Annotated in this window: 99 protein-coding genes, 1 tRNA gene and 1 pseudogene (2 of these 101 running past the window's edge); 59 read left to right on the top strand and 42 right to left on the bottom strand. The window is 40.9% G+C overall.

What is annotated here, in order from left to right; genetic code table 11:
* On the bottom strand, positions 1-677 hold the 5' portion of the coding sequence (locus IPM71_11215) for a 4Fe-4S binding protein (GenBank protein QQS50159.1). The gene continues 1,192 nt to the left of window position 1, outside the view; only the first 677 of its 1,869 coding nucleotides appear in the window; it begins with the start codon at positions 675-677; its stop codon lies beyond the left edge, outside the window.
* 3 nt (positions 678-680) lie between these two features.
* Complete coding sequence (locus tag IPM71_11210; protein ID QQS50158.1) at positions 681-935, bottom strand: NAD(P)H-dependent oxidoreductase subunit E; 255 nt, start codon at positions 933-935, stop codon at positions 681-683.
* A 126-nt stretch (positions 936-1,061) separates the two neighbouring features.
* Here IPM71_11210 and IPM71_11205 point away from each other — a divergent pair, with 126 nt between their 5' ends.
* Positions 1,062-1,688, top strand: coding sequence for a redox-sensing transcriptional repressor Rex (locus IPM71_11205; GenBank protein QQS50157.1), 627 nt, complete (start codon positions 1,062-1,064; stop codon positions 1,686-1,688).
* 1 nt (position 1,689) lies between these two features.
* On the opposite strand, the gene IPM71_11200 is transcribed toward IPM71_11205, so the two are convergent.
* From IPM71_11200 to IPM71_11175, 6 genes are all read right to left on the bottom strand, one after another.
* Positions 1,690-2,718, bottom strand: a complete 1,029-nt coding sequence (locus IPM71_11200) for a glycosyltransferase family 2 protein (protein QQS50156.1) — start codon at positions 2,716-2,718, stop codon at positions 1,690-1,692.
* Between the two features lie 24 nt (positions 2,719-2,742).
* Positions 2,743-3,648, bottom strand: a complete 906-nt coding sequence (locus IPM71_11195; protein QQS50155.1) for a lysophospholipid acyltransferase family protein — start codon at positions 3,646-3,648, stop codon at positions 2,743-2,745.
* A 12-nt stretch (positions 3,649-3,660) separates the two neighbouring features.
* Entirely contained in the window at positions 3,661-4,455 is a 795-nt protein-coding gene (locus IPM71_11190) for an inositol monophosphatase (GenBank protein ID QQS50154.1), read from the bottom strand.
* 106 nt (positions 4,456-4,561) lie between these two features.
* A complete protein-coding gene (gene ppk1 / locus IPM71_11185) occupies positions 4,562-6,622 on the bottom strand; it encodes a polyphosphate kinase 1 (protein ID QQS50153.1) in 2,061 nt (686 codons plus the stop codon).
* Between the two features lie 30 nt (positions 6,623-6,652).
* A complete protein-coding gene (locus IPM71_11180) occupies positions 6,653-7,168 on the bottom strand; it encodes a histidine phosphatase family protein (GenBank protein ID QQS50152.1) in 516 nt (171 codons plus the stop codon).
* Between the two features lie 18 nt (positions 7,169-7,186).
* Complete coding sequence (locus IPM71_11175) at positions 7,187-8,518, bottom strand: PhoH family protein (GenBank protein ID QQS50151.1); 1,332 nt, start codon at positions 8,516-8,518, stop codon at positions 7,187-7,189.
* Between the two features lie 136 nt (positions 8,519-8,654).
* Here IPM71_11175 and IPM71_11170 point away from each other — a divergent pair, with 136 nt between their 5' ends.
* From IPM71_11170 to IPM71_11140, 7 genes are all read left to right on the top strand, one after another.
* Complete coding sequence (locus tag IPM71_11170) at positions 8,655-9,176, top strand: nitroreductase family protein (GenBank protein QQS50150.1); 522 nt, start codon at positions 8,655-8,657, stop codon at positions 9,174-9,176.
* A gap of 79 nt (positions 9,177-9,255) precedes the next feature.
* Complete coding sequence (locus IPM71_11165; protein ID QQS50149.1) at positions 9,256-10,551, top strand: bifunctional folylpolyglutamate synthase/dihydrofolate synthase; 1,296 nt, start codon at positions 9,256-9,258, stop codon at positions 10,549-10,551.
* Positions 10,552-10,607: 56 nt separating this feature from the next.
* Positions 10,608-10,682 (top strand) — tRNA-Val (locus tag IPM71_11160).
* 241 nt (positions 10,683-10,923) lie between these two features.
* On the top strand, positions 10,924-14,994 hold the full coding sequence (locus IPM71_11155; protein ID QQS50148.1) for a response regulator: 4,071 nt from the start codon (positions 10,924-10,926) through the stop codon (positions 14,992-14,994).
* A gap of 145 nt (positions 14,995-15,139) precedes the next feature.
* Positions 15,140-17,287, top strand: a complete 2,148-nt coding sequence (locus IPM71_11150) for an MBL fold metallo-hydrolase (protein QQS50147.1) — start codon at positions 15,140-15,142, stop codon at positions 17,285-17,287.
* Between the two features lie 46 nt (positions 17,288-17,333).
* Complete coding sequence (locus tag IPM71_11145) at positions 17,334-18,338, top strand: hypothetical protein (GenBank protein ID QQS50146.1); 1,005 nt, start codon at positions 17,334-17,336, stop codon at positions 18,336-18,338.
* Positions 18,339-18,522: 184 nt separating this feature from the next.
* Complete coding sequence (locus IPM71_11140) at positions 18,523-18,783, top strand: hypothetical protein (protein ID QQS50145.1); 261 nt, start codon at positions 18,523-18,525, stop codon at positions 18,781-18,783.
* A gap of 53 nt (positions 18,784-18,836) precedes the next feature.
* Here the strand turns inward: IPM71_11140 and rlmD are convergent, their stop codons facing one another.
* Positions 18,837-20,153 carry a 23S rRNA (uracil(1939)-C(5))-methyltransferase RlmD gene (gene rlmD / locus IPM71_11135; protein ID QQS52825.1) on the bottom strand — a complete coding sequence of 439 codons (1,317 nt, stop codon included), beginning with the start codon at positions 20,151-20,153 and terminating at the stop codon, positions 18,837-18,839.
* Positions 20,154-20,458: 305 nt separating this feature from the next.
* Here rlmD and IPM71_11130 point away from each other — a divergent pair, with 305 nt between their 5' ends.
* The 5 genes and pseudogenes from IPM71_11130 to IPM71_11110 all read left to right on the top strand — a co-directional run bounded on the left by IPM71_11130 (position 20,459) and on the right by IPM71_11110 (position 26,637).
* Complete coding sequence (locus IPM71_11130; GenBank protein QQS50144.1) at positions 20,459-22,396, top strand: ATP-binding cassette domain-containing protein; 1,938 nt, start codon at positions 20,459-20,461, stop codon at positions 22,394-22,396.
* Between the two features lie 55 nt (positions 22,397-22,451).
* Entirely contained in the window at positions 22,452-23,741 is a 1,290-nt protein-coding gene (locus IPM71_11125) for a GWxTD domain-containing protein (protein QQS50143.1), read from the top strand.
* A gap of 154 nt (positions 23,742-23,895) precedes the next feature.
* Positions 23,896-24,639 carry a 23S rRNA (guanosine(2251)-2'-O)-methyltransferase RlmB gene (rlmB, locus tag IPM71_11120; GenBank protein ID QQS52824.1) on the top strand — a complete coding sequence of 248 codons (744 nt, stop codon included), beginning with the start codon at positions 23,896-23,898 and terminating at the stop codon, positions 24,637-24,639.
* 253 nt (positions 24,640-24,892) lie between these two features.
* Positions 24,893-25,513 (top strand): HNH endonuclease, encoded by a 621-nt coding sequence (locus IPM71_11115; protein QQS50142.1) that lies wholly within the window; start codon positions 24,893-24,895, stop codon positions 25,511-25,513.
* A 186-nt stretch (positions 25,514-25,699) separates the two neighbouring features.
* A pseudogene (locus IPM71_11110) lies at positions 25,700-26,637 on the top strand (transposase).
* A gap of 246 nt (positions 26,638-26,883) precedes the next feature.
* Here IPM71_11110 and IPM71_11105 read toward each other — a convergent pair.
* A complete protein-coding gene (locus IPM71_11105; protein QQS50141.1) occupies positions 26,884-28,521 on the bottom strand; it encodes a GAF domain-containing protein in 1,638 nt (545 codons plus the stop codon).
* A gap of 95 nt (positions 28,522-28,616) precedes the next feature.
* On the bottom strand, positions 28,617-29,789 hold the full coding sequence (locus tag IPM71_11100; protein QQS50140.1) for a PatB family C-S lyase: 1,173 nt from the start codon (positions 29,787-29,789) through the stop codon (positions 28,617-28,619).
* Positions 29,790-29,965: 176 nt separating this feature from the next.
* On the opposite strand from IPM71_11100, the gene rsmA reads away from it, so the two are divergent.
* The 8 genes from rsmA (at position 29,966) to rodA (ending at position 39,390) form a co-directional block, all read left to right on the top strand.
* Positions 29,966-30,736: a 16S rRNA (adenine(1518)-N(6)/adenine(1519)-N(6))-dimethyltransferase RsmA gene (gene rsmA, locus IPM71_11095; GenBank protein ID QQS50139.1), complete on the top strand. Its 771-nt coding sequence runs from the start codon at positions 29,966-29,968 to the stop codon at positions 30,734-30,736.
* A gap of 8 nt (positions 30,737-30,744) precedes the next feature.
* Positions 30,745-32,112, top strand: a complete 1,368-nt coding sequence (gene mgtE / locus IPM71_11090) for a magnesium transporter (GenBank protein QQS50138.1) — start codon at positions 30,745-30,747, stop codon at positions 32,110-32,112.
* A 133-nt stretch (positions 32,113-32,245) separates the two neighbouring features.
* On the top strand, positions 32,246-33,769 hold the full coding sequence (gene purH / locus IPM71_11085; protein QQS50137.1) for a bifunctional phosphoribosylaminoimidazolecarboxamide formyltransferase/IMP cyclohydrolase: 1,524 nt from the start codon (positions 32,246-32,248) through the stop codon (positions 33,767-33,769).
* Positions 33,770-33,785: 16 nt separating this feature from the next.
* On the top strand, positions 33,786-34,808 hold the full coding sequence (locus IPM71_11080; GenBank protein ID QQS50136.1) for a rod shape-determining protein: 1,023 nt from the start codon (positions 33,786-33,788) through the stop codon (positions 34,806-34,808).
* 11 nt (positions 34,809-34,819) lie between these two features.
* A complete protein-coding gene (gene mreC, locus IPM71_11075) occupies positions 34,820-35,641 on the top strand; it encodes a rod shape-determining protein MreC (protein ID QQS50135.1) in 822 nt (273 codons plus the stop codon).
* The gene (mreD, locus tag IPM71_11070) at positions 35,634-36,140 is read left to right on the top strand and encodes a rod shape-determining protein MreD (protein ID QQS50134.1); all 507 of its coding nucleotides are present in this window, start codon (positions 35,634-35,636) and stop codon (positions 36,138-36,140) included. Before mreC ends, mreD begins: the two co-directional genes overlap by 8 nt.
* Positions 36,141-36,143: 3 nt before the next feature.
* Complete coding sequence (mrdA, locus tag IPM71_11065) at positions 36,144-37,973, top strand: penicillin-binding protein 2 (protein QQS50133.1); 1,830 nt, start codon at positions 36,144-36,146, stop codon at positions 37,971-37,973.
* A complete protein-coding gene (gene rodA / locus IPM71_11060) occupies positions 37,966-39,390 on the top strand; it encodes a rod shape-determining protein RodA (protein QQS50132.1) in 1,425 nt (474 codons plus the stop codon). Before mrdA ends, rodA begins: the two co-directional genes overlap by 8 nt.
* A gap of 6 nt (positions 39,391-39,396) precedes the next feature.
* Here the strand turns inward: rodA and IPM71_11055 are convergent, their stop codons facing one another.
* From IPM71_11055 to IPM71_11040, 4 genes are read right to left on the bottom strand one after another with little or no spacing between them, the layout of a single operon-like run.
* Positions 39,397-40,413, bottom strand: a complete 1,017-nt coding sequence (locus IPM71_11055; GenBank protein QQS50131.1) for a glycosyltransferase family 9 protein — start codon at positions 40,411-40,413, stop codon at positions 39,397-39,399.
* Entirely contained in the window at positions 40,400-41,161 is a 762-nt protein-coding gene (locus IPM71_11050) for a glycosyltransferase family 2 protein (protein QQS50130.1), read from the bottom strand. Before IPM71_11050 ends, IPM71_11055 begins: the two co-directional genes overlap by 14 nt.
* Before the next feature lie 10 nt (positions 41,162-41,171).
* Entirely contained in the window at positions 41,172-43,628 is a 2,457-nt protein-coding gene (locus tag IPM71_11045; protein QQS50129.1) for a bifunctional UDP-N-acetylmuramoyl-tripeptide:D-alanyl-D-alanine ligase/alanine racemase, read from the bottom strand.
* 4 nt (positions 43,629-43,632) lie between these two features.
* Positions 43,633-44,211, bottom strand: coding sequence for a thymidine kinase (locus IPM71_11040; protein ID QQS50128.1), 579 nt, complete (start codon positions 44,209-44,211; stop codon positions 43,633-43,635).
* A gap of 169 nt (positions 44,212-44,380) precedes the next feature.
* On the opposite strand from IPM71_11040, the gene IPM71_11035 reads away from it, so the two are divergent.
* The gene (locus IPM71_11035; protein ID QQS50127.1) at positions 44,381-45,073 is read left to right on the top strand and encodes a hypothetical protein; all 693 of its coding nucleotides are present in this window, start codon (positions 44,381-44,383) and stop codon (positions 45,071-45,073) included.
* Position 45,074: 1 nt separating this feature from the next.
* Positions 45,075-45,788 (top strand): 16S rRNA (cytidine(1402)-2'-O)-methyltransferase, encoded by a 714-nt coding sequence (rsmI, locus tag IPM71_11030; GenBank protein QQS50126.1) that lies wholly within the window; start codon positions 45,075-45,077, stop codon positions 45,786-45,788.
* A gap of 38 nt (positions 45,789-45,826) precedes the next feature.
* On the opposite strand, the gene IPM71_11025 is transcribed toward rsmI, so the two are convergent.
* The 3 genes from IPM71_11025 to IPM71_11015 are packed head-to-tail and all read right to left on the bottom strand — an operon-like array spanning position 45,827 to position 47,092.
* Positions 45,827-46,192: a hypothetical protein gene (locus IPM71_11025; protein QQS50125.1), complete on the bottom strand. Its 366-nt coding sequence runs from the start codon at positions 46,190-46,192 to the stop codon at positions 45,827-45,829.
* Between the two features lie 4 nt (positions 46,193-46,196).
* Entirely contained in the window at positions 46,197-46,757 is a 561-nt protein-coding gene (locus tag IPM71_11020) for a sigma-70 family RNA polymerase sigma factor (protein QQS50124.1), read from the bottom strand.
* Positions 46,757-47,092, bottom strand: coding sequence for a hypothetical protein (locus tag IPM71_11015; protein QQS50123.1), 336 nt, complete (start codon positions 47,090-47,092; stop codon positions 46,757-46,759). Before IPM71_11015 ends, IPM71_11020 begins: the two co-directional genes overlap by 1 nt.
* 261 nt (positions 47,093-47,353) lie before the next feature.
* On the opposite strand from IPM71_11015, the gene IPM71_11010 reads away from it, so the two are divergent.
* Positions 47,354-47,854, top strand: a complete 501-nt coding sequence (locus IPM71_11010; protein ID QQS50122.1) for a hypothetical protein — start codon at positions 47,354-47,356, stop codon at positions 47,852-47,854.
* Positions 47,855-47,881: 27 nt separating this feature from the next.
* Here IPM71_11010 and rmuC read toward each other — a convergent pair whose 3' ends face one another.
* The 6 genes from rmuC to IPM71_10980 all read right to left on the bottom strand — a co-directional run bounded on the left by rmuC (position 47,882) and on the right by IPM71_10980 (position 56,301).
* A complete protein-coding gene (gene rmuC, locus IPM71_11005; GenBank protein QQS50121.1) occupies positions 47,882-49,201 on the bottom strand; it encodes a DNA recombination protein RmuC in 1,320 nt (439 codons plus the stop codon).
* A 353-nt stretch (positions 49,202-49,554) separates the two neighbouring features.
* The gene (locus IPM71_11000; GenBank protein ID QQS50120.1) at positions 49,555-51,006 is read right to left on the bottom strand and encodes an IS1182 family transposase; all 1,452 of its coding nucleotides are present in this window, start codon (positions 51,004-51,006) and stop codon (positions 49,555-49,557) included.
* A 160-nt stretch (positions 51,007-51,166) separates the two neighbouring features.
* Positions 51,167-51,334, bottom strand: a complete 168-nt coding sequence (locus tag IPM71_10995) for a 4Fe-4S binding protein (GenBank protein ID QQS50119.1) — start codon at positions 51,332-51,334, stop codon at positions 51,167-51,169.
* A 101-nt stretch (positions 51,335-51,435) separates the two neighbouring features.
* Complete coding sequence (locus tag IPM71_10990) at positions 51,436-52,638, bottom strand: amidohydrolase (protein QQS50118.1); 1,203 nt, start codon at positions 52,636-52,638, stop codon at positions 51,436-51,438.
* Positions 52,639-52,645: 7 nt separating this feature from the next.
* The gene (locus tag IPM71_10985) at positions 52,646-53,017 is read right to left on the bottom strand and encodes a sulfite exporter TauE/SafE family protein (GenBank protein QQS50117.1); all 372 of its coding nucleotides are present in this window, start codon (positions 53,015-53,017) and stop codon (positions 52,646-52,648) included.
* 2 nt (positions 53,018-53,019) lie between these two features.
* Positions 53,020-56,301 carry a PD40 domain-containing protein gene (locus IPM71_10980; protein ID QQS50116.1) on the bottom strand — a complete coding sequence of 1,094 codons (3,282 nt, stop codon included), beginning with the start codon at positions 56,299-56,301 and terminating at the stop codon, positions 53,020-53,022.
* 168 nt (positions 56,302-56,469) lie between these two features.
* Between IPM71_10980 and IPM71_10975 the strand changes: the two genes are divergently transcribed.
* The 8 genes from IPM71_10975 (at position 56,470) to lpdA (ending at position 66,987) form a co-directional block, all read left to right on the top strand.
* On the top strand, positions 56,470-57,543 hold the full coding sequence (locus tag IPM71_10975; GenBank protein QQS50115.1) for a DUF1573 domain-containing protein: 1,074 nt from the start codon (positions 56,470-56,472) through the stop codon (positions 57,541-57,543).
* A 224-nt stretch (positions 57,544-57,767) separates the two neighbouring features.
* Positions 57,768-58,505, top strand: a complete 738-nt coding sequence (locus IPM71_10970; GenBank protein QQS50114.1) for a hypothetical protein — start codon at positions 57,768-57,770, stop codon at positions 58,503-58,505.
* Between the two features lie 596 nt (positions 58,506-59,101).
* Positions 59,102-60,082 (top strand): hypothetical protein, encoded by a 981-nt coding sequence (locus IPM71_10965; protein QQS50113.1) that lies wholly within the window; start codon positions 59,102-59,104, stop codon positions 60,080-60,082.
* A gap of 27 nt (positions 60,083-60,109) precedes the next feature.
* Positions 60,110-61,045, top strand: coding sequence for a DUF4249 family protein (locus IPM71_10960; protein ID QQS50112.1), 936 nt, complete (start codon positions 60,110-60,112; stop codon positions 61,043-61,045).
* Positions 61,046-61,050: 5 nt separating this feature from the next.
* On the top strand, positions 61,051-63,474 hold the full coding sequence (locus tag IPM71_10955) for a carboxypeptidase-like regulatory domain-containing protein (GenBank protein ID QQS50111.1): 2,424 nt from the start codon (positions 61,051-61,053) through the stop codon (positions 63,472-63,474).
* Complete coding sequence (locus tag IPM71_10950) at positions 63,464-64,078, top strand: hypothetical protein (protein QQS50110.1); 615 nt, start codon at positions 63,464-63,466, stop codon at positions 64,076-64,078. The genes IPM71_10955 and IPM71_10950 overlap by 11 nt, the downstream gene beginning before the upstream one ends.
* A gap of 220 nt (positions 64,079-64,298) precedes the next feature.
* Complete coding sequence (gene meaB, locus IPM71_10945) at positions 64,299-65,414, top strand: methylmalonyl Co-A mutase-associated GTPase MeaB (GenBank protein ID QQS50109.1); 1,116 nt, start codon at positions 64,299-64,301, stop codon at positions 65,412-65,414.
* Between the two features lie 181 nt (positions 65,415-65,595).
* Positions 65,596-66,987: a dihydrolipoyl dehydrogenase gene (gene lpdA / locus IPM71_10940; protein QQS50108.1), complete on the top strand. Its 1,392-nt coding sequence runs from the start codon at positions 65,596-65,598 to the stop codon at positions 66,985-66,987.
* A 71-nt stretch (positions 66,988-67,058) separates the two neighbouring features.
* Here lpdA and IPM71_10935 read toward each other — a convergent pair whose 3' ends face one another.
* Positions 67,059-67,265: a hypothetical protein gene (locus IPM71_10935; protein QQS50107.1), complete on the bottom strand. Its 207-nt coding sequence runs from the start codon at positions 67,263-67,265 to the stop codon at positions 67,059-67,061.
* A 485-nt stretch (positions 67,266-67,750) separates the two neighbouring features.
* On the opposite strand from IPM71_10935, the gene IPM71_10930 reads away from it, so the two are divergent.
* From IPM71_10930 to IPM71_10900, 7 genes are all read left to right on the top strand, one after another.
* On the top strand, positions 67,751-68,545 hold the full coding sequence (locus tag IPM71_10930) for a hypothetical protein (protein ID QQS50106.1): 795 nt from the start codon (positions 67,751-67,753) through the stop codon (positions 68,543-68,545).
* A gap of 158 nt (positions 68,546-68,703) precedes the next feature.
* On the top strand, positions 68,704-69,828 hold the full coding sequence (locus tag IPM71_10925; protein QQS50105.1) for a hypothetical protein: 1,125 nt from the start codon (positions 68,704-68,706) through the stop codon (positions 69,826-69,828).
* A gap of 21 nt (positions 69,829-69,849) precedes the next feature.
* Positions 69,850-70,644 (top strand): SDR family oxidoreductase, encoded by a 795-nt coding sequence (locus IPM71_10920; GenBank protein ID QQS50104.1) that lies wholly within the window; start codon positions 69,850-69,852, stop codon positions 70,642-70,644.
* Between the two features lie 71 nt (positions 70,645-70,715).
* Positions 70,716-71,090 carry a DUF2116 family Zn-ribbon domain-containing protein gene (locus tag IPM71_10915; GenBank protein QQS50103.1) on the top strand — a complete coding sequence of 125 codons (375 nt, stop codon included), beginning with the start codon at positions 70,716-70,718 and terminating at the stop codon, positions 71,088-71,090.
* 129 nt (positions 71,091-71,219) lie between these two features.
* The gene (locus IPM71_10910; protein ID QQS50102.1) at positions 71,220-72,215 is read left to right on the top strand and encodes an NAD(P)H-dependent glycerol-3-phosphate dehydrogenase; all 996 of its coding nucleotides are present in this window, start codon (positions 71,220-71,222) and stop codon (positions 72,213-72,215) included.
* Positions 72,216-72,227: 12 nt separating this feature from the next.
* Complete coding sequence (locus IPM71_10905; GenBank protein ID QQS50101.1) at positions 72,228-73,571, top strand: glucose-6-phosphate isomerase; 1,344 nt, start codon at positions 72,228-72,230, stop codon at positions 73,569-73,571.
* Between the two features lie 103 nt (positions 73,572-73,674).
* Positions 73,675-74,292: a DUF479 domain-containing protein gene (locus tag IPM71_10900; GenBank protein QQS50100.1), complete on the top strand. Its 618-nt coding sequence runs from the start codon at positions 73,675-73,677 to the stop codon at positions 74,290-74,292.
* On the opposite strand, the gene IPM71_10895 is transcribed toward IPM71_10900, so the two are convergent.
* The 3 genes from IPM71_10895 to IPM71_10885 all read right to left on the bottom strand — a co-directional run bounded on the left by IPM71_10895 (position 74,289) and on the right by IPM71_10885 (position 76,710).
* Complete coding sequence (locus tag IPM71_10895) at positions 74,289-74,876, bottom strand: DNA-3-methyladenine glycosylase I (GenBank protein ID QQS52823.1); 588 nt, start codon at positions 74,874-74,876, stop codon at positions 74,289-74,291. The genes IPM71_10900 and IPM71_10895 overlap by 4 nt on opposite strands.
* A 19-nt stretch (positions 74,877-74,895) precedes the next feature.
* Positions 74,896-75,594 carry a noncanonical pyrimidine nucleotidase, YjjG family gene (locus IPM71_10890; protein ID QQS50099.1) on the bottom strand — a complete coding sequence of 233 codons (699 nt, stop codon included), beginning with the start codon at positions 75,592-75,594 and terminating at the stop codon, positions 74,896-74,898.
* 117 nt (positions 75,595-75,711) lie between these two features.
* The gene (locus tag IPM71_10885; GenBank protein ID QQS50098.1) at positions 75,712-76,710 is read right to left on the bottom strand and encodes a hypothetical protein; all 999 of its coding nucleotides are present in this window, start codon (positions 76,708-76,710) and stop codon (positions 75,712-75,714) included.
* Positions 76,711-76,964: 254 nt separating this feature from the next.
* On the opposite strand from IPM71_10885, the gene rpmH reads away from it, so the two are divergent.
* From rpmH to IPM71_10865, 4 genes are all read left to right on the top strand, one after another.
* Positions 76,965-77,120, top strand: coding sequence for a 50S ribosomal protein L34 (gene rpmH, locus IPM71_10880; GenBank protein ID QQS50097.1), 156 nt, complete (start codon positions 76,965-76,967; stop codon positions 77,118-77,120).
* 270 nt (positions 77,121-77,390) lie between these two features.
* Positions 77,391-78,239 carry a PASTA domain-containing protein gene (locus IPM71_10875; protein QQS50096.1) on the top strand — a complete coding sequence of 283 codons (849 nt, stop codon included), beginning with the start codon at positions 77,391-77,393 and terminating at the stop codon, positions 78,237-78,239.
* Complete coding sequence (locus tag IPM71_10870; GenBank protein ID QQS50095.1) at positions 78,223-80,178, top strand: T9SS type A sorting domain-containing protein; 1,956 nt, start codon at positions 78,223-78,225, stop codon at positions 80,176-80,178. The genes IPM71_10875 and IPM71_10870 overlap by 17 nt, the downstream gene beginning before the upstream one ends.
* Positions 80,179-81,231 (top strand): RluA family pseudouridine synthase, encoded by a 1,053-nt coding sequence (locus IPM71_10865; protein QQS50094.1) that lies wholly within the window; start codon positions 80,179-80,181, stop codon positions 81,229-81,231. It abuts the gene before it with no gap.
* Between the two features lie 80 nt (positions 81,232-81,311).
* Here IPM71_10865 and IPM71_10860 read toward each other — a convergent pair whose 3' ends face one another.
* The 4 genes from IPM71_10860 to IPM71_10845 are packed head-to-tail and all read right to left on the bottom strand — an operon-like array spanning position 81,312 to position 83,355.
* On the bottom strand, positions 81,312-81,785 hold the full coding sequence (locus IPM71_10860) for a periplasmic heavy metal sensor (GenBank protein QQS50093.1): 474 nt from the start codon (positions 81,783-81,785) through the stop codon (positions 81,312-81,314).
* 27 nt (positions 81,786-81,812) lie between these two features.
* Positions 81,813-82,340 carry a periplasmic heavy metal sensor gene (locus IPM71_10855; GenBank protein ID QQS50092.1) on the bottom strand — a complete coding sequence of 176 codons (528 nt, stop codon included), beginning with the start codon at positions 82,338-82,340 and terminating at the stop codon, positions 81,813-81,815.
* Positions 82,341-82,352: 12 nt separating this feature from the next.
* On the bottom strand, positions 82,353-82,766 hold the full coding sequence (locus IPM71_10850) for a hypothetical protein (GenBank protein ID QQS50091.1): 414 nt from the start codon (positions 82,764-82,766) through the stop codon (positions 82,353-82,355).
* Between the two features lie 46 nt (positions 82,767-82,812).
* Positions 82,813-83,355: an RNA polymerase sigma factor gene (locus IPM71_10845; protein ID QQS50090.1), complete on the bottom strand. Its 543-nt coding sequence runs from the start codon at positions 83,353-83,355 to the stop codon at positions 82,813-82,815.
* A 141-nt stretch (positions 83,356-83,496) separates the two neighbouring features.
* Between IPM71_10845 and era the strand changes: the two genes are divergently transcribed.
* The 4 genes from era (at position 83,497) to IPM71_10825 (ending at position 86,913) form a co-directional block, all read left to right on the top strand.
* Positions 83,497-84,384, top strand: a complete 888-nt coding sequence (gene era, locus IPM71_10840) for a GTPase Era (GenBank protein QQS52822.1) — start codon at positions 83,497-83,499, stop codon at positions 84,382-84,384.
* A gap of 224 nt (positions 84,385-84,608) precedes the next feature.
* Positions 84,609-84,914 carry a Dabb family protein gene (locus IPM71_10835; protein ID QQS50089.1) on the top strand — a complete coding sequence of 102 codons (306 nt, stop codon included), beginning with the start codon at positions 84,609-84,611 and terminating at the stop codon, positions 84,912-84,914.
* Positions 84,915-85,027: 113 nt separating this feature from the next.
* The gene (der, locus tag IPM71_10830) at positions 85,028-86,332 is read left to right on the top strand and encodes a ribosome biogenesis GTPase Der (GenBank protein QQS50088.1); all 1,305 of its coding nucleotides are present in this window, start codon (positions 85,028-85,030) and stop codon (positions 86,330-86,332) included.
* Between the two features lie 41 nt (positions 86,333-86,373).
* Positions 86,374-86,913, top strand: coding sequence for a hypothetical protein (locus tag IPM71_10825; protein ID QQS50087.1), 540 nt, complete (start codon positions 86,374-86,376; stop codon positions 86,911-86,913).
* A gap of 17 nt (positions 86,914-86,930) precedes the next feature.
* Here the strand turns inward: IPM71_10825 and dnaB are convergent, their stop codons facing one another.
* Together dnaB and IPM71_10815 are read right to left on the bottom strand one after the other, a co-directional pair.
* Positions 86,931-88,478, bottom strand: a complete 1,548-nt coding sequence (gene dnaB, locus IPM71_10820) for a replicative DNA helicase (protein QQS50086.1) — start codon at positions 88,476-88,478, stop codon at positions 86,931-86,933.
* A 240-nt stretch (positions 88,479-88,718) separates the two neighbouring features.
* Entirely contained in the window at positions 88,719-89,762 is a 1,044-nt protein-coding gene (locus IPM71_10815) for a nucleoid-associated protein (GenBank protein ID QQS50085.1), read from the bottom strand.
* Positions 89,763-89,865: 103 nt separating this feature from the next.
* Between IPM71_10815 and IPM71_10810 the strand changes: the two genes are divergently transcribed.
* A complete protein-coding gene (locus IPM71_10810) occupies positions 89,866-90,687 on the top strand; it encodes a 4-(cytidine 5'-diphospho)-2-C-methyl-D-erythritol kinase (protein QQS52821.1) in 822 nt (273 codons plus the stop codon).
* A 53-nt stretch (positions 90,688-90,740) separates the two neighbouring features.
* Here the strand turns inward: IPM71_10810 and IPM71_10805 are convergent, their stop codons facing one another.
* The 4 genes from IPM71_10805 to tgt form a co-directional block, all read right to left on the bottom strand.
* Positions 90,741-91,091: an acetyl-CoA carboxylase biotin carboxyl carrier protein subunit gene (locus tag IPM71_10805; GenBank protein QQS52820.1), complete on the bottom strand. Its 351-nt coding sequence runs from the start codon at positions 91,089-91,091 to the stop codon at positions 90,741-90,743.
* Positions 91,092-91,132: 41 nt separating this feature from the next.
* Complete coding sequence (locus IPM71_10800) at positions 91,133-92,677, bottom strand: acyl-CoA carboxylase subunit beta (GenBank protein ID QQS50084.1); 1,545 nt, start codon at positions 92,675-92,677, stop codon at positions 91,133-91,135.
* A 337-nt stretch (positions 92,678-93,014) separates the two neighbouring features.
* The gene (locus tag IPM71_10795) at positions 93,015-94,127 is read right to left on the bottom strand and encodes an LptF/LptG family permease (protein ID QQS50083.1); all 1,113 of its coding nucleotides are present in this window, start codon (positions 94,125-94,127) and stop codon (positions 93,015-93,017) included.
* A gap of 2 nt (positions 94,128-94,129) precedes the next feature.
* Entirely contained in the window at positions 94,130-95,260 is a 1,131-nt protein-coding gene (tgt, locus tag IPM71_10790) for a tRNA guanosine(34) transglycosylase Tgt (protein ID QQS50082.1), read from the bottom strand.
* Between the two features lie 272 nt (positions 95,261-95,532).
* Between tgt and IPM71_10785 the strand changes: the two genes are divergently transcribed.
* From IPM71_10785 to IPM71_10760, 6 genes are all read left to right on the top strand, one after another.
* Positions 95,533-96,063: a cupin domain-containing protein gene (locus IPM71_10785; GenBank protein QQS50081.1), complete on the top strand. Its 531-nt coding sequence runs from the start codon at positions 95,533-95,535 to the stop codon at positions 96,061-96,063.
* Positions 96,064-96,296: 233 nt separating this feature from the next.
* Positions 96,297-97,433, top strand: a complete 1,137-nt coding sequence (locus IPM71_10780) for a glycosyltransferase (GenBank protein QQS50080.1) — start codon at positions 96,297-96,299, stop codon at positions 97,431-97,433.
* Entirely contained in the window at positions 97,424-98,023 is a 600-nt protein-coding gene (locus tag IPM71_10775) for a sigma-70 family RNA polymerase sigma factor (GenBank protein ID QQS50079.1), read from the top strand. Before IPM71_10780 ends, IPM71_10775 begins: the two co-directional genes overlap by 10 nt.
* Entirely contained in the window at positions 98,023-98,652 is a 630-nt protein-coding gene (gene rsmG / locus IPM71_10770; GenBank protein ID QQS50078.1) for a 16S rRNA (guanine(527)-N(7))-methyltransferase RsmG, read from the top strand. Before IPM71_10775 ends, rsmG begins: the two co-directional genes overlap by 1 nt.
* A 120-nt stretch (positions 98,653-98,772) precedes the next feature.
* Positions 98,773-99,429, top strand: a complete 657-nt coding sequence (locus IPM71_10765) for a PorT family protein (GenBank protein ID QQS50077.1) — start codon at positions 98,773-98,775, stop codon at positions 99,427-99,429.
* A gap of 18 nt (positions 99,430-99,447) precedes the next feature.
* Positions 99,448-101,109 (top strand): NAD+ synthase, encoded by a 1,662-nt coding sequence (locus IPM71_10760; GenBank protein ID QQS50076.1) that lies wholly within the window; start codon positions 99,448-99,450, stop codon positions 101,107-101,109.
* A gap of 59 nt (positions 101,110-101,168) precedes the next feature.
* Here the strand turns inward: IPM71_10760 and IPM71_10755 are convergent, their stop codons facing one another.
* Positions 101,169-102,167 carry a substrate-binding domain-containing protein gene (locus IPM71_10755; GenBank protein QQS50075.1) on the bottom strand — a complete coding sequence of 333 codons (999 nt, stop codon included), beginning with the start codon at positions 102,165-102,167 and terminating at the stop codon, positions 101,169-101,171.
* Positions 102,168-102,329: 162 nt separating this feature from the next.
* Here IPM71_10755 and IPM71_10750 point away from each other — a divergent pair, with 162 nt between their 5' ends.
* Positions 102,330-102,836 (top strand): hypothetical protein, encoded by a 507-nt coding sequence (locus IPM71_10750; GenBank protein QQS50074.1) that lies wholly within the window; start codon positions 102,330-102,332, stop codon positions 102,834-102,836.
* Positions 102,837-102,958: 122 nt separating this feature from the next.
* Positions 102,959-105,106: a TonB-dependent receptor gene (locus IPM71_10745; protein ID QQS50073.1), complete on the top strand. Its 2,148-nt coding sequence runs from the start codon at positions 102,959-102,961 to the stop codon at positions 105,104-105,106.
* Between the two features lie 23 nt (positions 105,107-105,129).
* Here the strand turns inward: IPM71_10745 and IPM71_10740 are convergent, their stop codons facing one another.
* The gene (locus tag IPM71_10740) at positions 105,130-107,118 is read right to left on the bottom strand and encodes an OmpA family protein (protein ID QQS50072.1); all 1,989 of its coding nucleotides are present in this window, start codon (positions 107,116-107,118) and stop codon (positions 105,130-105,132) included.
* Positions 107,119-107,561: 443 nt separating this feature from the next.
* Here IPM71_10740 and IPM71_10735 point away from each other — a divergent pair, with 443 nt between their 5' ends.
* Entirely contained in the window at positions 107,562-108,575 is a 1,014-nt protein-coding gene (locus IPM71_10735; GenBank protein ID QQS50071.1) for a glutamine synthetase beta-grasp domain-containing protein, read from the top strand.
* A gap of 258 nt (positions 108,576-108,833) precedes the next feature.
* Entirely contained in the window at positions 108,834-110,474 is a 1,641-nt protein-coding gene (locus tag IPM71_10730) for an FMN-binding glutamate synthase family protein (GenBank protein ID QQS50070.1), read from the top strand.
* Between the two features lie 173 nt (positions 110,475-110,647).
* Here the strand turns inward: IPM71_10730 and IPM71_10725 are convergent, their stop codons facing one another.
* Together IPM71_10725 and IPM71_10720 are read right to left on the bottom strand one after the other, a co-directional pair.
* On the bottom strand, positions 110,648-112,834 hold the full coding sequence (locus tag IPM71_10725) for a glutamine synthetase III (protein QQS50069.1): 2,187 nt from the start codon (positions 112,832-112,834) through the stop codon (positions 110,648-110,650).
* Between the two features lie 140 nt (positions 112,835-112,974).
* Positions 112,975-114,336, bottom strand: a complete 1,362-nt coding sequence (locus IPM71_10720; GenBank protein ID QQS50068.1) for a dipeptidase — start codon at positions 114,334-114,336, stop codon at positions 112,975-112,977.
* Positions 114,337-115,096: 760 nt separating this feature from the next.
* Here IPM71_10720 and IPM71_10715 point away from each other — a divergent pair.
* On the top strand, positions 115,097-115,343 hold the beginning of the coding sequence (locus IPM71_10715; protein ID QQS50067.1) for an alpha-amylase. It continues 1,418 nt past the right edge of the window; the window shows 247 of its 1,665 coding nt (coding positions 1-247); its start codon is at positions 115,097-115,099; the stop codon falls past the right edge of the window.

Below are 115,343 nucleotides of genomic sequence, written 5' to 3'. Positions count from 1 at the left end.
GCAATTTTCATATCGTCGAAAAGTTGACGCAATTCTGGAAATGTTAACACCACATCTACCTTACCATCGGGTGGCGATTGCAAGGCTACATCTTTGCTGGCAATGTCGGGACCAATGTAAATTACCTGAATATCGTTTCCGTATTTTTTTCGAACTACCTTGGCTGTAGCAATCATGGGTGGAACAAAAGGAGCCAGATTACTCACCAGGTTTGGATGGTATTTCTCAACGAAGGCTACTACTACCGGGTCGCAGGATGAAATATAATACCGTCCTTTAAAATCGCTAAACAAATTGAGGTATTTATAGGCCAGTAAATCCACCCCAAAAGAAACTTCATTCACATAGTTAATGCCCATGGATTTAATCATTTGCACAAACTTTCTGTAATCCGAAACATCATGAAACTCGGCACAAATACTGGGGGATACGATAGCTACTTTAATTCCCTTGGTTTTTAGCACCAGCCTGGCACTTTCAATGGAACTCCGGTACGAAATTGCTTTTGGTACGCAGGTAGTAATACAATCGCCACAACCTATGCATTGTTTATTTTGGATAATAGGCGATGGCTTATCGACATCGGCACGAATTGCTTTCACCGGGCATATGCGCACGCATGTGTAGCAATTGGTGCACTTTTTTGGATCGATTAATACAAGGGGAGTAGCAGCCATAATTTATAAAAGATCTTTCAGGTTAGTATCCAGAATCTCGCACACATTATCCTTGTTAATTCCATGAATCACTTTTCCTCCTACTTGTATATTAGGGCCTTTGAGACACTCTTTCGTACAATGATCGCCACTAAACGATATTTTATCCTCTAGTTTTTTAGCCATGAGGTAACGCCTAATTACGGCTACAAGCTCGTGATTACCGCGGGAGAAGCAGGAACTACCCAAACAGATTTTTATTGGAATTTTATTGATCATAAAATTCATTTTAGGTTAAATTAATAAAAAAATCCGGCTTCCACATTTTGTTATGAAAATAACAATATACTATCAATGAGTGAATGATAATTCTTATTTTTGTGAAATACCATTGTGCATACCTGGATGAAAAAATTACCCGAAAAAACAGTAGAACGGCTAAGTCAATACCGCCGGGCTCTTTACAACTGTTTAAACAATGGAAAGACCCGGATCTATTCGCATGAACTGGCAAACCTACTTAATATTACTGCTGTTCAGGTAAGACGCGATATCATGTTTATAGGTTATTCGTCGAGCCAGCGAAAAGGTTATAAAGTTGATGAACTAATTGAGGTAATAAGCCGGATTATTGACACCCAGGATCCATTAAATGTGGCAGTAGTAGGATATGGTAATCTTGGCAAGGCAATAACCACCTATTTTCTTGGAAATCGTCCTCAACTGAACCTGGTGGCAGCTTTCGACATCGACCCCAAAAAAATTGGGATATCGGTCAACAACATACCCTGTTATTCGATAGACCGTCTGAGGGAAATAATTGCAATGAAAGACATCTCCATTGCTATACTCACGGTACCCACCCAATCGGCACGAGACATGGCTAAGGTATTGGTAAGCACCGGCATAAAAGGCCTTCTGAATTTCACAACAGTAAATCTGAACCTCGAGAAAGACATTTACCTCGAAGAATACGATATGATTACCTCGTTAGAGAAAGTTGCCTATTTTGTGAAACACCGCGAAGAATAGCCTACAAGTTCTGTTGATAGTAGCCGAAAGTATGTTTTTTGCGCACAATAAATGTAAAAACCATACTGCCTTGGAAAATTTGTCCTACACCAGATACTTTTTCCTTTTTATCAAAGGCTACTCTTTTTTTGTGGTTGGAATAGGCACTCAGGTAAAACCTTACATGCGCCCTAAAAACAGCCCAAAAAAAGCTGAATGAGAATTTCGAGAGGTATACCAGTGACGAAGCCCCATCGAGCATCATTCGCATAATAAGTATCGGTATAAGTTTGCGGCGGGGAAGATTTTTCTGTAGCAGGTACAAACTGTTACGGTAGTTAAAATACAACTTCCGCGGATTGTTATTGGGCAGTGTACCTCCACCTACATGATACACCTTAGAAACCGGAAGGGCAAATACCGAATAACCCAGTCGTTTAAGCCGCCAGCAGAGATCGATTTCTTCCATGTGCGCAAAAAAATCGGCATCGAGACCGCCGGCTTCATGATAAGCCGCTGATCTTACAAACATACAAGCTCCCGAGGCCCAGAATATCTCTATTGGAGCATCATACTGACCATGGTCCTCTTCAATATTACTTAAAATACGACCACGGCAAAAAGGAAAACCAAAGCGGTCGATGTAGCCTCCAGCTGCCCCGGCATACTCGAAATGACTGGTATGATCGTAGGAAAGTATTTTTGGCATAGCAGCAGCTACCTGAGGGTGCTGGTCCATAAATTCCAGAACAGGCTGATACCAATTTTTGGTAACCTCCACATCGGAGTTTAGCAACACAAAATACTCGCTTTCGATCTGCTCAAGAGCCTTGTTGTAACCTCCGGCATAACCAAAATTCTCATCGAGTTGAATAAGCCTGATATTCGGATAATTGCTCACAAGAAATTCTACTGATTGGTCGCTGGAGTTGTTATCTGCCACCACAAGGCTGATACCAGGGGCCATAGTATGCTGAATAAGCGAAGGCAGAAACTTTTTAAGAAAATTTATGCCGTTCCAGTTGAGTATGACTACCGAGAGTTTATCCATCGGGTATTGTTCTGAGATAATAATTTATTTTTTACCGCGTGCCCTCTCCATAATCTTCTCTACATCTGCTTTGGTATATTTCCAACGCTTATGGGACCAAAGATAATATTCCGGCTGAGATTTTATTTGGTTTTCGAGAACGGAGTAAAAAAGAGTTGACACTTCATTCTCTGCAGTTTTTGATGCGTTTTCAGTAATTAAAACAGGAAAAACACGATAATAACCCCTTTTTACAGGAACTACCTGAAGGTAGATTACTGCTGTATCGAATTTCTGAGCCATTTTTTCCGGACCGAGAATTATTGGTGTATCCTGGTTCATAAAAGTCAGCCAGAGTTTAATTTCTGCTGGAGTGGGCCGTTGATCTCCAACGAGCAGAAGAGCAAAACGATCGTTGTTTTGCCTGCATCCGACAGCCTCTTTAAAAGTATTACGTAGTGGCACCGCCTGGCTACCAAAGCGTGTGCGCATAAAAATAAAATACCGATCGAATGTTTTATTCATTAAGGGTTTGTAAACACCGATTGTTCGGTAGGGAACCTGGTTCCAGGCACTTCCTGTCCATTCCCAATTGGCATAATGGCCCATCATGATTATAAGGTCTTTTCCTTTCTCAAATAGTTTATGATATACTTCAACTTGTTCAAAAACATACCTTTTTTGAGCCTCGGTTGCCGACATGCGATAAATGCTTTCCATAAAAATATCGCACAAGTGGAGATAAAAGCGTTTTGCAATTTTAACAATTTCAGATTCTGTTTTCTCCGGGAAGGCATTTCTTAAATTTCTTAGCACTACCTTTTTGCGGTACTTTAACACATGCCAAATCAGCCAATGTAATACCCAGGCGAAGGCCTGCAGCATCCAAAGCGGCAAACTACCCAACAGCCATAATGGAGAAAGAATAATTTTATCTTTAAAAGTAAGCATGGAAGAATGGCTTTATTGTTTCATCATTCTGTTCAAATTGTCGGAAAGTTCTTCCCATATCAGGGCATTGGAAGCTATCAGCTCTTTTCCGAATAAAAAATCATTGCCCTTCGAAAAATCAGAGACCTTCCCACCTGCCTGTTGTACAATGTAAGCTCCTGCAGCCACATCCCAGGCTTTGAGATTATACTCGTAAAAGGCATCGTAACGCCCGCAGGCCACATAGGCCAGGTCGGCAGCAGCCGATCCGAGGCGACGCACACCGTGCGAATGATGAAAGAAAAACTCGAGGGTATGCATAAAACGATCGAGCAGACCGAAGCTGGCATAGGGAAAGCCAGTAGCAATTAGGGCATCTTTCACTTTGGCACAAGAACTCACTTGTATTTCGCGGCCATTTAAAAAGGCTTTTGAATTGTTAAAGGCATAAAAGCATTCATCGGCAGCAATTTCGTAAACAACGCCTCCGATAAGGTTTTTGCCTTTGCGTAAACCCACGCTCACACAATAGGGTGGGGCTCCGTGTATGAAATTGGTAGTACCATCGAGTGGATCAATTATCCAGCTATATTCCTGATCCTCGTAACTGCTTGTACCTTCTTCGGCAATAAAGCCACTGCCGGGAATAATCTGCGCTAGACCAGCAACAAGTTCTTCTTCAGAGGCTTTATCGACATGGGTTACAAAATCGTTATTTCCTTTTTGCTGTATGCTGGATGCTTGAAACAATTCCCGCTCTTTGCGGATGTAATTGCCTACGGAGGTTACCAGACGAAGGGTTTGGTCCTGGATAAGGTTAAAATCCATTGAAAATAAAGTTTGCGCAAAAATAAAACTTTCGGCAGGCTTTCTGTTAAAATCTGAATTTTTCGTACAGCTTTTTGATGTAAATATGCAAGATTCCAGAAACTGGCTACTCCTCTAGCTTGTTCCGATAATAGTCGTACAATGCAAACTGACTCCGGATGTGTTGAGAGGGATGTGTTTCGACATAGCTATTCTGCTGCTCTTCATCGATAACCCGTGCCTTGATATTGTCGTTATGTTGTATTTCCAACAAATCGTCTATCTCTTTTTGCAGGGCTTTGTCGTAAATAGGGGTAGCTACTTCGATACGCCTGTCGAAGTTGCGCCCCATCCAGTCGGCCGAAGAGATAAAATACATAGGATTGCGGTTGTTGCAAAATACCATGATACGGGCATGTTCCAGAAATCGGTCGATTATGCTTATTGCTTTTATATGTTCACTTTTGCCCGGCACACCAGGCTTTAGCGAGCAAATGCCCCGAACATTTAAGGTGATTTTTACCCCGGCATTGTTGGCTTCGTAAAGTTTCTCAATGATTTCGCGGTCGACCAGGTTATTAATTTTAAGAATAATGTATGCATCCTTGCCAGCTTTAGCGTTAGCTATTTCATTATCGATGAACCGATAAAACCTCCGTCGCATGTAAAGAGGCGATACCAGCAAATGTTTGTAGCTCTGGTTGCGATAAGTATGTTCGAAAAATTCAAATAGCTTTTTAACTTCACTTGTAATTCTCTTATCGGCTGTGAGAAGCATGAGGTCGGAATAAACAGCTGAATTTCCTTCGTGAAAGTTACCTGTGCTAACGCAGGAATAATAAACCGTGCGGTTATTTTCGCGCCTCGCAATAGATACCAATTTGGCATGTACTTTTAGATTTGGAAAACCAAAGTAGATGCTAGCCCCGACTTCTTCCAGTCTGCGCGACCAATAAATATTGGTTTCTTCGTCGAAGCGTGCCTGCAATTCGATTACCACATTTACCTTTTTTCCATTCTCACAGGCATTGACAAGGGCATTCATTACCTTCGAATTGCGGGCTACACGGTAAATGGTAATGGATATTTCCTTCACGTTCGGATCGATGGAGGCTTCCTGAAGCAAGGAGATGAAAATATTAAAATCCTGGTATGGCATATGAAGCAATAAGTCCTTCTTACGCATTACCTCCAGAATACTTGTGTAGTCTTTTACTTCGGGATGCCCTAGCGGTTGAGCGCGAGAGTAAACCAGTGAATTGGGTCCGATATTCGGGAAAGCCATGAAATCTTTAAAATTGTGATACCTGGCACCCGGAATAAGGTTATTGTCCGTATCGAGGCCTAACCGGTCAATAATAAATTCGAGTAGGTCTTTTGCAATGCTGGCATCAAATAAAAATCGAACAGGCTGTCCGGTTTTTCGACCCAACAAACTTTTCGATATTTTTTCGAGAAAACTCTGCGACACATCGTTATCGACATCAAGTTCTGCATCACGCGTAAGCTTGATGGTCCAGGCCTCGAAGGTGTCGAAATGAAGGATGGAAAAAACTTCTTTGAGCGAAAAACGAATGATATCTTCTACAAGAATAATATAATTGCCCTCTTTATCTGCAGGCATCTGCACAAAACGAGGAAGAATGCCTGACGGAATTTCAATGAGGGCATACTCCAATTGAGAAACATCGGCCGAATTGGTAAGTTTAATGGCCAGATAAATTGAATGGTCTTGTAAGTAAGGAAATCCCTGTATATTGTGTAGCATAATTGGCGAAATCACCGGCCTTACCTTTTCTTTAAAATATTGCCTTACAAAAACCTGTTGAGTTTCGGTGAGCTCAGTTTCGTTGATAATATAAATATGATGTTCTTCCAGTTCGTCGAGTAAGGTATTAAAGGTTGTTTCGAAAAGATTCTGAAGCTGAATTACCTGTTTTTGAATGATAGCCATCAGGCGTTTTGGCCTGATACCTTCCACGCGCTGCTCACCTTGTTGCACATCAATCATTCTCTTAATAGTAGCAACCCGAACCCGGAAGAATTCATCGAGGTTATTCGAAAAAATACCCAGAAATCTAAGTCTTTCGATTAGAGGCACATTTTTATCGGCCGATTCTTGCAGCACCCTGTGGTTAAAGGATAACCAGCTAAGTTCACGGTTAATAATATGTGTGGTTTTTGACATTTGTATGTGACAGAATTTTTCTTGTTTACTCTATTTTTCGTTATTTACTTCCTTCCGGGGAAATTCAAATGATGTTTCCATTAATTTTTCGGCCGAAATATTATTCCAATTGTCGGCTTTAAATTTGATCCGGCACATGCCGCAAGTGGGGAGTTCCTCAATGGGCTGGCCACTTAAGATGGTAACAAGGTCCGAAAAATCAGGGTTATGGCCAAAAATCATAAGATTACGTACTTCTATTGGCTGATCTGAAATTACCTTGCGAATTGCACCTACACCTGTTGCGTAAAGCCTTTCGTCGATAACAAGTTGTGTGAACTTCATTTCAAACACACGTAAAAAGATTAAAGCCGTGTGCAGTGCCCTGTTTGCAGGGCTCGATACAATGCGTTCCGGAACAGCCCTGTCAATCTTGATTCGCCTGGCAATTTCGTAGGCATCACGTATGCCTTTCAATTTAAGTGGCCTGTCAATATCTGCAATACCTTCGAGGTCCCAGCTCGATTTGGCATGCCGAACTATATACAATAAACGATTAGTTGACATACAGGATGACTTTTTAAATTATAATAGGTTACTAGCCAGTTCTGCCAGGTAGCTTCTCTCGCCTTTTATCAGGTTGATGTGTGCAAATACATCTTGACCGATCATTTTATCAGTAAGGTACGATAGTCCGTTCGATTTCATATCGAGGTAAGGAGAATCGATCTGTTCGATATCGCCGGTAAAAACCATTTTTGTTCCCTCTCCTGCCCTTGTGATTATGGTTTTAATTTCGTGGGGAGTCAGGTTCTGAGCTTCGTCGACAATAAAAAACACATTCGAAAGGCTGCGTCCGCGTATAAAAGCCAGCGGGGTAATGATTAGTTTTTCGCCCTTCACCATTTCCTCAATCTTCTGATAATCTTTGCTGGTTGGACTGAACTTGTTTTTAATGACATCGAGGTTATCAAAAAGAGGCAACATGTAGGGCCCTATTTTCTCCTTGGCATCGCCTGGCAAAAAGCCAATGTCTTTGTTCGACAGCGGCACAATGGGTCTTGCAAGAAATATCTGACTATATTTCTGACGCTGAGCTACAGCGGCGGCAAGGGCTAAAAGTGTTTTACCCGTTCCGGCTTTCCCGGTAATAGTCACCAGTTGAATTTCGTCACGACAAAGGCAATCGAGGGCAAAGGTCTGTTCGGCATTGCGGGGTTCGATGCCATACACTTTTTGTTTCAATACCCTGTCGAAAGCCTTTAGGTAAGGGTTGTAATGCACCAGCGCACTGGAGCGGGCTCCCTTAAGAATAAAATACTGATTGGGTTTGGGCGCAATTTTACCAGCCACGTCTTTTACCTGAATACCCTCTGTTTCTTCGTACACTTTTGAGATAACCTCGTCACTTACTCCTTCAAGGGTATTGATTCCTTTATAAAACTCCTCGAGGTTCTGAACCTTATCGCTCTCGTAGTCGGCCGCCATGACACCAATGGATTTGGCCTTCATGCGTAGATTAATGTCTTTGGTTACAAGGGTAACCTGGTGATTAGGTTTTGAGATGGAAATACTCTCGGCAATGGCAAGAATACGGTGATCGGGAGTCATTTCCGGAAAGGAAACCCTTAGTTTTTCAGAGAAGGGCTTGCCGGTTTCGATGGTTAGATTACCAAGTTTTTTACCAAGTGTTACACCTCCGTTAAACAGATTATCGCCCGATAGCTTGTCTAGTTCGCGCGTAAACTCCCGGGCATGAAAATTTATCAGGTCGTTCCCCTTTTTAAATTTATCAAGCTCTTCCAATACAGTAATTGGTATTACTATATCGTTTTCCTGGAAATTATAGATACACTTATAATCGTGCAGTAGCACGTTGGTATCAATTATAAAAATTTTCTTCTGTTTGCGTGCCATATAATTCTGTAATATTACAATACTCTTCTGGGTACCAATAAAAGGGCTTCTGAGCTTTTTGAAACGAATTAAATATAATTAAATTATTTCTTTTATTTTTTACCGTTCTATACATTTATGAACCATCTACAATACCATGGATTTATTTACAGCATTATTTAACCGCCGCAGTATCAGGAAATACACCACCGAAAAGGTTGAACACAACTTGTTGGTAAAAATTATCGAATGCGGTATGTATGCGCCCTCGGCAGTGAATAAACAACCCTGGCATTTTATTATTTTTCAGGATGCTGAAACCATCGAAAAGATAATTGAAGTACACCCCCATGCAGCCATGCTAAAGGAAGCTTCTGCCGGAATATTGGTTAGTTTTGATAAAAATCTTCAGCATGACGAAGGCTACGGACCTGTCGATTGTTCGGCTGCCACACAAAATATGTTGCTGGCTGCTCACGGCTTAGGATTGGGAGCCTGCTGGGTAGGTATTTTTCCCAGACAAAACCGGATTGATGCATTGCATAAACTCTTCTGCTTGCCTGAACATGTTGTTCCTTTCTCTGTTATTTCCATTGGACATCCAGCAAGTGCGGTCAAAAAAGTTGACAGATTCTTGCCAGAGCGTATTCATTATGAAAAATGGAATTCGTTGTCGTAAAAGGATAATTGAAACTTTTCAATGAGTTTTTCTCACCTTTAGGGCACGAGCCTACAAAATTATGTTTGATTGACTTAAAATGACTTACGAACAAATCCTTCACTACATGTTCGAGTCCCTGCCTATGTATCAACGCATAGGCAAAGCGGCTTACAAAGGCGATCTCGAAAATGCCTATGAGCTCGATAAATTTTCCGGATACCCCCATAAAGCCTATAAAACTATACATGTAGCAGGTACCAATGGGAAAGGGTCGGTAAGTCATATGTTGGCTTCCATCTTGCAGAAAGCCGGTTATAAAACAGGTTTGTACACCTCGCCTCATTTGCTCGATTTCCGTGAGAGAATCCGCATCAACGGAGAGATGATTGATAAGAAATACATCATTAAGTTTATCCAGCGTAATCAGTGCTTTTTCGAACTAATCAAACCATCCTTTTTCGAGATGACTGTGTTTATGGCTTTTAGCTATTTTAAAACAGAAGAGGTAGATGTGGCAATTATCGAAACAGGACTAGGTGGCCGACTTGACACTACTAATATTATTACTCCCATTGCATCGGTAATAACCAATATCGGAATGGACCATGAGCAGTTTCTGGGAAATACTATTAAGCTCATCGCAAAAGAAAAAGCAGGAATAATCAAACCAATGGTTCCTGTAATTATTGGTGAATCAACCAACGAATCGAAAGGGGTTTTCCATGCCCGTTGTTCGCTGATGGAGTCGCCTCTCATACAAGCCAACGAACAATACCGTTTTCTTTCGTCGCACCGCACCGACCGAAATACACAGCTAATACAAATAAAGAGTTCGCATGGGAACCTGGCTTATGAGACCGATCTCTTGGGCCATTATCAATATCAAAACTTAATAACCTGTCTCACCACCCTCGATGTAATTGCTGATAAATTTCCGGTTAACAACCATCATATCAGCGAGGGGTTTAGAACTGTGATGCAAACCACCGGATTGCAAGGAAGATGGCAAATATTCAGCACAAACCCGCTTACGGTATGCGATGTGGCCCATAACAAAGATGGACTTTGCCTGACCCTCGACCAGGTTTCGAAAACGAATTACAAGAAATTGCACATGGTCATAGGTTTTGTAAACGATAAAAATATTGCAGAAATACTGCCGCTTTTCCCTAAAGAAGCTATCTATTATTTTACCCGGGCCTCTATCGAACGTGCCGCGGACCCTCAGGAGATTATGAATCTTTCCTCAAACTTTGGGCTAAAAGGCCAGGTTTATGAGAATGTAGAAGCCGCCTGGTGCGATGCACAAAAAAATGCTGAAAAGGAAGATTTTATTTATATAGGCGGAAGCACCTTTGTGGTGGCTGATTTTTTGGCACTTCAAAAAAAATAGAAAAACTTTTTTATTGTAAAAATCTCTTTTATATTTGCACCCGCTTAATAGCACAAGGGCGATTAGCTCAGCTGGTTCAGAGCATCTGGTTTACACCCAGAGGGTCGGCGGTTCGAATCCGTCATCGCCCACAGAAGCTTTCAGATTTTCTGAGAGCTTTTTTTATTTGCGAATAAGTGTAAAGGTTTGCAATATTGTCTTGTAATTAGGGTTAAGTAAAAACCGTAACCTTTCTTCGGCCTGTAAAAGATTTATTACTCCAGGTTTAATTTAGCGCAGCGCTTTCACGAACGGAGAGAGTAACCCAGAGACTTCTAAAACCAGCCCATTCATGGATAGAAAAAAAATGAACTTTAGCCAATATTGAAAACCTTGCACAATAGAAAATACTTCTGGATAATCATACTACTTTACTGCAATTACAATATTCTATTTGCGCAGGATAAAGTATTCCAAAATAGGCAATTAGAAGGTTTGCCGTATATCGAAAACTTCTACGAAAAAGATTATAATGCATATTCTTCATGCTTTTCAATAACAGTTGCCCAAAATCATTTTATATATGTAGCAAATGGATTGGGCATTTTAGAATACGATGGGTACGATTGGCGGCTTATTCAATATGGAACGAATAAATCAATTATTAAAGCCAATGATAAAGGCGAATTATTTTTTCATGATTCGTACGAACGCAGAATAGGCTTGCTTCAACCCACCAATAGGTATGAATTTAAAGAAATTGTTTTGCTACATGACAGTACTGCTGTCTATAACGAACAAAACAAAAATATTCTTCTTAATGGAAAGGGCGTTTTTTTTATATCTGATTCACACATTGATTTTTGGGACGGAACAAAACTTAAATCGTGGCAAACAAAGAGTAAGTATGGTGCTTCGGCAGTTTTAAATGGCAATTTAATTGTTCAGGAAATAGGTAAAGGCTTATTAATTCTGAAAAACGACACCTTACTGCTTTATTATGAAGATACTTTTCTGAAAGAGAATACAATAGACTACATATTAGTTTGCGCTTCGGGCAAAATACTACTTTCTATCGAGGAAAAAGGTTTGTATTTGCTCGAAAACAAAAAGCTTACCCCATTTTCAACCTCCACGAAAAGCTATTCGAAAGGTATTGAGCTCAACAACGGCCAATTTTTATTTTTAGTTGGGCGAGATGGATTACACCTGATAGATGAAGGTGGAAACATTGTTCAGGTATTAAATGAATCGAATGGCTTGTGTAACGACAATGCGTCGGATTTATGCACTGACCATCAAGGGAATATCTGGGTTTCGACCATGAATGGCATAAGCAAAATTGAAAACAGCCAACCCTTTAGGTGGTTTAACAAAAACCACGGACTGCATGAACAAATTTGGCGCGTGGCTTCGTTTGAATCTGATTTTTATGTTTTTACAAGAAATCAATATTACCGATTAATTCCACCCCAACAATTTGCGCAAGAACCTAATAGTAAAAGTATAAACTTCCGTTTCGAACCCATTTTAAAAACTGCTTGCCACGATGCTTTGATTCATAATAACAAGTTATTGGTTACAGCATGTGAAGGTTTATTTGAGATTAATAAAAACAGGGCGGAAGCTCTCAATCTCTATAAAGAATTGCCTGAAGAGTATTTACACCAATTTCATGTTTCGAATTACGATAAAAACCGCATATTTATTATTACAGATGCTGGATTGGCCAGTTTATACAACAAAAATGGTTTAAGGGATGAAGGGATAATTAAGCCGATAATCGGAAATACTTTAGGGGATGATGAAAATGGAGATTTTTGGGTTGTTCAAAATGAAAATATCCTTCAGTATAAGCTAGTGAACAAAACAGACAACTCTATTCGTATAGAGAACCCCGAATGTGTAAAGTATAAGATTAATGATACTATCTTAAAAGCTTACTGGCGCAGTTTTTTCTCATTTTCCAACAATGTTTATGCTTCAACGCCTGGAAGGGTGTATATTTTTAATAAAAAAACAGGAGAGTTTATTATTGATAAAAAATTTGAGGGCTTACTTCTTAAAGATGAATGCCTCTCAGAAATTTTTTTGAATGATAAATCTGGAAATTTATGGCTTTCCATTGCCGATGCAAGTCAAAGGTATGACTACAGTACAAGAGTTGTAAATCTTATTGGCAATCGCTATGAGTTTGTTGAATTGGATTTGAATCGTATTGGTGGGACAGTTATCCACAGCATTTCGCAGGAAAGTGATAGTAGTTATTGGATTTGCACCAACTCCGGTTTAGCGCTTTATACAAAAGGAATTTCGGAAGCCATTCAAAATAGCGCAAACACTTACATACGCAAAGTTTTACTTAAAAACGATTCTACTCTTTACCTCCTTAATTCAAGAAATAAAGATGTTACCCAATCGATAAAATATGATAACAATAAGGTAGCATTTGAATTTACCCTTACTTCGTACATTGAAAAACATAAAAATAAGTTTCAATTTAAGCTCGAAGGTGCCGACAATGAATGGAGTGATTGGACTGAGAACAACAAAGTGAATTATGCAAGACTATGGGAAGGTGATTACTGCTTTAAGGTTCGTGGGCAAAACTACCTGGGACAAGTAAGTTCTGAAGATTATTTCAAATTTACTATTCTTCCACCTTGGTATCGTACCTGGTATTTATACTGTATTTACGTTTTAATATCGATTGCAATTGTTTTAATCATTCTTAGATGGAGGGTTTCGAAAATCAATAAGGCAAAACATTTGCTGGAGCAAAAAATTATTCAGCGAACTCAAGAACTTCATCAAAAAAACATTCAGCTCGAGAAGCAAACAACAGAACTAAAGGAATTAGACAAATTTAAGTCCAACTTTTTTGCAAATATCTCACATGAATTCCGCACTCCTTTAACATTGATTCTGGGTCCCTTGCATGAATTAATTAAAGAAGTAAAAGACGTAAAATTTAGCAATAGGTTGGCACTAATTAATAAGCATGCCGAAAAACTTAAAAATCAAATAAACCAAATACTCGAATTATCGCGATTCGAGATGCTAAAGGCAAAATCGAGTTTGGGTTTGTATAGCATAAACGAGGTGGTAAGCCAATTTACAGCTTCCTTCCACAGCCTGGCCGAAATAAAGAAAATTGATTTCAGAATAAGCCTTCTCCCCAGCGACATAAAATTCGTTTTCGATAGAGAAAAGATAGAAATTGTATTATCGAACCTATTATCAAACGCATTTAAATTCACACCCGATGGTGGAAAAATAGAAATATCGTTGGCATTGGAATCAAAACAAATTCATAAAAACAACAAAGTAGTTATTACAAATCAAGTCACAATTCAGGTTAAGGATACCGGAATCGGCATTCACAAAGAACAATTGCCATTTATTTTCTCCAGGTTTTACCAGGCCGATAGTTCCAGCACAAAAAAATACGAAGGCACCGGAATCGGCCTTGCATTGGTAAAGGAAATTGTTGAAATGCACCAGGGTAAGGTTGAAGCTCAAAGTGAAGAAGGCCTGGGAACAACAGTATTTGTTACCCTACCTGTAAAAACTGATGTGGATGATAAACTATTCAAAGAAAACTGTGTAGAAGGCAGTTCCATTTTGCCAGGATACAATGAGCAAACTGGAGTCATTCCGAATTTTAAGCCAGAAGTTGAACATTCCGAATCGGAAGAAATTGAACTCCGAAAGAATAAACCCATTGTTCTGGTTGTTGAAGACAACGATGACATGGCAGCATACATCGCCAATATGCTAGAAGGTAGTTACAAGGTAATTGTTGCAATGAATGGTCAATTGGGTTTAAAGGAAGCATTAAAATCAATGCCCGATTTGATAATATCCGATTTAATGATGCCCATAATGGATGGATTTCAACTGTGTTGCGAAATAAAGAAAGACATTTTAACCTGCCATATCCCAATAATATTATTGACAGCCAAGGCCGATATTGATACCAAAATTGATGGCTTACAAACCGGTGCAGATGATTTTTTAAATAAACCATTTGTAAAAGAGGAGCTTTTAATCAGGGTTAAAAACCTGATTAAACAGCGAATAGTGCTAAGAAAGAAATATGAAAAAAGAATATCAGTGCAACCACTTGAAGTTGAAACAGCATCGATGGATGAGCAATTTTTAAATACGGTGGCTCTGCAACTTGAAAAGAATTACTCAGATACGGAATATTCTGTAGAAAAATTAAGCGCCGAAATTGGCTTTTCGTATCGTAATTTTCATAGAAAAATAAAAGCATTAACCGACCAAAACCCATCTGTACTTATTTTAAACTTCAGGCTCGGGAAAGCTGCTCACTTAATAAGGCAAAAAGCAGCTTCAGTCAGCGAAATAGCCTATAAAACAGGTTTTAACGATCCTTCCTATTTTACCAAATGCTTTAAAAAACATTTTGGTTGCCTGCCAACTGAATTTGAGAATTAGTCGGTTTTCTATTCTGTAATCCTTTGACATATAGTAACTTCTTTAGTTGGCAGATAAGTGCCAGTAATTGGCATATTTGTCTTAAAGCTATTTTACGGCGCTAACTAAATTTGCTGCATAAAACCAATCCCTAAAATTGTTTATTATGAGTAAGAAATCAATTTTGCCAATCATCATGCTTGTTCTTTTTTCTTGCTTAGCCATTCAGGCGCAAGAGTTTTCGATGAAGGTAAACAACAATAACAGATCGTACCTTGTGCGTTTGCCTAATAACTACGATCCTTTACAAAAGATACCCTTACATATTTTTTTGCATGGCGGAAATTTTGCAAAAGAAGAAGCGGAATCAATCTATGGTTTTACCGAACATGCCGACACAAGTGGTTATATTCTTGTGTATCCACAAGGCTTAAATAAAAGCTGGAGTAGGGAAAATGATTTTGTGTTTATTTCCTCTCTAATCGACACCCTCACTAAAAACTTTGCTGTTGACAAACAACGGATTTATGTTTCGGGGCACTCAGCCGGGTGTATTTTGGTGAATCTATTGGCGTGTGAATTATCTCACAAAATAGCAGCTTTTGGAGATGTTGGCGGGTTTATGCTAAACAGTTACAGTAAATACTATAAACCGGTGCAACCTGTACCCTATGTTAAAATTCATGGCACCAGCGACGATGTTATACTCTATGCTGGCGATTCTGACATTATATCGGTCGATTCTGTAATCTCGTTTTATAAACATCATAATCATGCGCAATCATTAAAAGATTCTGTGGCCTTACCGGATATTGTAACAACAGACCATTCATCTGTGATAAAATATACCTATGGACAAGACAATTCGGAAATTGTATTTTACCAGGTTGTAGGTGGGGGACATGACGCACCTGATTGGAATGGAAATAATGAAATGGGATATACTAACCGCGATATAAATACCCCTGAAGTACTTTGGGATTTCTTTAAAAATCATGCCTTAAGTGGTGCAAAAGTTACCTTTATATCCAATGCCGGATTTTTAATTGAAAGCGGCAATAAAAAAGTGCTTATCGATGCCCTGTTCACCGAAGGATATGGATATTATACACCTCCTTCGACAAGCGTTATTGATAAGATTTGCAATGGAATTCCACCCTTTCATTCTGTCGATTTATTTTTAGTATCCCACGATCATGACGATCATTTTAAAGCATCTATTGTTTCCAGACAATTAAAAAACAACATCACTACACGCTTTGTATGCCCTAAAAATGTAGAAACCCAATTGAAAACAGAACCAGATTACAATAGTTTTAGCAGTAGAATTATAGTTTTAACAACCAATTATAATAAGCATGCAGATACATCAGCAAATGGCATACCAGTTAAGGTAATGCGTATGCAACACGATAATCGTCCAGAATTTGAAAACAACGGATACCTTTTTACAATTGATAATCTAAAAATACTTCATGTTGGGGATTATACCGGCGCTAAAATTTCTGATTTAGATACTTTCAATTTAAAAAATGAAAATATTGATATTGCTTTTTTAAACTACTACTGCTATTTTGGCGAGAGCGAAACTTACAATAAAGTTTTAGAAAGTATAAACGCTAAACACATAATCCTTTATCATATTGAGAATGGAGATCTGAAAGTGATGTCCGATTCAGTCTCCCAATTAAAAAACACCACATTTTTTAATACAACTTTCGAAAGTGCATACTACGGTGTTGATACCAGTTTTATAACTAATAAAGCGCCGGTTTTATTAAATCCAATTCCAGATACCATTGCTCACCTGGGGCAAAATATCAATATCAGAATAAAGGATAATGCCTTTTCTGATGATTACAACGATTTTCTGTTTTATGAAGCAAAATTAAGTAGCAATGGACATGATCTTCCTGAATGGCTCAAATTTAATTCCACTACAAAAACCTTTAGTGGTATTCCTCCAGTGGAAGAAAACCTTTCCATAAAAGTTACCGCAGTTGATTTGGCGGGGGCCTCCATTTCGGATATTTTTAGTCTAGAATTAACACTAACCAGTTCTAATGATATAAAGAATGAGACGGATAAAATCCAGGTTTTTCCAAACCCTGCTAGCAATACAATCCATATTAAATCTACCAACCCAGAAATTCAAATCGACAGTTACCAATTAATCGATATGAGTGGCAGAATGGTTATGCACAATAACTTAGATTCTGATGTGATAGACATTGCTGAAATAAAAAGTGGGGTGTATATGCTAAATCTGATTTCAGGCAGCGAAATTTATAGAGAAGTTGTACTAATTGAATAACATTCGCGTATATTAACGCCCTATAAAAGTTATAGCAATTAGGAATATGAAAAAACTACTACTCTATATTTTTATTATTGGGTTAATCATTAATTGTGATAATACTGATGAACCTCCAGTCAATAATAATACTTACTTGACTGAATTTGAAACTATTTGGAAAAACTTTGATTTGTATTATGTGTTTTTCGATTATAAAAATATTGATTGGACGGCTCAGTACAATCAATATTATCCTCAAATAGCAGATGATGTTTCTTATTCTGAATTTATCAGTATTGTAAATAACATGCTTGCCCCATTAGAAGATGTGCACGTGTGGATGAAAAAAAGTAATGGACAATTTGTGCAACCATATTTTCCTTCCTATAGTGTAAATTGGAACAATGAAATTTGGCAAAAATATATGTCAACCTTCAATTGGCATAGAGAAAATTCTTCATGGGGTTGGTTTAAACATGATTCTATTGGATATATTTCTATTTCGGAATGGAACAGAGATAAAATTTTAATAAAAGATTTCGATGCTGTATTAAACAGCATGAAAAATTGCAAGGGAATCATTCTTGATATACGAATGAATGGCGGCGGATATGGACCTCTTGCAGGCAGTATTGGTGGACGATTTGTAACTGACAAATTTGCTTGTGGTTATGTCCAAAACCGAAATGGAAAAAATCATAACGATTTCACCAATATGTCTCCAATAGAATATCCGAAAAGAGGTGAATGGCAATTTACTAAACCCATAATTTTACTAATAGGCAGGGGTTGTTTCAGCACATCTGAAATCTTCGCAGCAGGAATGACAAAATTAGCGAATTGCATTACAATTGGCGATACAACTGGGGGAGGGTTAAGTAATAGCAGACAGTTTACCTTACCCGATGGCACAGTTTATTCCGTTTCTGACCAATTAATTTTTGATACTGAAAAGAAAATAGTTGAATCTAGTGGCATTCCCCCACAAGTGCTTGTTAACTGGAATTCTGAAGATATAGAAAATGGTATTGATCCGGTTTTTGAATACGCATTAGATCTACTGAAATAAAAATAATAGATTGTGCGCCTAACTCACGTTAGCGAGCATGTTGGTCAATTTTTTTTGCAAGTGTCGTTAGCACCTAAAAAAAAAGGTTGGTGTAAAGTGACAGGAAATTAGCTTCTTATCGACGAATTAGGAAAGACACAGTGAAACTAAACTGCCAAGGTCAAAGACAGACGAATTGTGTATATTGAAAGAATTACCTTATGTAACAGTTATCGGTACAAATACTAAAGGGAAATTCTCCAATTCCATGAATTATACAATTGACGAAAACAAAGAGCTTTGGGGAACCCTTTCAAATCAAAGAATATATGACAGCAATAAGAAATGTTTTGAAAAAACTGGAATACCTGCAGATATTGAGATGATTAATACCTTAAATGATTTACAGAATAATGCTGACAAGTTAATTCTAAAAGCCATCGAAATATTAGATAACAAAGATTAACTAGTTCCTATCAAGGAAAAAAAAGCCCAATAAGAGGTTAGAATAAGAGTTTATTATATCAACTCCAGCCTCACCACATTCTCTACGTGGTGGGTGTGCGGAAACATATCGACCGGCTGCACAGCGGTTACTTTGTATTTTACCGACAATAACTCCAGATCGCGCGCCTGTGTGGCAGGATTGCAGCTTACATACACAATGCGGTTGGGTTCTGCATCGAGAATTACTTTTACCACATCGGGGTGCATGCCTGCCCGCGGAGGGTCGGTAATCAGCACATCTGGTTTTCCATGTTCGGCAAGAAATTCAACGGTAAGGATGTCTTTCATATCTCCGGCAAAAAAAAGTGTATTCTCTATTTTGTTTTCGAGCGAATTGATGCGTGCATCGACGATAGCCTCTTCGACATATTCAATTCCTATTACCTTTTTGCACTGATGGGCCAGAAAATTGGCAATGGTGCCGGTGCCTGTATACAAATCATACACCAGATCGGTCTTATTCAGCTTTGCAAACTCACGAGTTACCTTGTACAGTTCGAGTGCCTGTTGCGAATTGGTCTGAAAAAAAGATTTAGGCCCGATCTTGAACCGAAGGCCTTCCATTTCTTCTATCAAATAGCCCTGACCCGAGTAACAAACAATCTCCAGATCGCCAATGGTATCGTTGACTTTGGTATTCACCACATAATGCAGGGAGGTTATCTGAGGAAATGAATCTTTTAGAAAACACATAACCGCCTCGATTTCTGCAGGCAGTTCTTCGCCAAAAACCATTATTACCATCCATTCGCCCTGGTTGGAGTTGCGCAATATAATGTTACGCAAAAAGCCTTCGTTGTTTCGTTGATGGTAGAATGAAAAACCTTCGTCAGTTGCAAACTTCCGAATTGCGAGGCGAATCTGGTTCGAGAGATCCGGCTGCAGATAGCAGGTATCAATGTCAAGCACTCTGTCGAAACGGCCCGGAACATGAAAGCCCAGCGCATTGCGGTCGGAAATTTCATCTTCCTTACCTACCTCATCGTTGGTTAGCCAACGTGTAGCAGAGAATGTATATTCCAGCTTATTCCGGTAATACTTCTCCTGAGCAGAAGCAAGTATAGGACTTATATTATCGAGTGCTACTTTGCCTATACGTGTAAGGTTATCGACAACTTGTTTGTGTTTGTATTTTAGCTGTAGGTCATAAGGTAAGTGTTGCCATTTGCAACCTCCACAAACCGTAAAATGACTGCAAAATGGAGTAACCCGCAAGTCCGAGAGTTTTTTAATTTGCTCCACCCGACCTTCCATGTATTTTTTGCGCCGCACATTCACGCGCACATCCACCACATCGCCCGGAGCCATCCAGGGCACAAACACCACCATGTTGTTATGCTTGCCTATAGCCTTGCCTTCTGCGGCCACATCAATTATTTCCAGGTTTTCGATTAGCAGATTATTCTTACGTTTGCCCACTCTGTGCAGTTTAAATTCAGGCCACAAAGGTAAAAAAAGGTAAACAGCCTTCAAGCTTTATATGAAATAGCTTAAAATTTGGATAATAGAAAGCTTAAAAATGATATTTGATCTTCCACATTTTTTCTAAGGATAAATACTCCCTGATATGGAGACATAGTTTGTATAGCGCTTCCAACTGTTTTTGCTACTTTTGCAAATCTTAAATAATACGGATGATTTCACTGGAAAACCTCTCGCTGCAATATACCGGACAGCGCATTTTTGAAGATATTAGCCTGATGATTGGCCCAAAAGATAAGCTTGGACTAGTAGGAAAAAACGGTGCAGGAAAGTCGACCATGCTTAAACTGATGACAGGCGAAGTTCTGCCCGACAAGGGCCAGGTTGTAGTGGCAAGTGACGTAAGTCTGGGCTATTTACCCCAGCAATTAGCCTGTAACGATACCCGTACTGTTTTTGACGAAACCATGACCGCTTTCGAAGAATTTAAAAAAATAGAACAGGATATCGAACACATTGGTCAGCAACTGCAGGAACGTACCGACTACGAAACGGACAGTTACCTTGAGTTGGTTGAATTGCTGACAGAAAAAAACGACCGTTTGCATATAATCGATGCCGGCAACACCAACGCACTTTGCGAACAAACCTTAATTGGCTTAGGCTTTAAACGATCCGATTTCAACCGTCCCACCAAAGAATTCAGTGGAGGCTGGCGAATGCGCATCGAATTGGCAAAAATTCTGTTACGATCGCCCGATATTTTTCTTCTCGACGAACCTACCAACCACCTCGACATTGAATCGATACAATGGCTCGAAGATTTTTTAAGCACCTACAATGGAGCCATTGTGCTCATTTCGCACGACAGGGCTTTTCTCGATAAGATTACCAAACGTACAGTAGAAATAAGCCTGGGCAAACTGCACGACTATAAAACCAACTATTCCAACTACCTCGAGCAGCGCAAAGACCGGCGCGAAAAACTATTGTCAGCCTATCGAAACCAGCAAAAACAGCTCGATGATACAAAAGAATTCATCGAGCGTTTTCGATACAAAGCTTCAAAAGCTGTGCAGGTGCAATCGCGCATCAAGCAACTCGAAAAGGTAGATATCATTGAAGTAGACGAAGAAGACCTTTCTTCGATAAACATCAAATTTCCGCCGGCACCTCGATCAGGTACTGTTGTATTCGAAGCCCGAAGTCTTACCAAAGCCTATGGCAGCAAGGTTATACTCGACAAAATTGACATGCAGGTGGAGAGAGGCGAGAAACTTGCCTTTATTGGTAAAAACGGTGAAGGAAAAACTACCCTCTCGCGAATCATTGTAAACGAGCTGGAGGCCACTGGTGAATATAAGCTTGGCCACAACGTTAAGCTCGGATACTTTGCACAAAACCAGGATGAGCTGCTGGACGGAGACAAGACTGTGCTCGAAACCATCGACGCCGTAGCTGTTGGCGATGTTCGCACCCGTATACGCGACATTCTGGGTGCTTTTCTGTTTGGCGGCGAGGATGTAGATAAAAAAGTTAGGGTACTTTCCGGGGGTGAGAAATCGAGATTGTCCATGGCCAAACTATTGCTTGAGCCCTATAATTTGCTTGTGCTTGACGAACCTACCAACCACCTCGACATCCGTTCGAAAGATATTCTGAAGAAAGCACTCCTGGCCTACGATGGCACCCTTATTCTGGTTTCGCACGACAGGGAATTTTTAAACGGGCTTACTACGCGCTTTTTTGAGTTCAGCAATAAAAAAGTCAAAGAGCATCGCGAAACCATCTATGAATTTTTGGCCAGAAAACGCCTCAACAGCCTCGATGAATTAAATCGCAAACAGCCCATTGCAGGGCAAAAAGCCGATGCGAAAACAAGCAAAAATAAACTCACCTACGAACAGCGAAAGGAGCTGGACAAAGAAATCAGGAAGATCGAAAGGTGCATAGAGGAGATTGAAAAAAGCATCAACAGACTTGAAGCAGAAAATGCCGAAGCAGAAAAGAAACTAGCTCAAAATGAACAAAGTAACCAAGACCTGTTTTCACTTTACGAAAACAATAAAAAAGAAATAGAGAAATTGCTGAAAGAATGGGAAGAGCATGGCAGTCAGCTGGAGGAACTATTAAACCAGAGAAACTTGTAAGCGTTTGCTACAAAAGCCTAAAGAATCACTATTTTTACAAAAAAACACCTGTTAGTTGAAACCAGTTAAACCCATAAGTTCTTTTCCGAAGCTGGCATTGCTGCTACTTGCGTTTTTAGCATCCTGTAGTAGCAATTATAATTCGCAAACAAGCTCTCAATGGACACTGGCGCATATTTACAACCCACTAAAATCGTCCTTGCATCCACTTTACAAGGTATACCATAACAACACCAACACTTCGGTCTTGTTTTTTAAAATCCGCACTGACGAAATCTTTTTCAGACCAAATGCTTTCTCCAACGAGGATGGCTGCAGTTTCACCCTGAAATACATGCTGCAGGAAGTAGGCGATGGCGGTAATTTTTTGGTCGATACCAACACATTTGTATATCAGTTTAACCGCAGCGACCTTGGTAAGTTTTATATCTCGCAGATTCCCTTTAAAGCTACAGAAGGAAAATCTTACAGGATGAAAATTACCCTACGCGATAATTTTCGGTTATCGCATAGCATATACTACCTCGATATTGAAAAACAGGCAGGGATGGGTGAACAATATTTTAATATAACCGGGCTCGATGGCACACCTGTTTTCAGGAACATACTCGTCAACGATGGCTTATTTCGTGTACAACACGCCTCTCCTGCCTCTACGAAACTATATATTTCTTTCTACCATAACCAGGTTCAGGCATCAAAGCCATTTTTAGTTCCCTTGAGCGATGAATTGATTTACAGCAAACCCGATTCGATGTTTATTGTCGACTACAGTGCCAATACTGCACTATCCTTGGTTTACCAGGGGCTTTATTATATCCGATTCGATACCCTCTCCACAGCAGGAGTTTGTTTGCTCAGGCTTTCCGAATCCTTTCCACAAACAAAAAAGCCGGAGGAATTGATTCCTCCGCTAACTTATATTACCACTGATGCCGAATTCGACAAACTTAAAAGCGAAATTAACCCAAAACTAGCTGCTGATAATTTCTGGCAAAAAACAGCAGGCAGTATAGACCGGGGTCGCGAAATGATAAGACTCTATTACAACCGGGTTTATTATTCAAACTATTATTTCTCCAGCACACGCGAAGGTTGGAAAACAGACAGGGGAATGGTTTATGTAGTTTACGGTCCACCGGAAGAATTAAAAAAAACACCCGAACAGGAAATCTGGATTTATAAGAATAAAACCGACGACAGTAACATCGTATTTACTTTTAATTATGAGCCTAACCGGTATAACCTCAATAATTATAAGCTGGAACGCTCGCAAAGCGAAAGCTGGCGCTGGACAGAAACAGTTTATACCTGGACAAGCGGTCAAATATTTAATACTAACTAGACTCTATGCCTGGCACCAGTTTCCTGAGCAAGGTCGTCGATGAAATCAATAGAAATAGGCTCAAAAAAATCCAAGCATGAGTAAAAATATAATAGCAACCGATAAAAGACATTTTTTTCATGCAAGTACTAAAGGAATTGAAAAAAACGAAAAGATGAAAAAACACAGCGATGATTTACTTATTGGTTTTCACTCGGTAATTGAAGCCATTAAGGCCAATAAAACCATCGATAAAATACTGATTAAAAAAGGACTTACAGGAGACCTGTTTCAGGAGTGTCTGCAACTCATCAGGGAGCAGAGGCTCAATTTTCAATATGTACCCATCGAAAAACTCAACCGCATTACCCGCACCAATCACCAGGGAATCATCGCTTTTTCGACCTCCATTACCTATTACGACATTACCAACCTATTACCTTCGGTATACGAGGCAGGCAGAGACCCCTTTATACTGCTGCTCGATGGCATTACCGATGTACGTAACTTTGGGGCCATTGCCAGAACAGCTGAAGCAGCTGGAGTGGATGCCCTTGTGATTGCAGCCAGAAAATCGGTTAGCGTAAGTGCTGATGCCATAAAAACCTCAGCCGGTGCCCTTACCCGTATTCCGGTATGCAAGGTCGACAGTATACCAGAAACCATACGGTTTTTACAGCAATCGGGAATTAAAGTATATGGAGCCACTGAAAAAGCAGGCCTTAACTACTTCGAACAAGTATTTCATGGTCCGGCAGCCATTGTAATGGGCTCGGAAGATACGGGTATCTCGGAGGCGGTGCTTAAACGCACTGATGCTCTTGTAAAAATACCCATGATGGGAGAAATTGCTTCACTCAATGTGAGTGTGGCCTCAGGAATACTGCTTTTCGAAGTGCTGAAGCAGCGACTGGGATAGACATTTTATCGAAGCTGTATTTACCAATATCTACACTTATACAGTCATGAGGTTATCTAAACTCTTTCTCGTGGTTTTTAATCATCGATTAATTTACCCCCTTGGTAATCAATTCTCTGCCGTTAATAAAAATCAGGCTACGAAATGCCTGGATATGTTTCTCATTAAAAAATATTGATTGTATTTTTCGCCTCCGGTTGTTAGAAATTCGGGCACAAAAAGGTAATAAAAGCAAGAATTGGTGACTCAATGCATGCAAAACGTCATCAAACTAGATAGAAAGAATCAGCAAGGTACCATGGAGGAAAGAAATTACAGTGAAGAGCAGTGGAAGCAGGTGCTTTTTGAAGGTATTGACGCCAAGGAAAAATACGAAGTTTCCAATGCAGGGCGTATACGACGTTGGATAGTTAAAAAAAATGACTGGGCGATACAACGTCCATCGAATGTAAACGGTTATGCCTATTTCTCTTTTCGTACCGATGAGTTGCTTACCGGAAAAAAACGCATCACCAAAAGTATTCATCGCCTGGTAGGGGAAATGTTTTTAACCCAGCCATCCTCTAAACACGACAAGGTAATTCATGTCGATTTTAATAAATGGAATAACCATCAAAAGAATTTGCGTTGGGTTACCCGTGCTGAGATGTTCGCTCATAGCCGCACAAGTCCGCGCACTGCGGCTGCCATCGAACGACGCAAAGGCGAAATCACTAACTCGAAATTAACCGAAACGGAAGTAATGCGCCTTAAAAAGAAATTGCAGCGCGGCAAAACCCCTCTTTATAAAATTGCCAAAGAATTCGGAATCACACATACACAGCTTAACCGCATTCGCCGAAACGAAAACTGGGCGCACATTAAAATCGATTAATTTTTCACTATACTCAGGAATAAATTCCCTTTTTCAAAAAAGATATAGAGGCCAAAAATAGTTGGTAAAAAGTTTTTTATTCCTTGTCACTATTGAGATACAAAAGAGTTAATTGAAAGTTGTTTCAGTTAACTCTTTTATATTTATGAAAACATCAAAAAAAAGCGTTGTTGGGCATGTCAAAGTTTGAATGTAATCAAATGGGGAACCCAGCAAGGAAAACAACGTTTTAAATGTCAATTTTGCGGTATATTATTCACTAATGCTAGTCTATTTACAAAGAAAACAAATCAAAAAGTTTGGTTTCAGCATTGGGTTATTGGACGACAAACGATACCACAGATAAGCAAATCCAGTGGATACTCTGAGCGGACGCTTAAGCGAATGTTTTCTTATTATCTCTCACAATCCCCTGTATATGCAGTTAAGCCATCAGAGAAGGTTAATTTATTGATAGATGGAACCTACTTCAGTAAAGATCTTTGTTTGGTTCTTTACAGAGATAACACGATAAAATTCACACAGTTGTATCGATTAACTGATGGGGAATGGTATGACGAAATGAAAGAAGACCTGGAAAATCTATTAAAGCTTGGAGTCCAAATAGAAAGTATAACATGCGATGGACATAAATCACTGCTTAAAGCGATTCGTAAAGTATGTAAACATGTAACCGTTCAACGGTGTATTATTCATGTTCAAAGAATGTGTCGTATCTGGCTTACAATGAACCCCAAGAGTATTGCAGGTATGGAACTTAGAACTATTATAAACCAGTTACATAAAATTGAGAATAAAGAGCAATGGGGGAATTGGGTTGTCAACTTATACAACTGGCATGAAAAACATAAGGAATTCTTAGATCAAAAAAGCTACAACTTTGATACTGGAAGGTATTGGTACACTCATAAAATGGTTAGGCGTTCATTTACAGTTATTAAGAAGGCTTTGCCTGATATGTTCCATTATCTGGACAATGACAGAATTCCAAAATCCACAAATGGATTAGAGTCATTTTTGGACATCTTAAAAGTCACATAACTCTACACCGAGGACTATCCAAAGAACATCGTAAAAGCTTTATAAGATGGTATTTATACTATAAAAACCAAAGAGTTTTCTAAGCCATAATCACAGAAATTGAATAAAAAGGCCCTGATTGTTAGTCAGGGCCCAATTCCCGTGGTAAATCTTATTGCTATCAGGTTGCTCTCCAGCAGAGCCTAAGTCCTCTTTAGATTTACTCTTGTATTTTACAAAATTTAAAACAAATAATCACCAACTATTTTTGGCACCATTACCTCAAAAAAAAGCCACAAAATAAATTTTGTGGCTAGTTGAGATATAAAAGTTCTACTCTATCAAACTTATTAATTAAGCCTCTTACGCAACTCTTCCAGCTCACGCATAAGATCTTGCTCGCGGCGAGCCGATTGTTCTTGTGTGGCTCGAAGCTCTTCCATGTTCTGGCGCATTTCTTCTTCCTGTGCCGACATTTCTTCAGCTTGTTGTTGCGATTGCTCCAGCAGCATCTGGGTTTGTATGTTACTTTTAACGGAAGAAATAGTCGCTGCAATACTTTCTCCAATGCGTTCCATAAACTCAATTTCGAAAGATTGATAGGTGTTTACAGAAGCTATTTCCATGATACCAAATATCCGGTCGTTATACGCAAGCGGAATCAATAACAAACAATTCGGATTAACCTCGCCCAAACCAGAGGAGATTTTGATGTAATCCGAAGGAATATCGGTGAGTAAGATACGTTCCTTCTCCTGGAAACAGCGGCCAACCAGGCCTTCGCCAACCTCAATGCGTTTTTTCAGAAACTTTTGTCTGTCGTAGGCATAACAGGCACTCATTTCGAGGAACATATTCTCGTGGTCGTTGTCGTTGAGAATAAAAATACCGCCCTGGTTCGAACCGGTATAATTAACCATGTTGCTGATAATCTCAAACGAGAGCTGAGCAAGATTGTCGTTGTTGGACCGTAAAATATCGCTAAACAATGCCACGCCCTGCGAAGCCCAGGTACGCTGGCGGTTTTCTTCGGTTCTTTTTTCCTCTTCCGCTTTGGCAATTTGCAATTCGTTGCGCATTTCAAGCAAAGAGTGACCCAGAACGTCCTCGTCGCTTAGAGGGGTGAAAGCTCTGGAGAAATTACCCTTTCCTATTTCCTGGGTAAAGTCCGAAACTTCTTTTAAACTATTCACTACCAAACCCAGGGCCTTCGACATCTGACCAATTTCATCGTTTCCTTCGCGAAGAGTAATTTCAGGTAGGATACCTTTGCTGATAGACAGCAATATGTTTTTAGTTTTATTGATAGGCCGCGAAAGTGACAGAGTGGTAACAGAGCTAATTGCCACTGCAGCTATAATCAGCAAAATGAGCATGATAAAAATAAAACTCCGTAAGCGGTTTAGTGAATCCACCATTTCGACACGCTTGGCAAGAATGAGAGCTTCCAGTTCTACCATTAAATCCTGAATATGATTGAGTGCACTTGCAGTAGCCTCCATCACTTCACCTTTATCCTCCACCATGGGTGTTACCTCAAAAATAACAAATGGATCCTCGTAATTAATAAAGTTGTCGAGCGCCTGCATAATGTACTTATGCTTGGGGAAAAGAGTATCGGTAATGGATAAATTGATATTTTCCAATTGCATCACAAGGGTATCGTTGAGCCAGAATTCACTCAACACCATAAGCGAATCCATCATTTTTGTATACCCTCCCGAATGGAGTTCCTGAAGTTTTATTTTGTCAGGTGTATCGGCAATCTTATCAATATGTACCCACGATTTAATCAGCATGCGCGAATCGGAGATATTCGAATAAAGCTCCCTGATGATTTCTACCGAAGGAGTATACACATTGTTTATTTCTTCGTTGGTTTTGCGGCTTTGAGTCAGGGCATTGCTGATCAGGACCGAATTAAGTATCACGGCAGCGGTCATAACCCCAAAGCCCAGAATAATTTTAGTAGCAATTTTCAATCTCATGTCACTAATCTGAGGTGTGTGTATTTCAGTTAACTAATATAGCAAAAAAAGTTCAACTGCTGAAAGTAAGTTTCAACAATATGGACAATTGCTGCTTAGCGGACAAATTTGTCAATTTTCGACAGATTAAACAATGCTTCTTCCACTTTGCTTCGGGCACATCCGATGTTCATGCGCCAAAAACCTTCTCCTTCAGGCCCAAACATAAAACCATCACTAAAACCCAGATGTGCTTCATGAATCAATATCTGATTAATTTCCTTGCGGGAAAGCCCAGTTTTTCTGAAATCAAGCCACAACAAAAAAGTGGCTTCGGGTGATACAAGGGTAATGTTTTTAAGCTTACTGCTTATGGCACCGCGAACCATTTCGATGGTTTCAGTATAATAATCCAACAACTCCCCAAGCCATTCTTTGCCATGAAAATAGGCTGCCTTGGTAGCTTCGATGGCAAAAATATTGGGCCCAATGTGCATGCCCTCGAAATAGTGAGAGAATTTTTGGAGCAGTTCAGGGTTCGAAGAAAAAGCATACGATGAGTTAAGACCAGCAATATTAAAAGTTTTGCTTGGGGCCATCAGCGTAAGGGTTTGTTGTGCAATGGCCTCTGAAAGCGAAGCGGTTGGAAGGTGTTTATGCCCCTGGTAAACTATGTCGGCGTGTATCTCATCAGATATAATTTTGATGCCGTTATTCAGGCAAATCTCGCATAATTCGCGTATTTCGGCTTCTTTCCATACATTGCCAGTTGGGTTATGAGGACTACAAAGAATAATCAGCTTTGTTTGGCCGTCAATCTTGGCTTTCAGATCGTCAAAGTCCATTTGGTAGCGACCATTTACCAGTTTGAGCGGGTTTAAAACCAGTTGTCGGCCTGTTTCTTTTATTGCCGAATAGAATGGATGATAAACAGGAGGTTGTATAATTACCTTGTCCGATACTTCGGTAAATGCCAGCACCGATGCAAAAACAGAAGGCACCACGCCTGGAGAAAATTTTATCCATTCCTTTTTTATACGGTACTGATGTTGAGCCTCTACCCAATTAATAATAGAATTGTAATAGTCATCGTCGAGCAGGGTATATCCAAAAATACCATGGTCCATTCTTTTTTGCATGGCTTCTGTAATAAAAGAAGGAATTCTGTATTCGGTATCGGCAACCCACATGGGGTAAACCTCCGAGGTTCCAAACATCTTTTGCCTTAAAAGGTATTTGTAACTGTGAGTGCCTTCACGATCAATAAGCTCATCGAAATTATGTGCCATGCTTTTTTCTTCAAAAATAGGTATTTCGGTACAAGAAAACGAATAACAAGGCGAAGTGCAAAAAAGTTTGCCGCAAAAAAAATCCCTGGCAAAAAGAACTAACCGAAATTCTATTCCTTCGAAAAATAAAACATCTAAAAGCTTACCTTTAGGCCGAAAATTAATTCTAAAAGCTTGTGCAAAAGGTAAGACCCAAAAAATCGATCGGACAACACTTTCTTACCGATAAAAACATTGCATTAAAGATTGTGGACTCTTTAACAGGCGAAGGTTGCCGAACTGTTCTTGAAATAGGTCCGGGTATGGGGGTATTAACCGAATACCTTATAACAAGGCATGCACATTTTAAGGCTGCAGAAATTGATAGCGAATCCATTCTTTACCTTCAACAGCATTTTCCGCAAAACGATTTTATTATTGCCGCGGACATTCTAAAACTCGATTTTGCGCAATTCGATGCGCCCCTGGCTTTAATTGGAAATTTGCCTTATTATATTTCGAGTCAGATATTTTTTAAAGTACTTGAAAATTACACACAAGTAAACGAAGTAGTGTGTATGATTCAGAAAGAGGTGGCGGAAAGAATAGCAGCTCCTCCGGGTAGCAAAACCTATGGAATACTTAGCGTCTTGCTGCAAACCTGGTACGACATCGATTATCTTTTTACGGTACACGAGCATTGTTTCAACCCCCCTCCCAAAGTAAAATCGGCGGTGATACGGCTGACCCGAAACCAGCGTAACCATTTAACATGCAACCACCTTCAGTTAAAGGCTGTAGTAAAACAAGCGTTCAACCAACGTAGAAAAACTCTACGCAACTCGCTCAAAAATATTTGTATAAATTTGGAGATGGATAAGGAAATGATGGGAAAAAGACCTGAACAACTGAGTGTGGAAGAGTTTATTGAGCTTACACAGTTAATTTACGGATCGAAAACCGAATAATATTTGCCATGGCATCAAATTTCAATTTAACAAACGAGTTCCTTGATACACTGATTGAGGCTATTGAAAATGACGAAAGCGTTACTGTCCACAAGCTCATCGATGCCCTGCATCCGGTTGATATTGCAGATATTTACCACGAATTAAGTATCGATCAGGCCCGATACATTCATTTGCTGCTCGACAGCGAAAAGGCTGCCGATGTGTTGATGGAACTCGAAGAGGATGTGCGTGAACAGTTTCTTGAAACACTCCCGGGTCATGTGATCGCGCACCAATTTATCGAGAAACTCGATTCGGACGATGCTGCCGATGTGCTGAACGAACTTTCGGATGCCAAGAAAACGGAAATTCTACAAAGCATAGAAGATGCTGAACAGGCAGGTGATATAGCCGATCTGCTGAACTATGACGAAGATACCGCCGGAGGCCTTATGGCCAAGGAACTTATTAAGGTGAACATTAACTGGGACCTTGTTACCTGCATGCGCGAAATGCGCAAACAAGCTGCTGAAATAGATGAAATTTACTATGTCTATGTCATCGACGACGATGGCATTTTAAAGGGTACTTTATCGCTCAAAAGAATGCTCGTAACCCGGCCTAATGCCAAAATAAAAAACATTTATAACGACAATGTAATCTCGGTATTGGCCGATACCCCTTCGAAAGAAGTTGCCCTGGTAATGGAAAAATACGACCTTGTAGCTCTGCCTGTAATAGATATTTTAGGGCGGCTCATCGGGCGCATTACCATCGATGACGTGGTGGACATTATTAAAGAAGAAGCCGAAAAAGATTACCAGATGATATCGGGTCTGTCGGAAGATGTTGAAACTTCGGACAACGTATTTCTCCTTACAAGAGCCCGCATTCCATGGCTTTTTATTGGCTTGACTGGAGGTATATTGGGAGCACAGGTAATCAGTCGCTTCGAGGGGCAGATATCGACCTATCCGCAAATGGCCATGTTTATCCCGCTTATTGCTGCCATGGGCGGAAATGTGGGAGTACAATCCTCCTCCATTGTGGTGCAGGGTATTGCCAACAAAACGCTGAACCTCGATTCGACCTGGAAAAAACTAGTTAAGGAAGTAAGTGTGGCATTTTTTAATGCTGCCATTTTCTCCATTCTCATCTTTGTTTACAATTATTTCTTCAGCACCGGACTAAACCTTACCATCATGGTCAGCCTGTCTCTTTTCACGGTTATGATGTTTGCTTCGGTTTTTGGAGCCTTTATTCCCATGTTACTGAACCGTTTTAAAATTGATCCGGCATTAGCTACCGGTCCTTTTGTTACTACCATGAACGATGTATTTGGTATTGTGATATACATGAGCATAGGCAGGCTTATTTTTATGGCTATCCAATAATCAAACTCCCGATAGAAATGTTTATACAATGTTGAATACTTCAGAGCACAAACTAGCCCATTGGTAGACAAAAAAATTATATCTTTCGCAACAATTCGAAAAAGCACACCGATGCCAATTAGAAACAACAATTATGAGTAGAGAAAAAGCCATAAAATCAGCGCTGATATCCGTTTATCATAAAAACAACCTTGACGAGATTTGTAAAAAATTAAATGAACAAGGCGTAAGAATTATTTCAACAGGCGGCACTCAAAGTTTTATCGAGGAATTGGGTATCAAGGTCGATTCAGTGGAAGACCTTACCGGATACCCTTCGATATTAAGCGGCCGCGTAAAAACTTTGCATCCGAAAGTTTTCGGTGGTATTTTAAGTCGTCGCGATGAAGCCGGCGATAAAGAGCAACTCATCAAATATGATATCCCCGAGATTGACCTGATAATTGTAGACCTCTATCCTTTTGAAGAAACCCTGGCTTCCGGAGCATCGGAACAGGATATCATCGAAAAAATTGACATTGGAGGCATCTCATTAATTCGGGCAGCGGCCAAAAATTTTAAAGATGTGGTAATAGTCGCTTCTCAAAAACAATACAACTACCTACTCGATATTCTTAATGCATCTGGCACCACTACGCTGGACCAACGCCGGGAACTTGCTATGGAGGCTTTTCAGGTATCGTCTCATTACGATACAGCCATTTTCAACTATTTCAATTCTGCCTTCAACAAACCTGTGTTCAAACAGAGCATTCAGCAATCGATGGAATTGCGCTACGGAGAAAACCCGCATCAGAAAGGAAGGTTTTTTGGTAATTTCGATGCCTTGTTCGAACAGCTGCATGGCAAAGAAATATCGTACAACAACCTCCTGGATATTGAAGCAGCCATTAACCTCATCGACGAATTTAAAGATACCAGTTTTGCAATTCTCAAACACAACAATGCCTGTGGAATGGCCAGCCGGAAAAAACTGGTCGATGCCTATAAAGATGCACTTGCCGGCGACCCCGTATCGGCATTTGGGGGCATATTAATCTCCAACCGGACCATTGATGCAGAAACTGCAGAGGAGATGAACAGCCTGTTTTTCGAGGTAGTGATAGCTCCCTCCTACAATAACCAGGCACTTGAAATTTTAAAAAGTAAAAAAAATCGCATTATTCTGATTCGTAAAGAATGTGCACTACCTCCGACGCAATTCAGAACCTTGCTGAACGGTGTTGTAGAACAAGACCGCGATATGTCAATGGAAGGCCGGGAAAAAATGGAAACCGTTACTAATCGTAAACCCACCGATAATGAGTTTAACGATCTTGAATTTGCGAACAAACTGGTAAAACAATCGAAATCCAACACCATTGTGCTGGCAAAAGGGAAACAACTTTGCGCCAGTGGAGTAGGGCAAACTTCGCGGGTTGATGCGCTAAGACAAGCCATCGAAAAAGCACGAAACTTTAATTTCGATTTGCGAGGTGCAGTAATGGCTTCAGACGCTTTTTTCCCTTTCCCCGATTGTGTGGAAATTGCTCACGAAGCAGGTATAACAGCCGTAGTGCAGCCAGGAGGCTCCATTCGCGATAAAGATTCGATAGATTATTGCGACCAGCATAACATGGCTATGGTATTAACAGGAGTAAGACATTTTAAACACTAAAAAACAATAAATACCCATGGGATTTTTCTCATTCTTAACTCAAGAACTGGCTATCGACCTTGGAACAGCCAACACAATAATCATCTACAACGATAAAATTGTTGTCGACGAACCTTCGATTGTTGCCATTGAACAATCTACCGGTAAGCTCATTGCCATCGGTCAGGTTGCCCGGCAAATGCACGGGAAAACACACGAAAACATTAAAACCATCCGCCCATTGCGTGATGGAGTAATTGCTGACTTTAATGCAGCAGAACAGATGATTCGGGGTATGATAAAAATGATTAATCCCGGTCAGCGTTTCTTAACCCCCACCCTTCGCATGGTAGTATGCATTCCGTCAGGAAGTACAGAGGTTGAGATACGTGCTGTGCGTGACTCGTCGGAACATGCTGGTGGTCGCGATGTGTACATGATCTACGAACCAATGGCGGCCGCGCTGGGTATTGGCATTGATGTAGAAGCACCTGAAGGTAGCATGGTGGTGGATATCGGAGGTGGCACAACCGAAATTGCCGTAATTGCATTAGGAGGTATTGTATGCAACCAAAGTATCCGTATTGCCGGCGATGGATTCACAGCCGACATACAAGCCTATATGCGCCATCAGCACAACATTAAAATAGGCGAGAGAACAGCCGAAGATATAAAGCTAAATGTAGGCTCTGCCCTGCCCGACCTTGACGAACCTCCTACCGATTTTAGTGTTCGCGGACCCAACCTGATGACCGCCATGCCCATCGAGGTTCCGGTTTCTTACCAGGAAATATCGCATTGCCTCGACAAATCGCTCTCGAAAGTTGAATCGGCCATTATTGCCGTGTTGGAACAAACACCCCCTGAACTCTATGCCGATATCGTATCGAAAGGAATTTATCTTGCCGGAGGTGGAGCCTTGCTTCGCGGACTGGATAAACGTCTTACCGACAAAATCAACATCCCCTTCCATGTGGCCGAAGATCCGCTGCATGCAGTGGCCAGAGGTACAGGAATTGCGCTTAAAAACGTCGATAAATTTAAGTTCCTTATCCGCTAAAAAAATGTTGAATGAGGAATTTATTACGCTTTTTACTTAAGCAACATCTGCTGATATTATTTATTTTCCTCGAGATAATTGCGTTTTCAATGCTGATGCGGCACAATAGTTATCAGAATGCCCGCTTTTACAGCATCAGGCATTCTATTGTTGGCAACCTGTCGAACCGGTTTTCTAACTATTCGAAATACTTGTCGCTCGAAAAACAAAATCAGGCGCTTGTGATTGAAAATGCCAGGTTGTATCATGCCCTTCCCCTATCGGTTTACAGCATTAAGGACGAATCTTTTGTAAACACAATTGGTATTCAGCAATACCAATACATTCCGGCCACTGTAATTAATAATTCGGTGAATAAACAATACAATTACCTCACCATTAACCGGGGAAGGATACATGGGATTGAGAAAGACATGGGAGTTATTGGCCCTGAAGGCCTTGTTGGCATAGTAAAAACCTCGAGTGACCACTTCGCATCGGTCATTCCGATTCTGAACCGCGAATTTTTTCCCAACGCCCGAATAAGAGGATCGAATTTTTTTGGATACCTCGAATGGAATGGCAAAAACTACATGCAGGCAGTATTGCGCGATATTCCCCTTCATGCCAGTTTGCAAATTGGCGATACCATCGAAACGAGTGGAAATACAGCCATCTTTCCTCAGGGAATTCCCATTGGTACTATTGCTGATTACGAAATTCTGAGAGGTATCAATTACAACATAACAGTTAACCTGTTCACAGACTTCAAACGACTTAACTCTGTTTTTGTCATTAAAAACATTTTAAGAGAAGAACAACAGACATTAGAAGAAAACCTGCCCAATGATTAAGCGAATACCACGTAACATAATCCGATTCTTCGTATTGATACTCATGCAGGTGTTGATTTTCAACAACATTGAATTAGGGAAATACCTAAACCCTTATTTTTATGTGCTGTTCATACTGCTGCTGCCATTTGAAACTCCGGGTTGGCTGGTGCTAATAAGCGGTTTCTTTTTAGGATTATCGGTCGACATCTTATCCGAAACCCTGGGCATGCATACCGCGGCTTCGGTATTTATGGCCTATCTCCGACCTACGGCTCTGGCCATGGTTTCGCCACGCGATGGTTACGAAACCGGCACCTATCCGAGGGTATTCTTTTATGGTATCGAATGGTTTGTTCAGTACGCCCTGATTCTGGTTTTTGCGCATCATACGGTTTTGTTTCTTTGCGAAATGTTCAGCTTCCGCGATTTATTTCATGTGATCTTACGAATTGTGCTTTCAACCGCTTTTTCTGTTTTGCTCATCAGTCTGAGCCAATACCTGGTATATAGAAAATAAGCCATGGACCAATACAGCAACCGACGATATTTTATAGGGGCTTTTATCATCTTGCTCGGATTTGTTTATATTATCCGGTTGTTTTACTTACAAATAATCGATTCGACCTACAAGCTTTCTGCAGAAAGCAATAGCCGTCGTCTCGAAACCGTGTACCCTGCCCGCGGCCTTATTTATGACCGTAACAAAGTATTGCTGGTGCACAATCAACCATCGTACGATTTAAAAATTGCTCCTTACGAGCTGGAGCCCTTTGATTCTCTCTTGCTCTGCGATATACTCGAAATTGATATTGTCACCTTACGAGAAGGCATACGCAGGGTAATAGAAGATCCGCGTGAAAGACGCAATCCGTTTATCAAACAATTGTCGCCCGAGGTATTTGGCAGATTAAAAGAAACCCAATACAAATTTCCAGGATTCTATTTCAGCGAACGTACCCTGCGAAAGTATAAATACGAAATGGCCCCACACCTTTTTGGCTATGTAAGCGAGGTTGACTCCAACGACATCAAAAAGGACAATTATTACGAAATGGGCGATTACATTGGGGTAAATGGACTAGAAAAGTTCTACGAAAATATTTTAGGGGGCGTAAAAGGAAAGCGCTACCGGTTTATCGATGTAAAAGGACGTGAACAAGGAGCCTACAAAGAAGGGCGTTTTGATGAAGATGCTGTTCCCGGAAGAAATATTACCATTACGATCGATGCCGATTTACAGGCTTATGCCGAAGAACTGATGGCCAATTACCAGGGAAGTGTGGTTGCCATAGAACCAAAAACAGGTGAAGTACTTGCACTTGTATCTGCACCTCTGTACAATCCATCATTGCTTATAGGCCGCGACCGTCAGAAGAACTATGTGATGTTGCAAAAAGACAGCCTCGAGCCCCTGTTTAACAGAGCCATTATGGCAATGTATCCTCCAGGCAGTACCTTTAAAATGATGAATGGCATCATCGCATTGCACGAAGGAGTTATTCAACCAGGGACGGCCTTTGGGTGCCAGCTGGGCTACCATGCCAAAGGTGTTTCAATGAATTGCCATTCACACAGCACCCCTCTGGCACTTATCGGAGCCATACAAAATTCGTGCAACGCCTATTTTGCCAATACCTACAAACGCATTATGGACAATAACCATTATGCCACTACCGAAGAGGCTTTTATAGCCTGGCGGAATCATACTGTTTCTTTTGGTCTTGGCAACAAGCTTAGTATTGATCTACCCTCTGAAAAGGCAGGCTTCATTCCAAAGTCTACTTATTACGACCGATACTATGGAAAGAACCGATGGAAAGCCCATACCATCATCTCAAATTCGATTGGGCAGGGTGAAATTCTAACTACCCCCTTACAAATGGCCAATATGGCCGCAATAATTGCTAACCATGGATATTATATTACCCCTCACCTGCTAAAAAATATAGAAGGCATCGATACAATACCACAAGCTTATACCAGAAAAAATTGGGTAACAGTCGATACTAACTATTTTCCAGTTATTGTGGAAGGTATGTACAAGGCCGTGAACGAACCAGGTGGCACTGCACTTATTGCTCGACTAAGCAACATCGAAGTGTGCGGAAAAACCGGGACAGCCGAAAACCCGCATGGCGAAGACCACTCGGTATTTATTGCCTTTGCCCCAAAAGAAAACCCGCAGATTGCCATTTCGGTTTATGTTGAATACGGTAAATGGGGTGCTACTTATGCAGCTCCAATCGCCAGCTTACTCATCGAAAAATACCTTACCGATTCGATAGCTCAGGATCGTCAATGGGTTGAAACAAGAATGAAAACACTTAAACTTTCCAACAAAAGTGAGTAGAAGTTTAAATACATTGGCAGAGATAGACTGGACTACGGTATTTCTTTACCTGCTTCTGGTGCTTTTTGGGTGGATGAATATCTATGCAGTAAATCTGACAGGGAAAGAAACCCAGTTCTTCTCGCTCGAAAACCGGTATGCCCTTCAGTTGATTTGGATGGGTGTTTCCTTTCTGCTCGCCTTGATGATAATGCTGATCGATAGCCGGTTTTTCTCGTTCATCGCTTACCCGGCCTATGCCTTTGCCATACTTGTACTGATATTGGTTATTCTTGTCGGCAAAGAAGTAAATAGTTCAAAATCATGGATTGTATTAGGCCCCATAAGCCTTCAGCCCTCAGAGTTTGCGAAATTGGCAACCGTATTGGCACTTTCGAAATTTCTTTCGGGATTTAATGTAAAACCTTCTCGGGTTAAACATCTGCTTACTGCCCTGGCAATTATAGCAGGGCCACCGCTTTTTATCATGCTCCAACCCGATTTTGGTTCTACCCTGGTTTACGGCATATTAATTTTAGTATTATACCGCGAAGGGCTGCCTGGATGGATTTTATTGCTCATTGGTCTTACTTTTCTACTTTTCTTAAGCTCCTTTTTACTTCATGCAGTTGCTATATACAGTTTTCTCACGCTTACAGCCTTTGTAGTTTTTGCCCTATATTACCGCAGCAGAAAACGCGTTCTATTCGCAGTCGGTATATTTCTAATGTTGGTATTGATATTTGTTTTAGTCGACAAGTTCAACCTAATCGCTTTATCGGCCCAAAGAATTTTCTTTGCAAGTCTGATAATATCCTCAGCAATTTATCTCGCCTTTTCAATGGCAAAGAAAATTAAGGGAGTCTTCCTTTCCCTTTTAATCCTTTATACTTTTATTGGATTTGTATATTCTTTCGAGTATGTATTTAACAACATTATAAAGCAACACCAACGAGACCGCGTAGAAGTTATGCTTGGGTTAAAATCCGATCCCTGGGGTTACGAGTACAATGTCAATCAATCGAAAATTGCTATTGGTTCGGGAGGTTTCAGTGGCAAAGGTTTTCTGGAAGGCACTCAAACCAAGCTTAAATATGTTCCTGAACAAAGCACCGACTTTATTTTTTGCACCGTTGGCGAAGAATGGGGTTTTCTGGGATCATTTGGTTTGGTGGCAGCATTTGTTGGATTGCTAATCAGGCTCATTATTCTTGCCGAACGACAACGCTCGCGATTTAGCCGAATTTACGGGTATGGTTTGATGTCAATAATCTTTTTTCACTTTGCCGTCAACATTGCCATGACCATTGGATTATTTCCGGTAATTGGGATCCCATTGCCATTTTTAAGTTATGGAGGTTCGTCGCTGATGGCTTTTACCATCATGCTTTTTATCTTTTTGCGTCTCGATTCGACGCGCAAAGCCTACCTGATTTAAGGTGGATTAACTTTCCAAAAAGCGTATTACATCTTCAGGACGTATGGCCTTCATGCAGGCACACTCGATGCTTATACGGCATTCCTGGCATTCTTTATCTACCACAAGCACGCTTGCATGTATCCCAATGGGTCGCCAGCGACCGGGATGCATTGGGCGAATGGGCGGGTAAATACCAAGGGCTTTAATACCGAGAGCGGCTGCTATGTGAAGGGGCCCTGTGCTTGCAGCTACCAGGGCATGGGCACGGCTGATAAAAACAATAAACTGCTCGAGGTTCAATTTTCCTGTAATATCAACCACCTCAGTACGCACAGATTCAAGCCATTCGGCCATCTTTTCCCTGTCGTCGGCAGTACCTGAAATACAAATACTATATTCTTGTTTATTCACAAGCCTGATAAGTTGGCCGAAATTCTCCAACCCCCATTCACGGGCACTTCCTTTTGACTTCGGATGAAGAATCAGGATTTTCTTCCCCTCGGGCAATTTTATTGGCAACTCAACATTTCCTTTGATACGATTGACATCCACACCATAATACCTGTGCATTTCGTCGGACTTAGGTCCAGAATCGATTCCCAGCGGTTTTAAAAGATTGAAATTTAACTCGCTTTCGTGTAAATCAGATTTCTTCCTGGAAAAAGACACTTTGTAATTACAGGTAAACCAGTGAAACTGGCGGTGTGAAGTTCCAATGCGCCCTTGTATTTTGGCAGCTTTAGCCAGCCTGGCAATATCGCGGTTGGGATACACATGCACCATCCAGTCGATCGACAAAGATTTTAAAAACTCTTTCTGCGCATCAAAAGGCAATTTCGAAATTTCATCCCAATTCAAAAACTGGTCGACATGCTTGCTCATTCCAATGATTGCACTGGTATAGGTGCGACCCAGAAAAAAAACCTTGCAATCAGGAAAGCGTTCTTTTAAATAGCCTGCCATGGGAAGGGTTAGCACCACATCGCCAATGCTATCGGTGCGACTGATTAAAATATTCATGCACGAATCAGCCTTTTGCATTTCGTTTTAATTCTATCATTTTTAAATACTTTACAAAAGTTGCCACCGACGACAAGCCGCAGATTACAAAGCCATAGTAACCATCGAGAAAGCCCAGTTTAAACACATAGTCGCGCCAAAATTTCCAGACTGGTTTTATTAAAAGTAAGAACACATTGGCTGCTTTGCCCCTTTTAATAGCCTCATTGGCGCCAATGTGTGTAAACTTATCGATCTGGAGCACATGCTGCGAAATGGAGTGGTAGGAATAATGATAGAGATCGCCTTTGAGAAACCGCACCTGGCTTCCCTCGTCCATTTCAAATTTATCGTGTGGGTTTATTCCTCCCCATTTTCCTTTACGGCTGTCCCAAAGGCGAAGTTTTCGGTCGGGGTACCAACCGCAATGCTTAATCCACTTGCCACAATAGTTGGTCATGCGGTTAAAAAAATAGCCATCGGCCTGCCAGTTGGCTTTCACCTTTAAAATTTCGTCCTGTAGCTCTTTCGAAACCACCTCGTCGGCATCGAGAGAAAGCACATGCGGATAGCGTGCCTGAGTTATTGCCCAGTTTTTTTGCTGTATATGCCCTTCGAAAGCATGCTGCACAAAACGTGCACCTTTTTCCAATACAATCTCCTGTGTACGGTCGGTCGAAAATGAGTCGACAACAACAATGTCGTCGGCAATGGATTGAACCGAAGCTATGCATCGGGCAATATCCTTTTCCTCGTTAAAGGTGATTATGACTACAGATATCTTTTGCATGGGGCCTTATTTAATCTTTGATATAAATTCTTTTTACACGCGACGATACATTGGTAAGTATTTCATAAGGAATGGTGCCAACTTGTTCGGCTAGTTCAATAATCGATGGATGATTGCCAAAAACCACCACTTCATCACCCTCTTCGCATTTAAGGTATGTGATATCGACCATGCACATATCCATGCAGATGGTGCCCACATAAGGTGCCTTATGGCCATCGATGGTAACATAGCCATTGCCATTACCAAGTTTGCGGTCCAGGCCGTCGGCATAACCTACCGGAAGAATAGCAATAATAAAGTCAGTATCGGCTTTTCCCTTGCGGCTGTATCCAACTGTTTCTCCACGGGGAATTTTCTTTATCTGCGAAATGTGGGTTTTTAAGCTGCTTACTGGTTTTAAAAGCGTTTGAACGGATGACACACCATGCAGACCAATTCCAAGCCTTACCATTTCGAAATGAGCTTCCGGAAACCTCTCTATTCCTGCTGAATTAAGTATATGTCTCATGGGCTTGTAACCTAGGGCCTCTGCGATGGCATCAGACATTTGTTTAAACCGTGATACTTGTTCGTATGTAAACCAATCGTGCTCAGGCTCGTCGCTGGCAGCAAGATGAGAGAAAACCGACTTAACCTTTAAACAGGAAGTGCTCTTAAGCCTTTTTAAAAGCCATTCCAAATGTTCTCCGGTAAATCCAAGGCGATGCATTCCGGTATCGAGTTTGATGTGAACCGGGTACTGAATTAATTGCTGTTTTTCGGCCATTTCCAGAAACCTGTCCAGAATGCGTGGACTATAAATTTCTGGTTCGAGCTCATAATCTACCATGCGCGAAAAATCTTCTACTCCGGGCGACATCACCATTATTGGTAGGTGAATTCCTGCCTGACGCAACTGAACCCCTTCGTCGGAAAAAGCCACTCCCAGGTAATTCACCTTCTCGTGCTGAAGCACGCTGGCAATCTCAGTACCTCCCGAACCATAAGCCAGTGCTTTCACCATTACCATGATTCCTGTTTTTTCCGATAATTGAGCACGGAAATAATTCAGATTATCGACCAGATTATTGAGGTTGGTTTCGAGTAGGGTGGTGTGGTTCTTCTCTGCCAACGACTGAACAATACGTTCGAACTGGAAGCCACGAGCACCTTTAATAAGAATAATCTGATCTGAGAAAGCTCTGAGTTCGGCAGAACGAAGAAATTCATCTGTATCGGAATAAAAAGAACTTTCGATGCCCTGAAAATATTTTGCGTTGGAATACAACTCTTTACCAATGCCAATAAATTTATCGATACCTTTTTGTTTTACAAGGGCTGCCACCTTTTGGTACAATACCTCGCCACTAGTACCAGCCTGTTGAATGTCGGAAAGTATCAACACCTTTTTTCGGAATAATTGCTGATGAATGTAATCGAGGGCTATGGCAAGCGCATTTTCATCGGAATTATAGGCATCGTTGATGAGCAGGCAGCCCTTAATTCCTTTTATCTGCTCCATGCGCATAGCCAATAAGTGGAGCATTGAAACCTGTTCTTTCACCTCGTCGAAACTAAACCCTGCAGATAACAAATAGGTGATTACATGCAGCGCGTTCTCTATGGAAGCCTTATCGGAAAAAGGAAGGGTTAGTGTAGCTGACAGCTTATGATAATGTAGTTGGATTTTACTTGAATGCGAAGTTTCTTCCATTGATGACACATATACTGTGGCAGAAGGGTTCCGCATCGACCAGCTTATGAATTTTTTATTGGGATAAATGCTCATTAAGGCCTGGTGCACCATTTCATGGTCGCGGCAATAAAACACTTGTTTGCAGTGCTTAAAAAGCTTGATTTTCTCGTGGAGTTTCGATTCCAGTGTGAGGAAATTCTGTTGGTGTGCCTCTCCTATGTTGGTTATTAGCCCATGCGCAGGGTTTATTACAGCCTCAAGTTTGTCCATTTCGTTGGGCAAAGATATCCCTGCCTCAAATATGGCCCACTCACTTTCGCGATCAAGCAGCCATACCGAAAGGGGAACCCCAATCTGCGAATTGTAACTCCTTGGGCTGCGTGTAATTTTGTTACGCGAAGCCATACATTGTGCCAACCACTCTTTGACAATGGTTTTGCCATTACTTCCAGTAATAGCCAACACAGGCAATGTAAAATGTTTTCGGTGCCAGGCAGCAAGCTTTTGTAAAGCGAGAATGGTATCTTCTACCTGTATAAAGGCCGCATCGGCATATACCTTGGTACTCTTAAAGCGGCTCGAAACTAAGAATACTCTTATCCCCTTCTGGTACATGATTTCGACAAAATCATGTCCATTGTGCCTTTCTCCTTCAATGGCAATAAACATACTACCCACTGTTTCTGCCAGCTTCCGGCTGTCGATTACAAGCCATTCGACCGGTAGCGAAGCGTTACCAAAAAGTTTGCCCTCCACCACAGCTGCAATCTCGCCAGTAGTATAGCCCATATTATTAGTGCTTATGAGTTTGTTTAAAACATGAACGGCACAAGGGCTCATAGGTTTCCAGTTCGCCAATGAGCACACGTTGTGCATCGGACGTTTTCCGATGGGTAAATTGGGCCAGGTTGCCGCACTTTACACAAATGGCATGTACCTTTGTAATGTAGTCCGCTACTGCAAGCAGATTGGGAATTGGACCAAAGGGTTTCCCCAGGAAGTCCATATCGAGTCCGGCAACAATAACCCTTACTCCACTGTTAGCCAATTTGTTGCACACTTCAATTAAGCCTACATCAAAAAATTGGGCTTCATCCACACCCACTACATCTACATTGCTCGAAAGCATAAGAATGTTCGAAGCTACATCCACCGGTGTGGAATGAATAAGATTTTCGTCGTGCGATACCACATTCACATCAGAATAGCGTTTGTCGATACGGGGTTTAAAAATTTCAACCTTTTGTCCGGCCAACTTAGCACGTTTAAGCCTTCGGATTAGTTCTTCGGTTTTCCCCGAAAACATCGATCCACAAATTACTTCAATCCAACCGCTGCGGTTACCCGGATTAATGGTGTTTTCTGTAAACATTCAAAAAGATTATGCGCCTGGCAAAGTATATTAAGAAAATAATTTACGATTTTTGCCCCAGGTACCGTTTCTGTTATCTCAGAAAGATCATGCTACCTGAAAATTACAAACCATCACAAAAATAAAAAAATACAACAGCTTTTTTGTCGAATTGAAAAGAATTGAACCCATGCACTATAAAAACTCCATAGAAGCAGTATCGCATCAACTTCAGGAAATTGCGGAGGATATTGCCAAATGGCAACAAAACGGGCCCTTAAGAAACATCGACCTTGACCTGGCATTGAATAAAATACGCAACCTCTACGATCTGATGCTTACTTTAAGAGCAGAAGAGCGAACATTTTTAAATAATGAAATAATTCATCATGCCCAGGAAACTATTCAGCAAGATAAAAAAACAGAAGCCCTCATTATTGAAAAAGAAAAGGATCCAGAAAAAAAACCTGAAGCAGCAGTGGATAAGCCTGTGAAATTCGAAAAAGAAAACCTAATAGAACCGGCAACCTCTAATCTTGAAAAGGATAAAAGCCTGCTTTCAGAAAAATTTCATCAAACGCGTCCAACACTTAACGAAGAGCTTTCGAGTCATGTAAGCTCAAGCGATCTGGCCAAGCAGCTTAAGAACAAACCTATCACCAACCTGTCTAGTGCCATTGGCTTAAATGAAAAATTCGAACTCATTCACAACCTGTTCATTGGCGACAAGCAGAAATATGAACAAACCATTGAAGCGCTAAATCATATGGCGGATTACCAGGAGGCCCTCGATTATTTATCCAATGTTGCCAAACTCGATCTTAGCCAGCCTCTTGTGCATCGCCTGCTGGAACTTTTGCAACGCAAACTAATGACGAAATAAGATGCCCGGAAGGCTTTACATTGTTCCAACCCCTATTGGCAACCTCGAAGACATAACACTGCGGGCCATCAGAATATTAAAGGAAGTTGACCTTATTCTGGCCGAAGATACCCGCACTTCGTCCAAACTTCTGAGGCATTACGACATCACAACGCGCACCGAATCGATGCACATGCACAACGAGCATAAAAAGGTAGATCAATACATACGACGTTTGCTTGCCGGAGAAAATCTGGCCTATATTTCCGACGCCGGAACTCCCGGAATATCAGACCCTGCATACTTATTGGTGCGCCATTGCCTCGACAACGAGCTGGAAGTAGAGTGCCTGCCGGGCGCTACTGCCTTTGTTCCGGCACTGGTTAACTCCGGGTTACCTTCGGAAAGGTTTATTTTTGAAGGATTTTTGCCCCAGAAAAAAGGACGTAACAAGCGTCTGACGCAATTGATTTCCGAAGAAAGAACCATTGTATTTTACGAATCACCCTTCCGGCTCGTAAAAACTTTAACTCAACTTATCGAGTTCTTTTCGCCCGAACATAAGGTATGTGTATCGCGTGAGCTCACCAAGGTTTTTGAAGAGAATTTTCGGGGAACCCTGCAACAAGCCGCAGCCTACTTTACTGCCAACCCTCCGCGTGGAGAGATTGTAATCGTATTCAGCCCGCGAATGGGGTTGATGGAACCGGACTCTGAAGAAAGGGATGAGTTATAGGATTAAGGTTTGAAGCGCATTCGAACATATTATTCAAACTACCATGCATTTTGTTGCTTACTTAAACGTAAAAGGTTATCGACCTGCACCAGAATAACAATTGAAAAAAGCAATACACAGGCTGGAATTATTACCCCGGAAAAATTGGACGTAAACGCATCGAAGTAACTACTGTTGTAGCTTACCGCTGCATTGTAAACTGCCCAAAAACCACCAGGAAAGAGCACTGCTGAAAGCAAAATAAAAAACCACGATGCCCGGATATTTTTCCGCACATGTTTTTTAAACTGACTTGAATAGAAAACCTTTTGCATCACCTTATCTTCGAATCCGGTAGTTGGAACATGCAGCATACTCATACCAACCAGCCTGCTTAATTCCTCATCATGCTTATTGTGTTTCATTTCATTATAAGATTGAATACATTTCATTTTTATAACTTCTTTCGAGCAAGAAATAAAATCGTTTTCTTGCCCTGTGCAAACTAACCTTAATGTTCGATAGACTTAAACCGGTAATTTCTCTTATTTCTTCTACTTGTTTTTCGCTCAGATAATACAAGCGAAGCAGCAAGCTTTCGGATTCAGGCATGCGTTGAAGAATATTCTGAATAATCTCTTTTTGCTCCATCTGGTGCAATGCATCCAATGAGTTTTTTACTTCAGGATTTATATCCTCTGGCAAAGAATCCTCGTTAGGCAGCACCTCTAACCTTTTTCTTTTTATTTTTCGAAGCGACTCGTTTACCAAAATTTTATAAAACCAGGTAGTAAAACTCGACTTCTGCTTAAACTTATCAAGATTCTGGAAAGCTTTGACAAAAGCCTCCTGGGTAGCTTCTTCCGCCAGAAACTCCGATTTGCAGATGCTGTTAGCAAGAGAATAAGCCATATCCTGGTACTTGTTTACAAAATACCGAAAAGCATCCACATCACCTTCCAGAACCTTTTTTATATACGCAATGTCCATCAGCTCTGAGTTTCGTCTTTTTTGGCAAGCATAAAGTTATTAAAAATAAGGGCTGCTCCACCAAATAACAAAATCATGCTAAAGAAGGAAACTACTTCGTTGATTACAGTGAACTCTCCAAGCAGGTAACCGAAAAATATACCAATGCCAAGTCCGATAAATAAGGTGCCTGCTTTAAGCCCCATATTTTTACTTCTTTTAGGTTGTTTTCTTTCAAAAATACCCTTTTCTATCATCGCCATTTTTTCTTTGTGTAAGGCTGAAGTCACAAAGAAAATGGATAAAGCAACAGCAGCGAAAAACCCTAGCGGTACTAAAATTTCAGTTAAATTCATGGTATTTACTTTTTATGGTTAATAATTGATTTTAAATATTAGATACCACCAACCCGAAATCGGTTACAAAAAGAATGAAAAATGTAAAAAAATAAATGCTGATTGTTTTTAATGCACTCATAATCTGCATAATAAATTTATTCCAACGACAAGCAATAGCTCCCTAACATAAAACTGTTCAATACCGAACAAAACAAAGTGCAAATCCGGTCAATGAAATTTTTGTTTTCGATGCATAAATGAATTTATATTATTGATTTTATGAGTTTTACAACAAACGGCACAATTGATGAAACATGGGTGGCAAAACATACAACCATGAAACCACTTCAATCCATCAGACAAACCATTTTTGCAGCATCGCTGCTGGCCTTAGGATCGCTGCCCTTAAAAAGTCAGACAGTGGCCAGAATATCTGAGCAAACATCCAATAAAGTTGTATTTACCATCGAAAACTTAAAAGAAAACACTAAACCTTCGAAAATTATTCTGGTTTACGACTCAAATCTTATTGCGCTGGAATCTACCCCGGAAAATAACAACTTGCTTAGGAACAAGCATTCGAGGAATCACACTTTTTTCTATTATTCTGCTGCCAATGCCCTTTCATCGACTTTAAAAGAAGATGTGGAACAAGAGATTGCACTCGAAGAATGGATGCTAAAACCCTTTGCATGCGAAAGCTCTAAAAAGGTGGCCGACAGCGAACAAGAAGAAGAAATAAAAATTGAACCGTGGATGACTGATCTGACACAATGGTAGAAGGCAAATTTCATCACTTCTTACACATTAAGCTTCATCTACTGTATCCGATTCCTGTTCAATGCCCATTTCAATCGAACGATTTACAAGATTATCAGGCAATTGTTTCTTGGCTTTAATACCCAGTTCTTTTAATTTCTCCACACGGCTTACCAGATTACCTTTTCCTTCGGTAAGGTTTTGCATAGTCTCACGGTAAAAACCAGAAGCCTCATCCATCTTCTTTCCGAGTTTAACCAGCCGCTCGCTTAATAGTACAAAACTATCGTACAATGCCCCACCCTGACGGGCTATTTCGAGCACATTGCGGCTTTGGTACTCTTGCTTCCAAAGACTTTCAATCATTTTAAGTACTGCTACCAGGTTAGTTGGGCTGATAAGTAAAATGCGACGTTGGTAGGCATAAGCCCATAACTCGTTGTCATTTTGCACTGCAAGCAGGTAAGCCGGTTCTACAGGAAGAAACATCATCACAAAGTCGAGTGATTTCAATCCTTCCAGATCTTCGTAGGTTTTCGAGGATAACCTGCTGATATGGCTTCGTATGGAAAGAAGGTGAGCCTTCATGGCTGTGGCTTGTTCCTCTTCTGTGCTGGCAGAAGTATATTTTTCATAGGCAGTTAATGAGACCTTCGAATCAATCACTACACTTCTGTTGCCCGGATAATGCACCACTACATCGGGAAGAAACCGGGTTCCATCGTCGGAAACATAAGATTCCTGCACGGTAAATTCAATTCCCCTTCTTAATCCTGTTTGTTCCAGAATACTTTCCAGCAACATCTCACCCCAGTTTCCCTGCGTTTTCGAATCGCCTTTAAGGGCACGAGTAAGAGAGTTGGCCTCTTTGCTAATTTGCTGATTCAACTCGGCAAGCTGTTTCACCTGTTCTTTCAACGAAAATCGTTGTTGAGCTTCTTTATCGTATACTTCATCTACCTTTTTTTCGAACTCTTTAATCCGAAGGTTGAGCGGATTCAAGATCTCATTCAGGTTAATCTTGTTTTGTTCGGTAAACTTTTTGGTTTTCTCTTCCAGAATTTCGTTGGCCAGGTTTTTAAACTCAAGGCTAAATTGCTCTCTGAGCTTCACAAACTCAACCTTTTGTTCATCGAGCCTTGTTTGTAAATTCACCAACTCGTTCTGCCGGGCAGCCAGAGAGGCGCTCATCTCCATTAGCTGGTTTTGCTTTTCGTTGAGACTATCTTTAAGCCGTATGGTTTCGGTTTCGAGCATGGATGCTTTTTCGCTTAATACAGCCTGGCGGGTTGCTCCAATGCTGCGAAAATACAACCACGACAATACCGCTCCGGTTAAAATACCTGCAAATAAGAAAACGAAGTTCATATTGAAATTTTTGATTGACGGATGAAATTAGGTTTTAAAGCCCTGATATGCAAGAAAGTCAGGTAAAGAACTCTAGGTAAAATAAAGAAATTCTTTTGCTTAAGTAAAAGAATTATTATTTATCCTGTGCGGAACCTGGAGGTATATTAATTAAAAAACCCCCGGGAATGCCGAGGGCACTGAAAAAGTATCAACTTATTTAAGTAATTCTCTAAAAGATAACTGGCAAGTGAAGACAATATCTTCATTTGCCAGTTTCTTTTTAAAGAACGAAATGCAAATTTTCTGGTAAAAAGAGCTTTTAAATTCTTTTTGTAATGAGGGTAGATGTAATTTGAGGCTGGAGTCCCCTGTTAATTCATTAATTTGAGGATTCTTTTGAGATTTACAGTAAAAATGGCCATTGCCCCTTGCATTTGCATGTTGGTAATTCCGTACGAAGTAGCTCTTCCATAGCCATGTACGTTTTTTAGTTCACTATTTTTTGCTTCAATTTTATAACGGTGTTTTGCCTTTTCTTTGAAGTATTCGGTCTGTTGAAACTCCATTTGTTCCAAATGTTTATCCGATTTAATAGAAACAGAATAGGTTTTAGTTTTTGCATCAGGTTTATAGCATCCGTTTTTTAAGGTACATGTTTTACATTTTTCAATATCGAAGTAATAAGTGTCTACTTGGTTGGAGCCATCATCTTTCTTTCCTTGACGTGCTTTTCTTATAGCCATATGCCCTGCGGGACATACAAACATTCCGGCATCTTTGTTGTAGTCAAATGTATTTTCTTGATTTCTAAAACCCTGCGTAATAGAGGGATTCAATTTTGCAACGATTTTTATTTCTTGTTCATCAGCAATTTTAAGATTCTCCATTCCTGAATAGGCTGCATCGCCAATGATTGTATCTACCTCAATTCCATTATTTTGACTAGATTCAAGCAATGCCGGTAACTCTGGGCCATCGCCCTTTTCTCCGGATGTTACCACGGCAGCCGTAATAATTCGTTCCTCTGTCATGGCGATATGGGTTTTGAATCCAAAAAATGAAGAGTCTTGCGTCTTATGGCCTGTTCTGGCATCAGGATCCTTTGAAAGTGTATAATGATCCTGTGTATCTTCAATGGTTTCTTTCAATAGATTTAGCTTTTCTTTTACTTTTGGGAATGAACGTATTACTTCGTCTGACTCTATCGCCTTTTCAAGCGTATCACAATATAATAATTCATGCTCCAAATCATTGTCTTCGTTCTTTTTAGGCATTCGCTCTATCCAGTTCTCATCTGTGGAATAAACCACCTTACGAAGTTGCCGGGCACGTTCTTTGAGCACTTCCAAGGGGGACAATGGGTTCGATCTGGATAATGAATGTGTGGCATCAACAATAATGGACTTCGATTTGATGATACCCTTTTCAATGGCAATGGAAACGGTCTTGCCTATCAAAAGATTCAACAAATCGGTATCCTTCAACCGCAGTTTCCTGAATTTGGTAAGCGAACTGGGATTTATCACATCTTCTTCAGGTGTCATCTCCAAAAAATACTTGAAAGACATGTCAAAACGGGAACGTTCTACTACATCTACATCCGAAATGTCGTATATCGTTTTGAGCAACAGATATTTGAACATACGAATAGGGCTCTCAGCATTGCGCCCATTGGTTGAGCAGTATTTGGTTACCAGTTCATCATAAATGAACGAAAAATCAATGAGCTCATTAATTTTTCGTAGTAGATTATCCTTGGGAACGATAAGGGAATATAGATCAGAGTATAAACTAAGCTGAAGTTTTTGCTGTTGTACGAGCATATAAGTGCCTTTATTTTAGGCTCTTAAGATACAAAAAAAAGCAGTAAAATGCCAAGTTTTTATCTTGTATTTTACTGCTATATTATTAATATTCTTGTACTTGGGACTTTTTCAGTGCCCTCGGAATGCCGGAGGTTTTTAAAATCGTATGCAGATAAAACTAAGCTGCGCTGATTGCTTCTACAGGGCACACATCGGCACAAGCACCACAATCGATGCAAGCATCCGGATCAATTTTGTAGATATCACCCTCTGAAATAGCCTCTGATGGACACTCTGGTAAACAAGTTCCGCACGCGGTACACTCATTGCTAATTACGTAAGCCATAATATCGAAATAATTTTATGCCGGCCTAAACCGACGGGTTAGAAATTCGGAACAAATTTATAGTTTAATAAAAAACTAAGCTATTAAATTTTCGTTTTTTTTCAGTATTTAGATTCATTCTTTAGAAAGCCCAATGCCAGGTAGGCCATTGTCGCCATTCCGGTTTCAAGAGCCTTTTCGTCGATATTGAAAGTGGGCGAATGCAAGGGAGAAACCACTTTTGCTTCAGCACCAGAGATACCCAAACGATAAAAAGTGGCCGGATATTGCTGCGAAAAAAAAGCAAAATCTTCGGAGGTCATCCGCAGGTCGAGTTCTACTACCTGCTCTTTGCCAAGAATTTCCATTGCCAGCTTGCTTGCCTCTGTAGTAATACCAGCATCGTTCACCAGACAAGGGTAACCAACTTCAATATCTACCTCGCAGGTGGCTCCCATCGATTCGGCAAGTGTGGTAGCAATTTTGGTAATTTTCTGATGGGCTTCGTACCGCCATTTTTCGTCCATGGTTCGGAAGGTTCCTTCAATTTTCACTTCGCGCGGTATGATGTTGGTAGCTCCTGGGGCATCGACTTTACCAAACGATAGCACCGAAGGAATGGCTGCATAGGCATTGCGGCTGACTACCTGCTGCAGGGCTACAATGATGTGCGAGGCTACCAGCACCGTATCCACAAGCTGATGTGGCATGGCAGCATGCCCACCTTTTCCCTTTACCGTAAGGTAAATCTCATCGGCCGATGCCATATACATTCCTGAGCGAAATCCTACTTTCCCTACCTGGAGGCCTGGCATCACATGCTGGCCGATTATCAGATCGGGCTTTATAGCATCGAAAATACCTTGCTCGAGCATGAGCTTGGCTCCTCCGGGTAATTTTTCTTCGGCCGGCTGAAAAACAAGCAAAATGGTACCCTCAAAATCATTTCGAAACTGCTGGAGAATTTTTGCTGCACCCAGCAGGCAGGCCGAGTGCACATCATGCCCGCAGGCATGCATCACCCCGGTGTTTTGCGAAATATAATCTACCTGGTTTTCTTCCACAACAGGCAGGGCATCCATATCGGCCCGAAGGGCGACTATTTTTTTTTGTGGATTGAGCCCTTCAATTTTGGCCAATATTCCGGTTTCCACATACCCTCCGGTATAGGGAATACCTAATTCGTCGAGTTTTTGCTTAATAAAGGCCGATGTGTGGTGCTCCTGAAAAGATAGTTCAGGATGCTGATGGAGATAACGTCTGATCTGGATTGTGTCATCGAGAAAGGCCGTGGCCAGTTCCTTTATTTTTTGAGAAATATTCATTGTTTTCTTATTTTCCTAATAGCATTTTAAGGCCCGCCAAAAGCATCAGTAATCCAAAAGCTCTTTTAAGAGTCTTTACCGGAAGATTAACTGAAAGCAAGGAACCAAGGTAACTTCCGATTACAAAAGAAATAACAAGCACAAGTGCTACCTTGTAATTAATAAAGCCTTGCTTGTGGTAGTTGCTGGCTGCAATAATAAATCCGATGGGAATAGACATCACAGCCAGACTTGTTCCCTGAGCCTGGTGCTGAGTCATGCCAAAAATAAATACCAAAGCAGGCACCATGATAATGCCCCCGCCAACACCGAGACTGCCACCAATAAAACCGGCAAGTATTCCGGTAATGATTAAAAGTATGAGATTGTTTGCTTCCATAGCTAAAAGTCTAATGCCAGCGAAAAATAAAATACCTGGGGCAGCACCTGGTTATTTTCAATACCCCAAGCCCAGTCAAACCGAATAAAATATCCCAGAAACTGCGTACGTAATCCAAAGCCATAGCCTGCAACAAATGGGTCGCGTTGGGCATCGATCTCAATCTCGATAAGGGGTTCAGTTTGCGATCCCTGATAGATATAATCGCGGTCGTAACCATTCTGTTTCGACCAGGGTGATACCCCCGACCATGCGCTACCGACATCAAAAAAGCCAATCACCTGAAAATTCTCTAAAAAGGCATTACTCAGCGGATAATTGGCAAGGTATCGGATGATTGGTAAACGAAGCTCAGAATTGAAAAGGGCGAAATTACTTCCATTGCGGATATTCTGCGAAAAGCCTCTCATGTTGGTGGCCACTGTCTGAAAGGCATAGTTTACGTTATCAGTAATCCTGATTTCGCTGAGCGGAATAAAAGTAGGCGTGCGGCTGGAAAGATTGGTCCAGTTATCGACCCCACCCAGGTAATAGATTAGCCTGGCAGTACCCAGCGACGATCCGGTAGCAATGCGATTGGCCCATATGAGGTTTCGGTGTATCACCAGGTAATGTCTTACGTCGGCTCCCCAGGTTACCAGGTTAGAATAGGGTTTATTGACCATCTGGTAATACTCCGTAAAAATTTTTAGGCGCGTACCGGCAGGAAGGTTTAACCCGAGCTGCCGGGTGTTATCGAACACATATTCAAGTTTAGGTGTTATCCAGAGTTTCTCGACGTTGGGTTGGGCCAGTGCCTGGTTAATAACCGTAAGCGAAGTGCTCACCGGCTGAAAAATTGTTTTATCCTGTCTTGCTCCGATAGTAGCCGAGAGCGATGCAACCTGACTGAACGGATAGCGAAAAACACCATAAATCTGGTTGCTGACATTGCGCACCTGGTAGGGTATTTCATCCTGGGTCAATGCGTTAAAACTTTGCCTATGAAAAAACAATTGTTTGTCTAACCTGTCTTTTAGCATCTCTAGACCAATGAGGTACTCGCTGCTTTGAAAATCGAGAGGTAGGCGTAAACCGGCAATTACACGATAATTCTCGAATAAATCTTTTGTGCCCAATCGAAAAGCCAGGTTTAATCCGGGATTATAATACACTGCTCCACCGGTAAAGGTCTGATAGGACTCGCTTAGAAAACTAAAATCGATTTGCCCTGTCACATAATCCTGGTAAAATGCACGCTGGTAAATACGGGCCCTTTCAGCCTCCTCATCTTTTGGTGGAACAATCTCCAATAGAATATTTTCGTCTTTAAATTGTGCGTTTAACATTTTAACGCGTTCAATTTCAAACAGGTAATTGTTAATATCAACTTCACTGACAATCAGATTAATGGTGTCGTTGCCACTGATTATGATGTTGTTGAGTGCAGAATCGAGCGGAATTTTGGCAATTTTTATCTTACTAATACTGTCTGCGATTAAAAGCTTCTGTGTTTTTTGCTGTCTGAAATCGGTTTCTTGAAGCTTTATGGAACCATTTTCCGGAAGGTCCAATTCATGGAGGTACATGTTGTACTTCCCTTTCGAAAACACTATTTCTCCCAAGGTATTGGTCGAAGGCTTATAATCCTGGTCCAAAATACTCCTGCTATAATTCGATATGGGTTGGGTAATGGCATAATAACGGTAGTGCACGGTTGTATCGACATAGCTGATGGTGCTATCGAATTTTGAGTAGTAACGGTTCACGATACCGCTCTTGTTGCTGAGTGAGATAAACTGGTTGGCTCCTAATTCGTATGGTTTATCTTTCTCTACATAAGGCGAATCGGCAAGCCGGAAAAGCTTATCGGGTTTACTCTCAAAATCGTATATAAACAAGTCTTGTGTAAACGAACGGGTTTGTTTTTCAATTTCTTCACTAAGTAAATCCGTCTCCCGGTTGGAAGCAAAAATAATTTGCTTTCCATTGCTTATAAAACGTGGATTAAAGTCATCGGCTACATCGTTGGTAATCTGAAAATTGGTTCCGGAAGCTACCGAATGTACAAAAATATCGGTCTGCCCGTTTTTAACTGCCGAAATGGCTATTAAAGAACCATCGGGAGAGAAGGAATAGCCCAGCACTTTATCGAAATAAAGAATATTCCTGGCGGTAAGTTTTTTCTCACCAAAAGTATAGTAATACATTACCAGGCCGCCCTTTTCCTCGACAATAAAGGTTAAGATCCGTCCATTCGGGTACCATGCCAGCACCGGATAAGAATAATCGGTTATTTGCTCGAGTTTGTGCTCGCGCTGAAGTAACTTTTTTTGTTTCTGTGTATTGGAATCGTAAAGCCAAATGGCATAGCGACCTTTGGTATTGGTAACATAAGCCACATGATTACTTACAGGGTTAAGGCTTAGTTGCTGATACACTCTTTTTTTCTTTGGCCGCTTTAAGATAGGTTTACCAGAGGGGACTTCACCGGTATCTTCCAGTGAGGCATACAAATCGTTGTAATAATAAAACCATTCGGCCGACAAGTCTTTAATCGATGAGCCCAAGACATAATAAAAACCCTGGTTGGCATTTCGGTTTATCTTGGTCATATATAAAATTCCCGGAATCACCGACTCACCATACACCTCGCTGATATAACGCCAGAAGGAGTGTCCCGCATAAGCAGCATCATCACCTTGTAAACGATTGAATTTTTTGTACTTGCCATTTACAACTCCATCTTTCACTCTGTTTTCCGTTTCAAAATCCCAGTCTTTCGATAGGTAAGCTACCAAACCATCTATGTACCAGGCTGGCAGGTTTATGAGGGTGGAATTGGCTGCATTGTCGCGAAATTGCTGCCCGTAAATCATTTCGCTGATCAGTATTTGACTAATGGCAGAGGTAATTTGTTTTTCGAATGCTTCAAAATCACCTTCAAAATATAAAAATGCTTTGTTGTTGTCGATACGAAAAGTACCCCCGATGTTCGACTCAGTTTTGCCGGTAACTAATCCGATGTTGCTTTGCCGGAAATCGGAAAGCTTGTTGTAAACAAGAAAAATAATTCGCTTATCAAGATTATAATCAAAAAATGACTCGATTCGTTCAATTTCTTTTTCGGCAAATTCAGAAGCATAACGAGCCAGCTTGTCGCCATTTTCACTGTAATAAGTATCAAAACGGTCAAATCGATAATAATTCCAATAAAACTCGCGGTACTGCACACGATTTTTTCCAAACAACATCTGATGACCATTGTAAAACTGGCCATTCACATTGCTTGCGAGGTAACACAAAAACAGGGGAATTAAAATGCGTTTTACCATCCAATAAAAATAACAAGCTAAACTTTGAAGGCATAAAAATAGATTAATTACTCCGAAATTTACCGCCCAAGCCGGAACTTTTTAGTTGCACGACTGGTATAAATGGCATAACTTAATTTTTAAATCAATTTAATGTTCATGCTGCGATATACTTCCTTGACAATCATAAGCATTGTGTTCATTCTGAATCTTTCTGCTTCCTCTGCCGACAGTGCCCGTATAGCATTCGACTCGCCTACCCTGTATTTTGAACCTGCCTATGAAGCCGACGGCAGCTTTCCGATAGAGTTTACATTCACCAATTCTGGCGATTCTGCCCTTGTCATACACAGAATTATTGCCCCCGGCTTGTCGGATGTATCCTTTACGAAAGATCCGATACTTCCATTGCATACTGCCAAAATAAGCGCCACGATCAATCCGGTTGGAAAAACAGGCTTTTTCGATAAGAAGTTGATGGTTTTCAGTAATGCCGTAAATTCTCCCAGCCCCCTGGAGGTGAAAGGGATTGTTGTTTCGGGCACACGCAAAGGCGAATTTAAATACCAAATGGGTGCCATTGCCCTCAGGCAGCTTCAACAAAGTTTTGGTTACATTTACAAGGGCGACAAGCCAACGCAGTTTCTTCCTGTTCGAAATCTTAGCAACAAAGCCATTGATATTTCCTTTAGCGATTTACCAGCCCACCTGAGCATACAAAAAATGTTCGATAAACTGGCCCCAAACTCTACCGGATATGTAGCCTTTACCTACAACACTGAGTTAGTCGACGATTGGGATTTTGTAATAGACCGGGTAAGCATTAAGGTAAAAGGTCAGAAACCCGATACAAACCAGTTGATCGTATCGGCCAATATTCGCGAAAACTTCCTGTTCTTGACTGAGGCTGACTTGCTGGTGAAACCAAAAGCCACATTGCCTATTGACACCATGTTTTTCGATACCATTTCTCATGGCAAAGTTGTACAGGTAGAGTTTCCGGTATACAATACCGGTGGTCGCGATCTGGTGATAAGGGCCGTAAAATCGAGTTGCGGATGCACAGCTGCCATGCCACAAAAAACACTAATTCCCCCAGGCGACTCCACCCATGTAGTGATTGAATTCAACTCATCCGGATTCAGAGGAAACAATTGCAAAGGGGTTACCCTCATTACCAACGATCCGGAGAATTACAAGCAATTTTTATGGTTGAGCGGTTTCATCGAATAAACTTCGAAGCCTGTAATTCCTTATAGACTTAAGAACAATTAAACAGGCTAATCGAGCTCGTGAGTATCTGTTATCATTTATCTTACAATCTATTGCAGCTTATTTAGAAATAATTTAGACAGCTGCACTGCTAACATCTTTTCTAAAATTTTGTAATTTTTCACTTGGCTAAAAAATTGACTTTTAGCTGTGATATAAATGTTTTACCTCAAAAAGATCCAACCATGAAAACCACAAGCCAACCAGGACTTGCTATTTTATTAGCAGGAAGTTTTTTCGTTTCTGTATTGTTTACAAGTTGCACTTCAATGCTAAGTGCCAAATTCGAATCTGATACCATCGGGAGCTTGCCCGACAAAACCCTTCCCGGCAACCCTACTGGCGATGCCATGACCTATGTGCCTGAAATAGAAACCCAATTAGAAGTAATAGCCACCCCAGCGAATCCCGCCCAGAAATCGCTTGAATACAAAAGTGTTTCGCCCTCTGGCAGCGTGGGAGGCCATTCGAGCTGGCTGGGGTTCCGTGCTAAAAGCACTAATTTCTCTAAAGCCATTACTTTTGTGTGGTCGGCAAAAAAGGAATTTAATACCACCGGCCCTGACCTTTACATCGATTGTTCCGATGGTAGCGGAGTGGTGGCAGCCCGCATAAAAATACTTGCCAATGGCGATGTAAAGCTTGTCGAAAACATTGCCACCGATGACGGAACCTTAGTTGGAACAATACCCAATGGCGAGGTTCACACATTTATGGTTACTGTAGACCTACCCAACGAAAAATACAATCTTTCTGTGCTGAAAACATCGGGCAACATTACCATCACTGACCACGCATTGCTTAACGAAAACATTACACTTTACCATAACCCGGCCAATCCGGCAGTTTCGTTTAAGTACGACACCTATGGCATTGCCCAACAATATATTCTCGACGAGGTTTTTATTAACCGCAAAAACTAATTTTTCTTATGCATTTTGAATTGCCTTTTGGTTAGTGAATTAACCGAAAGGCAATTTGGTTTTATAGATGCAGTGATGAGTTCATAATAAAATTTATCCTCTAATGCCTATGAACTTAGCTTTATTAAACTCCTTCCTATGGCGCGTCTCGATAGCCATCGACATTAACGCGAAACTCATCTTTTGCAACACTCCTTTTTAACTTAGACTAATTCTAAATTACCCCCCCCCGTGTATATTTTTTAAAAATTCCTGCATATATTTACTCTGAGTGAATGCCGTTTTTAAAACCAATTGATTAACCTAGGAGAGGATGCTGGGGGGGGTATTGCCCTTGCAGATAGGTTGATGATATAGTGTTTTATTAAACGGTTTTTTTATGCGTAAAAGATTCATTCAAACGTTAGAAGAAAGTAATGTTAAAAATGTTGATATTCAATTATATACTTAATTCTCAATTGCCTATGGAAAAAAGCAAGAATTCCTGACCCCCACCTAAACAAAAAAACAATCCAAAAAAAAGGCAACATAGTCTGCGAAACTATGCTGCCAGGTATTAATTATCAAGGCCAAGCCTTAAAAAATCAAGTAAAAATATGAAAAATTTAATTGTTTTATTACTATTCACTTTACTCATAATTAACGGTTGTAATGAGAAAGAGGAAATGCCTATTCAACAACTAAATGATAACAAGATGTTAGTATTCAATTCACCTCAAGAAATGGATACACTAATTAAGAAAACATCGCATATGCAATTAGAGGAGTTAATAGCTTATGAGGATGCAAAAGGATACAAATCTTTTGGTCGTCTTTGCGAGGAATTTTACAGTACGATTGTACCTGAAAATTTTAAAAGTATGGAAGAAATTTTAAGATTTGTAGAGGAAAATAGCAATTACCTTCAAATTGAAGTTGATGAGGATGGAGAAACCTCCATTATGCCCAAGAACTTCCATTCAACTGAAAAATTTATTATGAATGAAAACAAGATGTATCAGATTGGTAATAGAGTTTACAGAGTTTTTGACAATGGTGTTGTATCAACATCATTAGAAAATTCACAAAACCTTACCAACATCAAGGAGGAGAATATATTGTCTTATCAATCTGATGGTAGATATCTTTATACCTTTAATGCATCAGTAATAAATTGTAAAAGTGGATTGGCCGCATGTGGTAATGCTGCTAGTGATTTTCACGCAAATGGTAGTGAAAGGGTTGTTATAAAAATATGGGCTACTTCTGTCCGTACAACTGATCCTTTGGGTAACCCTTTTAATTCTTTCCTTGCTTTTAAATATGAGGCTTATGCGCAAAAAAGAACCTTAGGTATATGGTTTGGTTGCAGTCGAACCATTAATGCAAGGTTCGATGCAACAGTTACCTTTGGTGGCAGATATTTTCCTTTTACTTTAAATTATTTTAATCACTCAGGGAATATTACAAATACTGCGGTGGATTTGGATTTTGGATTTGGCCCTATGTACGGTATTCCAATTGACTCATATTTTGTTCGCTACAATTGCTTTGCATCGATACCAAAACCTTGCTATGCAGACTTAGTATGTAACTAATCCATTTATATTTTGACCCAAAAGCAAATGAAAAAAATACCTCTATACACTGTTGGGTTTAAAAGTCCAAAAGCTTTTGGGTCAATTTATTGGTTTAGTCGGCTTATTGTTTTAATACTGCTTGCCTACAATACGGTATGTTGTCGAAAGCTTGTGGAGGACGATTTTCCTGACTTTCCATCCATTCCTGTAATTAACAGCATTTTAATTGCCGACAGTTTACTTAAAGTGCATGTATCGTTTACCGATAAAATCGGCAACTCGAAACTTGCAGGGATAGAAAATGCCCTTGTAATCGTGGCTTCAGGTTCGAGGGAGAATGATACCCTTACATCCATCGGAAATAGCATTTACCAGGCCAAAACTGTTGTTCAGCCACTTGAAACTTATACCCTTCAGGTCACGATTCCTGGCTATGAAACCATCGTTTGCAGCAACACCATTCCCGATACTCCTGAAATATTGGCGATACAAAGTATTAATTATGCCGGCATAGATGAAGAGGGCAATACATACCCTGCCCTGAAAGTAACATTTAAGAATAAGCCGGATGAAGCACTTTATTTTCAGATTGCAATTAAACTTATACAATACGATACAGTGACATTCGCCCAATTGATACACATCACAGATCCTGTTTTACTTCACGAAGGAGTTCCTATTCCTGTATTTAGCAACGAGCTGATTAAAACTGATTCGTATACCATGCTTCTTAATTATACTTCGGGCTCGCAGAATAACTTAGATCCACTTCTTGTTGAGCTTCGGGCAATTTCTTATGACTACTATCTGTATTTGAAGCAATTATACCTTTATGAAACAGGAAGGTACCCCACTGAAGTCGGTACAGGTGCAGTAACAAATTTTAATCTGTATTCGAATATCGAAGATGGATATGGCATTTTTGCGGGATATTCCCTGGTGGTTTCCGATACCGTTCAACCTGAAACTTATTATTATTAAAAACTATGGGGTTTAGGAAAACAGTTACTCTTTTAGGTTTTATTGTCCTGCACAATCTTTTTCTGCATTCACAGGTCAGGGTTTCGGGGTTTGTAAAGGATAAAGGCACAGGCGAATTGCTGGTGGGTAGCCATATTCTTGAGCAAGGCACACACCATGCAACCATCACCGACAATAACGGCTACTTTTCTATCATAGTCGCAAACAATGCTTGTTTAGAGGTGGTTTATGTCGGGTATAATCGTTTAATAATTAAAACTGAATCAATAACAGATACAATTATACAGGTTGAGCTAACATCTGATAACCTGTTGGAAGAAGTGATCGTGAATGCCCCAAAAGCACAGATTCCGAATGTTTCCAGCCTTTCGATTAAAGAGTTACAATTTCTTCCATCCTTAGGCTCCCAGCCCGATGTGCTAAAAACTATTCAATTGTTGCCTGGTATTCAAACCACTAACGAAGGTTCCAGTCTATTATTGGTTCGTGGCGGCGATCCCGGGCAGAACCAATATCTGATAGACAATACTCCGTTAATTTATGTCAACCATCTGGGTGGTTTTACCTCGGTTTTTAACCCCGATATGATCAACAATGTGAATGTGTACAAAGGAGGGTTTCCGGCAAAATATGGAGGCAAACTTTCTTCCATTGTAGATATTGCCCAGCGCGAAGGAAGTGCATCGGGCTTAAAAGGTTCATTTAGTATTGGTATTACCGATTTGTCATTCAGCATCGAAGGGCCCATAAAAAAGAAATCGACCTTTATTGTTACAGGCCGAACTTCTTTTCTGGGGCTATTTTCGGCATTGTTAACGCAGGTAGCCGATGGAAACTATTATACCTTATTTTATGGTTTTCACGATATCAATGCAAAGTATAGCTGGAAACCGAATACAAAAAATAGTGTGCACCTCAATTTATACCAGGGCGATGATTACCTTCATTACAAAATGAAGAGCAGCGAACTGCAAGAGGGTGAAAAAAGAACCACAGGCTATATTTGGGGTAATTGGCTGCTATCGGCAAAATGGAATACAATCTTTTCGGGTAAATTACGGTCAGCAAACAGCCTTTCTGTAACGCGTTACAGGCTTAAAAACTCACAGGAGTTTATTACTAAAACAGGTGAGGGCGAGTATGATTATACAAAAGAATTTCTCTCCTCTATAAAAGATTTTTCTTTGTTCTCCGATTGGAAATACAATGTGGCAAGAAACTACTCGCTTGAATTTGGCTTGCATTCATCTTACCTTGTTAATTTACCAAACCAAACTACCCAGAGCAACCAACAGCAGCAGAATGCAGAGCCAATCAATGCCCTTCAATCGAGTGTTTTTGTCGAAAACCATTTTAAATTTCTCGAAAGATCTTATGCCAATGTAGGTCTCAGGCTCAACAATTACGCAACCAGCAACTATACAGCCTTTCACGTTGAACCGCGTATTCTTCTGAACTTTGGGTTGAACACTACCCATTCTGTCAACCTGAGTTTTATGAGGGTGTATCAATATTCGCATCTGTTGTTTACGCCAGGAAGTATCAACAACAACGAAATCTGGATTCCTTCCGACCAAACCATTCAGCCTTCTTATGCCGACCAGTATACAATTGGCTGGCAGGCAAACCTTTCTGAAGGGGCTTATAGTGTGGAATTTAACTTGTATTATAAAAACATGGCCAATCTGGCAACCTATAAAGAAGGATATTCGACCATTATGGGTGATCCGAACTGGAAATCGAAAATTGAAACAGGAGGCAAAGGCAAATCAGAAGGACTGGAGGTTTTTGGCCGAAAGAATTACGGAAACTGGACAGGATTTTTGAGTTATACCTGGTCGCATACCACCCGGGAGTATGGCAATATCAATAAGGGGAATGAATTTTTATTCGATTTCGACCGGCCTCATAGTTTCTCCACAGGAATTATTCACCAACTGAATGAAAAATGGCAGGTAAACCTGGCATGGATCTATCAATCGGGCATACCTTATACACCTGCGGTTGGCAGGCAATATACTTCCGCTTCGGGTTACGATGCCTATTATCATTCCGATATCTATGAAGCCCTTATCTATGGCGCACGCAACAGCGGGCGGTTAAAACCCTATCACCGGCTCGATATTTCGTTTAATTACTCCACTAAAACCGACAGGGGAAACCAGGCCGTATGGACATTTTCGGTGTATAACGCCTATAACAGGCAAAACCCGTATTACTATTACTATAACACCAATGCCGGAGGCGAAATGTTGCCTCCTGATTACTCCAATGACTATAAACCCTTATCGCTCTACCAGATAAGCTTTTTGCCTATCCTACCATCGGTATCCTACAAGGTATATTTCAATGGCGATTACCACAGAAACAAAAAACAAAATCCTGATCAACAAAATAACTTTTTAAAATGGCTTTTTTATGAAAATTAATCCCTTAAAATTCAAAACCCTATTAGTGTTTATTGTTCTAGTTCTAACTGTAATTAACATTTCAGCACAAGAAAAGTCTTCAAATGAGAAAGTAAAACTTATGCTTGCTTATTCGAAGTACCGTGATACCGATTTTGTTTTTATCTCTACAAAGCATGACAATGATCCGATGGATATCAATGAAGTGGGTAATATTCGTCTTTCTTCTAATTATAGAATTAACAGATACATTGATGCAGGTCTTTATATTGGATACAGTTTTTACCAAACCTATATACCACATGATTTTGATAGCCTTGGGAATGCCCGTACTATTTCCTATGAGAATAGTCATTCTTTAATGTATGGTCTAAATTCAAATATACATATCCTGCCGTTTTTTATACAAAAAGAAAAATCAAGAATCGATGTGTACGCCTCCCTGCAATATGGGGGTATCCATTTATTCGAGCCGGAGGGCGGTATCAACACAAAGAAAGATTATGCAGAGTACGGTATATATGGCGGCTTGGCATTTTATCCCTTCAGGCACCTTGGTTTTTATGCCGAATATGGTTATGCCAAATATGCCAATTTGCGGTATGGACTGAGTTTGAAGTTTTAAAGAGATTTATTTACCGATGAAATGAGATGCCGTACAGTTCTGATTAATACTTTTTCTGATTTTGGTAATGATGCCAAAAATAGTTGGTAAAAAGCCTTGTACTCCCTGATGGTATTGATTTTCAAACGAGTTTACTGAATACTTTTTAAAACCCCTATTCGCTTTGTTTGTAAATCAGTCCTCAATAATGCAAAGCCTGTCCTATCTTTGCAGCACAAGCATGAAACACCCAAAAAGCCATAAAAGCGCCTTATCGGTTGCCGAAGGAGTTCCTCAGCCACCTTCCACGCATTCTAATGCAGTAGAGCAACTGCGTAGGCTAAAGAAATCAAAACCCACCGCCGAAACCATTGCCCGGGAGCTAATGAATGGAGACATTACCCAGCTAAGTCGCGCAATAACCCTTATAGAAAGTAACCTGGCAAGCCATCAGCAGCAAGCACAGCAAATTCTGAAAATTTGCCTACCGGCGGCAGGCAATTCGGTACGAATTGGCATTACCGGTGTGCCCGGTGTGGGAAAAAGCACTTTTATCGAATCGTTTGGAAAAGCCTTAACGCACAAAGGCCATAAGGTGGCTGTATTGGCCATAGACCCCAGCAGTGAGCGAACGAAAGGAAGCATATTGGGCGATAAAACCCGCATGGAATTACTCGCAAACGATAAAAATGCATTTATCCGGCCTTCACCCTCGGCAGGTTCATTGGGCGGTGTGGCCCGAAAAACTCGAGAAACAATTTTTTTATGCGAAGCGGCCGGATTCGACATCATTGTAATAGAAACCGTGGGGGTGGGCCAGTCCGAAATTGCCGTGCATTCCATGGTCGACTTTTTTCTGTTGCTCATGCTCGCCGGTGCTGGCGATGAGTTGCAGGGAATCAAAAGAGGCATCATGGAAATGGCCGACCTCATTGCCATTACCAAAGCCGATGGCAACAACGCCCACAAAGCCGGTATTGCCAGGCTAGAATACCTGAATGCCCTGCACCTGTTCCCTAAATCCGAATCGGGCTGGAAACCTGATGTAATAACCTGTTCGGCATTGCAAAATGTTGGCATCGATGCTATTTGGGATAAAATAACCGAATACCGGACCTTTACCATCCAGAATGGCTATTTCGAAAACAGAAGGAACGACCAGAATAAATATTGGATGTACGAAACCATTGAGGAAAAGCTAAAAAACAGCTTTTATTCCAACCCGCAAATATTGGCGCAAATGGAGCAGCTAACACAAAAAGTTTTGCAGGGTGAGATGAGTTCATTTGTGGCAGCCTCGGAATTACTCGATCAGTATTTCCGGTTTCTTGGATCAAACGGATTGTCTGCTGAATAGGTGTCAAAGCGTGCAGGCATACTATGCAGGATGTATTTTTTCATGTTCTTCACCATAACCAAAAATAAGCTGAAGCCAAACCATTTTAGAAAATCTTTGTTTAGTCATAGGTTTTTCGTGTAAAATGGTTTTTCTTGATACTTATGTTTTAACTGATGTTTAATTAATATATACACTATACATGGAATACGATGTAATCATCATTGGCAGTGGTCCCGGAGGATATGTAACCGCCATAAGGGCAGCACAACTGGGTTTCAAAACGGCGGTAGTTGAAAAAGCCGAATTAGGTGGCGTATGCCTCAACTGGGGTTGCATCCCCACCAAATCGCTTCTGAAAAGTGCGCAGGTTTTTGAATACCTGCAGCATGCTGCCGATTATGGCATAAGCATTAAAGGTGAAGCCAAAGCCGATTTCGAAAAAATGGTATCGCGAAGCCGCGAAGTGGCAGGAGGTATGAGCAAGGGAATTCAATTCCTGCTAAAGAAGAATAAAATCGACCACCTTCAGGGTACCGGAAAAATTACTGCCAAGGCCACTGTAAGTGTTACCGACGAGAAAGGAAAAACAGAGCAATACAAAGCCAAACATATTATTCTGGCCACAGGAGCACGCTCCAGACAATTGCCCAATCTGCCCATCGATGGCGAAAAGATTATTGGCTACCGCCAGGCGATGGTTTTGAAGAAACAACCTGAGAGCATGCTAGTGGTAGGTTCCGGAGCTATAGGTAGCGAGTTTGCCTACTTTTACAACACCATCGGCACCAAGGTGACGTTGGTAGAATATATGCCCAACATTGTTCCCCTCGAAGACGAAGAAGTATCGAAAACCCTTGAGCGCAGCTTTAAAAAAGCTGGCATGACTGTAATGACAGGCAGCACCGTGGAATCTGTCGACAGCAAAGGCAAAAAATGCAAAGTAAGCATTAAAACCCCGAAAGGAACTGAAGAAGTCGAAGCCGACATCGTATTATCGGCTGTGGGCATTGCACCCAATATCGAAGGTATAGGGCTTGAAGAAATGGGAATTTCAATTGAAAACGGAAAGGTAAAAGTAGATGCTTATTACCGCACCAATGTAGAAGGCATCTATGCCATTGGCGATATTGTTTCGGGTCCGGCTCTTGCCCATGTGGCCTCAGCCGAAGGCATTACATGTGTGGAAGCCATTGCAGGCCTGAAGCCCGAAGCCATTAACTACTCCAACATACCTGGTTGCACCTACACTGTTCCGGAGGTTGCGTCAGTGGGTATGACAGAAAAACAAGCCAAAGAATCAGGCCATGAAATAAAAATCGGCAAGTTTCCCTTTAGCGCCTCCGGAAAAGCAAGTGCAGCAGGCAACAAAGATGGTTTTGTGAAACTCATTTTCGATTCGAAATATGGCGAACTGCTTGGTGCGCATTTAATAGGGTTGAATGTAACAGAAATGATTGCTGAACTGGTAGTGGCAAAAAAATTGGAAACAACAGGTCATGAACTCATCAAAGCCATTCACCCGCACCCTACCATGTCTGAAGCGATTATGGAAGCTGCTGCTGCAGCCTATGGCGAAGTGATTCATATTTAAATCGATTGGGCATAAAACAGTAAGGGCTGAAACAACACTGCTTCAGCCCTTACATGTTCTTCAAAAACCCATCAATAAGAAAACATGTATTTCTTTTTAAGCTCTCTTTGGTATTCTCTGATTTTTTCTTCGAGAAGCTTATTTTCCTCTTCGAGGTGAGTGGTACTTTGGCTCTCAATCTCCAGTTCGCGCATGAACCGGCGGTTAAGGATAATACGCTTCTGGCATTCGTAAATGCTCGAAACTAACCCCTTGATATTGTATTTAATGTCTAACATGAGGTTGGATAGCTTGGTTTGGTAACTCCAAAGATACCCGTAATCTCCTCCTTTTCCCAGCTTACAGGCATGATGTTGATTACTGAAAATTGATGATATAAATCAGTCTTCATTTCTGTTTGTGCGTTGATATTAATTCGCCTGTGAAATGAAGCTCCCCGCAGCAAGCTGACGGGGTATCTGTAAAGGATTTTATTTTATTCGCCAGAAGAGGCGGGGTATTTACCCGTGCACCGCTTTCAGTCCCGATTTAAATCGGGATTCGACTATAAAATTTCATTTCGTGAACGGATGAAATTTAAGTTTCACGAATAAACTAACGAAAAATATAGTTTAGACGACAATCCGAACTCGTTATAATTAAGTATTTTCAGTTTTCGGTTGTATTTTTACTAGATGCAGTAACTAATAAAAAAAAATATCGTCCTATCTTTAAACTCTAATTGAACAGAAACCAATATTTCTTACCCGCAAATACTAAAAATATGAAAAGAATTGTATTCCTGGCGTGCCTACTTGCATGCTCAACCACCTTCTTTCAACTGAACGCCCAGACGGATACCTATTCCACATCGGCTGGGGAGATGATTTTCTCCTGGGGTGAAACACCCTTATCAAAAGATTTTATGGCCCGCTTTCCCCTTGCTAAAATTTCGGATTATCCGGTTCGTTTTACTGTTTTCTTCCACGTACAACAGTTCTGGCACCTCGATTTAAACGACAACCTAGGATTTTTTACCGGCCTTGCAATCCGAAACATTGGTATGATCTCAGATGAATTTTTACCTAAAAACTATGAGACTGCCGCAACTTCTGATGATTACTTCAATGCAAAAATAATCCGCAGGACCTATTCCTTAGGTCTTCCGCTTGCCGTAAAACTAGGTTCATTCAGTAACCACCTGTACATTTATGGAGGTGGAGAAATTGAATGGGCTTTCCACATGAAAGAAAAATGGTGGGACCAGCACAGTCGCGATGGATCGAAAACAAAAACCACTACCTGGTGGCCCAACCAGCTCAACACTCTGCAGCCTTCAGCATTTATTGGTGCCCAGTTTCCGGGTGGAATAAACCTGAAAATGAAATATTACCTCGACAACTTCCTGAACCACGATTACGACGTATACAAAAATGCAACTACTCCAGGACAAGCGGTGTCGGATTTGACTAAATACGAAAGCAGCCAGCTGGTTTATGTATCTCTATCCTTCCAATTCCAGACTTCGCAAATAATGAAACAGTTTGACTCGGATAAATCTGTCGCCTCGAACTATTAAAATATTGTTTATCAAAAGCCCGTTACATAGGAGTAACGGGCTTTTTTTGTCGTCTTAACTTTTTTTGATAGCCTGCAAGAATCAGGGAATTTCTTATCAAACTTGAATTGGTGTAGATTTTGTAAGTTCCACGCAATTATTACTAAAAACCATTTAATATGAAAGCTCAGCGTTTCCGCTTTTCACTTTTAGTGTTAGCAACTATTCCCTCGCTCTTTTGCAATGCACAACATTATAGAGCTTATACCGATTACATGGACAAGTTTTGGGTGTTTGAAAAAGGCAAAAGCACCAAAATTGAAGATTTAAGGCCCCAGGCTTACATGGTTGGCGGCGAAGGTGTTCTGTACATCAACAGTGCCGGAAAACTGATGCTTTATGCCGATGGACAGCTAAGCCAGCTCGAACTGGGAGGCGTGAACCTTCAGGACCTGCATGCCACAGACCATTTGATCGTATACAATATCTTCGAAAAACTTAAAACAGTGCAAAATGGCGAAGTGATTGAACTAAGTTCAAGATGCCCAATTTACCGGGTGCAAGATAGTCTGGTGGCTTTTTACGATAAAAACAAGGAATCATTAAGGGTGTTTTATCACGGTCAGGTGCAGGATATTGAGTCCGGAATGATTGGGGTGCCAGTAGAGAAATTTGCAGCCGGAGACAATATTGTAGCCTATGTATCGAGCCGCACGAAAGACTTTAAGGTCTGGTACCAGGGCGAAGTGACTACTCTCATAAAAAATGTAGCAGACATTAAATTCAAAGCCGGAAAAGATGTAGTTGCCTATATCGACCCGCTCGACCAGGTTTTTAAAGCCTTTTACAAGGGCGAAATCTATACCCTCAGCGATTTCAATCCTCAATCGTTTAATATGGGCGATGGCTTTGTTGCCTTTGTCGACCAGATGGGAGAATTTAAATACTTCTCGAATGGCGAAGTAACCACCATCAGTACTATACCACCCGATGGTTACCTGTGCGAAGATTACAGCTTAGCCTATGTGCAAAACGGACGTTTTATGATCTGGCACAACATGCAGGCACTGGAAATGGAAGCCTGGGTACCCTCGGTTTATAAAATTGACTGGAACACTATTGCATACCTCGATAACAGTCAAAGAATCTGGATTATTCAGAACGGTGAAAAGAAATTCTTCTCGAACGAACTGGTAAACAGCTTTGATATTTACCGTGACCTTATTGAGATGAACGTAAAAGTGGACCGGAACATTATCTACTATACGGGCGAATTCTATGAAGGAGAATCCTTTTACCGCTAGTACAATTCCCTGTTCGTCAGCATGCCTAACTACACTCTAATTACTGGTGCATCCAGTGGAATCGGATACGAATTGGCCAAAGTATTTGCCCGCAATGGCCATAACCTGTTGCTTGTAGCAAGGCGAGAAGCGAGGTTGAAAGAGAGTTGCGCTCAATTAATTAATTCATTCAATATTCAGGCATTGTATTTTCCTTGCGACCTGACCAGTGAGGTTGAAATCGAAAAATTATTTGATTTTATTCGTACGCATTCGCTTCAGATCAACTACCTCGTAAACAATGCAGGTGTGGGGCATTTTAGCCTTTTCGAACAATCCGATCCGGTCAAAAACAACCATTTACTCGATTTAAACATTAAAGCGGTGATAAGCCTCACGCATCGGCTTTTACCCAATTTAAAGAATAATACTCCTTCAGCAATTCTGAATATCTCATCCATGGCAGCCTGGATGCCTGGCCCCTATATCGCGGTCTATGCAGCCACAAAATCATTCGTACTAAGTTTTTCTCAATCTTTGGCCAGTGAACTTGAAGATAAAGATGTGCAGGTTTCTGTGCTCTGCCCGGCCGATGTGGTGACTGAATTTCAGAAGCATGCCAATCTGGAAAATTTCGAAATAAAAGAATCCATTTCTGTACATGAGCTTGCGGAATACACCTACCAGCAATTTGTCCTGGAGCATAAATTACTCATCATCCCGCCCGATGCACAAAAGAAAATTGACAGCATGACCCGCTCCGGTTCCGCAGAAGTAATTAGCCGAAATCTTTACAAAATACGAAAATTACTTGCCAATAAGTTGGGAATAAACTAACTCCCGAATCATTCAGCTATTGGATTTTATTGCAACGAAACGTATTTTTGAAAAATGGCAATACGTTCAGGATGAATGAAAAAAGAAACTGCCCCGTTTGTGGCGATGCACTCACAGGACGAATCGATAAAAAATTCTGCTCCGACCAATGCCGGAATACCTTTAACAATCAAGCTAAAGGTTATAGCACAGGCTATGTGCGGGAAATAAATGCTATACTGCGCAAAAACCGAAAAATTCTGGAGGACCTGAATCCAAACGGTAAAACAAAGGTTCATAAGTCGCAACTAAGCCGCAATGGATTCGATTTTAATTACTTTACGAATATTTACACCACCAAAAGCGGTAACACCTATTATTTCTGCTACGAACAAGGATACCTGGCGCTCGAAAACAACTATTATGCACTTGTAACGCGCGAAAACCCTGATACAAAAACCTCCTGAGTATTTCTTCATTCAAGTAAATATTTCTCCTCTGACTACGAATTCTACCTTCAAATGGCATTTTGAATAAAAAACATGCAGCAGGTATGGGAATGAATCGTATTTTTGTCGTCTTAAACCAAGAAAAAAATGGAGCCATCGAGGCAGATTTGTGTCATTGGAGGAGGTAGTTGGGCTACAGCCCTTGTCAAGCTGCTGCAAAACAACAATCAGAAAATAAACTGGTACATCCGCCGCGAAGAAGTTATCGAGCAGATTAAGAAATACCGTCACAACCCAAATTACCTGAGCTCTATCCAGTTCGACATTAGCGCCATAAATTTTTACAACAAGATTAACGAAGCCATAGAAGATTCTGATATAATTATAGTGGCTGTGCCTGCTACTTTTATCGAAGAAACCTTTATAAAATATTATGGCGACTACACAAAGAAATTTATTTTTTCGGCCGTTAAAGGTATTGTTCCTCACCATAACCTAACCGTTACCGAATTTTTTAATAAGCATTACAATGTACCTTTCAGCAAGGTTGGTATCATTTCGGGGCCCTGTCATGCCGAGGAAATAGCTTTGGAACGCCTCTCCTATTTAACTGTTTCGTCGAAAAATCCTGCTGATGCCAATTACATGGCTGAGCGTATCAGTTGCCATTACCTCCATGCCAAAACATCGTCCGACATTTATGGCACTGAGTATGCTGCAGTACTAAAGAACATCATAGCCATTGCTGCAGGTATTTGTCACGGATTGGGCTATGGCGATAATTTTCAGGCTGTGCTTATATCAAACGCCATCCAAGAGATTAAACGCTTTCTGGATAAAACTTATCCAAGCAAACGAAAAATTAATACTTCACCCTATCTGGGCGACCTACTTGTTACCTGTTACTCTCAATTCAGCCGAAACAGGACCTTTGGCAATATGATTGGCAAGGGCTATTCGGTAAAATCGGCCCAGCTCGAAATGAACATGGTGGCGGAAGGAGTCAACGCGGTAAACTGTATCAGTCAGATCAATGAACAGCATAAGGTAAAAATGCCAATCACTTCGGCTGTCTATAATATTCTGCAGAACAAAGTTTCTCCGGCTATTGAGATTCAACTACTCACTGAAAAATTAAAATAACTAATTTATCGAATGGATACTATCAAACTGAACATTGAAAAAGTTTTCGGATTTGTAGATAAATCTGAAATCACCGGCTTAAAAGAAAAAGCCAATGCGGCCAACAAGGCCCTTGAAAACAAAACAGGTAAAGGAAATGATTTTCTGGGTTGGGTTAACCTGCCCTCATCCATTACCGCTTCCGAATTAAAAGATATAGAAGATACTGCTAAAAAGTTGCAAAGCCAGATTGAAGTGCTGGTAGTAATTGGCATAGGTGGTTCATTTTTAGGCACCAAGGCTATTGCTGAGGCACTTACCGATACCTTTGCTGCGATGAAAAACCAGAAAGGCAAGCCAGCCATCGTTTTTGCCGGTCAAAACATCGGCGAAGATTATCTGGTTGAATTGCTTCAGTTACTAGACCAGAGGCCATATGGTGTAGTGGTTATTTCCAAATCGGGCACCACAACTGAGCCTGCCATTGCATTCAGAATTATTAAGAATCACCTCGAGGCAAAAGTGGGTGTTCAAAAGGCCAGGGAATTAATTATTGCCGTAACGGATGAAAGTAAAGGCGCACTTCGAACACTTGCAACTCAGGAAGGTTATAAAACCTATGTGATACCCGACGATGTGGGTGGCCGCTATTCGGTGCTGACGCCTGTTGGACTGGTTCCGCTGGCCATTGCTGGTTTTGATGTTAAGTCATTGGTAAAGGGAGCTGTTGAGATGGAAAAAAACTGTCACTCATCGAAAGATTTCGAACAAAACCTTGCCTGTCAGTATGCAGCAGCGCGTATTGCACTTTATAATTCGGGTAAAAAAATTGAGATTCTAGCCAACTTCGAAAATAAATTGCATTACCTGGCCGAATGGTGGAAACAGCTTTATGGCGAAAGCGATGGAAAAGACAACCTGGGAATATTCCCCGGCAGTGTAGACTTCACGGCTGATCTTCACTCCATGGGTCAGTATATTCAAGAAGGCGAACGCCACTTGTTCGAAACAGTGATATCGATAGCAAAAACCAAATACAAACTCACCATTCCGGCCGACAAGGATAATCTCGACAGTCTGAACTTCCTGACTGGAAAGAATATCGATTATGTAAATAAAATGGCTGAACTTGGTACCCAGATTGCCCATGTGGATGGCGGTGTACCGAATATTCGCATCGAACTCCCCGAACTGAACGAATACTACCTTGGACAACTGATTTATTTCTTCGAAAAAGCCTGTGGCATTGGAGGTTACCTAATGGACATTAACCCATTTAACCAACCCGGTGTAGAAGCTTACAAGAAGAAAATGTTTGCTTTGCTCGAGAAACCGGGTTTCGAAGAAGAGACAAAAAAAATCAAAGCACGCCTGTAATTGACAATACGAGGGCAGGTAAAAATCCTGTCGGACATACTAAAACAAAAAACCATCTGTTAATACAGCAGATGGTTTTTTGTTTTTCACTATCTTTCAGAATATGAATTACCTGGCGCACATATTTCTTTCTGGCACCGAAGAGGCTGTGGTGATTGGGAATTTTATTGGCGATTATGTAAAGGGGCGTGAATACCTGAAATACCCTCCGAACATACAGAAAGGACTGGTTTTGCACCGCCAGATCGATACCTTTACCGACTCGCACAAGGTGGTAGCGCAGAGTAAAAAATACATTGCCCCGCAATACGGCAAGTGGGCTGGCATTATCATCGATATATTTTACGACCACTTTCTGATTAAAAATTGGGATAAGTTTTGCCCTGTACCTCTTGAACAATACAAAGAAGATATTTTTGATGTTTTACAAAAGTATTATCCTGTTCTGCCAGACAGGGTAAAATACTTTGTTCCTTCTTTTATACAAAACGATTGGATTAATACTTACAGCACCACAGAAGGCATCATTAACGTGGTTTACAACATGTCGCTTCGGACGCACCTTCCGGACAATTCTGCATTTGCTGCCGAGGTACTTAAAAAATACTATATTCAGTTCGACAGTGAGTTTATGACCTATTTCCCTGAATTAATTAAGTATGTGATTGAAAATTTCGAGATACGCATACCACTGGTCGACAACAACATTCTATATCGTTAGTGTTGCCCAAGCGCTTGTATCTCTCGATATCGAAAACAAGTTATAACATGGTCGTTTACCATGCCGGTGGCCTGCATATGAGCATATACAACGGTAGAGCCCACAAATTTAAATCCCCGTTTTTTCAGATCGAGGCTAATTGTATCTGAAAGAGCAGTTCTGGCAGGCAGTTCTTTTATCGATTTAAAACTATTCTGTATGGGTTTACCGTCTACAAAGCTCCAAATGTAGTGGCTAAAACTGCCATACTCTTTTTGAATTCTGATAAAAGCCTGAGCATTGCTAATGGTAGCAAGAATCTTAAGCCTGTTGCGCACAATACTGCTATCACCAAGTAGTTGGTCAATTTTATCCTGATTGTATTTGGCAATCTTCTTACAATCGAAATGATCCAGTGCCATCCTGAAGTTTTCGCGTTTGCGCAGAATGGTAATCCAGCTTAGTCCGGCCTGAAAGGTTTCCAGCACCAGAAATTCGAATAGTTTTGTATCGTCCAAAACAGGCACTCCCCACTCCCAATCGTGGTAGGCAAGGTACAATGGATCCTGCCCGGGCCATTCGCAGCGGCATTTTTCCTGGCTCATCATGTAAAAGTTTTATAAGTTAAACTTTTAGAATCGTCTTTAACTCCAGAAGGTTGTCTATCTCAAATGTAGGTACATCTTCAGTTTTTACCTGATCGTGGTTGTACCATACCTGGTCGATACCGAAAAGCTTTGCTCCCCGAATATCTGTTTCGAAATTTTCGCCCACAAAAATGCTTTGGTCCTTCCGCGCATTAGACGATTTTATCGACTCTTCGAAAATGCGCCTGTCAGGTTTTGCCACCCCAAGCCGATCGGATGTAAATACATTTTCGAAAAAATCAATAATCCCGCTTGCCTCCATCTTTTGCAACTGCACCTTGTAAAATCCATTTGAAAGGATGTACAGTTTATAATGTGGCCGGAGGTAGGCAAGCACTTCAACGGCATTCGGCATGAGCATTGCTTTTGTAGGCGCTATGAGCGAATAATAATCGCTGACATCGTTCATCAGACTCTGGTTCGAAATACCAAAATCGTCGAACAACAATCGAAAACGCTCAATGCGCAATTCGGTTTTAGTTATTTCTCTCTTCTCGTAGAGTTTCCAAACATACAAATTATGGCGTTGATAGTCTGATATCCATTTTTGCTTATCCTTCACTACTGTATTTAAACCAAAAGTATCGAGAATTTCAAGCAGTGTCTGCGCCGAATTCGAATCAAAATCCCAAAGCGTACGGTCGAGATCGAAAAAAATATGTTTATAATGCTTCAAGCTTTAATATATAGAATGAAATTATAAAAAGATTGGTCAGAAATGGATCTCAATAAAAAGAATTGCGAAATCGTACTGCAAAGTAAACGCCTTGAGAACTTTTCATGGGCAGAAAAATCAGGGATTGTACCTCGATTGATTTAAAATCTCCTGGTAATCATTCATCCCTGCCAGCTCAGAAAGACTCACCGATTTATTGCGTTCCATAAAGGATTCTATAATTCGGTAACCTATCCATACGGCAGCCCTGGCAGGCGATTCAGACATAAAATCTTTGGTAAAGGGACCCGGATTTGTGAACTGAGCGATACGAAAACGATCACTTGTAAAAAGCAATTTCTGATCGATCAGATAGGCCCACATTTCTTTTTCGCTGTTCGCACAAAACTCGAGCTGCTTCGCCGTGAAACCCCACAATAAACTATCGGGAACTTCTGGTAACAACTGACCGGTAATATAGTAGGCCATCCCTTCGTAAAGTATTTGTGTTAAGAGTGTCTTTTTCGCAGGCTGATAATCGATGTCAGACAAAACCCAGGCTTTAATGGCATCGGGAACAATAAAGTCAGGTTGCATAGTTTGCCTTAGGTATAGTGGAATTGGAGGATATACCTTTTCGTACAAAGGCTCTCCAACGCCCAGGTATTTATCGAGGCTGATACCTAAAATTGACTGCCCGGTAACAATAGATTGATTTAAGCCTGACACATAGGTATACACCACAGGCAGTGGTTTTTCCGGAAAATTTTTCCGGTAGGCAACTAGCCCTTCCGTTAAACCTTGCTGCTGCATTGAAAAATCGGCAAAAACCTCTTTTGTACGCACTGCAAGCTGATGGATAGACTTATCGGAAACAAAATACAACAGATTATCGCTGAAAGCTTCTGAAGCCGTATCGCCAATCTCGATAATCCGACTCGAAAACAGAGCCATAAAATCAGGATATTGTGCCAACAACAAATTTGTGGTGTCGTGAAAGGCATAAATATCGGTGCCAAATAATTTTTGCTCAAACCGGATTATATCAACCCTACTTTCCGGGCTATCCTTTTTCTTTGCACCCGAACTACAAGAATATAGCACTGCACCAAGTCCAACGAAAACTATGATTTTCACAAAATTCCAACTGCTTTTATAAAGCATGCATTTCAAACTTTTCCAGTTCAATGGAACAGATGAAAAATGAAACCCATTCATAATAATAAATTAGTGTAACTAAAAATGCCCTTTCGAGTTTCAATATTATAGAATGTAGAGCGAGGCACCAAAACAATTTAGCAAAATATTTTATGAATTTATTTGTATAAAAACTAAAAAACGATACCTTTGCGCTTCTAAAAAATGTAAGCGATTCTTAAAACAATAAAGCGATGAAAAGAACATTTCAACCATCGGTAAGGAAAAGAAGAAACAAACACGGCTTCCGCGAAAGAATGTCAACTGCCAACGGAAGAAAAGTTCTTGCCCGTAGAAGAGTCAAAGGTAGAAAAAAGCTAACTGTTTCTGACGAGATTAGAAGAAAGTAAAAATATTTTTCTTACGAAAGAAAGGAAGGCAATAGCCTTCCTTTTTTTGTTTACCCCAGCAAATCCATAAAGAAGAAAGTAATGGTCCGCCATTATAATTAATTCTTGTATTTTGCGTTAATTATATCGCCATATTGTACCTTAATGCAATTAGCAAAATACTGTCGGGAGGAATCCTTGCAGACAAGTAAGCCGAAGTAGTGCCAACTTCTGGCAACAGTTAAACGGATTTGATTATTTTTGTTTTGAAAAAAATATAACTCCAAGTTTGTGGAAAAACCAACACACTTTTACTTTACCCGGATTTTTTGGCGTAACACCTCGTATGCCTTGGCCGGACTGATATTGCTTATTCTGCTTACCATGATTTATTTACGGATCTACACCCATCATGGCAGGGCAAGTGCCGTACCCGATTTTAGCGATATGCCCCTGGAAGATGCCATATCATTAATAGAAAAGAAAAAATTGCGTTATGAAATCTTCGACTCGCAATTTGTGGCAGGAAAAGGCTTTGGACTTGTTATCGACCAACATCCTGCCCCAGACTTTCTGGTTAAGAAAAATCGCAAGATCTTTTTTACCATCAGCTCAAGCAGCCCCGGAGAAATATTGATGCCAAACCTGGTAGGAATAACTCTGCGCGAAGCAAGAGTAAAGCTTGAGGGCTATGGATTGAATGTGGGTAAATTGTTTTACCGTTACGACATTTCAGAAAATATTGTACTGGAGCAGCAAGCCAAGGGAAAGATAATTGAATCTGGCGATTCAATTTTAAAAGGTTCGGCTGTTGACCTGGTACTTGGCAAAGGACTCGCTGATGTGCGTCGGATGGTCCCCAACCTAATTGGAATGAGTGTAGACCAGGCAAAAATTGAAGCCAACGATGCCACTTTTTACATTGGAGCTATCATCGAAGACAATTCAGTTGCAGAAGCTAGCCCCGATCGAAAGCCATTTATCTATAAACAGATACCCGAAAGCCACCCCGAAATTCTTCGCCCTCTGGGCTCTACCATTTCGCTCTATGTAACCCTCGACTCTGCCAAAATAGCTGGAGACAAGGAAGAAGATTTAATTTGGAACGAACTGAACGAGGAGAATGAAGCAGAGAATTAGCTTGTTATTTCTGATATTAATTAGTCAATCGCTGCTGATTTACGGACAGGAGATACGGGGTATTCCATCTCGCTCCGAAATGGGCCCTGGTTTGCGTTCATCCGCTTTCAAATCGTCGAAAAGCCTGGAAATACCCAAACCCGATGGCCATTTTTTTTTCGATGATTTCTCACAATACAGCACTTCGCTTTATCCTACATCGACAAACTGGCTCGACTCTCATGCAACAATTAGTTATTCCTATGCCGATTCTGCCATAAGCTATGGGGTTATCACACTCGATTGTTTCGATTCCTTCGGAAAAGTATATGAACCAATAGGTGGACCCAATCCATCCGATACCCTTACTTCTATGCGCATGGATTCAGTTGTCAAGGATAATCTATACCTATCATTTTTTATACAGGGAGGTGGTAAAGCCGACTACCCCGAAGAAGAGGACTCTCTATTGGTGCAGTTTTATCAGAGAAGTAAAGAGAAATGGGTTCAGGTTTGGGATACAACCGGGTTTAAAAGCCGCAGTTTTACCCAAATAATACTGCCTGTGGCCGATAGTATTGTCAGCGACAGCAATTTCCAGTTCCGGTTTATCAATTACACATCTCTGTCGGCCAGCGACGTGCAGGGCAAAGATGGTGCGCTGAGCAATGCCGATAACTGGCACATCGACTATATTCAGGTAAGAAATGCAAACAACCCGAATGAGCTTAAACAACTCAATGACGTAGCCATTTACGAAATGCCCGAACCTGTCTTCAAAACCTACACTTCTATCCCTTACTCACATCTGTTGTTTGCTTCCACCGAAATTAGAGGATCGAATACTGTTTGTTACCGTAATCATTTTAATAATCCAAACGACAGCCTCAGTGTGGCGCGAACACATGTGTACATCGATGTTCGCAACAACGACACCCTCGAAATAAAAGGACGTGGAGGTGGTATACAAAGCACGCTATTGCCAGGGGCTTATGATTGTAAAACCGACGATTTTAAAGTGAATTTTAAAACCGATCGCTATCCGGATCAAAATTGGGGTCGCTTTCAGTTGATTTCCTATATACAAACTCCTACCCGCGAGCAATATTTATGGAACGACACCATCAAACGGGAAGAAATGTATATGAATTATTATGCCTACGACGATGGCACCGCTGAATATGGCTATGGAATTACTGGTGCAGATGCTTACGAAACCAGCACTGCTGTGAGGTTTGAAATATACCACCCTAAAAACCTGCCCGACACGCTTACAGGTATGTATATTTACTTTAACAAGGCGGCAGAATTATACAATGCCAGTCTTGAGTTTCAGGCCAGGGTATGGAACGAAAGTGAAGGAAACCCCAACCAATTGCTCTATGCTTCAAGCGAACTTGAACTCTATACACCCGACACTACCAAAGGATTTAACAACCCTTCCGATTCAATCAATGGGTTTATGCGAATCGATTTTGACGAAGATGTGCTCGTTCCGAACATTTTTTATGTGGGCATCATACAATTTACCGACGAGTTTATAAATATCGGTTATGATGTGAGCCAGAATTCAAAATCAAACATCCGTTACTATTCCGACAACACCTGGAATTCGCTCAATGATCTTGTGAATATTCCCGAAGGATCGCTGATGATTCGCCCCATATTCGACCATGAGGAATACAGTTCTTCTGCCCGCAACCTTAAGGAAGATGTTTTGATGAATGTAAGCGTATATCCTAATCCGGTAAATACAAGCCTTACAATAGAAATCCCCTCAGGTGACTGGGCACAATTTCGTTTTAACTTATGCGATATTACGGGCCGTATGGTTAACCAGGGAAGGTTGGTCAGTAATACAATTGATTTTCAGGAGATGGAAGAGGGAATTTACTTTTTGCAACTTTTCCATATTTCCAGTGCCCAGCAACGTAGCTTCAAAATTATAAAAACACCTTAGTTGAATAACGAAATTATCGATCAGGACGAACTGAACGAAGGCTCCGATTTATACGAGCATCATCGCATTGCAGTGGACAAAGGCCAGAGCCTGTTGCGAATAGACAAATACTTGTTTAACAGACTTGAAGGGGTATCTCGCACGAAAATTCAAAATGCTTCACAAGCTGGCAATATTTTAGTAAACCAGATTCCTGTTAAAGCCAACTACAAAATTAAACCAGGCGATATTATTTCGGTGGTGTTACCCCATCCACCTTTCGAATTTCTACTGATTCCACAGGATATTCCGGTAAACATTGTTTACGAAGACGATGAATTAATTGTGGTAGATAAAGAAGCTGGCATGGTAGTTCACCCCGGACATGGCAATTACGAAGGTACGCTGGTAAACGCATTGCTCTATCACATGAAAGATGCACCCTTGTTTCAGAAGGGAGAAATACGCCCCGGACTGGTGCACCGAATCGACAAAAACACTTCAGGAATACTTGTAGTGGCAAAAACAGAATTTGCTCTTAATCACCTGGCCAAGCAGTTCTTCGATCGCACCACCAAAAGACGTTACGAGGCACTTGTTTGGGGTAGTTTCAATGAAACAGAAGGAACCATTGAGGGCCATATTGGTCGCAGCCTGAAAGACCGCATGAAAATGTATGTGTTCGCCGACGGAAGTGTTGGAAAACCTGCTATTACGCACTACTCAGTAATCGAACAATTAGGCTACATCAGCCACATCGAATGCCGACTGGAAACCGGTCGCACCCACCAAATAAGAGTGCACATGGAATACATCGGACATCCGATATTTAACGACGAACGCTATGGTGGCGACCAGATACTCAAAGGCACTACCTTTACCAAGTACAAGCAGTTTGTAAACAACTGCTTTAAAGAATTGCCACGGCATGCACTACACGCTAAAACACTGGCTTTCATTCACCCTAAAACGGGAAAAGAGATGTCCTTCACCTCTGAATTGCCTTCCGACATGAAAACTGTAATCAACAAATGGCGCACCTATATACAAAACAGGGAGTTGGAAGAAGATTGATCCTTTAAAAAATCACCAACCCTTGCTTGCAAGAATAAAAATTTTCAAAAAAAAACCGGGCTCACCACCCGGTTTTTTTCTTATTGATTGTGATACTTCTGACAGCCCCGTGGACCCATCGGCCCTTGTTCCTTGTTACATCTCTTTTGGGAATCAAAATAAACCCTTTGCTCCTCGGTTAACAACTGGCGCACAGCCTGTTGATGCCTACTCATTTCCTTGGCCTGTAAAGCCTTCTCTTTATAAAGCGCATCGATTTTTGTTTCAATGGCATTCTGGTCAGGTTTTTCAGCAATTTCCAGAGTCTCTAATTCAGCCCGGAGAAGATGAATCTTCGCATTCAGTTCATTCATGGCTTTTAGATGCTTTGTCCTTAATTGTTCGATGGCAGCTTCCTGATCAGAGGTTAGATTGGGAATCATCTTCTGGCAGGCTGGTACTTTTTGTGGATCCTGATCACTTTGTTTCGCTGGTTGCGAGAATGCGAGGGATCCGGTGATAGCAAGCACCATAAGAACCAGTGGTAAACGATTTTTCAAAAAAACTTTCTTCATATTATTCTATTTTAATAATTAAACTTCTTATCTATTATTTTTTTGATTGCCTGCGCTTTCGGAAAAAGTATGCTTATAACGATGCTGCATGTGCATGCGTCCAAGGCTGTCGAGTTTCTTAGCCTGCTCATCGCTGCAAACCGAGCGTATGTTTCGGTAATGGATGTACTCATTGCGTATTCTGGCCGACTCCATTTCTCCAATCTGGTTCGACAAATTAGCTAGTTTGGCTGTGTCGGGATTGGCTTGTGCCAATTCATCGAAATACTGCCGTCGTAGATTATGCATTCGCTCCCTGTCAGATTTTTTATCCTGATGAAACTCCTGGCTCATTTGCCTGATTTTTTGGCTTTGCTCTTCGTTTAAGCCAAGTTCTTTTTGCAAATGGGCCTCAAAATCTTCAGGCCCGCCAGGGTGCATTCTTTTAATCACTTCTTTCCTAATAACCTTCCTTTCAGGCTGATTTCGGATGTTTCGGATTAGCAGAGTAGCCATCAGGGCGATATTCACTGCCAGTAAAAATAAAATCAGGTAACGTAGCCAAAGTGCTTTCATTCTATGTAATTTTTAGTCAAACATGGTATATTCAGTATTCTCCGACAAGAGTGTAAATTCATTGTTCCAGGGATCATTTTCTGCATTGCTGCCTCTTAACAACAACTGTGTGGCTACCAGCCCGGCAAGCAATCCAAGTGCTATAACCAGAATGGCAGCAATGCGTCTTGAAACCGCCAACCACCTTAAATTCTCAGTTGGCATTGCAGGATAATTCAGCAATTGGTCCACAATAAGCTTGCTTTTATGTTCCGACAATTCTTCGCTCCGTTGAAGGTTTAGTTGTTTTACCATTTGCTGCACAAAAAGTAATCTGGAAGCACATTGCCGGCAATTGTCCAAATGGGGCACAAACTCCTTACCTGGGTTCAGTATTGTCTGATCAGAGGCTGTTTGAAGCCATATTTTAAAATCGTTGCAATTCATAGTGAGTTTTCTTGATATAAGACACCGGTTAAGATTAATACTTGCGCTAAGAAAGGTATTCGTCGGTCTGTTGGATCAGAATCTGCCGCAAATTCTTCCTGGCCCTGAAAAGCAAAGATTCCACTGAAGATATTGAGATACCTGCTGTTTCGGCAATTTCGGCATAACTCATGTCAAGTGATTGACTCAGAATAAACACCATTTTCTGGCGTTCTGGAAGTTTCTGTATAGCCTTACGGAGCGACTTGTTAATTTGTAACCTCGAAATCTCCTGTTCTTCCGAAATCAGGCTATCAGCTTCGGACAAGTCGGTTTGAAAAAGTCTTTTCTTATGATCGCGAAGAAAATTTAAAGAAAGGTTAATGGCAATACGACAAATCCACGACGACAATTTCGATTGCCCTTTAAACTGACCAATGTTCTGCATTACTTTAATAAAAACCTCCTGGGTAAGATCCTCGGCATCGGCCCTGTCCTGCACATAGCCAAGACAAATACGGTAAACCTTGTGGCGATGGTCGTTAAACAATGATTCTAACGCGGTTTTATCGCCATTTAAAATATTTTCTACAAGCAAACGGTCGTCCATTAATGGATTTTTGGAAGAGTGAAATTAATGCATGAACTCCCTTTAGACACAAAAAATACCACTTTCCTGCGAAAGTCCATCATAATTTGAGGTGGGTTGAATATCTTCGTAGAAATATTGTTGCAGCAAGGAAAATCCATGATGGAAGAAAAACACAAATCGGGCTTTGTCAATATCATAGGCAACCCCAACGTAGGCAAATCAACGCTGATGAATGCCCTGGTAGGCGAACGCCTTTCGATTATTACTTCCAAGGCGCAAACGACCCGACACCGAATCATGGGCATAGTCAACGGCGACGATTTTCAGATTGTATATTCCGATACGCCAGGCATTCTGGATCCAAAATACAAAATGCAGGAATCCATGCTCAAATTTGTCCATACTGCCTTTGCCGATGCTGATATCATTTTGTATGTTACCGATGTGACAGAAAAAATTGATCCGGAAGGAAAATACATTCAAAAACTGGCCAATACTTCCATCCCGGTTTTACTGTTAATCAACAAAATTGACCTTAGCAACCAGGATATGCTGGAAAAGCTGGTAGAAGAATGGAGAGGTATCTTGCCAAAAGCAGAAATATATCCGATATCTGCCCTTGAGAAATTTAATTTGGGCCCTCTCTTCGACCGTGTACTTGCAATATTACCCTTTGCCCCTGCCTATTACCCCAAAGATTCTCTCACCGACAAGAAAGAACGCTTTTTTGTTGAGGAAATCATACGCGAAAAAATTCTTCTGAACTACCAAAAGGAGATTCCCTATTCCGTTGAAGTATTGGTAGAATCATTTAAAGAGGAAGAAGAGATTATCCGCATTAGCACCACCATCTTTGTAGCCCGCGATTCGCAAAAAGGAATCATTATCGGCCACAAGGGAAATATGCTTAAGAAAGTGGGCACCGAAGCACGAAAAGATATCGAAGGCTTTTTCGAAAAAAAGGTATTCCTCGAAATGCATGTAAAAGTGAAAAAAGACTGGCGCGATGATAAAAAAGTGCTTCGCGAATTTGGTTACGAAAGTTAAAACATAATTCTAAAATTAATAGTTTCTATTATGCCAGTTACATCCTTATTTTAAATTTTGCCCACGCTCACCCCTCTTTCCCCTAAAGGGGATGAGCCACGCGCTAAGCATAATGTGAGAGTTGGTATAAAAGGAACAAATGCTTGATATTATAATTAATACAAACTAATATTTAATTTCCCAGCACGATAACGAACATTCATTAATTCTAAATACCCATTGCAATGATACGACACCTGGTAATGTGGAAACTTGACGAAAGTTATACGGAGTTTGAAAAACACAGCTTCATTCAGGATTTTTCATCCAGACTTCTGGCCCTGAAAGTAAAAATTCCGCAAATAAAATCCATCTCGGTGCATGTAAACAGCAAGCTTGCTCCCGAAACAAACTGCGATTTGCTTCTCGACAGCAGCTTTAACTCCATCGACGATTTAAAAACTTATTCCAATCATCCTGAGCATCTGGCAGTGGTAGAGTTTTCGAAGCCAGTAAAAAAGCAACGCAGCTGCATCGATTACGAGTTTTAAATACCAAAATACAGTAGTCTTAACACCCGTGTGGTTCATCTCATTTTCAGCAAAATGCAAAAGCTGCCTGATGCTTTGCGTAAGTTTTATACCTTTGCATCAAAATAATTTAAGTGGGAAACATAGTAGCTATAGTAGGAAGGCCCAATGTTGGAAAATCGACACTGTTCAACAGGCTTACAGAATCACGTGATGCCATTGTGGATGAGATGTCCGGGGTTACCCGCGACAGGCATTACGGCAAGGTAACCTGGAACGGGCAGGAATTTTCAGTGATCGATACAGGAGGATATGTAACCAATTCGGACGATATATTCGAAGAAGAAATACGCAAGCAGGTGATGCTTGCCATTGACGAAGCCGACAGCATCTTGTTTATGGTGGATGTTGTAACCGGTATCACAGACCTCGACACAGAGGTAATTGACATTCTTCGGAAAATAAAAAAACCTGTATTACTGGTTGTCAATAAGGTGGACAATACCGACCGACATTACCTCGCACAGGAATTTTATGGCCTTGGCCTGAAAGAAATCTATTGTGTATCGTCCATTAACGGTAGCGGTACAGGCGATTTGCTCGATGCCTTGCTGAAAACCTTCACCAAACAAAGCGAAGAGCCCCCGGAGGAATTACCAAAATATGCCATTATTGGAAGGCCTAACGTAGGGAAATCGTCGTTGCTCAATGCCCTTTTTGGCGAGGAGCGCCACATTGTTACACCCATTTCCGGTACTACCCGCGACTCGATATTTACCCGTTACGATAAGTTTCAGCATCATTTCTACCTGGTCGATACTGCAGGGATACGTAAAAAAGGAAAAGTACACGAGGACATCGAATTTTATTCGGTCATGCGCTCCATTCGTGCCATTGAGGCATCGGATGTATGTTTGCTGATGATCGATGCCACCCAGGGCATGGAATCGCAGGATTTGAATATTCTGGAACTGGTAAAGAAAAACAACAAAGGCATTGTGCTGCTGGTAAACAAATGGGATTTGTTGGAGAAAGACACCCATTCGGTAAAGGAATATACCCAGCAATTGCATAACAAAATGGCCCCATTTACCGATATACCCATCATTTTTACCTCGGCCATTACCAAACAACGTGTAATAAAAGTGCTTGAAACAGCAGTTGAAGTATATAACAACCGCACCCAGCGAATTGCAACCTCTGTATTAAACAATTACATGCTCGATGTAATTGACCAGAATCCACCACCAGCAGTAAAAGGCAAATTGGTAAAGATTAAATATGTTTCGCAGTTACCCATTTACACGCCGGCATTTGCATTTTTTTGCAACCTGCCCCAATATGTAAAAGAACCCTATATGCGCTACCTCGAAAATAAATTGCGCGAGAAGTTTAATTTTTCGGGCGTTCCCATTCGCATTTTTATAAGGAAGAAGTAAGTTTACCTTTTCAGCGAATTGATCCTATGAAGCAGGTAAAAGTGAATAGCAAATTTTCCATACTGGCTATGCTGATTCTCTCCATGAGTGCTTGCGTGGAGTTTGAACCTGTTTCGCTGGTACCGGCAATAACATACAAAAGCTTTGCCGTTGAAAATGGGTTCGATTCCCTGCAAAACGAAGTAAGTTTTGCCAGGCTTGAATTTGAGTTTATCGATGGCGATGCCGATTTTGGTGTTTACCTCGAAGACCTCAATAATCCCAACCTTCCTGACAGTCTCCGCTTTAACTTTATCATCGAAGTGTATGATAAAATCGAGGGAATATATGTGCCTAAGACTTTTTTTAATACCATCGAAAACCGGATAGATACTCTGGTCTTGCAACAAGGCATTACCTATGATCCCAAACTCGATCGGGTTGGACAAAATAAAACAGTAAAGGGAATCATAAAATCGAATATCCAGATTTCTAACACACGCTATTTACTCGATACTTTCAGGTTGCAATTTTACATACGCGACCGTGCCCTACACCGCAGCAACACCGAAATAACCCCCGATTACTTCATCGAACAATAAAATTCTTTTCTTCTGAATTAGAAGGGAACCTCATCAGCAAATGAGGTATTCTGAATCAGGTCATCGTTGCCGGGTGTGGAAAGAGTATGGTTTAAATCAGGTTTTGGTTCGTTCATCTTCGACCGGAATGTTTGCACCATTGGCTCCGGGCTACCCTGGTCGCCTAAAGCAGTAATAAAGGGATCTTCAAGTTCGGTGAATTTGGTGAATTCGGCCACAAACCTAAGTCTGATATCGCCCACAGAACCAGCACGGTGCTTGGCCAGAATAATTTCAGCAATACCTCTAAGCGACATTTGATTTTCATCTTCAGTAAAACCGTAATATTCAGGACGATGGATAAAGGATACAATGTCGGCATCCTGTTCAATGGCTCCCGATTCGCGCAAATCAGACAGTTGAGGCCGTTTATCAGGTCTCGATTCCACCGAACGGTTAAGCTGCGACAAACAAATAATGGGAATATCGAGCTCTTTGGCAATACTTTTGAGCGCACGTGAAATGCTGCTTACCTCCTGCTCGCGATTGCCTCTCATATCAGGCGGGCCAGTCATTAGCTGCAGGTAATCGATTATTACAATATCGATATTATGCTGGCGTTTCAAGCGACGACATTTGGCGCGTAATTCAAATATTGAGATAGCAGGAGTATCGTCGATAAAAATATTCGCTTCTTCCAAACGGCGGGCACGGTATTCGAGCTTTTGCCATTCGTCATCGCTTAACTGACCCGTACGTATTTTTGTCGATTGCAACTCGGCTTCAGAAGAAATAAGCCGGTTTACCAATTCTATCGATGACATTTCGAGGCTGAACACCGCCACCGACTTTTTATGGTCGACTGCCATGTTACGCGCCATGCTGAGCACAAAAGCAGTTTTACCCATGGCAGGGCGGGCAGCAAGAATAATGAGGTTAGCAGGTTGCCAGCCATTGGTAATGCGGTCGAGTGCCGTATAGCCCGAAGGCACTCCTACCAGACCACCTTCCTGTTTCGAAGCATTCTCGATCCGGCCAATGGCTTCCTTTACCAGCACATTCAACTTCGAGGCTTCTTTTTTGATATTGCCTTGTGCTACATTAAACAACTCACCTTCGCTATAATCGAGCAAATCGTTTACATCCACGCTCTCGTCGAATGATCTGTTTTGTATTTCAGTAGAAACCCTTATAAGTTCGCGCTGAATAAATTTCTGTTGCACTATTCGGGCATGAAACTCGATGTGTGCTGCCGAAGCTATGTTGCGGGTAAGTTGCGTGAGATAGGCAGGGCCTCCCACTTCTTCGAGGGTTTTATTCTTGCGCAGCTGATCGGTAACTGTAAGCAAGTCGATGGCCCTGTTATTCGAAAATAAATCGATAACAGCCTGAAATATTTTCACATGCTCTTCTCTGTAAAAGCTGGCAGGTTTTAAAATATCTATTACTTCAATTACGGCATCCTTTTCCAGCATTAACCCACCGAGAATAGCCTCCTCAAACTCTACTGACTGAGGTGGCAATTTGCCCAGTTCGAGCGAAAGAGGTGAGCTTGCAACCATCAGATTTGGACGTTTTTGTGCCATGGTGTTATAATTAAACGCTGGTTATTGGGTTATCAGACTTAAAGACCTACGGCATTGTTTATCAATGCATTAAAAGTGCATAGTTTCTCTTTACTCCGGATTCCAAATGTACTATAGTACAGGCTTAATTTGCCAAATATGCCAAATATTGTTATACACACCCAAAAAGGCTGGTTGTTCAAAAAATGTTGAAAAGATTTTTTTTAAGAATGATTCCCTCTTTGCATCACAGACCAGGGGCTAACTTTCCTGTTCGAAATAAAGCCTGTAAAAATGAAGATCCCTGGTGCTATCGTAACCTCGCTCGATACGTTCGCGGTTGCCGTGCACATACACATGAAAATTCTTATCGAGCTTAATCACACTTTTAAAAAACCGGGCCTGTTTCTTCACCGCACTGCCGGAGATATCAAATTCTTCTTCTAATTGCAGGTCATTTTTTACTTCGAAATCGCTCTTGTAATTTTCGAAAGCTTCAACCACTTCGGGTTGCTGCAACACCTCTTGTGTAAAATCGCTGAGATTGAAAGTATCTTTTTCTTTAAAATACCGTGCCGACCTGGCCAGAATTTCTGATTTATCGAGCATAGACACTTCAAAATCCTTCGAAAGCTGGCCGTCGACAAAATCTTTGCACAATTCGAGTGTGTTATGGGTCTGATAGTAGTTGTTCTGCCTTTGGCTTATCCCCAGAAAATCATCTACCCAATAGCGTGCTTCGGCCTGTTTACTGAGGTTGTCGACTTGCACCAGCAAGTAGCCATCTTCCTTTTCGACATTAAAAACAATACATCCTTTGTCGAGCTTCTTCAGGTTAATACCTTCTTCGCTATTCAATTCAAAACCTCCGGCTTTAGGATGAATTTTGAGGTATGTTTCTTTTGATTCTGATTTAAAAATTCCAATCGCATCGGTACTTTCTCCATCGATAATGCAGTTGTGCATATAAGCCAGATAGAGTTCGCCGCTTTTTATTTTAGGATGATTGGAACTATGAAAAAGATGTTGGGCAATGTAGACCGATTTTTCATACAAGCATTCGGGATCAGAAAAAATCGCACGCACATGCTGATACATCTGATGTATGTCCAAACCGGAAGGATGAAAAAACTGGTAGTACTCTTCGTTCTGAAAAGGCGAGAAAAAATATTTCAATAACAACTGGCTCACAACCGGATCAGCTTTAACAGGTTGTCTCGAGAGTACAACCTCCTCGCCAGAGGCGGGACTTCCTGTTTTGTGTACTATCAGCGAAGCAATACGGGCCATTTCAGCACTTATCATAGTCTGTTGTTTGGTATACAAATATAAACGAACCACCCTAAGTGCATGAAAAAGCATGCACATTTTCATCGAAATCTTTTTACTTTTGAGCAAAATCAGCCTCATGGTAGTCTATCCGAATGCAAAGATCAATATCGGGCTACACATCACCAGAAAAAGAACCGATGGATTTCATCAGATCGAATCGTGCTTTGCACCCATTGCATTATACGACATACTCGAAATAGTTGAATCGGATAAAGACCCGACCTTTTGCAGTTCTGGCATGTTAATTCCGGGAAGCGAAGACGATAACATTTGCCTGAAAGCCTGGAGAATTATGCATCAGCATTACCAAATACCACCGGTAAATATGCACCTGCATAAGCAAATACCCATTGGAGCCGGATTAGGCGGCGGATCGGCTGATGCAGCTTTCGCACTTAAAGCATTTTCCTCTCTATTCAAGTTAAACCTAAGCAATAAGCAATTAACTGGTCTGGCAGCTCAACTGGGGAGCGATTGCGCCTTTTTTATAGGGAATACAACTTCCATGGCCACCGGGAGAGGAGAAATATTAGAAGAATATCCCCTTTCGCTTTCAAAGTATATGTTGGTTCTAATCAATCCGTCAATCCATATTGGCACCGCCGAAGCCTATGCGGGAATCGAACCAAAAGTACCGGAAGTAAGCCTGCACAATCTTTTAAAACAGCCAATCTCGAAATGGAAAAACATGATAAAAAACGATTTTGAGAAAAGTATATTTCAAAAGTATCCGCTTATAAACGAAGTTAAAAATCAACTCTACAACCATGGGGCAGTGTATGCTTCCATGTCTGGCAGTGGATCGACCGTTTATGGATTCTTTGAAAACCCTGTTCCTGTGGAGATTGAGAAGAACTTTGCTGGTATGTTTTGCTTTTCCTGCCCCATTATTGAATAAAAAAACCGCACCTGAAATTCAGATGCGGTATCTTACAGAGAGTAATATCCTACCTATTCATATTCCATCATCAGAAAGCCTTTGGGAATTCTGTCGCCCACTTTCACATGAATCTTCGCAATTTTACAATCGTGTAGGGCAAAGATGGTATTTTCCATTTTCATGGCTTCGAGCATGAGCAGAGGTTGATTCCTTTTAACTTTTTCCCCTTCCTTCACAAAGAGTTTCAAGATAGTGCCTGGTATAAACGACAGCTCGTGCTTTTCGTTTACCTTTTGCCAGGGCTTGCGATTGAGATACTTTTTAGTAAGCAGTGTTTTATATACTGCACTGTGTACTACTATTGTTTTGTATTCCTCTTCGCTTGCAGAGTTTATTGGTGTTACTTCCTTTTCTGTCACCATTTCATCCTTTAATTCTGATTTTTTTATCATAGTTGCATCGATTAAAAGGGTGGAACACCATGCTTTTTATTTGGAACACTAACCGATTTGTTTTTCGATACCTCGATGGCATGTATAAGCAACTTGCGTGTCTCGGATGGCTCTATTACAGTATCCACATAACCTTTTGCTGCTGCCACATAGGGATTGGCGAACTTCTCCTTGTATTCCTTTACTTTTTGCTTGCGCATTTCTTCAGGATCGTCGGCTCCCATAATTTCTTTCCGGAAAATAATATTTGCGGCTCCTTCGGGGCCCATCACCGCAATTTCGGCACCGGGCCATGCAAACACAAAATCGCTGCGCAGGTGACGAGAGCCCATGGCAATGTAACCCCCTCCATAGGCTTTACGGATAATTACCGTGATTTTCGCAACCGTAGCTTCGCTGTAGGCATAAAGAATTTTTGCGCCATGGCGGATTACACCGGCATGTTCCTGGTCGATACCTGGGAGATAACCCGGAAGGTCGACCAGCGTAATGATGGGTATATTAAACGCATCGCAATAGCGAATAAAGCGAGCGGCTTTATCGGAGGAATCGACATCGAGCACACCGGCCAGAACAAGTGGCTGGTTACAAACAAAGCCGCATGTTTCGCCGTTCACCCTTCCGAATCCAATTACCATGTTGCGGGCCCATAATTCCTGTACCTCGAGAAAGTCGGAATCGTCGACCAATGCCCGCACTACATTACGGATATCGTAGGGTAATTTGGCATTACCTGGCACAATTTTTTCGATATTGAACTCCTTTTTGGGCGGCTTAGCAGCCTTCACAGGTGCTTTCAGGTTGTTGTTCCAAGGGATAAATGAAAGAAGTTTCGAAATTTGATCGAAACATTCCTGCTCGCTATTGGCAAAAAAATGGGCATTGCCGGTAATTTCGCTGTGCACACGGGCACCGCCAAGGTCTTCCATCGAAATCTCTTCTCCGAGTACAGTTTTTATTACCTCCGGACCTGTAATAAACATTTTCGATATTTTATCGACCACGAATACAAAGTCGGTAAGGGCCGGAGAATAAACAGCACCACCGGCGCATGGTCCGAGAATAACACTAATTTGAGGGATTACTCCGGAGGCCAGTGTATTGCGGAAAAAGATTTCGCCATATCCGGCCAGGGAATTCACTCCCTCCTGAATACGTGCTCCACCCGAATCGTTAATTCCAATCAGTGGCATACGCATTTTTAGGGCATGATCCATAATTTTGGTAATCTTGCGGGCATGCATCAAACCTAAAGAACCCCCGGCAACGGTAAAGTCCTGTGCGAAAATTCCAATGGGTTCCTCATTAATGGTGCCGGTTCCTACTACCACACCATCGCCATGCAAAATTTGTTTTTCCATGTTGAAGTCGCGGGCTTCGTGCTCAACGAACAAATCGTATTCGTGAAAAGACTCTTTGTCGAGCAAAGCCAGGATACGCTCACGGGCAGTAAGCTTACCCATCGACAATTGCTTCTCGATGGCTTTTTCGCCTCCGCCCATCTTCACTTGCTCCCGCTTTTCCTTAAGCTCCTGGATTTTTTGTTTCAGTGGCATAATTTTTCAATTATTAAATAGTTAATCTTTGTTAGGGTCAAAATTCGGAGTACAACGTTAGTGAAATGATTGATGAAATGGAAATATTTTTAAATGAATAGCCTCTATTATACCGGTTACATCCTTATTATAAATTTTGCCCACGCTCACCCCTCTTTCCCCTAAAGGGGATGAGCCACGCGCGAAGCATAATGTGAGAGTTGGTAAAAAAGGAACAAATGCTTGATATTATGATTAATACAAACCAATATTTAATTTCCTGGCACGATAACGAACATTCATTATTTTTATTTGCAATCATCCAGCCCCCAATTTCAAATAGATTGAAAGCTAGTGTTTATTTCGGTGCCGAGCGGTAAAGAAACAGGGCCAATCCGCTAAACAAGACATTGGGAATCCATACAGCCACAAGGGGTGGAAACATTCCACTTATAGCAAATTGAGAACTGAATTTCTGGAATACAAGGTACGAAACGCTCATAAGCAAACCAAGTGCGATATGCATGCCAATGCCTCCCCTTACCTTTCGCGATGAAACTGACACGCCAATAAGAGTAAGTATAAATGTTGAAAAGGGATCGGCAAAGCGACGGTATTTCTCGATGTACAAAGCCGAAATTTGTGTGGCACCCTGCAATACCTGGTTATCGATAAAATCATTAAGTTCTCTTTTATCCATAGCTTCAATGGAATTTTGCCTTCGCTTAAACTCGGCCGTGGTCATATTGAGGGTAGTATCGATACTTGTGCCGGTGGTAATTATCTGCTTGCCATCGATATAATCACGAATCATATAGTTACGCAGTATCCACTTATTCTTCACCGAATCCCAACGAATATCCTGTGCAATGAGTTTCGATTTCAGCTCTCCCTCTTCGAAATGCTCGATGGAAAATTTCCGGCCATAATCGTTCACAGTGCTATAACTTTCGAGAAATACGAATATTCCGGGTTCAATTTGCTTATGCACATTGCGATCGGCAAAACCAGCCACCGAACCATGGTAGTATTTATCTTCAAATGCAAAGCGTTCCTCATTCGAATGCGGAATTACATGGTTGTTAATGTAAATATTCAGCACAACTATTACAAAGGCAGCAATAAAATAGGGCACCAGAATACGTCCAAAACTCACACCACTGCTTAGAATGGCAATAAATTCTGTATTGTAGGCAAGTTTTGAAGTGAAAAAGATTACCGAAATAAAAGTAAACAGCGGGGCAATAAGGGCTGCGAAATAAGGTATAAAATTAAGGAAGTAATCGAAAACGATGGCTTTCACTGGAGCGCTGTGCTCCATAAATTCATCGAGTTTTTCCGAAAGGTCGAAAATAATGGTAATGAACATCAACAGGGTAATTGCAAAAAAGAAAGTACCCAAAAATTTCTTGATGATGTATAAATCAAGTACCTGAAACCCCGGTAAACGATTCAGAAATTGCCAGTTCATACTTAAAGTCGTTGAGAAAGTTTACTCACCATTTGAGCTTTCCAGCTGGCAAAGGACCCATCGATAATTTTTTCCCTTGCTTGTTTCATGAGGCTAAGATAAAAACTTAAATTATGAATGCTGGCTATCTGGGCACCTAAAATCTCTTTCGACACGATTAGATGCCGCAGGTAGGCTTTGGAATAAACCTGATCGACAAAACATTCGCCCTGGCTATCGAGTAGACTAAGGTCGGCTTCCCATTTTTTATTTTTGATATTGATTATTCCCTCACTGGTAAAAAGCATCCCATTACGGCCATTACGGGTAGGCATCACACAATCGAACATATCCACTCCCATGGCAATGCCCTCGAGCAGGTTGACAGGAGTTCCAACGCCCATCAGGTAGCGTGGTTTGTCTGCAGGCAAAATTTGGGTTACCTCATCGAGCATGGCATACATGTCTTCGATGGGTTCGCCTACCGACAAGCCACCAATGGCATTTCCGGGCATATTGAAAGAGGCAATCTTTTCAGCGGAAATTTTTCGCAAATCGGAGTAAACACTGCCCTGTACAATAGGAAAGTAAACCTGTTCGTATCCGTAAAGCGGACTTGTTTTTAGGAAGTGTTCCACCCCTCTTTCCAACCACCGATGGGTAAGTTCCATCGATTTGCGGGCCTCAGCGTATTCACACGGATAAGGGGTACATTCGTCGAAAGCCATTACAATATCGGCGCCAATGGCACGCTGAATTTCCACAATATTTTCCGGGGTAAACAAATGCCGCGACCCATCGATATGCGACTGAAAATGGGCTCCGTCTTCTTTTAATTTGCGGTTATCGGCCAAAGAAAAAACCTGGTAACCTCCACTATCGGTTAATATTGGCTTCTCCCAATTCATAAACCTGTGCAGGCCTCCGGCTTTTTGAATTACCTCCAAGCCCGGGCGCAGATACAAATGGTAAGTATTTCCCAGAATAATTTGTGCCTTGATATCCTGATCCAGTTCGCGTTGATGAACACCCTTAACAGTACCACCAGTACCTACCGGCATAAAAATGGGAGTTTCAATAGTTCCATGGCCGGTTGAAAGCACACCGGCCCGGGCCCTGGAGCGAATATCGGTCGATTCTATTTTAAAAAACATAGGCTGGCATATCTGTTTCTATTGGACCCTTATCGGGGCACAAATATAAACAAGATGCCTGCATGTTCTGATGCCGGATGAGGAAGTTTTTAGAAAACCCATCTCTAGCTGCCATAATCAGAAAAAAAACGGGCAGTGAAGACGACCATAATTATATGTTGACACGCAAAACAAATTTTCAAATAAAACTTCTTTTAACACTATTTTGCGTTAAAATCGATTATTTTTGGTTAAGAATTGCAAATAATTTGATCCTGAAGCGAACAATTAGGATGAAAACACATTGCAGAATAATCACTTCACTCGTGTTGTCCATTCTTGGAACATTTTATGGCTGCACCGAAAACCCTCACGAGCCACCAGGGGTTGTGGAAAACAATAACGAACAATATGTTTTTCACACAGACCATTTAACACGATACGAATTTCCTACACATTTTAACGAACTCATCGTTGATCGTGCCGATTCCAAAAAATCAGAAATTTATAAGGTGCTGGTCGAACCTGGCAAAGCTGTTATTCACCATCAACACGAAGATCTTGAGCAGATATTTTATATACTCGAAGGTCAGGGTTGGTTGTTCATTGGGGAAAATAAAACTGTTTACCTTATAGCGCCAGGCGAAGTAGTGAGGATCCCGCCTCAAACTTTGCATTCAGTAAAAGCCAATGATACCGACTCTCTCAAATACATCTGCATCGATTGTTATATAAAGAATCCTAGTTACTCTAGCTTTGAATTGCAATACAAGGTCAATTGCGAATTAAACCATTGGGAACCAAACATTAGCCATACAAAGTAATATTGCCAAACTTGCTTGGTTTTTATTGTTAGGGTTAAAAAATTTGTTCCTTTGATTTCGTTCTTATTCTCTATGATTTTAATAAAAAAATGATTGCATCTTATTCATCAGTTTAGAAATTACATCAATTTAGTAATCCAACTTCTTTAGCTTGTGGATAATTATGCCCATTAGGGCTTGCAAATGAAATCCCCCCTGGATACCTTTGTTTGAATTGAATTAAAACCACATTTGTGTTTAACTACAACCACTATTTCAGCAGCATAGAACTGGTTCTTTTTGTTGCTTTTGCTTTATTCTTTGCCATTCAGATTTATTATTACCTGCGAATTTACTTTCCGGTTTTGTTATACAAAAATACAAACTATCCGGAGAATCTGCCGGTTTCAGTAGTTATCTGTGCAAAAAACGAAGCCGATAATTTGAGGAAGAACCTTCCATTTATTCTTGAACAAAATCACCCGAAATATGAGGTAATAGTGGTAAACGATGCCTCGACCGACGATACAGCTGAGGTAATTGGTGAGTTACTGGCACGCTATAAACACCTAAAAACGACTTCTCTGCCAAGTATGGTTGACCCAAAATTCACTCATGGAAAGAAGTTGGCCATCACTGTAGGTATTAAAGCAGCACAATACGATTGGGTTGTGTTTACCGATGCCGACTGTTGGCCGGTTTCGCCCAACTGGCTTACCACTTTACAGAAAGGTTGTAAAGACAAAGAAATTGTACTCGGTTATGGAGGTTACGAATATCAAAAGGGGCTGCTCAACAACTACATTCGATACGATACCCTGAGCAATGCACTCATGTATCTGGGGTATGCTCTTATTAAAAAACCCTATATGGGTGTAGGCCGAAATCTAGCTTACATGCGTGAGTTATTTTTCAGGAACAAGGGTTTTGCCAACCATTATGGAATTCTGTCGGGAGATGATGATCTTTTTATCAGCGAAACCTCCACTTCCACAAATACTGCTGTGGTCATCGATCATGATGCCATTACGCTTTCGAAAGCCAATACAAGTTGGTCAGGCTTTTACAAGCAAAAAATAAGGCATTTATCCACTGCTTCAGCCTACAAACCTGTGAATCTATTTCGCATTGGAATGGAACCTGTCAGCCGTGCCTGGTACTACTTACTATTACCTCTCAACCTATTGAGTGACACATTCTTTATTGCCACACTGGCCATGGTCAGTTTTCGATTGGTTGTGCAGATTACAATTTACCTGAAGGCACAACGTAAGTTTGGAGAGAGAAATATTTTCTTAAGCTTTATTATATTCGACATAGCTTCGCTGCTTATTAATTTTTTGGCTTACTTTGCATTAACCATTCGTCGCAGGCATCAAACATGGAAGTAGCAAACAACCTTTCCGAAAAGGCACAGCGTGATTTTTTGCTGGTGCAGCGAGCCATACAAGGCGAACAGAAGGCTTATACCGAGCTGCTCGACAGGTATAAAGACGCCATCTACTTTATGCTGTTAAAAATGGTAAACAATGCCAGCGATGCCGAAGACCTTACCATCGAAGCTTTTGGCAAGGCGTTTAAAAACCTTGAACAATACACCCCAAATTTTGCTTTCAGCACCTGGCTATTTAAAATTGCCACCAACAACTGCATCGATTTTATTCGAAAAAAGAAGGCCAACACTGTTTCGCTGGATATTACCGACGAAGACAACGAAAAGTCGTCGCCTGATATTATGGCCTCCGTGTTAGATCCGGAAGAAACGATGATCAAAGAGCAGAAGCTTAAAATTATGCGATCACTAGTTTCTCGCCTGAAACCGCGCTATCGGAAACTAATCGAGCTTCGCTACTTCAACGAATACTCTTACGAAGAAATATCAGAAGAACTTGAGTTGCCGATCGGAACTGTGAAAGCCCAACTATTCAGGGCGCGCGAACTACTTTTCAATATCCTGCGTAATACAACCCATCACATTTAATGGAGGAGATTCTTCGTTATTTTCCTGGTCTTTCTGCACATCAAAAACAGCAATTTGCGCAACTTTCCGACTTGTATCATTTTTGGAATGCCCAGATTAACTTGGTATCGCGAAAAGACATCGACCAATTGTATGTCCGGCATGTATTGCATAGTCTGGCAATAGCCAAACACATTCAATTCTTACCGGTAAGCAAAATTATGGATGTGGGCACAGGTGGTGGGTTCCCGGGCATCCCCCTTGCCATCATGTTCCCACAATCCAATTTTCTGCTCATCGATTCCATAGCGAAAAAGATTAAGGTTGTCAACGACATTATCGAAAAAATTGGGCTAAACAATTGCGCAGCTAAAGTAATTCGGGCAGAAGAGGTCAATCAAAAATTCGATTTCATTGTGAGCCGGGCGGTTACCAATATGCCTGATTTTTATAGCTGGGTGCGAAAAAACATTTCTTCCGATTGGAAGCATGAGGTTCCCAATGGCATTCTCTACTTAAAAGGTGGCAACCTTGAGGAAGAATTGATGTCTTTTGCAGAAAGGTATGTTGCAATCGATCTCTCAGAATATTTTACCGATCCTTTTTTCGAAACAAAAAAGTTGATTCACCTTTTCGAAAAACGCAGCTAAACTCTTAATCAATCCGGCACGGAAATATTTGATAACAATGCCTGATTTGCTTGTTAGAAAGAATTGAGACATTGGTTTGGCACAACAAAGGAACATCTGTATTTTTGGTAAAAAAGAAACATGAAACAATTAGCCTTTGCATTCATATTTATCTCATTAAGCTTCCAGGCCTATACTCAGGAACTAAAATTCGGCGTTTATCTGGCCCCACAAGTTTCCTGGCTGCTACCGGAGGCCAAAGATGTGCAATCGAATGGCAACCTTTTAAGAATATCGGGTGGATTGGCAATTGACCGCTATTTTGCCAAAAATTATGCTTTCTCAACAGGTTTGGCTATTGGTAGTCAGGGCGGATACCTTTTGTACGATGGATCCTCATCGCGCACTCTGCAGGTATACGATTCAACTTATGCCATGGCCGGGAAATCGGTAAAATACCAGCTCCATTACCTGAGCCTGCCGCTTGGGCTTAAACTTAGGAGTAACGAAATAGGATACATGCGTTTTCATGTGGTGTTAGGTTTCCAAAACCAATTTTTACTCAAAGCCAAAGGTACCGACGAGACTGACAATGCTTTTCAGGACGATTCGATCCGCGAATCGCTGGCAAATTATAATCTGGGCTATTATTTTGGCGGAGGTATTGACTATGCCCTTGGCGAAGATACCTCGCTGTTTTTTACCATCGTCTATGACAATGGCTTCATCGACATCCTGAAAAATAATCCCCCAACCAACACCCGGGGTTTAGGCTTGCGGGTAGGCATCAATTTTTAACTTAAGGAATACGAAAAAGTGAAAATTACCCTCGCACAAATCAACTATATTATTGGTGATTTCACAGGAAATACCCAGAAAATCCTTCAGACGGTTCAATTGGCAAGGCAAGAAAAGTCTGACCTTGTTGTTTTCAGTGAGCTATCGGTATGTGGATATCCCCCGCTCGATATGCTGGAACACCGCTACTTTATCGAGAAAACCGAGGAAGCAGTAGAATTGATTGCACAGGAGAGCCAGACTATAGGTATTATCATTGGTGCGCCTGTAGTCAATCACTCTCAAAATGGCAAGAATTTGTTCAATGCTGCTCTCTATTGTTACCAGGGGAAGGTGCAGCAAACAATAAAAAAAACGCTCCTGCCTACCTATGATGTATTTGATGAATACCGATATTTTGAGCCCAATAATTCTTTTGAAATCATTCGCCACCAGGGAAAAAAGATAGCCCTCACTATTTGCGAAGACCTCTGGTATGAGCAGCCTATACTTACCGATTTTGGGAAAGAAAAGCTTTATTCCTTGAATCCCCTTGATAAGCTGATGGAATTAAAACCCGATTTTATCATTAACATAGCCGCTTCTCCTTTTGCCTATAACCACGATCAGGTAAAACGCGAGATTCTGATGAACAATGCAAAGAAATATCAGTTACCAATCTTTTATGTCAACCAGGTGGGAGCCCAGACAGAAATAATATTCGACGGTGGCTCGAGGGTACTGACCAAAAATGGAGCTATATACGACCGCATGCCTTTCTTTGAAGAATCCTTACGCAGCTACCAGTTGGAAGATATTCTTGAAAACCAATCAGGTTCCGAAAACTTTCCGATAGCCGAACGAATAGAAAAAATACACAATGCGCTGGTATTGGGAGTACGCGACTATTTCAAAAAAAGTGGGCTAAAGAAAGCCATATTAGGGCTCTCTGGCGGCATTGATTCAGCAGTAACTCTAGTCATTGCTGCAAAAGCCCTAGGAAAAGAAAATGTAAGCGCCTTGTTGTTGCCTTCGAAATACTCATCGGACCATTCGGTAAGCGATGCAATTGCTTTGGCCAAAAACCTTGGAATTCAATACTCCCAGCTTGGGATACAACCCCTAACCGATTGTTACGAGAGTCTCCTAACTCCTGTATTCAGGGGATTGCCTGCTGATATTACTGAAGAAAACCTCCAGGCACGCATTCGAGGCACCTTGCTTATGGCTCTTTCGAATAAATTTGGATCCATTCTACTGAATACTTCCAACAAAAGCGAGGCCGCAGTGGGTTATGGCACCCTCTATGGCGATATGAACGGAGGGATTTCCGTATTAGGCGATGTGTATAAAACTGACGTTTATGCACTAGCACATTTTATGAACCGAAAAGAAGAAATAATTCCGGTAAATACCATTCTTAAACCTCCTTCGGCCGAACTCCGTCCCGACCAGAAAGATTCCGATTCACTGCCTGAATACGATGTACTCGATCGAATTCTTTTCCATTACATCGAACTTCGACTTTCCGGAAAAGAAATTATTCAACTTGGATTTGAAAAAGAAGTAGTGCAAAAAACCATCCGTTTAATCAATTTTAACGAATACAAACGATTTCAAACACCCCCCATACTAAGAGTTTCTTCGAAAGCCTTTGGGTTGGGTCGCCGAATGCCGTTAGTAGCGCGTCACGAAGAATAAAAAAACACCCCGATAGGTCCTACTAACGGGGTGTTTTGTTTGTCACAACAAGCAAGAATTTATTTTTTCCAAAGATTATTTTGTTGAAGATATCCATCTGCCACTACTGTTAGTTCAATGGTTTCCAGGCTCACGGCCATAGCAGGCAATAAAATCGAAGGAACTTGCTTAAACCCATTATTCACCGAGAGATTCATGTTAGGGGCATTGTCTTCGCTGGCTATTTGAAGAGCCACCTCAGCGGCTTTAAAAGCAATGGCTTCTATGGGTTTATATACCGTCATATTTTGGGTACCTGCAATAATCCGCTGGCACGCTTCCAAATCAGCATCCATGCCCGCCAGGCATACGTTTTTTTCTTTTCTTAACTCAGCAAGAGCCAGATTTGCCCCTGTAGCTAAGCGATCGTTCGCAGCAATCACAGCTGTCACGTCAGGCGATACTTTAAGGCACTCTTTCATCATCCGGTAACCTTCTTCAATTGTCCATGAATTTGCATAATTGTCATAGGTAATTTGAATATCCCCTTTATCAATAAGAGGTTGAAGCACATTCAACTGCCCAAGCCGAAGTAACATTGAATTATTGTCATTTTGTGCGCCCCCCAACAAGGCATATTTACCCTTAGGGCAAGCTGAAGTAAGGTATTCGGCTTGTATTTCACCAACATTCACATGGTCGAAAGAAATGTAATAGTCCAGACCACAGTTTTTGGTAAGCCTATCGTAGGAAATAACCCGAATGCCCTTTTTATGTGCCAGTAAAACAATTTTGGCAGCCTCGTTCATATCGGTAGGAACCAACACGAGTACATCAATATCCATATCAAGCATTTCCTGCGCAAGCTGATACTGCTTCTCCATATCCATTTCTGCAGCCATGCAGATTACCTCTGCACCTTGCTCCTGAATATACCTGGTAAACAATTCCTTGTCCTTTGCCCATCTGCCGGTAACCGACTCATCCATTAAAAAGCCTACCTTTACAGTTCTTTCACAAGCTGAAAATAACAAAACCGCAAGGAATAGAATCAGAAGGTGTGTTGTATTATTTTTCATAGTATTTTGGTTTTATAAGGTTAGGATAAGGTACAAAAAACCAGCAGAGAATACAACATTTGTTACAGTTAAAATCTCAAACAACCAACAGATTTGAATAGTTCTGCAACAGATTGTTTAACTTTATTTATCGTTGTTGCCTTGATATAGAAACCTCGCTTTATGGAATCAGAAAAATTGCCTGATATTATTCTGAAACAGGATAAACTGAAATGGTACTATTGTCATTTTACTCGAAAAGGTGAAAAAATTGCGTGGAAAAGTTTTTCGCAAACAGCAGTTCCCTCCTCTGAGTTGATTTTTTTCCTTAATAAAGGTTTTAAGCACCGTCGGCATTGTCTTGTTTTTCCTGAATCCTTCTCTGAAAAGCAACCCGCCCTGCAGAAACAAGTAATTATTACAACAAAAGGATGCAAAGAAATTATCTCAAGGCTGATTCCGCAATTCAATGATTCTATTTTTGAGGTTGAGGAATACATCACACCTGAAGGAACTATCCACCTCTCTCTTAGCGAACCCAATATCAATAAGGTTTTACGCTTTATCTTTCACAAAAAACCTGAGCATGTAACACTGATACTTTCCAATAGCCTTTCAAATCCACTACATCAGAACATTCTAAAAAATGTAATTGAAGCGGCCGGAATAAAAACTCTATCGGTATTTTGATTGCATCAATAAATGCTTCAACCTAAACATTAATTCGATCATTTAAAATTTTAAAAAAGGCGGAGGTCCAATTAGGCAAACAAAATAATTTTGTAACTTATGAGTAATTAAGCCTCTCTGCTATGAAACTCCAACATTTGCTTCTGATTCTTATCCTGCTATATATTCAAACAGCAGGCAAAAGCCAGGATACAGACAGCCTCATGTTAAGCCAGATATTCGATCTATCGCTTAACGACCTGGCTGCAATCAAGGTACAAGCTGCTGGAAAAAAAGAACAAAAAATTGAAAGCATACCTGCCAGTGTGGTAATTATTACACGCCAGGATATACAAAAGTTCGGGTACACCACACTTAAAGAAGTGCTTAACCAAGTGCCAGGTCTATACCTTTGGGACGATTATCATGTGAGAGGCCGGATTAACATTGGAGTAAGGGGATATACCAGTTCAGACAACATTATCATTTTAGTGAATGGAATAAATCAGGTAGAAGGTGTTTACAACGAATACCTGCTTACCAAGGTTGCAGTGCCTGTGGAGGCCATTGACCGTATTGAAGTTATACGGGGCCCCATGTCGGTATTATATGGTAGCGGAGCTTTTTTTGGCGTCATAAATATTATTACAGACGACCAGGAATCGAATTCTGAAAATATTGCATCCCTCATGATAGGTAGTAATCAAACAAAAAAATTCACCACTCAACTCAATCACACTGCCGAAGAGTTGCAGATCGGCATCACCGGATCAGTATATCAAACTGAGGGCATGAATGTACCATACAATAAAATGATGTCGGACCCTTCCAAACTTTCAGCCTGGGGTTTAAATCCACAATCGACAACAGAAGGAATGCTCAAAGACAAACAAGTATATTTTAATATGAATGCAGCCTTTAAGGGTTTGAATATAGACATGGCGCACAGCGAGGTGGAGCGAGGGGGATTTTTAGTGCAACCGACCGTGGAGTATTCGCCCTCGAAAAGACATAGCACCAATTTTGGAGCTTCGTATCAGCATAGCTTTAACGACCTGATATCGGCCAAACTAAAATTTAGCTACCTTACTACCAGTGCCATGTCGCACTATTTTGTAAATGAAAAAAACTCTTACCTCACATTTGGATATAATTCCGATGCGTACGAGCTCGAATTGTTATCATTCATACAACCAACTCCTCAGCTCGACATTACATTCGGATTGGTACAACGAAATGTTTTTCATGCCACCAACCCTGCCGAAATGGAAGCCGTCTGGGGTATTCCTTATGGTAACCATCTTTCGAGGCTGGAAATCGATTCTCGCATGATTGACTATGCGGGTTATACACAACTTAGTTATTCACCCTTCAAGCCTGTAACTCTGGTTGCAGGAATACGGTTGCAATATATGGTTCCCTACAATTACGAAGTTTCAGGCGGCGATCCTCTGATAAGCAATGGCAGGGAACATTATGAAAATTCGTACAAGGAAGAAAAAATCCATACTATTCCAAGCCTGGCAATTCTTATCAAGCCTTTCGAAAAGCATACCATAAAAATGCTTTATGGAGAAGCATTACGCTATCCACCTATGGGACAGCTCGCCGATATACTTTTCTCCGACAGCCAGGATACACTGGCGAATTTTCCTCTTTTAGTTCCCTCGGAAATTAAAACCCTAGAAATAAACTACTCTGGCATCTATTTCGAGAAATTCTCTTTACAACTCAGTCTTTTCTATAACGATCTTTCCAACCTCATATCTCAATATTTTCTTGGTGTCTCTGACAGCATCACTGTTTACTATACTTCGAACAAAGGAAAGATTAAAACTACAGGGGGCGAATTCTCGTTAAGAGCAGAACCCATCAGAAACATGACAATTATTTTAAGTGGATTAGTGCAAAACTCGGAAAACGAAACGCCAGGCCTGACAAAAGTGCCCGTTCCCTATTCACCGGACTATTGTGGATACATGACTATATCCTATGCTTTTGCTCCAAAAATTGCATTATATGTAACCGGAAATGCCATCGGTGCTATGTATTCCGATTACGATCATAGAACCAACACCTGGCTGGGTGAACAAACAAAAGCTTCGGGGTTTCTGGATGCAGGCATAATTCTCAGCGATTTACCTGTAAAGAATATGATGCTAAACCTTCGTTGCACGAATGTGCTCAATTCCGAAATCCATTATCCGGTTACCACCCTTAACAGGTTTGCAGACAAAGGAATAATAGATTACACACAAAAGCTTTTTGTTGTTTTAAGCTATTCCTTTTAGCCTGGCTGAAAGAAAAATGCCCGCTATTTAAAATCGGTACGCAAAACCTTAAACTCGGTACGGCGATTGAGAAAATGAGCTACTTCCTGCAAATCCTCATCGCTTATAGTAGAAATAAGTTCATCGGTAATTACCTGGCCTTCGTTTAAGAAGGGATAAGCCTCGTTATCGCGGCGATCGACTACTTTGGGTTGAGTTTCGCCATAACCTTTTGCCACAAGACGTTCTGGTTTGATATTTTTCGAGATAAGGTAATTCACTACCGATTGTGCTCTTTGTTGCGATAAATCAAGATTAAACTGATCGTTACCACGTGAGTCGGTATGGGAGCTTAGCTCGATAATGATGGTAGGGTTATCATTCAGGGTTTCAACCAGCTTATCAAGCGAGACCATAGATTCCGGCCGCAAATCGGCACTTGCAAAGTCGAAGAATATGTTTTCAACAGTAATTGGTTTGTCGATAGGAGCCAGATAAATCACGGTAGTAAAATCGGTACTACCTTCCAGATTCTTGGTGGTTTCTCGTTCTTTGCCCTGCAGGTATCCATTCTGCTTGGCCACAAACACATAATCGGTAGCTGGTTTCAGCATAAACTTGAACGAACCATCGGATGAGGTAGTGGCTTCGACAGTAAGTCCATCACTACCAATCGATTTAACCTTAGCGCCATTGATAGGGTTATCGGTTTTTTCGTCTTTTACAACTCCGGTAATTGAAAATTTCAGAGGAGGCAGGACAAATGCATAGATATCGTCTACCTTTCCCTTTCGGGTCGAACTCAGGTACCCAGCTTCCCGATCACGTTCGAAACAGATACCAAAATCATCTGATGAGCTGTTGATGGGATAACGCATATTTTCTATTTCCCATTTGCCGTCTGTGCTCTTTTTGGCCTTAAAAATATCCAGCCCCCCCATACCAGGATGGCCGTTGGATGAAAAATAAAGCGTACCATCGGGGTGCATATAAGGAAAGGCTTCTGTAGCATTGGTATTAATGCGTTCACCTAAATTGACCGGTTCACTCCATTTATCGTCTATCGAGCTACGGCTTACCATCCAGATATCAGTACTGGGTTTGCCATTGTCTCCGACCATACTTCCCTTCATATCAGAAACAAAAAAAAGAGACAATTCATCGGCAGAAATTGCAGGGTGGGTAATAAGCACGCTATCGTCAGCCAACTCGAGCGATTTAACTTTCGTCCATTCTTCGTTCTTTAATGATGCCTCATAAATTGCGCAACCTAAAGTTTTGTTACTGCTAACCTGGCAACGTGAAAAATACATTACCGAATAGTTGTTGTTTAATACAGGGCTTCCTTCCTCAAAATCGGTATTTACTTCTGCTCCCAGAGGAACTGGTGTGCTCCATTTTCCTTTGCGGTCCTGTGTAGTTACAAAAATATCGGTGAATCCTTGTCCGGTGCCACCATGATCCTTTTTACCGGTTACCTCTTCTCTCGAAGAGGTAAAAACTATTCCACGATAATCTTCAGTATAAAAGGCTGGTGAAAAATCGTTGAACTTGGAATTAATGAAGCGCATTTCAGTTACATTATAGCCGTTGGGGTATTCCATCCACTCGATAGCCATGTTGCAGGATTTAATTCCTTCGGTACCTCTTGAGTCGGAAGGAACAAGCTCCTTATAGGCATTGTATTGCACCTTTGCTTCTTCGTAATCCCCATTCATTTTAAGCATATCGGCAAAATACAGGTAGGCAATAGGGTTTGAGTTGTCTTTAGAGATTGCCTTGCTGTACCATAGCGCAGCTTGTTTCGGATTATTGGTGCGACGGTAACATTCGGCAATGTGAAAAACTATTTTCGATTTCTCTTCTTTATCGGTAATGCGCTCATAAGCCTCTTTAAATAAATCGATGGCCTTGTTGTACTCACCGGCATTGTATGCCTCATATGCTTTGATATAGGCTTTGTTCTGGGCATTGACAGGCGCTGCCGCTAATAAAAAGAAGCCATAAATAAAGAGCAATGCAAATAACCTCATAGGTTTAAATCTTTTTATGATGGAGTAAATTTAAAGGTTTTTGAACAAAATAACTGCTTTGTTATTAACCATCTGTAAAAAAACCGAAATAGATCGATTTTATTATGGAATCGAAAAAATTCCAGAAATAAAACTACACTTTAAACCAAAGAATTGAAGTTTAGTCTATTTCAAATAAAAGTAAGAACCCAATATTATTTCCAAATTGTAAAAAAAAGATGCTGAATGAAAAAGCTTTCAAAATAGAAATTCCATCGAATTATATTCTTTTTAACAATACCCCCCCTATTTATTACCCCCATACTTCCTATATTACACATATTATTCAAATAAATATTATTTTTTTATATATAGACTTATTTTTCTTTTACTTTTTAAGAAATAGTTATATATTTGTCGCAGATTATCAAAATTTATAATTTATAACTTATAATTAGTTCGAGATGAAAGCAAAATTAGAGTACATCTGGCTGGATGGTTATAAACCAACACAGACAATGAGGAGCAAGACCCTGGTTGTGTCTGATTTCAGCGGAAAATTAGAGGATTGCCCAATGTGGTCGTTCGATGGTTCATCCACCGGCCAGGCCGATGGTCACAGTTCAGATTGCCTGTTGAAACCTGTATTTATCTGCGTTGATCCGCAACGTAAAGACGGTTACTTGGTAATGACTGAAGTATTAAACCCCGATGGATCGCCCCACTCCAGCAATGGACGTGCTACCATCGACGACAACGATGAAGATTTCTGGTTTGGTTTCGAACAGGAATATGTATTGTGGGACCTTGATCACCACACCCCACTTGGATTCCCTGCTCCAGGTTATTATCCTCCCCCACAAGGACCATTTTATTGCTCGGTAGGTGCTGAATTTAACGTAGGCCGCAACATTGTTGAAGAACACCTTGATGCTTGCATCGAAGCCGGATTAAACATCGAAGGTATCAATGCTGAAGTATTAAAAGGACAGTGGGAATACCAGATTTTTGCCAAAGGTGCGAAAGCCGCCGGCGACCAGACATGGATCGGCCGTTATCTGGCAGAGCGCGTTGGAGAAAAATATGGTGTACGTGTTAACCTCCACCCAAAGCCAGTAGATGGTGACTGGAACGGATCGGGTATGCATGCCAACTTCTCAAACGGCTTGATGAGAACTTGCGGTGACGAAAAAGTTTTCACTAAAATCTGCAATGAATTTGGAAAATTCATTAAAGAGCATATTGAAGTGTATGGTGCCGACAATGAAAAAAGACTTACCGGTCGCCATGAAACACAATCGATCGACCGCTTCAGCTTTGGCGTTTCTGACCGTGGTGCTTCTATCCGTATTCCGATCAGCACTGTTGAAAATGGATGGAAAGGTCGTCTGGAAGATCGTCGTCCTGCATCGAATGCAGATCCATACAAAGTAGCCTCGCGCATCGTGAAAACAGTAAAGAGCGCACTTAAAAATTAATACTTTGCTTTTAGAAGCTATTGCAATACTGAAAAAAGCCTCCCAAATGGGAGGCTTTTTTTTTGCAAACAAAAGATAAAATGCCTTGAAAAGAATGCTCAATCCCATGAATACTAACACCAAATTATAACTATAAAATGATTCCATGATTTTGCGCCCAAAAAAAAAACTGTAAGTAAAAAATTGCTTTTCATTGATTTATTGTATAATTATGCTTTCGATTTTAAAATAAATGCACACCTAAAACATTAAACTATTATGATCAATTGGGTAAAAAATAACGATGCTCTGGGCGCAACAAACAGAGGTGTACCCTGCGAATCTGGATTATGCACCTTGTGCGATTCATCATGTAAAGGAAAATGTGAAACATGGTTATCATGTCTGGAAGGCAGAAAAATGTTGTATCCTAGACGATTTGGATACTCTACCTCTGGAGCAAATCATTTAACAGCCACAGGTTTAGGCTATCATGCCATCCGAATTCAAGGATATCCTTATGGATCATCAGGGATTTCAGAGAGAATGTCAACAGATTCTGATGATTGCACCTTTACCAATGTAAACGTTGAATCTGCTTTCGGAAGAGAGATTGTAACAAAATGTCGAATACCAATCATGACCGGAGCTCTTGGATCAACATTTATAGCTGCCCGATACTGGCCTTCATTTGCTGTTGGTGCTGCTCTGGCAGGAATACCCATCGTAATCGGCGAAAATGTAGTAGGTGTCGACAAACAATCGGTCATTAAAAATGGTCGAATTACCAGTGCCCCCGAACTCGAAAGACGTATTGAATATTTCATGCGCTATTACGACGGTTATGGTGCTATCATTATACAAATGAATGTTGAAGATACCCGAAATGGAGTAGCCGAGTACCTGATAGAAAAGTATGGAAATAAAGTTATTCTCGAGCTTAAATGGGGGCAGGGAGCAAAAGACATTGGTGGAGAAATTCAGGTAAATGATATTGAATATGCCCAATTTTTAAAAGATAGAGGATACATTGTTGATCCAGATCCATACGATCCTGTGGTAATGACCAAATATAAAAATCGAGCGGTAACTTCCTTTGCCAGACATAGTCGGTTAGGTTCGACCCATGCACACACTGTACAAGAAGTACACGATGAATTTATGAAATCAGTGGGCTATCTGCGCAGCCTTGGTTATAAAAGGCTTACACTTAAAACAGGTGCTTATGGTATGGAAGGACTGGCCATGGCTATGCGCTTTTCTGCTGAAGCCAAAATGGACCTACTAACCATTGACGGTGCAGGTGGCGGAACGGGTATGAGTCCCTGGAACATGATGCAGCATTGGGGTATTCCTTCTCTTGCACTCCACTCGAAAGCATACGAATATGCTTGTATTCTGGAGAAAAGAGGGTTAAAAGTTCCGGATCTGTCCTTTGCCGGAGGGTTTGCCCGTGAGGATCATATTTTTAAAGCGCTTGCTCTCGGAGCCCCTTATACGAAACTGGTTTGTCTGGGCCGTGCCCCTATGATAGCAGGTTTTCTGGGTAGTAACATCGAAGCAGTGCTAAATCCTGATCGGAAAGCAGAATTGAGCGGCCACTGGGAGAGTCTTCCACCTACAGTTACCGAATATGGTAAATATCCTGAAGAGATTTTTTCGGAATGGGAATGGGTAAAAAACAAAGTTGGAGTAGACGAAATGAAGAATATTCCTTTTGGAGCTGTTGCCATGTGCGGTTATGCCGACAAGCTTGCCGGTGGCTTGCAACAGTTTATGGCAGGGGCGAGGAAATTCAGGCTGAACGAAATCAAACGAAGCGACCTTATAAGCGCTAACCGGGAAACAGCAGAAGTAACTGGCTTACCATTTATGACAGAAGCACTCAATGATGAGGCTCTTCAAATACTAAATGCTTAATCGATTCAATTATTATACACTACCTGCCTTTTAAAAAAGGCAGGTAGTTTCTTTATAGCCCACATTAATATTTCAATCCAAATCGACAATTTCCCATTTTTTGCTTAAGCTTTCTATTATTTAAACAAATCAAAAACAAAGGAAGCTGCTGATTAAAAGCCTCAAGCAAATTCTCACCGAGTAAATAGCATCTCGCTGTATTTTGGCAAAGGCCACATTTCATTGTCGACTATGCGTTCAAGTCGATCGATCTGGTAACGAATTTCTTCGAGGTATGGTGTAATGGTTATTGAATAATCATGCGCTCTCTCGCGGACATTCTCAATAGAATTGGCCCTTTTCCTTGCCTCGGTCATCTCGTTCACTTTGACTTTAATGGTAGTGGTATGTTCCGAAATCTGTCTGATCATTTCAAGCCTTCCACTGGCGATAGATTTAAACTCATCTCCAAAAATTTCTTTTAAGCCTTTTACATTTTCAATAAGCGTTGTTTGGTAGGCAATGGCCGTGGGAACAATTTGATTAATGGCAATATTTGCCAGCACGCGCGATTCGATTTGAATCCGTTTCAAATAATTTTCGTAACGCACTTCGGTGCGGGCACGTAATTCTTTCTCTGTAAAAATTTTATTCGAAGTAAATAATTTGATAGATTCTGGCGCAAGATAAGCATCAAGTGCCTCCACTATGTTGCTGATATTGGTAAGTTTTCTTTTTGCAGCTTCTTTATGCCATTCTTCGCTGTAACTATTCCCTTCGAAACGTATTTTTTTTGATTTGATAATAAACTCACGAATTACCTGAAAAAGGGCTTCGTCTTTTTTCACTCCTTTTTCGATCAATTTATTCACATCGCGCGCAAACTCCTTTAGTTCCTGCGCTACCGCTGTATTGAGCACAGTCATAGCAGCTGCAGAATTCGCCGAAGCACCCACCGCCCTAAACTCGAAACGGTTTCCTGTAAATGCAAAAGGCGAAGTACGGTTTCGGTCGGTATTATCCAATAAAATCTCTGGAATCTTTCCTACATCGAGTTTAATTTCTGTTTTTTCGTCCGGCGTCATTTTCTTATTGGTCACTCTTGTCTCCAGGTCATCGAGCATTTCGCTGATTTGCTTTCCAACAAAGGCCGACATGATGAGTGGTGGAGCTTCGTTGGCACCCAGCCGATGAGCATTTCCAGCCGATACAATTGAGGCCCTTAGCAGGTCCTGGTGTTTATAAACTGCATTCAGTGTACATACCAAAAAACTTAAGAATTGCATATTGGTTTTTGGTTTAGCACCCGGAGAAAGCAGGTTCACGCCGGTATCAGTCATCAATGACCAGTTGTTGTGCTTTCCACTTCCATTCACTCCTTTGAAAGGTTTTTCATGAAAAATCACTCTGAAATTATGTCTTCTGGCTATTTTCTTCATAATATCCATTAGAAGCATGTTATGATCGACAGCCAGGTTACATTCTTCAAAAATAGGTGCCAGTTCGTATTGATTCGGAGCTACTTCATTATGCCTTGTTTTTATTGGAATACCGAGCTTATAACCTTCTATTTCCAGTTCACGCATAAAAGAACTTACTCTTTCGGGAATTGAGCTGAAATACTGATCGTCGAGTTGCTGATCTTTTGGTGCTTGATGCCCAACAAGGGTTCGGTCGCAGGCTACCAGGTCGGGCCTGGCATTAAAAAGGGCCTCATCGATTAAAAAGTATTCCTGCTCCCAACCCAAGGTAGAAAAGACTTTGCTAACGTTTTTATCGAAATACTCACAAATTGCCGTAGCTGCCTTATCTACAGCCGACAAGGCTTTTAGTAAAGGCGTTTTGTGGTCGAGTGCTTCGCCTGTGTAAGAAACAAAAATAGTAGGGATACAAAGTGTCCGATCGAGAATAAATGCTGGCGAGGAAGGATCCCAGGCAGTATACCCGCGGGCCTCAAAAGTATTACGTATACCTCCGCTCGGAAAACTACTGGCATCAGGTTCTTGCTGAGCCAAAAGACTTCCCGAGAAGCTTTCCATCACACCACCAGAATTATTAAATTGGATAAAAGCATCGTGCTTTTCGGCTGTACCATCCGTTAATGGACTGAACCAATGGGTATAGTAAGTAGCCCCCATGTCTAGTGCCCATGCTTTCATTCCAACGGCAACCTGTTCAGCCAACTTTCGATCAATCCGAACTCCTTCGATAATAGAATCCATTACTCCCTGAAAGGCTGCCTCTGAGAGATATTCCTGCATTTTTTTCTTATCGAATACATTGATACCAAAATAATCAGAGGTTTTTTTGGTAGGGTACTCGATGTGCACGTGTTTGCGGCTTTGAGCCTCCTGAAGGGCAAAAAATCTTATCTGTGCCATTGGATATCTGCAAATTGGTTTGATACAAATATAATGAGAATCTGAACAATTCTCTATTCGACTCATTAGGGCTTGTTCACAAGCATCAAGAAAACAAAACCGGCAGGATTGCGATCCTGCCGTTCAAGGTAAAAATACTATCAGAAGGCATAGTAATGGTAAAACCATGGGATAGTTTCAATGCCCTTGTAAAAATTGGCTAAAGGATAATTCTCATTCGGGGCATGAATAGCATCCGTTTCAAGTCCAAAACCAAGCAGCACGGATTTAATGCCTAACACCTTTTCGAAAGTTGATATCACCGGAATACTACCCCCACTGCGCACTGGAAAGGGAATCTTTCCAAATGTTTTCTGAATAGCCTTTTTTGCAGCATCCAGCTCTTTGCTTTCAAACGGGAGCAAGTAGGGAGTGCCGCCATGCAGGTATTCTACTTTAATTGTAAACCCGTCAGGAATAATCTTATTCAGATAGGTTTTAAACTGTTCGACCACGCGTGCTGGAGTTTGGTTTGGAACCAGACGCATACTGATCTTAGCAAACGCCTTGGCCGGCAATACTGTTTTTGCACCTTCAGCGGTATGTCCGCCCCAAATTCCATTTACATCGCAAGTAGGACGAGCCCCAAGGCGTTCGATTACCGAATAATCTTTTTCACCAAAGCCCTCTTTTAGCCCTATGGAATTAAAAAAATCCTTCTCACTAAAAGGCGCAGCATTCAACTGCTTGCGTTCTTCTGCTGAGAGTTTTAAAATATCATCGTAAAAACCCGGAATGGTAATCACACCATTTTGGTCGATGAGTTTGTCGATGATGCTGCATAAAACCATACAGGGATTTTTTACCGAACCTCCATAAAGTCCTGAATGCAAATCGCGGTTCTGTCCTGTAAGTTCCACTTCGAAATAAGCTAACCCCCGCAAACCTGTGGTTATGGAGGGATTAGACAGTGAAAGCATAGAGGTGTCGGAAACAAGAATCACATCGGCCTTTAATATTTCCTTATTCTTCACACAAAACGATTCGAGCGAAGAAGATCCAACTTCTTCTTCACCTTCGATTAAAAATTTGATGTTACAGGGTAGTTTGTTTTCACTCACCATATATTCAAAGGCCTTTACATGCATAAAAAGCTGACCTTTGTCGTCATCGGCTCCACGGGCATAAATTTTTTCGTTCCGGATTTCAGGTTTAAAAGGCGGCGATTCCCAGAGTTCGAGAGGCTCAGCAGGTTGAACATCGTAATGCCCGTAAACCAGCACTGTAGGTAGTTTTTCATTCACAATTTTTTGCCCAAAAACAACTGGCCAACCATCCGTATCGTGTATTTCGGCTTTGTCGGCACCTGCTTTCAACAACGAATCAGCTACATGAGCAGCCGTTTTGTACATTATATCCTTATTATCCTTTTTGGAACTAACCGAAGGAAGTTCTATAAACTTAAATAGTTCATCGATAAATCGTTGCTTGTTTTTCTCAATATACTGGTTAATAGTTTCCATGAATTTATAGTTTAAGTATTTATCCGTTTCCCTTCAAATTTCCTTCAAGTCTGGTTCAGAATGAATTTAAAAACCAAAAGAAGATTGCTCTTAATAATAAAACAAGGCAACCATTCAGCATGATTTCATTGGTGCTTATTTTTAATAAAAGTAAGAAATTGAAACTAATCTTCGCACAGCATATCGCTTTTTCCAAGCTGATCTTTATCAGTAGAATAGCTTACCAAGAAAATAACAAAAAAGAGGAACAATTGATTAAAGGAGAAGTAATTTTTATTTTGAATTTTCGCTTCGTATCTAACGTTTGGCATGTGGCAAATCGTTGATCTATCCTTTAGATCAACGTATTCTTCCGCTCAAACAGATGAATTCGTCAAAATGCACTTGACCTGGGTATATGTATTTTTCTACCTTACATTTTGTATAAACCGGAAGTGTACGCACTTTCAATCGAAAAGTAACACAAATTGCTAATTAAGCTTCAAACTTAGGGCTGGTAGCTGAAGAGGAGAGAAAAACCATTCTCTCCTCTTTTTTGTTTTTAACCATATCCACTTAAAAATTCGCCTTGATACTTAAAAAGCTGTATTGTGAATCGATAAACCTGCCAATGAAATAAAATATTTGTGGCGCTATATCGATTGTTTTACATTTGCAAATGGCTTTCCGGAAAAATAGAGAATCACAATATAGCAGCTTCTTTCAGTTGAGTTTGTGAGAAAAAAGAAGCCATATAGTAAAAACAAATATTTTTAACCCAATGAAGAATGTCATAATCATTTATCTTTTAGTAACTACAGCATTTTTTTCAATCCGTTGCACCAGCAAAGCCGACAATGCTTCGGGCAAGGAATTTATTTGGGAAAATGCCACCGTCTATTTTTTGCTTACCGACCGTTTTTCGAATGGCGATACACTGAATGATCTGAATTTCGGAAGAACCGCCGAAACCAAACCTACAAGAGGTTTCATGGGGGGCGATATTAAAGGCATCATTCAGAAACTGG

The sequence above is a fragment of the Bacteroidota bacterium genome (assembly GCA_016699695.1).
Lineage (GTDB): Bacteria > Bacteroidota > Bacteroidia > Bacteroidales > UBA10428 > UBA10428.
The sequence above is the reverse complement of the archived record's forward strand: the minus strand, read 5'-3'. Positions and strand labels throughout refer to the sequence as shown.

Coding starts and splice junctions, on each gene's coding strand:
- IPM71_11210 (QQS50158.1), bottom strand. CDS start 935: ATGATCAATAAAATTCCAATAAAAATCTGTTTGGGTAGTTCCTGCTTC.
- IPM71_11205 (QQS50157.1), top strand. CDS start 1,062: ATGAAAAAATTACCCGAAAAAACAGTAGAACGGCTAAGTCAATACCGC.
- IPM71_11200 (QQS50156.1), bottom strand. CDS start 2,718: ATGGATAAACTCTCGGTAGTCATACTCAACTGGAACGGCATAAATTTT.
- IPM71_11195 (QQS50155.1), bottom strand. CDS start 3,648: ATGCTTACTTTTAAAGATAAAATTATTCTTTCTCCATTATGGCTGTTG.
- IPM71_11190 (QQS50154.1), bottom strand. CDS start 4,455: ATGGATTTTAACCTTATCCAGGACCAAACCCTTCGTCTGGTAACCTCC.
- ppk1 (QQS50153.1), bottom strand. CDS start 6,622: ATGTCAAAAACCACACATATTATTAACCGTGAACTTAGCTGGTTATCC.
- IPM71_11180 (QQS50152.1), bottom strand. CDS start 7,168: ATGTCAACTAATCGTTTATTGTATATAGTTCGGCATGCCAAATCGAGC.
- IPM71_11175 (QQS50151.1), bottom strand. CDS start 8,518: ATGGCACGCAAACAGAAGAAAATTTTTATAATTGATACCAACGTGCTA.
- IPM71_11170 (QQS50150.1), top strand. CDS start 8,655: ATGGATTTATTTACAGCATTATTTAACCGCCGCAGTATCAGGAAATAC.
- IPM71_11165 (QQS50149.1), top strand. CDS start 9,256: ATGACTTACGAACAAATCCTTCACTACATGTTCGAGTCCCTGCCTATG.
- IPM71_11150 (QQS50147.1), top strand. CDS start 15,140: ATGAGTAAGAAATCAATTTTGCCAATCATCATGCTTGTTCTTTTTTCT.
- IPM71_11145 (QQS50146.1), top strand. CDS start 17,334: ATGAAAAAACTACTACTCTATATTTTTATTATTGGGTTAATCATTAAT.
- rlmD (QQS52825.1), bottom strand. CDS start 20,153: ATGGTGGTGTTTGTGCCCTGGATGGCTCCGGGCGATGTGGTGGATGTG.
- IPM71_11130 (QQS50144.1), top strand. CDS start 20,459: ATGATTTCACTGGAAAACCTCTCGCTGCAATATACCGGACAGCGCATT.
- rlmB (QQS52824.1), top strand. CDS start 23,896: ATGAAAAAACACAGCGATGATTTACTTATTGGTTTTCACTCGGTAATT.
- IPM71_11115 (QQS50142.1), top strand. CDS start 24,893: ATGCAAAACGTCATCAAACTAGATAGAAAGAATCAGCAAGGTACCATG.
- IPM71_11105 (QQS50141.1), bottom strand. CDS start 28,521: ATGAGATTGAAAATTGCTACTAAAATTATTCTGGGCTTTGGGGTTATG.
- IPM71_11100 (QQS50140.1), bottom strand. CDS start 29,789: ATGGCACATAATTTCGATGAGCTTATTGATCGTGAAGGCACTCACAGT.
- mgtE (QQS50138.1), top strand. CDS start 30,745: ATGGCATCAAATTTCAATTTAACAAACGAGTTCCTTGATACACTGATT.
- purH (QQS50137.1), top strand. CDS start 32,246: ATGAGTAGAGAAAAAGCCATAAAATCAGCGCTGATATCCGTTTATCAT.
- IPM71_11080 (QQS50136.1), top strand. CDS start 33,786: ATGGGATTTTTCTCATTCTTAACTCAAGAACTGGCTATCGACCTTGGA.
- mreC (QQS50135.1), top strand. CDS start 34,820: ATGAGGAATTTATTACGCTTTTTACTTAAGCAACATCTGCTGATATTA.
- mreD (QQS50134.1), top strand. CDS start 35,634: ATGATTAAGCGAATACCACGTAACATAATCCGATTCTTCGTATTGATA.
- mrdA (QQS50133.1), top strand. CDS start 36,144: ATGGACCAATACAGCAACCGACGATATTTTATAGGGGCTTTTATCATC.
- IPM71_11055 (QQS50131.1), bottom strand. CDS start 40,413: ATGCAAAAGGCTGATTCGTGCATGAATATTTTAATCAGTCGCACCGAT.
- IPM71_11050 (QQS50130.1), bottom strand. CDS start 41,161: ATGCAAAAGATATCTGTAGTCATAATCACCTTTAACGAGGAAAAGGAT.
- IPM71_11045 (QQS50129.1), bottom strand. CDS start 43,628: ATGGGCTATACTACTGGCGAGATTGCAGCTGTGGTGGAGGGCAAACTT.
- IPM71_11040 (QQS50128.1), bottom strand. CDS start 44,211: ATGTTTACAGAAAACACCATTAATCCGGGTAACCGCAGCGGTTGGATT.
- IPM71_11035 (QQS50127.1), top strand. CDS start 44,381: ATGCACTATAAAAACTCCATAGAAGCAGTATCGCATCAACTTCAGGAA.
- rsmI (QQS50126.1), top strand. CDS start 45,075: ATGCCCGGAAGGCTTTACATTGTTCCAACCCCTATTGGCAACCTCGAA.
- IPM71_11025 (QQS50125.1), bottom strand. CDS start 46,192: ATGAAACACAATAAGCATGATGAGGAATTAAGCAGGCTGGTTGGTATG.
- IPM71_11020 (QQS50124.1), bottom strand. CDS start 46,757: ATGGACATTGCGTATATAAAAAAGGTTCTGGAAGGTGATGTGGATGCT.
- IPM71_11015 (QQS50123.1), bottom strand. CDS start 47,092: ATGAATTTAACTGAAATTTTAGTACCGCTAGGGTTTTTCGCTGCTGTT.
- IPM71_11010 (QQS50122.1), top strand. CDS start 47,354: ATGAGTTTTACAACAAACGGCACAATTGATGAAACATGGGTGGCAAAA.
- rmuC (QQS50121.1), bottom strand. CDS start 49,201: ATGAACTTCGTTTTCTTATTTGCAGGTATTTTAACCGGAGCGGTATTG.
- IPM71_11000 (QQS50120.1), bottom strand. CDS start 51,006: ATGCTCGTACAACAGCAAAAACTTCAGCTTAGTTTATACTCTGATCTA.
- IPM71_10995 (QQS50119.1), bottom strand. CDS start 51,334: ATGGCTTACGTAATTAGCAATGAGTGTACCGCGTGCGGAACTTGTTTA.
- IPM71_10990 (QQS50118.1), bottom strand. CDS start 52,638: ATGAATATTTCTCAAAAAATAAAGGAACTGGCCACGGCCTTTCTCGAT.
- IPM71_10985 (QQS50117.1), bottom strand. CDS start 53,017: ATGGAAGCAAACAATCTCATACTTTTAATCATTACCGGAATACTTGCC.
- IPM71_10975 (QQS50115.1), top strand. CDS start 56,470: ATGCTGCGATATACTTCCTTGACAATCATAAGCATTGTGTTCATTCTG.
- IPM71_10970 (QQS50114.1), top strand. CDS start 57,768: ATGAAAACCACAAGCCAACCAGGACTTGCTATTTTATTAGCAGGAAGT.
- IPM71_10965 (QQS50113.1), top strand. CDS start 59,102: ATGAAAAATTTAATTGTTTTATTACTATTCACTTTACTCATAATTAAC.
- IPM71_10960 (QQS50112.1), top strand. CDS start 60,110: ATGAAAAAAATACCTCTATACACTGTTGGGTTTAAAAGTCCAAAAGCT.
- IPM71_10955 (QQS50111.1), top strand. CDS start 61,051: ATGGGGTTTAGGAAAACAGTTACTCTTTTAGGTTTTATTGTCCTGCAC.
- IPM71_10950 (QQS50110.1), top strand. CDS start 63,464: ATGAAAATTAATCCCTTAAAATTCAAAACCCTATTAGTGTTTATTGTT.
- meaB (QQS50109.1), top strand. CDS start 64,299: ATGAAACACCCAAAAAGCCATAAAAGCGCCTTATCGGTTGCCGAAGGA.
- lpdA (QQS50108.1), top strand. CDS start 65,596: ATGGAATACGATGTAATCATCATTGGCAGTGGTCCCGGAGGATATGTA.
- IPM71_10935 (QQS50107.1), bottom strand. CDS start 67,265: ATGTTAGACATTAAATACAATATCAAGGGGTTAGTTTCGAGCATTTAC.
- IPM71_10930 (QQS50106.1), top strand. CDS start 67,751: ATGAAAAGAATTGTATTCCTGGCGTGCCTACTTGCATGCTCAACCACC.
- IPM71_10925 (QQS50105.1), top strand. CDS start 68,704: ATGAAAGCTCAGCGTTTCCGCTTTTCACTTTTAGTGTTAGCAACTATT.
- IPM71_10920 (QQS50104.1), top strand. CDS start 69,850: ATGCCTAACTACACTCTAATTACTGGTGCATCCAGTGGAATCGGATAC.
- IPM71_10915 (QQS50103.1), top strand. CDS start 70,716: ATGAATGAAAAAAGAAACTGCCCCGTTTGTGGCGATGCACTCACAGGA.
- IPM71_10910 (QQS50102.1), top strand. CDS start 71,220: ATGGAGCCATCGAGGCAGATTTGTGTCATTGGAGGAGGTAGTTGGGCT.
- IPM71_10905 (QQS50101.1), top strand. CDS start 72,228: ATGGATACTATCAAACTGAACATTGAAAAAGTTTTCGGATTTGTAGAT.
- IPM71_10900 (QQS50100.1), top strand. CDS start 73,675: ATGAATTACCTGGCGCACATATTTCTTTCTGGCACCGAAGAGGCTGTG.
- IPM71_10895 (QQS52823.1), bottom strand. CDS start 74,876: ATGAGCCAGGAAAAATGCCGCTGCGAATGGCCCGGGCAGGATCCATTG.
- rpmH (QQS50097.1), top strand. CDS start 76,965: ATGAAAAGAACATTTCAACCATCGGTAAGGAAAAGAAGAAACAAACAC.
- IPM71_10870 (QQS50095.1), top strand. CDS start 78,223: ATGAAGCAGAGAATTAGCTTGTTATTTCTGATATTAATTAGTCAATCG.
- IPM71_10860 (QQS50093.1), bottom strand. CDS start 81,785: ATGAAGAAAGTTTTTTTGAAAAATCGTTTACCACTGGTTCTTATGGTG.
- IPM71_10855 (QQS50092.1), bottom strand. CDS start 82,340: ATGAAAGCACTTTGGCTACGTTACCTGATTTTATTTTTACTGGCAGTG.
- IPM71_10850 (QQS50091.1), bottom strand. CDS start 82,766: ATGAATTGCAACGATTTTAAAATATGGCTTCAAACAGCCTCTGATCAG.
- IPM71_10845 (QQS50090.1), bottom strand. CDS start 83,355: ATGGACGACCGTTTGCTTGTAGAAAATATTTTAAATGGCGATAAAACC.
- era (QQS52822.1), top strand. CDS start 83,497: ATGGAAGAAAAACACAAATCGGGCTTTGTCAATATCATAGGCAACCCC.
- IPM71_10835 (QQS50089.1), top strand. CDS start 84,609: ATGATACGACACCTGGTAATGTGGAAACTTGACGAAAGTTATACGGAG.
- dnaB (QQS50086.1), bottom strand. CDS start 88,478: ATGGCACAAAAACGTCCAAATCTGATGGTTGCAAGCTCACCTCTTTCG.
- IPM71_10815 (QQS50085.1), bottom strand. CDS start 89,762: ATGATAAGTGCTGAAATGGCCCGTATTGCTTCGCTGATAGTACACAAA.
- IPM71_10810 (QQS52821.1), top strand. CDS start 89,866: ATGGTAGTCTATCCGAATGCAAAGATCAATATCGGGCTACACATCACC.
- IPM71_10805 (QQS52820.1), bottom strand. CDS start 91,091: ATGGTGACAGAAAAGGAAGTAACACCAATAAACTCTGCAAGCGAAGAG.
- IPM71_10800 (QQS50084.1), bottom strand. CDS start 92,677: ATGCCACTGAAACAAAAAATCCAGGAGCTTAAGGAAAAGCGGGAGCAA.
- IPM71_10795 (QQS50083.1), bottom strand. CDS start 94,127: ATGAACTGGCAATTTCTGAATCGTTTACCGGGGTTTCAGGTACTTGAT.
- tgt (QQS50082.1), bottom strand. CDS start 95,260: ATGTTTTTTAAAATAGAATCGACCGATATTCGCTCCAGGGCCCGGGCC.
- IPM71_10785 (QQS50081.1), top strand. CDS start 95,533: ATGAAAACACATTGCAGAATAATCACTTCACTCGTGTTGTCCATTCTT.
- IPM71_10775 (QQS50079.1), top strand. CDS start 97,424: ATGGAAGTAGCAAACAACCTTTCCGAAAAGGCACAGCGTGATTTTTTG.
- rsmG (QQS50078.1), top strand. CDS start 98,023: ATGGAGGAGATTCTTCGTTATTTTCCTGGTCTTTCTGCACATCAAAAA.
- IPM71_10765 (QQS50077.1), top strand. CDS start 98,773: ATGAAACAATTAGCCTTTGCATTCATATTTATCTCATTAAGCTTCCAG.
- IPM71_10755 (QQS50075.1), bottom strand. CDS start 102,167: ATGAAAAATAATACAACACACCTTCTGATTCTATTCCTTGCGGTTTTG.
- IPM71_10750 (QQS50074.1), top strand. CDS start 102,330: ATGGAATCAGAAAAATTGCCTGATATTATTCTGAAACAGGATAAACTG.
- IPM71_10745 (QQS50073.1), top strand. CDS start 102,959: ATGAAACTCCAACATTTGCTTCTGATTCTTATCCTGCTATATATTCAA.
- IPM71_10740 (QQS50072.1), bottom strand. CDS start 107,118: ATGAGGTTATTTGCATTGCTCTTTATTTATGGCTTCTTTTTATTAGCG.
- IPM71_10735 (QQS50071.1), top strand. CDS start 107,562: ATGAAAGCAAAATTAGAGTACATCTGGCTGGATGGTTATAAACCAACA.
- IPM71_10730 (QQS50070.1), top strand. CDS start 108,834: ATGATCAATTGGGTAAAAAATAACGATGCTCTGGGCGCAACAAACAGA.
- IPM71_10725 (QQS50069.1), bottom strand. CDS start 112,834: ATGGCACAGATAAGATTTTTTGCCCTTCAGGAGGCTCAAAGCCGCAAA.
- IPM71_10720 (QQS50068.1), bottom strand. CDS start 114,336: ATGGAAACTATTAACCAGTATATTGAGAAAAACAAGCAACGATTTATC.